At 64.8% G+C, this 90,884-nt stretch carries 95 protein-coding genes, 1 tRNA gene, 1 pseudogene and 1 riboswitch (1 of these 98 cut by a window edge); of the genes and pseudogenes, 48 read left to right on the top strand and 49 right to left on the bottom strand.

Annotation, left to right across the window (positions count from 1 at the left end):
- Positions 1–108 precede the first annotated feature (108 nt).
- From XI05_RS08860 to XI05_RS08850, 3 genes are all read right to left on the bottom strand, one after another.
- Positions 109–291, bottom strand: coding sequence for a hypothetical protein (locus XI05_RS08860; RefSeq protein ID WP_172783856.1), 183 nt, complete (start codon positions 289–291; stop codon positions 109–111).
- Positions 292–461: 170 nt separating this feature from the next.
- Complete coding sequence (locus tag XI05_RS08855; RefSeq protein ID WP_271500565.1) at positions 462–686, bottom strand: hypothetical protein; 225 nt, start codon at positions 684–686, stop codon at positions 462–464.
- 141 nt (positions 687–827) lie between these two features.
- The gene (locus XI05_RS08850; RefSeq protein ID WP_271500563.1) at positions 828–2,258 is read right to left on the bottom strand and encodes a TAXI family TRAP transporter solute-binding subunit; all 1,431 of its coding nucleotides are present in this window, start codon (positions 2,256–2,258) and stop codon (positions 828–830) included.
- A 234-nt stretch (positions 2,259–2,492) separates the two neighbouring features.
- Here XI05_RS08850 and XI05_RS08845 point away from each other — a divergent pair, with 234 nt between their 5' ends.
- The 4 genes from XI05_RS08845 to XI05_RS08830 all read left to right on the top strand — a co-directional run bounded on the left by XI05_RS08845 (position 2,493) and on the right by XI05_RS08830 (position 7,626).
- Positions 2,493–3,734, top strand: coding sequence for an MFS transporter (locus XI05_RS08845; RefSeq protein ID WP_271500560.1), 1,242 nt, complete (start codon positions 2,493–2,495; stop codon positions 3,732–3,734).
- Between the two features lie 68 nt (positions 3,735–3,802).
- Complete coding sequence (locus XI05_RS08840) at positions 3,803–4,996, top strand: M20/M25/M40 family metallo-hydrolase (protein WP_271500557.1); 1,194 nt, start codon at positions 3,803–3,805, stop codon at positions 4,994–4,996.
- 151 nt (positions 4,997–5,147) lie between these two features.
- Positions 5,148–6,233, top strand: coding sequence for a mandelate racemase/muconate lactonizing enzyme family protein (locus tag XI05_RS08835; protein ID WP_271500554.1), 1,086 nt, complete (start codon positions 5,148–5,150; stop codon positions 6,231–6,233).
- A gap of 244 nt (positions 6,234–6,477) precedes the next feature.
- Positions 6,478–7,626, top strand: coding sequence for an amidohydrolase (locus XI05_RS08830; RefSeq protein WP_271500551.1), 1,149 nt, complete (start codon positions 6,478–6,480; stop codon positions 7,624–7,626).
- 1 nt (position 7,627) lies between these two features.
- On the opposite strand, the gene XI05_RS08825 is transcribed toward XI05_RS08830, so the two are convergent.
- Entirely contained in the window at positions 7,628–7,843 is a 216-nt protein-coding gene (locus XI05_RS08825; protein WP_271500548.1) for a hypothetical protein, read from the bottom strand.
- A gap of 90 nt (positions 7,844–7,933) precedes the next feature.
- Between XI05_RS08825 and XI05_RS08820 the strand changes: the two genes are divergently transcribed.
- On the top strand, positions 7,934–8,656 hold the full coding sequence (locus XI05_RS08820) for a DUF72 domain-containing protein (protein WP_271500545.1): 723 nt from the start codon (positions 7,934–7,936) through the stop codon (positions 8,654–8,656).
- 2 nt (positions 8,657–8,658) lie between these two features.
- Here XI05_RS08820 and XI05_RS08815 read toward each other — a convergent pair whose 3' ends face one another.
- Together XI05_RS08815 and XI05_RS08810 are read right to left on the bottom strand one after the other, a co-directional pair.
- Positions 8,659–9,846 (bottom strand): CaiB/BaiF CoA transferase family protein, encoded by a 1,188-nt coding sequence (locus XI05_RS08815; protein WP_271500543.1) that lies wholly within the window; start codon positions 9,844–9,846, stop codon positions 8,659–8,661.
- A gap of 228 nt (positions 9,847–10,074) precedes the next feature.
- Positions 10,075–10,758 carry a GntR family transcriptional regulator gene (locus XI05_RS08810; RefSeq protein WP_212254701.1) on the bottom strand — a complete coding sequence of 228 codons (684 nt, stop codon included), beginning with the start codon at positions 10,756–10,758 and terminating at the stop codon, positions 10,075–10,077.
- Between the two features lie 123 nt (positions 10,759–10,881).
- Here XI05_RS08810 and dctP point away from each other — a divergent pair, with 123 nt between their 5' ends.
- From dctP to XI05_RS08780, 6 genes are read left to right on the top strand one after another with little or no spacing between them, the layout of a single operon-like run.
- Positions 10,882–11,913 carry a TRAP transporter substrate-binding protein DctP gene (gene dctP, locus XI05_RS08805; RefSeq protein WP_271500541.1) on the top strand — a complete coding sequence of 344 codons (1,032 nt, stop codon included), beginning with the start codon at positions 10,882–10,884 and terminating at the stop codon, positions 11,911–11,913.
- The gene (locus XI05_RS08800; RefSeq protein WP_271500538.1) at positions 11,910–12,467 is read left to right on the top strand and encodes a TRAP transporter small permease; all 558 of its coding nucleotides are present in this window, start codon (positions 11,910–11,912) and stop codon (positions 12,465–12,467) included. Before dctP ends, XI05_RS08800 begins: the two co-directional genes overlap by 4 nt.
- On the top strand, positions 12,464–13,819 hold the full coding sequence (locus XI05_RS08795) for a TRAP transporter large permease (RefSeq protein ID WP_271500535.1): 1,356 nt from the start codon (positions 12,464–12,466) through the stop codon (positions 13,817–13,819). The genes XI05_RS08800 and XI05_RS08795 overlap by 4 nt, the downstream gene beginning before the upstream one ends.
- 18 nt (positions 13,820–13,837) lie before the next feature.
- Positions 13,838–15,247: a malonyl-CoA decarboxylase gene (locus XI05_RS08790; RefSeq protein ID WP_271500533.1), complete on the top strand. Its 1,410-nt coding sequence runs from the start codon at positions 13,838–13,840 to the stop codon at positions 15,245–15,247.
- Positions 15,244–16,764 (top strand): malonate--CoA ligase, encoded by a 1,521-nt coding sequence (locus XI05_RS08785; RefSeq protein WP_271500528.1) that lies wholly within the window; start codon positions 15,244–15,246, stop codon positions 16,762–16,764. Before XI05_RS08790 ends, XI05_RS08785 begins: the two co-directional genes overlap by 4 nt.
- A 48-nt stretch (positions 16,765–16,812) precedes the next feature.
- On the top strand, positions 16,813–17,700 hold the full coding sequence (locus tag XI05_RS08780) for a VOC family protein (RefSeq protein ID WP_271500524.1): 888 nt from the start codon (positions 16,813–16,815) through the stop codon (positions 17,698–17,700).
- Positions 17,701–17,785: 85 nt separating this feature from the next.
- Here the strand turns inward: XI05_RS08780 and XI05_RS08775 are convergent, their stop codons facing one another.
- From XI05_RS08775 to XI05_RS08750, 6 genes are read right to left on the bottom strand one after another with little or no spacing between them, the layout of a single operon-like run.
- Positions 17,786–18,835 carry a LacI family DNA-binding transcriptional regulator gene (locus XI05_RS08775; protein WP_271500522.1) on the bottom strand — a complete coding sequence of 350 codons (1,050 nt, stop codon included), beginning with the start codon at positions 18,833–18,835 and terminating at the stop codon, positions 17,786–17,788.
- Complete coding sequence (locus tag XI05_RS08770) at positions 18,832–19,476, bottom strand: ThuA domain-containing protein (RefSeq protein ID WP_172783844.1); 645 nt, start codon at positions 19,474–19,476, stop codon at positions 18,832–18,834. The genes XI05_RS08775 and XI05_RS08770 overlap by 4 nt, the downstream gene beginning before the upstream one ends.
- Positions 19,477–19,486: 10 nt before the next feature.
- On the bottom strand, positions 19,487–20,584 hold the full coding sequence (locus XI05_RS08765) for a Gfo/Idh/MocA family protein (RefSeq protein ID WP_271500519.1): 1,098 nt from the start codon (positions 20,582–20,584) through the stop codon (positions 19,487–19,489).
- Between the two features lie 19 nt (positions 20,585–20,603).
- Complete coding sequence (locus XI05_RS08760) at positions 20,604–21,449, bottom strand: carbohydrate ABC transporter permease (RefSeq protein WP_271500516.1); 846 nt, start codon at positions 21,447–21,449, stop codon at positions 20,604–20,606.
- Positions 21,442–22,383: a carbohydrate ABC transporter permease gene (locus XI05_RS08755; protein ID WP_271500513.1), complete on the bottom strand. Its 942-nt coding sequence runs from the start codon at positions 22,381–22,383 to the stop codon at positions 21,442–21,444. Before XI05_RS08755 ends, XI05_RS08760 begins: the two co-directional genes overlap by 8 nt.
- Positions 22,384–22,385: 2 nt before the next feature.
- Positions 22,386–23,651 carry an extracellular solute-binding protein gene (locus XI05_RS08750; RefSeq protein ID WP_271500509.1) on the bottom strand — a complete coding sequence of 422 codons (1,266 nt, stop codon included), beginning with the start codon at positions 23,649–23,651 and terminating at the stop codon, positions 22,386–22,388.
- 164 nt (positions 23,652–23,815) lie between these two features.
- Between XI05_RS08750 and XI05_RS08745 the strand changes: the two genes are divergently transcribed.
- A complete protein-coding gene (locus tag XI05_RS08745; protein ID WP_271500506.1) occupies positions 23,816–24,574 on the top strand; it encodes an SDR family NAD(P)-dependent oxidoreductase in 759 nt (252 codons plus the stop codon).
- Positions 24,575–25,239: 665 nt separating this feature from the next.
- Here XI05_RS08745 and XI05_RS39680 read toward each other — a convergent pair.
- The 9 genes and pseudogenes from XI05_RS39680 to nagA form a co-directional block, all read right to left on the bottom strand.
- Entirely contained in the window at positions 25,240–25,764 is a 525-nt protein-coding gene (locus tag XI05_RS39680; protein WP_442869243.1) for a tannase/feruloyl esterase family alpha/beta hydrolase, read from the bottom strand.
- Between the two features lie 12 nt (positions 25,765–25,776).
- Positions 25,777–26,868, bottom strand: a pseudogene (locus XI05_RS08740) (tannase/feruloyl esterase family alpha/beta hydrolase); the annotation flags it as partial.
- A gap of 78 nt (positions 26,869–26,946) precedes the next feature.
- Positions 26,947–27,924 carry a peptide ABC transporter ATP-binding protein gene (locus XI05_RS08735; RefSeq protein WP_271500500.1) on the bottom strand — a complete coding sequence of 326 codons (978 nt, stop codon included), beginning with the start codon at positions 27,922–27,924 and terminating at the stop codon, positions 26,947–26,949.
- On the bottom strand, positions 27,921–28,952 hold the full coding sequence (locus tag XI05_RS08730) for an ABC transporter ATP-binding protein (protein ID WP_271500497.1): 1,032 nt from the start codon (positions 28,950–28,952) through the stop codon (positions 27,921–27,923). The genes XI05_RS08735 and XI05_RS08730 overlap by 4 nt, the downstream gene beginning before the upstream one ends.
- A gap of 18 nt (positions 28,953–28,970) precedes the next feature.
- Complete coding sequence (locus XI05_RS08725) at positions 28,971–29,879, bottom strand: ABC transporter permease subunit (protein ID WP_271500495.1); 909 nt, start codon at positions 29,877–29,879, stop codon at positions 28,971–28,973.
- Positions 29,876–30,886: an ABC transporter permease subunit gene (locus tag XI05_RS08720; RefSeq protein ID WP_271500492.1), complete on the bottom strand. Its 1,011-nt coding sequence runs from the start codon at positions 30,884–30,886 to the stop codon at positions 29,876–29,878. The genes XI05_RS08725 and XI05_RS08720 overlap by 4 nt, the downstream gene beginning before the upstream one ends.
- 85 nt (positions 30,887–30,971) lie before the next feature.
- Entirely contained in the window at positions 30,972–32,573 is a 1,602-nt protein-coding gene (locus tag XI05_RS08715; RefSeq protein WP_271500489.1) for an ABC transporter substrate-binding protein, read from the bottom strand.
- A gap of 123 nt (positions 32,574–32,696) precedes the next feature.
- Complete coding sequence (locus XI05_RS08710) at positions 32,697–32,897, bottom strand: hypothetical protein (RefSeq protein ID WP_271500487.1); 201 nt, start codon at positions 32,895–32,897, stop codon at positions 32,697–32,699.
- 51 nt (positions 32,898–32,948) lie between these two features.
- The gene (gene nagA / locus XI05_RS08705) at positions 32,949–34,127 is read right to left on the bottom strand and encodes an N-acetylglucosamine-6-phosphate deacetylase (RefSeq protein ID WP_442869242.1); all 1,179 of its coding nucleotides are present in this window, start codon (positions 34,125–34,127) and stop codon (positions 32,949–32,951) included.
- Between the two features lie 118 nt (positions 34,128–34,245).
- Between nagA and XI05_RS08700 the strand changes: the two genes are divergently transcribed.
- The 3 genes from XI05_RS08700 to XI05_RS08690 are packed head-to-tail and all read left to right on the top strand — an operon-like array spanning position 34,246 to position 37,170.
- Positions 34,246–35,184: a BadF/BadG/BcrA/BcrD ATPase family protein gene (locus tag XI05_RS08700; protein ID WP_271500478.1), complete on the top strand. Its 939-nt coding sequence runs from the start codon at positions 34,246–34,248 to the stop codon at positions 35,182–35,184.
- A 19-nt stretch (positions 35,185–35,203) separates the two neighbouring features.
- Positions 35,204–36,160, top strand: a complete 957-nt coding sequence (locus tag XI05_RS08695; protein WP_271500475.1) for an N-acetylmuramic acid 6-phosphate etherase — start codon at positions 35,204–35,206, stop codon at positions 36,158–36,160.
- Positions 36,157–37,170 (top strand): SIS domain-containing protein, encoded by a 1,014-nt coding sequence (locus tag XI05_RS08690; protein WP_271500472.1) that lies wholly within the window; start codon positions 36,157–36,159, stop codon positions 37,168–37,170. Before XI05_RS08695 ends, XI05_RS08690 begins: the two co-directional genes overlap by 4 nt.
- 374 nt (positions 37,171–37,544) lie before the next feature.
- Here the strand turns inward: XI05_RS08690 and XI05_RS08685 are convergent.
- Positions 37,545–37,619: transfer RNA gene (locus XI05_RS08685), tRNA-Gln, on the bottom strand.
- Between the two features lie 248 nt (positions 37,620–37,867).
- Here XI05_RS08685 and XI05_RS08680 point away from each other — a divergent pair.
- The 9 genes from XI05_RS08680 (at position 37,868) to XI05_RS08640 (ending at position 49,196) form a co-directional block, all read left to right on the top strand.
- Positions 37,868–39,646: an acyl-CoA dehydrogenase gene (locus tag XI05_RS08680; protein WP_271500469.1), complete on the top strand. Its 1,779-nt coding sequence runs from the start codon at positions 37,868–37,870 to the stop codon at positions 39,644–39,646.
- 222 nt (positions 39,647–39,868) lie between these two features.
- Positions 39,869–40,627, top strand: a complete 759-nt coding sequence (locus XI05_RS08675; protein ID WP_271500467.1) for an enoyl-CoA hydratase-related protein — start codon at positions 39,869–39,871, stop codon at positions 40,625–40,627.
- A gap of 179 nt (positions 40,628–40,806) precedes the next feature.
- Positions 40,807–42,462: a bifunctional metallophosphatase/5'-nucleotidase gene (locus XI05_RS08670; RefSeq protein WP_271500464.1), complete on the top strand. Its 1,656-nt coding sequence runs from the start codon at positions 40,807–40,809 to the stop codon at positions 42,460–42,462.
- A 120-nt stretch (positions 42,463–42,582) separates the two neighbouring features.
- Entirely contained in the window at positions 42,583–43,512 is a 930-nt protein-coding gene (locus XI05_RS08665; RefSeq protein ID WP_271500462.1) for a histone deacetylase family protein, read from the top strand.
- Between the two features lie 73 nt (positions 43,513–43,585).
- Positions 43,586–43,837 (top strand): exodeoxyribonuclease VII small subunit, encoded by a 252-nt coding sequence (locus XI05_RS08660; protein WP_008132970.1) that lies wholly within the window; start codon positions 43,586–43,588, stop codon positions 43,835–43,837.
- 631 nt (positions 43,838–44,468) lie between these two features.
- Positions 44,469–46,397: a 1-deoxy-D-xylulose-5-phosphate synthase gene (dxs, locus tag XI05_RS08655; RefSeq protein WP_172787366.1), complete on the top strand. Its 1,929-nt coding sequence runs from the start codon at positions 44,469–44,471 to the stop codon at positions 46,395–46,397.
- Positions 46,398–46,591: 194 nt separating this feature from the next.
- Positions 46,592–47,146, top strand: a complete 555-nt coding sequence (locus XI05_RS08650) for a nucleoside 2-deoxyribosyltransferase (protein WP_271500459.1) — start codon at positions 46,592–46,594, stop codon at positions 47,144–47,146.
- Between the two features lie 75 nt (positions 47,147–47,221).
- The gene (locus XI05_RS08645; RefSeq protein ID WP_271500456.1) at positions 47,222–47,956 is read left to right on the top strand and encodes a TlyA family RNA methyltransferase; all 735 of its coding nucleotides are present in this window, start codon (positions 47,222–47,224) and stop codon (positions 47,954–47,956) included.
- Entirely contained in the window at positions 47,949–49,196 is a 1,248-nt protein-coding gene (locus tag XI05_RS08640; RefSeq protein WP_271500453.1) for a class I SAM-dependent RNA methyltransferase, read from the top strand. The genes XI05_RS08645 and XI05_RS08640 overlap by 8 nt, the downstream gene beginning before the upstream one ends.
- 209 nt (positions 49,197–49,405) lie before the next feature.
- Here XI05_RS08640 and XI05_RS08635 read toward each other — a convergent pair whose 3' ends face one another.
- From XI05_RS08635 to XI05_RS08625, 3 genes are all read right to left on the bottom strand, one after another.
- Positions 49,406–50,005 (bottom strand): hypothetical protein, encoded by a 600-nt coding sequence (locus XI05_RS08635; protein ID WP_271500451.1) that lies wholly within the window; start codon positions 50,003–50,005, stop codon positions 49,406–49,408.
- 211 nt (positions 50,006–50,216) lie between these two features.
- The gene (locus tag XI05_RS08630; protein WP_271500449.1) at positions 50,217–50,852 is read right to left on the bottom strand and encodes a hypothetical protein; all 636 of its coding nucleotides are present in this window, start codon (positions 50,850–50,852) and stop codon (positions 50,217–50,219) included.
- A gap of 187 nt (positions 50,853–51,039) precedes the next feature.
- A complete protein-coding gene (locus XI05_RS08625; RefSeq protein WP_271500445.1) occupies positions 51,040–51,903 on the bottom strand; it encodes a DUF1194 domain-containing protein in 864 nt (287 codons plus the stop codon).
- Positions 51,904–52,205: 302 nt separating this feature from the next.
- Positions 52,206–52,282, top strand: a riboswitch (Fluoride riboswitch).
- 94 nt (positions 52,283–52,376) lie between these two features.
- Here XI05_RS08625 and XI05_RS08620 point away from each other — a divergent pair.
- From XI05_RS08620 to clpS, 5 genes are read left to right on the top strand one after another with little or no spacing between them, the layout of a single operon-like run.
- The gene (locus XI05_RS08620) at positions 52,377–53,582 is read left to right on the top strand and encodes an MFS transporter (protein ID WP_271500442.1); all 1,206 of its coding nucleotides are present in this window, start codon (positions 52,377–52,379) and stop codon (positions 53,580–53,582) included.
- Between the two features lie 19 nt (positions 53,583–53,601).
- Positions 53,602–53,991, top strand: coding sequence for a fluoride efflux transporter CrcB (gene crcB / locus XI05_RS08615; protein ID WP_042336065.1), 390 nt, complete (start codon positions 53,602–53,604; stop codon positions 53,989–53,991).
- A 6-nt stretch (positions 53,992–53,997) separates the two neighbouring features.
- Entirely contained in the window at positions 53,998–54,423 is a 426-nt protein-coding gene (gene crcB / locus XI05_RS08610; protein WP_271500438.1) for a fluoride efflux transporter CrcB, read from the top strand.
- 2 nt (positions 54,424–54,425) lie between these two features.
- Positions 54,426–54,767, top strand: a complete 342-nt coding sequence (locus tag XI05_RS08605) for a DUF190 domain-containing protein (protein ID WP_271500435.1) — start codon at positions 54,426–54,428, stop codon at positions 54,765–54,767.
- A gap of 42 nt (positions 54,768–54,809) precedes the next feature.
- The gene (gene clpS, locus XI05_RS08600) at positions 54,810–55,115 is read left to right on the top strand and encodes an ATP-dependent Clp protease adapter ClpS (RefSeq protein ID WP_025034645.1); all 306 of its coding nucleotides are present in this window, start codon (positions 54,810–54,812) and stop codon (positions 55,113–55,115) included.
- Positions 55,116–55,158: 43 nt separating this feature from the next.
- Here clpS and XI05_RS08595 read toward each other — a convergent pair whose 3' ends face one another.
- From XI05_RS08595 to fabI, 4 genes are all read right to left on the bottom strand, one after another.
- A complete protein-coding gene (locus XI05_RS08595; RefSeq protein WP_271500432.1) occupies positions 55,159–56,349 on the bottom strand; it encodes an adenylate/guanylate cyclase domain-containing protein in 1,191 nt (396 codons plus the stop codon).
- 62 nt (positions 56,350–56,411) lie between these two features.
- On the bottom strand, positions 56,412–57,500 hold the full coding sequence (gene aroC, locus XI05_RS08590; RefSeq protein WP_271500430.1) for a chorismate synthase: 1,089 nt from the start codon (positions 57,498–57,500) through the stop codon (positions 56,412–56,414).
- Positions 57,501–57,723: 223 nt separating this feature from the next.
- Entirely contained in the window at positions 57,724–58,323 is a 600-nt protein-coding gene (locus tag XI05_RS08585) for a histidine phosphatase family protein (protein WP_271500427.1), read from the bottom strand.
- Between the two features lie 12 nt (positions 58,324–58,335).
- Positions 58,336–59,151 carry an enoyl-ACP reductase FabI gene (fabI, locus tag XI05_RS08580; protein WP_080135587.1) on the bottom strand — a complete coding sequence of 272 codons (816 nt, stop codon included), beginning with the start codon at positions 59,149–59,151 and terminating at the stop codon, positions 58,336–58,338.
- Between the two features lie 172 nt (positions 59,152–59,323).
- Between fabI and XI05_RS08575 the strand changes: the two genes are divergently transcribed.
- Both XI05_RS08575 and XI05_RS08570 read left to right on the top strand, forming a co-directional pair.
- Positions 59,324–59,812: an RNA polymerase sigma factor gene (locus XI05_RS08575; protein WP_271500424.1), complete on the top strand. Its 489-nt coding sequence runs from the start codon at positions 59,324–59,326 to the stop codon at positions 59,810–59,812.
- A 61-nt stretch (positions 59,813–59,873) separates the two neighbouring features.
- Positions 59,874–60,644, top strand: a complete 771-nt coding sequence (locus XI05_RS08570; protein WP_271500421.1) for an anti-sigma factor family protein — start codon at positions 59,874–59,876, stop codon at positions 60,642–60,644.
- Positions 60,645–60,970: 326 nt separating this feature from the next.
- Here the strand turns inward: XI05_RS08570 and XI05_RS08565 are convergent, their stop codons facing one another.
- Both XI05_RS08565 and XI05_RS08560 read right to left on the bottom strand, forming a co-directional pair.
- Entirely contained in the window at positions 60,971–61,933 is a 963-nt protein-coding gene (locus tag XI05_RS08565) for a J domain-containing protein (protein ID WP_271500418.1), read from the bottom strand.
- Positions 61,934–62,100: 167 nt separating this feature from the next.
- Complete coding sequence (locus tag XI05_RS08560; protein WP_333939829.1) at positions 62,101–62,508, bottom strand: RT0821/Lpp0805 family surface protein; 408 nt, start codon at positions 62,506–62,508, stop codon at positions 62,101–62,103.
- A 113-nt stretch (positions 62,509–62,621) separates the two neighbouring features.
- On the opposite strand from XI05_RS08560, the gene pdxH reads away from it, so the two are divergent.
- Positions 62,622–63,263, top strand: coding sequence for a pyridoxamine 5'-phosphate oxidase (gene pdxH, locus XI05_RS08555; RefSeq protein WP_271500413.1), 642 nt, complete (start codon positions 62,622–62,624; stop codon positions 63,261–63,263).
- Positions 63,264–63,289: 26 nt separating this feature from the next.
- Positions 63,290–64,042, top strand: coding sequence for an SDR family NAD(P)-dependent oxidoreductase (locus XI05_RS08550; RefSeq protein ID WP_271500410.1), 753 nt, complete (start codon positions 63,290–63,292; stop codon positions 64,040–64,042).
- A gap of 178 nt (positions 64,043–64,220) precedes the next feature.
- Here the strand turns inward: XI05_RS08550 and XI05_RS08545 are convergent, their stop codons facing one another.
- Both XI05_RS08545 and XI05_RS08540 read right to left on the bottom strand, forming a co-directional pair.
- Positions 64,221–64,439 (bottom strand): hypothetical protein, encoded by a 219-nt coding sequence (locus XI05_RS08545; protein WP_271500407.1) that lies wholly within the window; start codon positions 64,437–64,439, stop codon positions 64,221–64,223.
- Positions 64,440–64,643: 204 nt separating this feature from the next.
- Positions 64,644–65,621 (bottom strand): magnesium transporter CorA family protein, encoded by a 978-nt coding sequence (locus XI05_RS08540; protein ID WP_172787347.1) that lies wholly within the window; start codon positions 65,619–65,621, stop codon positions 64,644–64,646.
- Positions 65,622–65,959: 338 nt separating this feature from the next.
- Here XI05_RS08540 and XI05_RS08535 point away from each other — a divergent pair, with 338 nt between their 5' ends.
- Positions 65,960–66,640, top strand: coding sequence for a L,D-transpeptidase (locus XI05_RS08535; protein WP_172787346.1), 681 nt, complete (start codon positions 65,960–65,962; stop codon positions 66,638–66,640).
- A 36-nt stretch (positions 66,641–66,676) separates the two neighbouring features.
- Here XI05_RS08535 and XI05_RS08530 read toward each other — a convergent pair whose 3' ends face one another.
- Positions 66,677–67,759: an extensin family protein gene (locus XI05_RS08530; RefSeq protein ID WP_271500405.1), complete on the bottom strand. Its 1,083-nt coding sequence runs from the start codon at positions 67,757–67,759 to the stop codon at positions 66,677–66,679.
- Between the two features lie 65 nt (positions 67,760–67,824).
- Between XI05_RS08530 and XI05_RS08525 the strand changes: the two genes are divergently transcribed.
- Together XI05_RS08525 and XI05_RS08520 are read left to right on the top strand one after the other, a co-directional pair.
- Positions 67,825–69,453: a fatty-acid--CoA ligase gene (locus tag XI05_RS08525; protein WP_271500402.1), complete on the top strand. Its 1,629-nt coding sequence runs from the start codon at positions 67,825–67,827 to the stop codon at positions 69,451–69,453.
- Positions 69,454–69,719: 266 nt separating this feature from the next.
- Positions 69,720–70,574: a DUF1499 domain-containing protein gene (locus tag XI05_RS08520; RefSeq protein ID WP_271500399.1), complete on the top strand. Its 855-nt coding sequence runs from the start codon at positions 69,720–69,722 to the stop codon at positions 70,572–70,574.
- A 140-nt stretch (positions 70,575–70,714) separates the two neighbouring features.
- On the opposite strand, the gene XI05_RS08515 is transcribed toward XI05_RS08520, so the two are convergent.
- The 4 genes from XI05_RS08515 to XI05_RS08500 form a co-directional block, all read right to left on the bottom strand.
- Positions 70,715–71,635 carry an MBL fold metallo-hydrolase gene (locus tag XI05_RS08515; RefSeq protein WP_271500396.1) on the bottom strand — a complete coding sequence of 307 codons (921 nt, stop codon included), beginning with the start codon at positions 71,633–71,635 and terminating at the stop codon, positions 70,715–70,717.
- Between the two features lie 132 nt (positions 71,636–71,767).
- Positions 71,768–72,982 carry an acyl-CoA dehydrogenase gene (locus XI05_RS08510; protein ID WP_271500393.1) on the bottom strand — a complete coding sequence of 405 codons (1,215 nt, stop codon included), beginning with the start codon at positions 72,980–72,982 and terminating at the stop codon, positions 71,768–71,770.
- 131 nt (positions 72,983–73,113) lie between these two features.
- Complete coding sequence (ribB, locus tag XI05_RS08505) at positions 73,114–74,190, bottom strand: 3,4-dihydroxy-2-butanone-4-phosphate synthase (protein WP_271500388.1); 1,077 nt, start codon at positions 74,188–74,190, stop codon at positions 73,114–73,116.
- 188 nt (positions 74,191–74,378) lie between these two features.
- Positions 74,379–76,109 (bottom strand): cation:proton antiporter, encoded by a 1,731-nt coding sequence (locus tag XI05_RS08500; protein WP_271500384.1) that lies wholly within the window; start codon positions 76,107–76,109, stop codon positions 74,379–74,381.
- A 67-nt stretch (positions 76,110–76,176) separates the two neighbouring features.
- Between XI05_RS08500 and XI05_RS08495 the strand changes: the two genes are divergently transcribed.
- Together XI05_RS08495 and XI05_RS08490 are read left to right on the top strand one after the other, a co-directional pair.
- Positions 76,177–76,704 (top strand): DUF3124 domain-containing protein, encoded by a 528-nt coding sequence (locus XI05_RS08495; protein WP_271500381.1) that lies wholly within the window; start codon positions 76,177–76,179, stop codon positions 76,702–76,704.
- 52 nt (positions 76,705–76,756) lie between these two features.
- Positions 76,757–77,989, top strand: coding sequence for an aminotransferase-like domain-containing protein (locus XI05_RS08490; protein ID WP_271500378.1), 1,233 nt, complete (start codon positions 76,757–76,759; stop codon positions 77,987–77,989).
- A 19-nt stretch (positions 77,990–78,008) separates the two neighbouring features.
- Here XI05_RS08490 and XI05_RS08485 read toward each other — a convergent pair whose 3' ends face one another.
- Positions 78,009–78,281 carry a helix-turn-helix domain-containing protein gene (locus XI05_RS08485; protein WP_172787337.1) on the bottom strand — a complete coding sequence of 91 codons (273 nt, stop codon included), beginning with the start codon at positions 78,279–78,281 and terminating at the stop codon, positions 78,009–78,011.
- Between the two features lie 158 nt (positions 78,282–78,439).
- Here XI05_RS08485 and XI05_RS08480 point away from each other — a divergent pair, with 158 nt between their 5' ends.
- Both XI05_RS08480 and XI05_RS08475 read left to right on the top strand, forming a co-directional pair.
- Positions 78,440–78,892, top strand: a complete 453-nt coding sequence (locus XI05_RS08480) for a hypothetical protein (RefSeq protein ID WP_271500375.1) — start codon at positions 78,440–78,442, stop codon at positions 78,890–78,892.
- 102 nt (positions 78,893–78,994) lie between these two features.
- Positions 78,995–79,228 carry a hypothetical protein gene (locus XI05_RS08475; RefSeq protein ID WP_212254669.1) on the top strand — a complete coding sequence of 78 codons (234 nt, stop codon included), beginning with the start codon at positions 78,995–78,997 and terminating at the stop codon, positions 79,226–79,228.
- Between the two features lie 61 nt (positions 79,229–79,289).
- Here XI05_RS08475 and XI05_RS08470 read toward each other — a convergent pair whose 3' ends face one another.
- The 6 genes from XI05_RS08470 to XI05_RS08445 all read right to left on the bottom strand — a co-directional run bounded on the left by XI05_RS08470 (position 79,290) and on the right by XI05_RS08445 (position 84,737).
- A complete protein-coding gene (locus tag XI05_RS08470; protein WP_271500371.1) occupies positions 79,290–80,108 on the bottom strand; it encodes an aldo/keto reductase in 819 nt (272 codons plus the stop codon).
- A gap of 145 nt (positions 80,109–80,253) precedes the next feature.
- Positions 80,254–81,819, bottom strand: coding sequence for an alkaline phosphatase D family protein (locus tag XI05_RS08465; protein WP_271500368.1), 1,566 nt, complete (start codon positions 81,817–81,819; stop codon positions 80,254–80,256).
- Positions 81,820–81,931: 112 nt separating this feature from the next.
- Positions 81,932–82,351, bottom strand: coding sequence for a hypothetical protein (locus XI05_RS08460; protein WP_260382663.1), 420 nt, complete (start codon positions 82,349–82,351; stop codon positions 81,932–81,934).
- Positions 82,352–82,460: 109 nt separating this feature from the next.
- Positions 82,461–83,462, bottom strand: coding sequence for an NAD(P)H-dependent flavin oxidoreductase (locus XI05_RS08455; RefSeq protein ID WP_172787331.1), 1,002 nt, complete (start codon positions 83,460–83,462; stop codon positions 82,461–82,463).
- A 63-nt stretch (positions 83,463–83,525) separates the two neighbouring features.
- Entirely contained in the window at positions 83,526–84,263 is a 738-nt protein-coding gene (locus tag XI05_RS08450) for an SDR family oxidoreductase (protein WP_271500366.1), read from the bottom strand.
- A gap of 99 nt (positions 84,264–84,362) precedes the next feature.
- Complete coding sequence (locus XI05_RS08445; RefSeq protein ID WP_172787328.1) at positions 84,363–84,737, bottom strand: PRC-barrel domain-containing protein; 375 nt, start codon at positions 84,735–84,737, stop codon at positions 84,363–84,365.
- A 145-nt stretch (positions 84,738–84,882) separates the two neighbouring features.
- Here XI05_RS08445 and XI05_RS08440 point away from each other — a divergent pair, with 145 nt between their 5' ends.
- The 6 genes from XI05_RS08440 (at position 84,883) to XI05_RS08415 (ending at position 89,109) form a co-directional block, all read left to right on the top strand.
- Positions 84,883–86,670 carry a thiamine pyrophosphate-requiring protein gene (locus XI05_RS08440; RefSeq protein WP_271500363.1) on the top strand — a complete coding sequence of 596 codons (1,788 nt, stop codon included), beginning with the start codon at positions 84,883–84,885 and terminating at the stop codon, positions 86,668–86,670.
- 8 nt (positions 86,671–86,678) lie between these two features.
- Positions 86,679–86,906 carry a hypothetical protein gene (locus XI05_RS08435; RefSeq protein ID WP_271500360.1) on the top strand — a complete coding sequence of 76 codons (228 nt, stop codon included), beginning with the start codon at positions 86,679–86,681 and terminating at the stop codon, positions 86,904–86,906.
- Positions 86,907–86,991: 85 nt separating this feature from the next.
- The gene (locus tag XI05_RS08430; RefSeq protein WP_271500357.1) at positions 86,992–87,543 is read left to right on the top strand and encodes a DUF4142 domain-containing protein; all 552 of its coding nucleotides are present in this window, start codon (positions 86,992–86,994) and stop codon (positions 87,541–87,543) included.
- A 149-nt stretch (positions 87,544–87,692) separates the two neighbouring features.
- Positions 87,693–88,277, top strand: a complete 585-nt coding sequence (locus XI05_RS08425) for a phosphatase PAP2 family protein (protein WP_271500354.1) — start codon at positions 87,693–87,695, stop codon at positions 88,275–88,277.
- Positions 88,274–88,621, top strand: a complete 348-nt coding sequence (locus XI05_RS08420; RefSeq protein WP_260382657.1) for a DUF3147 family protein — start codon at positions 88,274–88,276, stop codon at positions 88,619–88,621. Before XI05_RS08425 ends, XI05_RS08420 begins: the two co-directional genes overlap by 4 nt.
- Positions 88,621–89,109: a DUF3147 family protein gene (locus XI05_RS08415; protein WP_271500351.1), complete on the top strand. Its 489-nt coding sequence runs from the start codon at positions 88,621–88,623 to the stop codon at positions 89,107–89,109. Before XI05_RS08420 ends, XI05_RS08415 begins: the two co-directional genes overlap by 1 nt.
- Here XI05_RS08415 and XI05_RS08410 read toward each other — a convergent pair.
- On the bottom strand, positions 89,106–89,273 hold the full coding sequence (locus XI05_RS08410) for a hypothetical protein (RefSeq protein ID WP_271500348.1): 168 nt from the start codon (positions 89,271–89,273) through the stop codon (positions 89,106–89,108). The two genes, XI05_RS08415 and XI05_RS08410, sit on opposite strands and share 4 nt — an antisense overlap.
- Before the next feature lie 166 nt (positions 89,274–89,439).
- Between XI05_RS08410 and XI05_RS08405 the strand changes: the two genes are divergently transcribed.
- Positions 89,440–89,685, top strand: coding sequence for a hypothetical protein (locus XI05_RS08405; protein WP_271500345.1), 246 nt, complete (start codon positions 89,440–89,442; stop codon positions 89,683–89,685).
- 143 nt (positions 89,686–89,828) lie between these two features.
- Here the strand turns inward: XI05_RS08405 and XI05_RS08400 are convergent, their stop codons facing one another.
- The 3 genes from XI05_RS08400 to XI05_RS08390 all read right to left on the bottom strand — a co-directional run bounded on the left by XI05_RS08400 (position 89,829) and on the right by XI05_RS08390 (position 90,541).
- Positions 89,829–90,032, bottom strand: a complete 204-nt coding sequence (locus XI05_RS08400; RefSeq protein ID WP_172787319.1) for a hypothetical protein — start codon at positions 90,030–90,032, stop codon at positions 89,829–89,831.
- A gap of 71 nt (positions 90,033–90,103) precedes the next feature.
- Entirely contained in the window at positions 90,104–90,232 is a 129-nt protein-coding gene (locus XI05_RS08395) for a hypothetical protein (RefSeq protein WP_257187568.1), read from the bottom strand.
- 114 nt (positions 90,233–90,346) lie between these two features.
- Positions 90,347–90,541, bottom strand: coding sequence for a hypothetical protein (locus tag XI05_RS08390; protein WP_271500653.1), 195 nt, complete (start codon positions 90,539–90,541; stop codon positions 90,347–90,349).
- Positions 90,542–90,637: 96 nt separating this feature from the next.
- Between XI05_RS08390 and XI05_RS08385 the strand changes: the two genes are divergently transcribed.
- A protein-coding gene (locus tag XI05_RS08385; protein WP_271500342.1) for a hypothetical protein crosses the window boundary here: on the top strand, positions 90,638–90,884 show its beginning. Its footprint extends 272 nt past the window's final position; the window shows 247 of its 519 coding nt (coding positions 1–247); it begins with the start codon at positions 90,638–90,640; its stop codon lies beyond the right edge, outside the window.

The raw sequence follows: 90,884 nt of genomic DNA, 5'->3' as shown, positions 1-90,884 counted from the left end.
CTCCACGATGGCCCAGAGAATCGCAAATTCCCCTTTTGTGCAAAGCTCTCGCTTGCGGGAGAGGGAGTGCACTTACGTTGTAGCAATCAAACCTGATCTCATCACGCTCTAGGGCCGTTTGATCGCCGGATCCACAGGGACGATCTGCAGCCCAGCTGCGTTCAGCGCTTCAGTGATCTGCTTCGCCAGCAGCTTGGCTTCTTCAGTTCCGATTTGAGCGTCGGGAAGGTCCTTGAAGACCGCGCAGACCGTCGTCGCTATGATGGTATTGACCTGGTGCGGATCAACCATTTTGGTGCACGCGAGATTGCTTCACCGGATCGGTGGTGCGTCGGGCTGCAGGACCGTCGCGCTCATCGCAAGCCAAAGAACGAAAGTATGGCCGCGATCACAACGACGAGCCCTATGAGGTAGATCAGACCGTTCATCGCAATTCTCCTTTTCGACGTGATGGCTCGGATTCATTCGAGGGTCGTCGTCGCGTCCCTGGCATTACACTGCTGAGCGGCCAGTTTCTCGAGCTCCACTTCCTTCTCGATGGCCGTCAGAGAATTGCCGATCTTGTCGACGATCCTGACCAGATCGGCATTGGAGATGCGAAGCCGCCTGCGTACCGACTTGACCTGCTCGGCGCTCGCAAGATCGAGCGTTGTGCGAATGGGCCGTGGTGGTCTCGAGGACAGCATGATCAGGTCTCCTTACCGAGGTAAGAGAGACGATGTCTTTTTTGTTCCTATATCCGCCGACGGAAGCGCTCGATGACGAAGATGAGTATGCCGAGGCAACTACTGCAACCGTCGCGCGCAGTACGGAGGCGCCACGACGCTTTATGCCCGCGGGGTAACGCCATGGCTTCCTACCGCGCCCCGAACCGTTTCGAGGGTGGTACGTTGCAGTGCGGCTCGCCTCTCGGCGAGGGCATTGCTCAAGAGGTCGAGCACCAGTCCAAAGGCCGCGAGCTCCTCTTGCTCGATCGCGCCGTCATCATAGCATTCGAGCGTCTCGGCGATGATAATATCGGCCTCGCGCTGCAATGCCACAAGCTCCTGATTGGATTCCGCGGTCCTCGCGCTGGAAACCATGGCCAGGATTCTGTTGCGATGGCTGGTGTTGTCGTCCCTTTCGTCGCGGTTCAAATAGCGGCGCAACCAGGCGGCGGCGGAGCCCATTCCAGAGAGAAGCAGGAGTCCGAACCAGAAATAGTCGCCATACCGGTCGAGAAACGTGCGTTCGTTGCCGTCGATGACGGCCGCCGCGCCCCGGTGGACCTGCAGCTCGGCGTCCTTCTCGAGGTCGGGTTTGGTGATGTGCGCAGCGCCTGGGACCTGCCTCGCGATCGCCTGACGAACGGCAAAGAGCTGACGGAAAAACGCGGCGACCGTCGCTTCGGGCAGGCTCTTTCTCGCCACGATCAGATGGCTCACGCTGAGAGTTTCAACCTTGTCACCCGGCCAGGCCGGATCCGCATTGAAGACGCTGGGCGGAATCTCCTCCGATTCATACCGGGGATGCTTGATGGCGATCGCTTCCGATGCCTCGATGGCGAGAAACTTCGGCTCGCCGCGCGCCCGCGCCGTTGCGGCAACGGCGTCGGATGTGATCTTGCTGTCGAGGGGCCCGACCGCCATGAAGGCATCGAGGGTGAGATCGCGCGCGAGCTCATCGATCTGGTCGGTGCCGAACTGCGCCACGGCGACCTTGTCGGGCTGCACTCCGGCGGCGCTCAGGATGACCCGCAGCAGCGCGGGATTCACCGGCGTCCGCCCGATCACGCCGACACGGCGCCCTGAGAGATCGGCGACCTCCTTGATCTTCGGCGACGGCTTTCTTTTCGAACTCTTGCCCGCAAGCCCGGATGGTGCCCAGAGCACGACGAAGTTCTTGCGTATGACGGCGACGGTCTGCGCCTCGGCCGGCATGTCCAGGTCGCCACGGCCGACGGCAAGATCGGCCTTGCCAGACCCAAGCAAAGCGAGAGCTTCCATCGCTCCGTCGGCCTTGACCGGACGCAGCCTGACAGTTCGGCTTTCGCTGCCGAACGCATCGGCCATCGCCTGAATGACCTTGTAGTCGTCGCTGCCAGGCGGCCCGACGGCGATCCGGAGAATCTCCGGCCGCAACGCGTAATAGAGCGCACCCGCTGCGACGCCGAAGACGAGAAATCCAACGGCGAGAAGCAACAGCAGAAAATTGCTCCTTCGCCGCTCCCGGCGGGCCGCGTCACCGGTCGTCTGACTTGTGCTCTCGGACGAGGACATTGCCGCTGCCACCGCAAGTCATGGCGCTCCTGGTCTGCAGGATACCACGTTTTGCCGGCATAACGTCTTGGCGCTCGTTCTGGTTCAGACCGCCGCGACATGGATGAGCCTGCCAAGCGACTGGTCGCGGCCGGAGAAGCCACATTCCGGCATGAGGGGGTCCCACTGCCGCCATTGGCGCCCGCCCCCGCGATCATGTAACCCCACCCAAAACCTTCTCGGGACGGGACGCTCATGACCACGGCCGCCAACGACGCGGGCACAGCCACCCGCGCGCTGATCTTCGCGCTGGTCGCGCTCGCCTGCGGCCACATGCTGTCGACCCTGCTGCGCACCATTCCGGCGGTGAGCCTCGACCTGATGGCGGCGGATTTCCACATCGAGCCGCAGGCGCTGGCGAGCCTCACGTCGGTCTATCACTTCGCCTTTGCGGCTTCCCAGATCCCGGTCGGCGCGGCGATGGACCGATTTGGCGTGCGGCCGGTCTCGCTCGGTCTGCTGGCGGGAACCGTGTTCGGCGCGGTGGCCTCGGGATTTGCGACGGGGCCTGAGAGCTTCGCCGTCGGGCAGCTGCTGCTCGGCGTCGCCACCTCGGGCATGCTGATGTGCCCGATGACGCTCGCCGCCAAGCAATTGTCGGCGGCGCGGTTCGGATTGTGGTCCGGCGCCATCCTCTCGATCGGCAATATCGGCATGCTGCTGTCGGCGAGCCCGCTCGCTTTCGTGATCGACACTTACGGCTGGCGTGCCGGTTTCTGGCTCTCCGCGATCGGCGGCATCCTCGTCGCGCTCGCGGTGTTCGTGCTGGTGCCGCACCAGCCGGCCGAGCACAAGGACTCGTCCTCGCCGCTGTCGCAGATGATCGATGTGGTGAGGCTCGGCCTGTCGCGGCCGCTGCGCGGCGTGATCGCGCTGGCGATGGTGTCGCTGGCGAGCTCGCTGGTGCTGCGCGGCCTGTGGGGCGGACCCTGGCTGATGGAGATCAAGGGACTGACGCGGGTCGAGGCCGGCAACCAGCTCGGCGCGTTCACGCTGGCGATGATCGCAGGCCCGCTGCTGGTCGGCATGATCGACCGCAGGCTCGGCCGCCGCCGCGAGCTGGTCGCCGGCACGCATGCGATCGCGGCGCTGCTGCTCGCGCTGATGGCGCTGGGAGCCCCGCACTTTGCCGTTGCATGGCTGTTCGGCGTGACCGTCATGCCGCCGTCCTATGATCTGGCATTGTTCGTGCTCATCGGGCTCTTCACCTCGGCGCAGCCGCTGCTGTTCGGCATGTCCAGGCAGCTGGTCGACGCGCAGGTCGCAGGGAAAGCACTTGCGGCCGTCAATCTCGCCTTCTTTCTCGGCACCGCGCTGATGCAATCCGTCACCGGCGCGGTGGCCGCGCTCGCGGGACTGCCGGCGGTGCTGCTGTTCATGGCGGCGGCGCTGGCGCTCGGCGTGCTGATCTTCTTGATCTACACGCAGCGCGTCTGAGCCCCTTGCGAAATGCGAAAGCGCAGGGGATGCTGCGCCGCCATCCGCATCAAGGGGAATTCGAGTCCATGCCTGTCGACACCAAAGCCGCCACCGATCGTCTCATGCGCTTCCTCGCTGTCGAGGGCGTCACCGGACAGGAGGCGGCGATCGGGCGGGAGCTCGCGGCTGCGCTGAAGGAGGCCGGCGTGCCGGCGAAGGCGATCCGGCTCGACGACGCCAATACGCGCATTCCTGTGCCGACCGAGACCGGCAACCTCATCGTCGACCTGCCCGGCCGCGGCGCGCTGCACAACCAGCCGCGGATCATGTTCATGACCCACATGGACACCGTGCCGCTGTGCGCCGGCGCCAAGCCAAAGCTGTCCGGGCGCAAGATCGTCAACCAGGCGAAGACCGCGCTCGGCGGCGACAATCGCTGCGGCTGCGGCGTGCTGGTGACGCTGGCCGCCGAGCTCGCCAAGCAGAAGCTCGATCATCCGCCGATCACGCTTCTGTTCTGCGTGCGCGAGGAGAGCGGTCTCTACGGCGCGCGTCACGTCAAGCTCGACGAGCTCGGCAAGCCGGTGATGGCCTTCAACTATGACGGCGGCTCGGCTTCCAACGTCGTGATCGGAGCCGTCGGCGCCGACCGCTGGACCGTCGAGATTCTTGGCCGCGCCTCGCATGCCGGCGTCGCGCCCGAGCGCGGCATCTCCTCGACCATGATCATGGCGCTGGCGCTGGCCGACGTGAAGGCCGGCGGCTGGTTCGGGAAGGTGGTGAAGGGCAAGCAGCAAGGCACCAGCAATGTCGGCCCCGTCACCGGCGGCGAAGGCCGCCCTGCGGGCGATGCCACCAATGTCGTCACCGACTACGTGCATGTGCGCGGCGAGAGCCGCAGCCATGACGGAAAGTTCTTCAAGGAGATCACCAAGGCCTACAAGGCCGCGTTCGAGAAGGCGGCCAAGAAGGTGACCAATGCGCAAGGCAAGTCCGGCAAGGTCAAGTTCAAGGCCGAGACCGACTATTATCCGTTCCGCATGAAGGAGAACCTCCCCGTCGTGAAGCGCGCGATCGAGGCGGTGTCTGCGGTGGGCGGAACCCCGAACGTGCGCGCCGCCAATGGCGGCCTCGATGCCAACTGGATGGTCCGCCACGGCGTTCCGACCGTGACCTTCGGCGCCGGCCAGAACGAGGCGCACACGGTGGACGAATGGATCAATCTCGACGAATACGACCGCGCCTGTGCGCTGGCGGTGCAACTCGCGACGATGCGGTGAGTTGGGCTTTGTAGGGTGGGTTAGCGTCAGCGTAACCCACCATCGTATCCATCCAAGGCAACAGAAGTGGTGGGTTACGCCAGCGTTTGCGCTTCGCGCAACCCGCTGGCTAACCCACCCTACGAACCAAAAGAAGAAACAGGGAGGCTACATGCCGCGCATCGCAAATATCGAGACCGGCCTCTACCGGATCCCCCTCCCCGTCACGCTGTCGGACTCCACGCATGGCGACATGACGGCGTTCGAGCTCATCACCTGCCGCGTCCGCGATGCCGATGGCGCCGAGGGCGTCGGCTACACCTACACGGTCGGGCGCAATGGCGGCGCTGTGGCCGACATTCTCAAGCGCGAGATCCCGACGCTGGTGGAAGGGCGCGAGGCTGATGATACCGAAGCGATCTGGCATCATGTCTGGTGGGGGCTGCATTATGGCGGCCGCGGCGGGCCGGCGGTGCTGGCGCTCTCGGCGCTCGACATCGCGCTATGGGATTTGAAGGCGCGGCGCGCCAAGCTGCCGCTGTACCGCCTGCTCGGCGGCTTCGATGCGCACGTGCCGTGCTATGCCGGCGGCATCGACCTTGATCTCTCCGTCGATGCGCTGCTCAAGCAGACCGACGGCAATCTCGCCAAGGGCTTTCGCGCCATCAAGATGAAGGTCGGCCGGCCCGAGCTCAAGTCCGATGTCGCGCGCGTCTCGGCGATGCGACAGCATCTCGGCGACGGTTTTCCGCTGATGGCGGACGCCAACATGAAATGGACGGTCGAGGAAGCCATCCGCGCCGCGCGCGCGTTCGTTCCTTTCGACCTCACCTGGCTGGAGGAGCCGATCATTCCCGACGACGTCGCCGGCCATGTGCGCATCATGCAGGCCGGCGGCGTGCCGATCGCGGCGGGCGAGAATCTGCGCTCGCTGTGGGAGTTCAAGAACTACATCGCATCAGGCGCGGTGTCCTATCCCGAGCCGGACGTCACCAATTGCGGCGGCGTCAGCGCGTTCATGAAGATCGCGCGGCTGGCGGAGGCGTTCAACCTGCCCGTCACCAGTCATGGCGCGCACGACGTCACCGTGCACCTGCTCGCGGCCTGCCCGAACCGATCCTATCTGGAGGCGCACGGATTCGGGCTCGACAAGTACATCGAGCATCCGCTGGTGCTGAAGGACGGGCTGGCGCTGGCGCCCGAGCGGCCGGGGCATGGGATCGGGTTCGATTGGAAGGGGCTGGCGAAGCTGGCGTAACACCCATTGCTCGTCATTCCGGGGCGCGACGAAGTCGCGAGCTATGGTGCGCAATTGCGCACCTGAGAATCCATTGGGCCTCGGAGCGAGCTGCACCATGGATTCCGGGTTCGCGCCAAGAGGCGCGCCCCGGAATGACGAAAAAAGCACATTGCTGCACGCGAGGCATTCCAAGGCGCGGGGTGCATGGCGGTGATAATCCTTTATGGTGGCGGCAACCGACATCACTCAAGAGACACCTGCCTTGTCCCCCGAACTGCACCAGAAACTGACCGCGTGGCGCCGCCACCTGCATGCGCATCCCGAATTGTCGCTGCAGGAGAAGGAGACCGCCGCCTTCGTGCAGGACAAGCTCACCGAGCTCGGCATTCCCTTCGAGGCCGGCATCGGCGGCCACGGCATCGTCGCGACCCTGACGCGCGGTCACGCGCAAAGGCGAGTCGGCCTGCGCGCCGACATGGATGCACTGCCGATCACCGAGGACACCGCCCTGCCCTACGCTTCGAAGACCTCAGGCGTGATGCATGCATGCGGCCATGACGGCCACACCGCCGCGCTGCTGGGCGCCGCGGCGCTGCTTGCCGCCGACAGCGATTGGAGCGGCACGGTCGATTTCGTCTTCCAGCCGGCCGAGGAAGGCTTTGGCGGCTCGCGCGCGATGGTCGCGGCCGGGCTGTTCGACCGTTTTCCGATGGAGCGGATCTTCGGCTTCCACAATTGGCCGGGCCTTGCCGCCGGCACCATCGCCGTGCACGACGGCGTCGTCATGGCCTCCGGCGGGCGCATCACCATCACTATCGAGGGCCACGCCGGGCACGCCGGCATGCCGCATCTGACCCGCGATCCCGTGGTGGCGGCCGGGCACCTCATCGTCGCGCTGCAGTCGGTCACCTCGCGCGGCGTCGATCCGCTCGACACCGCCGTGCTGTCGCTGTGCACGATCGAAGGCGGCACCGCGCCGAACCAGATCGCCGGACGCGTCACCATCCGCGGCACGCTGCGCTACCACCGCGAGGCGGTCAAGGACACCATTCTCGACGGCATCGAGCGCACCTGCGCCGGGATCGCGACCAGCTTCGGCGTCAAGGTCACGCCCGAGATCGTCTGGGGTGTCGGCGTCGTGATCAACACGCCTGATGAGGCCGACCTCGCGCGCATCGCCGCGGAGAAGGTGCAGGCGCCGGTGCGGCGCGATCTCGCCCCCAGCATGGCCGGCGAGGATTTTGCCCATTATCTGCAGCAGCGGCCGGGCGCCTTCGTCTGGATCGGCAACGGGCCCTTGCGCGACGGCGCGGAGCTGCACGGTCCGCGTTATGATTTCAACGACGCGATCCTGCCGGTGGCCTCGCGCTGGATGGCCGAGGTCGCCAAGGCGGCGCTGGCGTCGAACTAGCTCAGGAGATCTCGCGCGGCAGCTTCCAATCCGGCCGCGGTGCGAATGTCTCGTCCACGCGCTCGACGTGATAGCCGGCGGGCAAGAGGTGACCGTCCTCCTCGTCGGCGACCGGGACATCGGTCACGAGGCCTTCGATCAAGGCGGCTTCCCACACCTCCTTCTCGGTCGGAAAGGGATTGCCGATCTGCTTGTTGCCTTCGAACAGCGCGTACATCGGTTCCGGTCCTCGTGTGGATGCCCACGAGAAACGTATCGGCCGTACGGACGTTCCCTCCGGCAAATGGCAACGGATGGCACGTGAAACATGGCGCGCGTTCTGATCGGAACTTCGGGCTGGCACTACGCCTCCTGGCGCGGCCCGTTCTTCCCGAAAGGCGTGACGCTGAAGCAGCAGCTTCGCTACTATGCCGGGCAGTTCGACACCACGGAGCTGAACGGGGTGTTCTACCGCACGCCGACGCCGGAGGCAGTGACGGGATGGCGGGAGCAGACCGGGCGCGATTTCGTGTTCGCCTGGAAGGCGTCGAAGTTCATCACGCACTGGAAGCGCCTGTCGGACCGCTCCGTCAACAGCCTCGAGCTGTTGGAGGACCGCATCTCCAGGCTCGGCGGCAAGGCCGGCCCGATCCTGTTCCAGCTGCCGCCGCAATTCGAGGCGAATGCGGACCGGCTCGCGTCGTTCTTCAAGCTGCTGTCGCGAAAGCGGCGTTACAGTTTCGAATTCCGTCATCCGAGCTGGTATCAGCCGCGCATCCTGCGCATGCTGACTGAGGAGAACATCTCGCTGTGCCTCTCCGACCATCACGATGCGCCGGCGCCGTGGAGGCGCACCGCGGATTTCGTCTATGTGCGCGGACACGGGCCAAGCGGGCGCTATCACGGGCATTATACGAAGGCCACGCTGGCGCAATGGGCCAAGCGCATCACGTCGTGGAAGCGCCAGGGCTGCGACGTCTACGTCTATTTCGACAACGACCAGAAGAGCGCAGCACCGGCCGATGCCAAGGCGCTGAAGCTGCTGCTGTGATGCTAGATGACACCGCTCTGCCGAAGCGCCGCGATCTCGTCCGCATCGTAGCCGAGCTCGGCGAGGACGCGATCGGTGTGCTCGCCGAGCGTCGGCGGGCGGCTTGCGATCTCGCCGGGCGTTTCCGACAGCCGCACCGCGGCGCGGGCGACCGGCGCCTGCTTCGGCAGGCCGGGATAGTCGACGTCCTGCATGAAGCCGGCGGCGCGGATATGCGGATGATCCAGCGCCTGCTGCGGTGAGAGCACGGGGCCGGTCGGGATCATCGCCTGGCCCAGCGCATCGACGGCCTCCTGCGTGGTGCGCTCGGCGCACCAGCGCGCCATCCGCTCGCTGATGATGCGGCCGTTGTTGCCGCGGCTGATGTCATCGGCAAAGCGCGGATCGTTCAGCCACATCTCCTCCTCGCCCATCAGCCGCGCCCAGCGCTTGAACAGCGGATGACCGGTGACCTGGCAGAGTACCCAGCCGTCCAACGTGCGGTAGATGTCGGCAGGAGCCGCGGTCTGGCCGAGATTGCCGGTCGGCACGCGGTTGACGTTGATGACGGCCTGCTCGATCAGCGTGGCATTGGTGAAGGACAGTGCCGTTGCGAGCAGCGCGCCCTCGACGATCTGCCCGCGCCCGGATTTGCCGCGCTCGATCAGCGCGGCAAGCGTGCCGAAGGCGCAGTGCAGCGCGGTGCCGAAATCAACCCAGTTCACCGCGGCCCGATACGGGGGATCGCCGGTGCCTGTCATGTACACCGATCCCGACATCACCTGGCCGACGCCATCGAAGCCGACGCGGTCGGACCACGGGCCCGGCCCACCGAACGCGGTCGCCGTGGTCAGGATGATGTCAGGCTTGATCGCCTTCAGCGAGTCGTAGTCGAGCTTCATCACGCGCAGGGTCTGCGGCGGCAGGTTGGCGACCACGACATCCGCGGTCGCGATCAGGCGGCGCATCACCTCCTGGCCTTGCGCCTTCATCGGATCGAGCGTGATGCACTTCTTGTTGCGATTGACCTGGAGGAACAGCGCGCCCTCGCCGCCTTCGCCCACCGGCGCGACGAATCGATCCTCGCTGCCGTCGCGCTTCTCGATGCGGATGACCTCGGCCCCGAACTCGGCCAGCAATGTGGCGCAATAGGGCCCGGCGATATAGCGCCCGAAATCGAGCACGCGCACGCCCTCCAAGACTCCTCCCATCGGCTTCTTCCCCAGTGTTTTGCTCAGATTACAGGGAATGGTTGCCGCGGCAAGATGGGCCAGCGCTCAGGCCTCGCGGTAGCGATCAGCATCCAAGGCCGATCAGCATCCTCTGCAGATCGGGAATGAGACATTCGGGCGAAAACTCCCGGCTTCTACGCTCAGTCCAGCGGGACTTCTCATCATTGCTCCGAGAACTCTCGGAGAGCAGAGGCGAACAACCCACGTCTATTTCGCGGTCTCCCTCCTGCCTTCGGCAGGAGACTGGCCGGCGCTTGAAAGGCCGAGGACCATGTCCGAGAACCGTTCGCCCTGCACCAGGACGTGGTCGTGGAGGCGCGTTGCGGCCAATTGCTCGTCACCGGCGCGGATCGCCTCCAGGATGCCGGCATGCTCCTGCAACGATTGCAGCAGCCGGTTGCGCGCCCGCAGCTGGATGCGGCGATAGGCGCTCAAGCGCTTGTGCAGGGCGAAGGCCTGATCGGCCAGGAAGCTATTGCGGCTGGCGCGGTAGATCGCTTCATGGAAGTTGCGGTTGTCGGCGTAATACTGCTCGCTGTCGCCGTTTCGCGCGGCCGTCTCGCAGGCCCGGTGCGCAGCTTCCATCGCCGCATCATTGTCCGGCGTCAGCCGCCGCGCGGCCAGCCGTCCGCAGGCGCTTTCGATCTCCGCCATGGTCTCGAACATCTCGAACAGCCGGGTCGGCGACGGGACGCTGACAATGGCGCCGCGTCGCGGGCGGACATCGATGAAGCCTTCGGCGCCGAGCTGCAGCAGCGCCTCGCGAATGGGCGTCCGCGACACGCCGAATCGCTCCGCCAGCGAGGCTTCGTCCAAGCGATCGCCGGGTTGAAATTCCCCTGCAATCACAGCGTCTTCGATCGACTGCTTGAGTCTGAAGGCCTGGCTCATTGTATACATCCAATCCTGCAATTCCATACCATACGCTTGACAAAACATACAGCATGCAGTTCATATATGAATTGTATGCAAGATTAGAAATAAAAAATGCAATCTAGCAACGGGAGGTATGGAATGAGGATTACAAGACGCCAAGCCCTGGCCCAAACTCTGGCCCTGGGGATCGCGACCCCGGCGCTGCTCCGGTTCGGAGCGGCGCGCGCGGCCACGGCCCTGAAGATCTCGCACCAGTTTCCGGGAGGCACCGCGACCGAGGGCGATTTCCGCGACCGGCTGTGCCGGCGCTTCGCGACGCTGATCCAGGAGCGCAGCAAGGGCGCGATGACCGCCGAGATCTATCCGGGCTCGTCGCTGATGAAGACCAACGCGCAGGTTTCGGCGATGCGCAAAGGCGCGCTCGACATGAGCCTCATCCCGATCTCCTACGCCGGCGGCGATCTTCCCGAGCTGAACATCGGCCTGATGCCGGGCCTCGTCACCGGTTACGACGAAGGTCTCGGCTGGAAGAACAAGCCGATCGGCCAGGAGTTCACCAAATTCCTCGCCGCCAAGGGCCTCGTCATCGTCACCTGGATCTGGCAGGCCGGCGGCGTCGCCAGCCGTTCGCGCCCGCTGGTCGCAGTCGGCGATGCCAAGGGCATGAAGGTCCGCGGCGGCTCGCGCGAGATGGATCTGGTGCTGCAGGCTGCCGGCGCCTCGGTGCTGTCGCTGCCCTCCAACGAGCTCTATGCGGCGATGCAGACCGGCGCGTGCGATGCCGCCCTCACCTCCTCCACCAGCCTGACCTCGTTCCGCCTGGAGGAGCTCGCCAAGCATCTGACGACGGGCCGGGCCAAGAGCTATTGGTTCATGCTCGAGCCGCTCGTGATGTCGAAGGCGGTGTTCGACCGGCTGTCGAACGAGGAGCGCGACATCATCGTCTCGGTCGGCGCCCAGCTCGAAGCGTTCGGCCGCAATGCTGCGGTGGAGGACGACGTTCGTGTCGCCAAGGTCTATCAGGCCGCCGGCGCGACGGTGCACGATCTCGACGACAAGACGGTTCAGGCCTGGCGGGATCTATCGCGCGAGACGGCCTGGAAGGACTACGCGGGCAAGAACGAGAACTGCGCCCGCCTGATCAAGCTCGCCATGGAGGCGGGCTCATGAGCGCGCACGGCATCGATCTCGGCCATTCCACCGCCGTGACATCGGCGCGACCCGGCTCCCCGGTCGGACGCATCGCGCGCGCGATGACCCTGCTCAACAGGGCGATCGTCGTGCTCTGCTCGATCGCGCTCATCGTCTCGAGCACGATTCTGAGCTACAGCGTGGCCGCGCGCTACTTCTTCAACGCGGCAACCTATTGGCAGGACGAGGCTGCGGTGTTCCTGCTGGTCGGCGCCACGTTCCTGTCCACCGCGTTCGTGCAGGCCGGGCGCGGCCATATCGGCATCGAGGCCCTCACCGGCTACCTCTCGAAGCGCGGCAATGCGATCCGCATGCTCGTGGTCGACGCCGCGAGCCTATCGTTCTGCGCCTTCTTCGCCTGGAAATCCTGGACGCTGTTCCACGAAGCCTGGGTCGACGGACAGGTGTCCGGATCGACCTGGGCCCCGCCGCTGTGGATTCCCTACAGCATGATGTCGCTCGGCATGACGCTGATGACGCTGCAGATCGCGCTTCAGCTGGCCGCGAGCCTCGAGACATGGAGGAGCAAATGAGCACGCTTGCCGTCGGATTGATGTATGGTGGTGCGACCCTCGCCGTCATGGCTTCGGGCATGCCGATCGCCCTGGCGCTCGGCGCGGTCGCCGTCATCTTCATGTACTACTTCATGCCCGCCGCATCGCTCGATACGGTGACGCAGAACGTCTACGAGGAGATGGCCTCGATCACGCTGCTGGCGATCCCGCTCTTCATCCTGAAGGGTGCCGCGATCGGCAAGTCGAAGGCGGGACAGGACCTCTACAGCGCACTGCATGTCTGGATGGGCCGCATCCCCGGCGGTCTCGGCATCGCCAACGTGTTCGCCTGCGCGCTGTTCGCCGCGATGGCGGGATCGTCTCCGGCCACCTGCTCGGCGATCGGCTCCGCCGGCATTCCCGAGATGCGCAAGCGCGGCTATTCCGGCGGCTTCGCCGCCGGCGTGATCGCCGCCGGCGGCACGCTCGGCATCCTGCTGCCGCCTTCGATCACCATGATCCTGTACGCGGTCGCCGCCGAGCAGTCGCTCGGACGTCTCTTCCTCGCCGGCATCGGGCCGGGCCTTCTGCTGGTGCTGCTGTTTGCGACCTATGCCGTGCTGAGGTTCAAGGCCGAGTACAAGGCGGCGCAGCGCGCCTATGCCGCCGATCCGGCACAGCATCCGATCCTGTCGAACGAGCGCTTCACCATGGCGATGCGCTTCGGCGCGCTGCCGCGCGTGCTGCCCTTCGTCGTGCTGCTCAGCGGCGTCATGATCGCGCTCTATGGCGGCTATGCGACGCCGTCGGAGACCGCCGGCCTCGGCGGCATCCTGGCGCTGGTCCTGATCGCCTCGATCTACGGCGTGTGGCGCCCGCGGGATCTCGGCCCGATCCTGGAATCGACGCTGAAGGAATCGACCATGCTGATGCTGATCATCGGCATGTCGCTGCTCTACTCCTACGTCATGAGCTATCTCCACATCAGCCAGGGCGCGGCGCAGGCGATCGTAGCGATGCATCTGTCACCATGGGTGCTGCTGGGCGCGATCCTGGTGCTGGTGGTGGTGCTCGGCTTCTTCCTGCCGCCGGTCTCGATCATCCTGATGACCGCGCCGATCATCCTGCCGCCGCTCAAGGACGCCGGCTTCGACCTGATCTGGTTCGGCGTGGTGATGACGATCGTGATGGAGATGGGCCTCATTCATCCGCCGGTCGGACTCAACATCTTCGTCATCAGGAACATCGCGCCCGACATCCCGCTGCGCGACGTGATCTGGGGCACGCTGCCTTTCGTCGTGCTGATGGCGTTCGCGGTGATCCTGCTCTGCCTGGTCCCTTCGATCTCCACCTTTCTGCCCAACCTCGTGATGGGTCCGCCATCGCGATAAACCGAGGAGGCACGAACCATGCTGAACGACATCCGATCCGGACGCATCGCGGCGCCCGAATTCCTGCAAGGACTGATCGACACGCTGACACAACGCGGCCGCGCGGTTCTCGGCATCAAGCCGGAGCGCGAGACGAGCGAGGATCGCGACCTCGCGCTTCTGGGCGAGGCGCTGCTGTCGCGTCGGGGCGAAGCCTCCGGCGTTGCGATCGCGCAATCGCTGCTTGCCGCGTTCGAAGCCGCGGCCGAGCCGCAGCGGCTCAAATTTCTATCCTCCCTCGCCGACCGGTTCGGGCCCGACCGCCGCGCCATCGAGCTCGCGATCGCCGCCTACCAGCGCAAGGAGGGTGGCGACGGCAGCAAGCTCGAGGCGCTCCATGCCGCCGCGGAGCCACGCCGGCAGGAGCTGATCCGGCGCCTCAACCTCGCGCCGGGAGGAACGGCCTCGCTGGTGCGGATGCGCGAGGTGCTGCTCGCGCTGCTGCGCGAGCATCCCGAGCTGCAGGCCGTCGACGACGATTTCGTTCACCTGTTCTCGTCCTGGTTCAACCGGGGGTTCCTCGTGCTACGACCGATCGACTGGACCACCTCGGCCAACATCCTGGAAAAGATCATCAGGTATGAAGCCGTCCACGCCATCCAGGACTGGGACGATTTGCGCAACCGGCTCGAGCCGCCGGACCGCCGCTGCTACGCGTTCTTCCATCCGCAGCTGGTGGACGAGCCGCTGATCTTCGTCGAGGTCGCGCTCACACGCGAGATTCCCGGCGCGATCGGACCGCTGCTGGACAAGTCGCGCCAGGCGATTGCCGCGCACGAGGCGACCACCGCCGTGTTCTACTCGATCTCGAACACGCAAAAGGGCCTGGCCGGCGTCTCGTTCGGCAACTTCCTGATCAAGCAGGTGGTGCAGGATCTCGCCCGCGAGCTGCCGAACCTGAAGACCTTCGTCACCCTGTCGCCAGTGCCCGGCTTTGCCGGCTGGGCGCGGCGCGAGCTCAAGAGCGAAGCATCGGCTGCGATCGACGACGACACGCGCCGCGCGATGGCCGCGATCGAGGACGGCGGCGACATTGCGCAGGGGAAAGACGCCATCACCGCGCTCGCCGCCTACTACTTCCTGAAGGCGAAGCTGCCGTCGGGCAAGCCGGTGGACCCCGTCGCCCGCTTCCATCTCGGCAACGGCGCGCGCCTGGAACGGCTGAATTTCCTCGGCGACGCCTCCGCCAAGGGCATGAAGCAGTCGTACGGGCTGATGGTGAACTATCTCTACGCGCTCGAGCACATCGAGGCGAACCACGAGGCGTTTGCGGAAGCCGGGACCGTCGTCGCTTCCGACAACGTGAAGAAGGCGCTTCGCGCGAAACTGTCGTCGCGCGACCTCGTTCCCAGTCCTCACACCAACTCGCAACGGAAGATCTCGTCATGAGCTCGAACCTGTACGACCGCCTGCTCGCCGGCGCGGAGTCCGACCAATCCATCTGCATCGAGAAGGACGACGGCACGGCGTTGAGCTATGCCGAACTCGCCGCCCTCAGCGGCGGGTTCGCGAACTTTCTCGCCAGCATCGGCATCGGCCCGAACCACCGCGTCGCGGCCAAGGTGGAGAAATCCGTCGAGGCCGTCGCGCTCTATCTTGCAACGCTGCGCGCGGGCGCGGTCTATCTGCCGCTCAACACCGCCTATACGCCGGCCGAGACCGAGTACTTCATCCGCGACGCGCAGCCGACATTGATCGTGTGCGATCCCAGGGAAGAGGCCGATTTGCGGGCCATCGCCGCCAAGGCAGGCGGCCGGGTCGAGACGCTCGATCAGCGCGGCAAGGGTTCGCTCGTCCAGGCCGTGGCAGACTTCCCGGCGCGATTTGACACCGTCGCCAGGACGAACGACGATCTCGCCGCCATTCTCTACACGTCGGGCACGACCGGCCGCTCGAAGGGAGCCATGCTGACGCACGGCAACCTTTCTTCGAACGCGCTGACGCTCGTAAAGGAGTGGCGCTATTCGAGCAAGGACGTGCTGATCCATGCCCTGCCGATCTATCACGTTCACGGGCTCTTCGTGGCCTGCAATGTCTCCTTCGCCGCACGCGCGCGCATCCTGTTCATGCAGAAGTTCGACGCCGAGCGCATCCTGGCGACGATGGCGCGCAGCACGGTTCTGATGGGCGTACCGACCTTCTATGTCCGCCTGCTCGAGAGCCCTGACCTGATCGAGCGAAGCACCGCCAACATGAGGCTGTTCGTCGCCGGCTCGGCGCCGCTTCTGGCCGAGACACATCGGGCCTGGAAGGCGCGGACCGGGCATGCGATCCTGGAACGCTACGGCATGACCGAGACCGGGATGATCGCCTCCAATCCCTATGAGGGGCCCCGCTTTGCCGGCTCGGTCGGCCGGCCGCTCCCCGCCGTCGAGGTTCGCGTCACCGATCCGGAGACCGGCGCAATGCTCCCGGTCGGCGACGTCGGCATGATCGAGGTGAAGGGGCCCAACGTGTTTGCGGGCTACTGGAACATGCCGGACAAGACCGCGGCCGAATTCCGCGCCGACGGCTTCTTCATCACCGGAGATCTCGGCAAGCTCGACGCGGACGGCTACCTGCACATCGTCGGGCGCGGCAAGGACCTCATCATCACCGGCGGGTTCAACGTATACCCCAAGGAGATCGAAACCGAGATCGACGCGATTCCGGGCGTGTCCGAGAGCGCGGTCGTCGGCGTGCCGCACGCCGATTTTGGCGAGGGGGTCACCGCGGCGGTGGTTCGCTCGCCGGGCTCGTCGGTCGACGAGCGCGCCATTCTCGCCGCGCTGTCGGGACGCTTGGCGAAATTCAAGCAGCCGAAGCGGGTCGTGTTCGTCGACGGCCTGCCGCGCAACGCGATGGGAAAGGTCCAGAAGAACGTGTTGCGCGAACGCTTTGCCGATCTCTATTCCGGCCGGGCTTAGCATGCTTTAAGATGCACGCGTTCGTCCCCCAGCGAGAAGTGCACACCCATGCCGCAACAATTCGACCGATCCGCAGAAGATCTCGGCAACGCCATCCATTTCGAGCACGTCAACATCCAGGTCCCGGACCAGCGCCTCGCCACGCTGTTCTACGTCGCCGGGCTCGGGCTCACCCGCGACCCCTACCTGATGGTGTCCGACACCAACATGTGGATCAACGCCGGACGGAGCCAGTTTCATCTGCCGAGCGGCCGGCCGCAGGTGCTGCGCGGACACGTTGGCCTCGTCATCGAAGGCCGCGAGGCGCTGCTGGCGCGGCTCGGGTCCGTTGCGAAGAAGCTCGAGGGCACGGCTTTCGCATTCAGGGAGCACAACGACCACGTCGAGGCGGTTTGCCCCTGGGGTAACCGCGTGCGCTGCTACGAGCCCGACGCCGCGCGGTTCGGCCGGATCGCGCTCGGCATTCCCTATGTCGAGTTCGACGTGCCCAAGGGATCGGCGGCCGGCATCTGCGCCTTCTATCCCGAGATCATGGGCATGCCCGCGAGCCTGCGGAACGGCGAGGCCGCCGTTGCCGCCGTGACGACGGGCCGCAACCAGCATCTGCTGTTCCGCGAGACCGACCGGCCGCCGGGGGAGTATGACGGTCACCACGTGCAGATGTACATCACCGACTTCTCCGGCCCCTACCGCAAGCTGCTCGCGCGCAAGCTGATCTCCCGCGAGGACAATCAATACCAGTACCGGTTCTGCGACATCGTCGACCTCGACAGCGGCAAGAAGCTGTTCACGGTCGAGCACGAGGTGCGCTCGGCGACCCATCCGATGTTCATGCGGCCGATGGTCAACCGCAATCCGGCGCTCAACAACCGCAATTACGCCTTCGGCCACGACGAATCGTCATGGGCGATGAGGCCGGACCAGTACGAGGGGTAATCCTCACGTCGCGATTGCGCGCGTCAAGTTATTGTTTGAGCATGATCTTTTCGGAAAACCGCTTCACACTTTTCCGGATCATGCTCTACGGCAGATTGTCCCGCAGGAAGATGTCGATGCGGATGCGCTCCTGGTCGGGGCTGATCGGCTCGCCCGAACAATGCGCAAGCAGGACTCGCGCCGCAGACCGCGCCTCATGGCCGGCATCCTGGTTGATGACGGCATCGAGCGTGCCGCGCACCAGGAACCGTCTGGTGTGCTCGGTCAGCTCATGGGTGATCCAGACCACCTCGCGCGCGCGGCCCGAAGCCTCGAGCGCATCGGCGATGCCGCGGTTGCCGGCGCCGCAGCAATAGATGCCGCGGAGGTCGGCATGGCGGTCGAGCAGAGCGGCCGTGAGGTCCCGCGTGCGGTCGCTGTCGTCGCGCCCCTCGATGACGGGGAGTGCGGACAGGTTCGCATGCTCGCTCGACAGGATCTGGTGGAAGCCGAACTGCCGTTCGGTGTGATCGCGCAGCGACAACGATCCCGCAATCACGGCGACGGTGCCCTCGCGCCCGGCAAGGAAGCGCCCCATCAGCGTGGCGGCGGTGCGGCCCGCGGCCGGATTGTCGATCCCGACATAGTGCACCCGGGACGAGCTCGGCGCGTCAGACACCAGGGTCACCACGGCAACCCCGCGCGCGACGAGCTCGTCGATCGCGGCGCGAACCCTGGGATGATCGAGCGCGATGACGGCGACACCCTGATAGGCCGGCGAGAGGTTCTCCAGCGCACCGGCGAGCACGTCGGGGTCGAACACGTCGACATGGTGGATGTCGATGAAGCCGCGATGGCCGGCGAGCCAGCCCGCGGTGCGCGCGACCTGCTCGCTGAGATTGGTCATGAAGCTGTTGCTGCCGGTCGGCAGCACGAAAGCAAACCGGAACGTCTGCCCGCGGGCGAGCCGCGCCGCGGCAACATCGGCGCGATAGCCGAGCTTTGCCACGGCGGCCTCGACACGCGCGACGGTCTTGGCGCGGACACCCTCGCGCCGGTTGACGACGCGATCGACGGTGGCGAGCGAAACGCCCGCCGCGCGCGCGACGTCCTCGAGCGTGGCTCGAACAACCGGCTGGGTCGCGCTGTCAGTCATTCGCGCGCGGCCCACAGCATGCCGCGGGTCATCAACGTGCGTATCTCCGGCACGTCGAGCTCGTAGGCGCGGTGGCCGAGCGAGGAATAGAACACCCTCCCCGCCCCATAGCGCTTCTTCCACACCACGGGCATCACCACGCCCTCGATCCAGGGCGCGTGCTCACCGGTGAAAGTCGTCGTTGCCAGGACCTCGTTGGCGGGGTCGACGTGCATGTAATATTGCTCTGATCGATGCTCGAAACTCTTCAGGCCGTTCATGATGGGATCGTCGGGCTTGGTCACGTCGACCTTGTAATCGATGATGTTGCCGGGATGCGCAACCCATTGCCCGCCACACAGGAACTGGTAGTCCACAGAATCGCGGAAGGCATCGCACATGCCGCCATGATGGCCGGCGAGCCCGACGCCGCTGCGCACCGCAGCGCAGAGATTCAGCGCATCCGCCTTTTCGATCTTGGACATGGTGTAGATCGGGATGATCAACGAGAGATCATGGATTTTGGGATCGCCGAATGCCTCGGTCGTGGTTTCGATCCGGACCTCAAAACCTTCCGCCTTCAGCCAGCCGCGGATCATCGAAGCGCAGAGATCGGGATCGTGTCCCGGCCAGCCACCCCATACAATCATTGCCTTGCGCATGGTCATTCCCTCAGTCGATCTGTCCGGTTTCACGTCCGGCCGGCAGCATCGCCGGCCGCTCGACGCGGCTCTCGATCTTGACGCGGCGGCCCTCGTCGGCGGATGTCTGGAACGCCTCCATCACCTCCAGCACGTGGAAGGCGAGCGCGCCGCTGGCGCGATGCGGCCGGTCGTTCAGGATCGCGCCAGCCATGTCGGCGACGCCGATGGAGCGGAACTCGCCCTCGACGTGACCGTGCGTCAGCGGCATCGCCTCCCATTCGCCGCCGGTCTTTGCCACCTGCACCTCGCCGCCGAAGCGATTTGGATCGGGCACCAGCATGCTGCCCTTGTCGCCGTAGATCTCGATCGGCGCATGCCGATGTTTCGGCACGTCGAAGCTCATCGCGATCGACACGACTGCGCCGCTTTCGAACTCCAGCGTTCCCGCGACATGGGTCGCGACCTCGACCGGAATCAGCGCGCCGTTCATCGGCTGGCTGGTGACGACGCGCTCGGTCCTCGGACGCGCGGTCGAGCCCATCACGCTGGCGACGGGGCCGAGCAATTGCACGAGATTGGTGATGTAATACGGCCCCATGTCGAGCATCGGCCCGCCGCCGCGCAGGTAGTAGAAGCCGGGCGCCGGATGCCAGCGCTCGTGGCCGGGGCAGCCGAAGAAGACACTGCCCGCGACGGGCGTGCCGATCGCGCCGTCGTCGATCAGCTTGCGCGCGGTCTGATGGCCGCCGCCGAGGAACGTATCGGGCGCGCAGCCGACGCGAAGGTTCTTCTGTGCGGCGAGCTCCATGACCTTGCGCGCCTCAGTGACATTGATGCCGAGCGGCTTCTCCGAATGAACGTGCTTGCCGGCGTTCAGCACCGCCAGGCTGACGTCGGTGTGGGCGAGCGGCACCGTGAGATTGACGACGATCTCGACATCGTCGCGCTTCAACAATTGGTCGACCCGCATTCCCGGCAAGCCGAATGCCGCTCCCTGGCGCTCGGCAACCTCGCTGCGCATGTCGGCGAGCGCCCTGACCTCCATCACCGGAAAGCGCTGGGCCGCCTTGAGGTAGGCGGTGCTGATCACCCCGCAGCCTATGATTCCGACGCCGACTTTTCTCATTATGATCTCCTCAGATGGCTCATCCCTTGACCGCACCTGCGGTGAGGCCGGCCACGATGTGCTTCTGCGCCAGCAGGAACAGAAGGATCGTGGGCAGGATGGTGAGCGTGATGAAGGCCAGGATCAGGTGCCATTCGGACGAGTATTCGCCCTGGTAGACCATGATGCCGAGCGGCCAGGGATACAGCGCATCGGTGTTCAGCATCACCAGCGGCAGCAGATAGGCGTTCCAGCTGTTGACGAAGGTGATGGTGCCGACGGTCGCCAGGATCGGACGCGACAAGGGCAGGGTCACATAGCGGAAGAACTTGATGTAGCTGCAGCCGTCGACCAGCGCGGCCTCGAGCAGCTCGTATGGAATGTCCTTGAAGAAGCGGCGTAGCAGCAGCACGCTCATGGCGAGGCTGAACGCCACCTGCGGCAGCGCGACGCCGAAATAAGTATCGAGCAGGCCGAGATCCCGCACCTTGATGAACAGAGGCAGCACGGCGGTCGCAGCGGGAAACAGCAGGCCCAGCGTCAGATAGCTGAGCAGCATCGATGAGCCGAAGAACCTGACATGGGCGAAGGTGAACGCGGCCATCGAAGCCGTGATCAGGGTCAGCGTCACCGCCAGCGTCGAGATGACAAGCGAATTGCGCAGGAGCTGCCAGTAGCGCGCCGAGAACAGGATGTCGGCGTAGTTCTGCCACTCCCAATGCCTGGGCAGGCCGAACGGATTGACGCGAAGCTCGCCGAGCGACTTGAAGCCGCCGAGCAGGGTCGCGAGCAGCGGCACCAGGACGAAGATCGCGACCAGGCCGAGGAACAGCGCCTTGAACAGCACGGCGGGATCGAATGCGCTTCTGGCCCCGGCATTACTCATCGCGCATGAACCATCGCTTGTAGGTGAAGGCAAAGGTCACGCAGATCGCGAACAGGATGACGCCGATGGCGCTGCCGTAGCCGACCCGCATGCGCGAGATGCCGTTGTTGTAGAGAAAGCTCACCATCGTGTTCGAGGAGTCGGCCGGTCCGCCGCGCGTCAGCGGCATGACGAGATCGAACAGCTGCAGCGATCCGATGATGGCGAAGAACACCGACAGGCGGATCGTGGGATAGAGCAAGGGGATCACGACATGGCGCAGCGTCTGCGTCCGCGTCGCGCCGTCGATACGGGCGGCCTCGACCAGGCTCTTGTCGAGGCTTTGCAGCGCGGCGATGAACAGCATCATGTGGAAGCCGAAATACTTCCAGACCACCACGATCAGCACCGCCAGCATCGCGGTGTCGGTCGAGGCCAGGAGATGCGGAGGCTCGGCGCCGAAGGCGCGCCAGATCGAAGCGACGAGGCCGTAGTCGCCGTCATAGACGAAGCTGAAGATCAGCCCGGTCGCGATCTCGGCGAGGATATACGGCAGGAAGAACAGCATGCGCAGCGCCACGGCCCCGCGAAAGCGTTCCGCCAGCATCAGGGCCAGCGTGAGTGCAAGCGGCAGCTGGACGGCGAGCGAGACCGCAATGATCAGCCCGTTGTTGCGCAGCGCGAGCCAGAAGGCGCGCGTCTCCAGCACGAAGCGGTAATTGTCGAAGCCGATCCAGTTGGTCGGCCTGCCGAAGCCGTTCCAGTTGAAGGCCGAGTACCAGGCGGCTTCGCCGATCGGCAACACCACGAACAGCGTGAACAGCAGCAGCGCGGGCGGCAGGAACAGGATCAGGACCGTGAAGCGGCCATCCCAGCCTGGGCCACGAACCGCGACCTGATGAGCCGCCTCGCCGGCAACGCCGATCGGCGAGGACATCGCGATCCGTCGCGCCACGGTCAGTTGCCTTGCTTGTACGCCGCTTCGATGGCTTTCGCCGCGTCCTGCGGGCTCATGCTGCCGCCGGCGATCTCAGCCGTGACGTCGTTGACGACGCGGCCGACCGACGGGCCGAGGCTCTGGTCGTAGAAGTTCTGGTGATAGTTGGACTTCGCCAGATTGGCCGCGATCTGCTTCATGAAAGCGCTGTTGAGACCGGCCTCGCCGCCCTTGACGACAGGAACGATGAAGTTGCCGGCGGCGAGCCGCGCCTGCACGTCCTTGGAGATGAAGAATTTCAGGAAGTCGGTGGCTTCCTTGGGCGCCCCCTTGGTGATCAACCAGCCGGTGATGCCGCCGAGCGTGTCTGACGGCTCACCCTTGCCGCCGGGTACGACCGGAAAATCGAACCAGCCAAGCTTGTCGTCGCTGAGACCGACCTTGTCGGCGGCGAGTGCGCGCTGGGTGTGATAGAAGGACGAGATGGCCAGGATCATGGCGGCCTTGCCGTCACCGAAATAGCCGACGGCCTGCGGGTTCTTGAAGCCGAGGAAGCCGTTCTGGAACGGCTGCAGATCGACCAGCTGCTTGAACAGCGCGCCGGATTTCTGGAAGGTCTCCCCGGCGAAGCCACCATTCTCACCCTTCAGCGCTGCATCGAAGGCCGGCTTGCCGCCGACGCGCACTGCGAGATGCGTCCAGTAGAAATGCAGCGGCCATTTGTCGGCACCGCCAACCACAATCGGCGTAACACCCGCGGCCTTCAGCGTTTTCACCGCGCCGAGCAGATCGTCCCATGTCTTGATCTTGCTTGCATCGACATTACCCTTGGCCATCAAATCCTTGTTGTAGAGGAAGCCGACCTGCGAGAGCGCGGTCGGCAGGCCATAGACCTTGCCGTTGCTGGTGAAGGCGGCGAGCGCCGCCGGTGCGATCGTGTCGCTGTAGCCGCCGCTCTTCACAGTATCGGTAATGTCTTCCAGGACGCCCGCTTCGATCTGCGTCTTCAGGACCCCGCCGGCCCAGCTATAGATGATGTGCGGCCGATCCTTGGATTGCAGGATGGTTGGCAGCTTGGCCTTGTAGGCCTCGTTCTCGAGGAACTGCATCTCGACCTTCACACCGGGGTGCGACGCCTCATAGCTGCGTGCGACCTCCTCCCAGATCTTCACCTGGGCCGGGTTGACCTCGATGTGCAGCCATTTCACCGTGGTGTCGGCTGACGCGGAACCGGCCCAAAGCAGGCATGCGACAGCAGCGAGTCCCAGTTTCCCGAGCGATCTCATCACATCCTCCCAACAGACTATTATTCTTTGACGCAATCCTGCCCTCAATTTTTGAGGTACGCAACACAAAATCTGATCTATGCACCTCACCAGCAGAATGGCTAAGGTTTGAAAAAGAGTCGGTTGCGGCCCGCCGCGCCGGCCGCAACAAACCGAGGTGCCCAATGGCCGCCATCTATTCCGACCTCGCTGGCAAGGTCGTGCTCGTCACCGGCGGCGCAGCCGGAATCGGCGCTGCGATCGTGCGGCGTTTTGCGGAGCAGAAATCCACGGTGGTGTTCTTCGACATCAAGATCGACGAGGGACAGCGCCTGGCACGTGAGCTGTCCGACCAGGGACTGGCCGCGCATTTCCAGCACGTCGATCTCACCGACATCGGCGCGCTGCGTGCCGGCGTCGTCGCGGCACGCAAGGCTCATGGCCCGATCAACATCCTGATCAACAATGCCGCGCATGACGAACGGCACAACACCGAGGAGATGACGCCGGAATACTGGGACGACCGTATCGCGGTGAATCTGAAGCACCAGTTCTTTGCATCGCAGGCCGTGTTGCCGGACATGAAGGCGGCCAATACCGGCGCCATCATCAATTTCGGCTCGGTGTCGTGGATCGCAGGACAAGGCGGCATGGCCGCCTACACTGCCAGCAAGTCTGGCGTGATCGGGCTGACGCGCTCGCTGGCGCGCGATTACGGCCCCTACAACATCCGCGTCAATGCGATCGCGCCGGGCTGGATCATGACCGAGCGGCAGCTCGAGAAGTGGATGACGCCGGCCGGCGAGATCGAGCTGCAGCAGCGACAATGCCTGAAGCGAAGGCTCATGCCGGACGAAGTTGCGAAGTTCACCGTCTTCCTCGCCTCCGACGAGGCCTCCGCCTGCACCGCCCAGCATTACATCGTCGACGGCGGCTGGGTCTGAGATGCTTCTGGGGATCAGTGTGCGGAAAATCTGACGTCTGGCAGAGGGCCACTGCCGAAGTGCGACCCGACCGCGGCATGCACCTACCGCGTCGCAGTTGGTTCCTTGGAGCGGAATGGCTTTAGGTCGAATCGATTGCCGCGGGCTCGGTGCAACCTCTCCCGCTTGCGGGAGAGGTCGCGCCGAAGGCGCGGGTGAGGGCTTTCTCCTCTAGGGGATTGTCCATTGCGGAAGCACCCTCTCCCCAACCCTCTCCCGCAAGCGCGTCGCAAGCGGGAGAGGGAGCGCACCTCCGTCTTTGCAGCGATCGAGCCTCACTTCATCACGCTTCAGCGTGGCAGTGCAGAACAGCCCCGGCGGCTCAACTTGTGTGAAGGCCGCAGATGCAATTGACCCTTAGCCTGAACGACGCGCGTCGTGCACCAGAGGTCAGACGTCTCGTGAAAGTGACAAAGCCGATCGCCTCCATCATCCGCGGCAGATCCAAGACGGATCGCCCGCCGCCGGACGGGGACGACGAATGTCAGCTGCCGCCATCGACCGAGAGGCGTCAGGTCGTCGACGAGTACGTCGAAAATTTGCGGGAGATCATCCGGAGGCTGCTTGGAAGGCTGAACTGATCGCGCTTGGGTGCATCCTTTCGAGCGGCAAGTGGATCGTTTCCACTATTTGCATTCGAAGCTGGTGGCGCTTTCCGGATCGCCCTGCCCCTTGAACTGCGCATGTTGCGGATAGGCGCAAAGTGGCCGACTTCGTCCCGGAAAGGCCGAGCCCGTCGCAGCGGCCGACTCGGCCGCCTTGCCCTCTTCCACCCAATTCACGACGGCCGTGAGGAGATCGAAACGATCGAGCGTGGCACCGCTCGAGCAGTGACCCATGCCGGGCACCAGATATAACCGGCTCGATTTCTCCCGCACCAGTTCCATTCCACCGGAGTCCGCCGCCATGCGCTCGTAGTAGTTCACGGTATCGAGCGCCGAGAACCACGGATCGCTCGAGCCGTGGTAGAAAAGGATCTTACCGCCGTGACCGAAGAAGCTCGTCAGATTGGTCCAGTACGCGGTATTAGTGAGGCGATCCATCGCGCTCGCGTTGACCCGGTCTTCGAGTTGATCGACGTCGATGCTTTCCCAAACAGGCGGTCCGACCGGACTGCGCGCGCCGGTGCTCAGGATGCCGGGGATGGACACGCCTTCGGCCGCCACGCCGCTGTCCCACGGAAAGGCCGGATAGACCTGAGTGCCGCGGGAATTCTTCGGTCCAGCGAAAGCTTTTTTCAAAGCATCGACCTTTTGCGGCGCCAGACAGGAATCGGTCTTGGCGCCGTTACAGGTGAGGACGGCGGGATCGAATTGACACGCCTTGCCGTCAAAAATCATTCCATCCTTGAGGCCGTCCTTGGCGTCACAGGAATCAAGGATCGCTTCCGTGATCAGCTTCCTGTCGTCGGCCGAGAAAGTCTTGGCAGGCTCCGGCTTGCCCGATGCGTCTTTCGGCGCGATCTGGCTAAACGCGGCGTTGGCCCAGGCAAGACCAATATTGGAATTGCCCGTGCGCATCGCAGGCGCGCCGGCGACGATGCCATCGAATTGCTCGGGATAGCGCGCCGAGGCCAACATGCCTTCACGGCCCCCGGTCGAGCACCCCGTGAAATAGGAACGTCTGGCTGGTTGCCCATAATAACGCGCGACGATCGCCTTGGCGGCAATCGTCACTTTGCCGACGGACGCATGGGCAAAGTTGAGGGCGGCTTCCTGGTCCTTCAGAAAGGAGGCGTCGAACACCGCTCCCTGATGACCGCTGTCGGTCGAGACCACAGCAAAGCCACGTGCGAGGGCGGGTACCTCGCCGGCGGCTTGTGAACCAAGCGGGGGCCGGATCGAGCCGTTCAGACCGCCACCACCCTGGTACAGAAACCGTCCATTCCAGCGATCGGGCAGCGCGACTGCGAAGCCGATCGCGTAGGATTTGCCCTCGACACCCACCCGCTGATCAATCACGCCATCTGCACGGCAGTTTGGCGGCAGCGCAACCGATACCGTCGCAGGCGCCGGCGGCGAAGGTTGCACGGTCCCCGGCGGGGCCTCAGGCACCTCTTGCGCCTTGTCGACAACGGCCGTCGAACCGGGAATCTTCCAGCCCGTTAGATCCTCGCATTTGAGCGCGGGCGGAATATTCGTGGAACTATCGCTTGCCCCCTGAGCAGCTGCCGCCGATATCGCGACGATCAATACCGCTGCAAGCACAAGGCAAGCCTTCGCGCAGTTCAGCGCCGTGCTCTTTGGTTGCTCCATCATTTCCTCCGGCCGTTTCTTGCGTCGCTGCCGAAACTTCGGCGCCGCGACGATCTACAGGAATTTTCTCAACACTCGCTAAGCCGCCTGCGTGTCCAGGAAACGCTCCGCGTAGTGGCAGGCGACGAGACGGCCGTCGAGCGGGCGCAGCAGCGGACGCTGCGTGCGGCAGAGATCCGTGACATAGGGACAGCGGGTCGAGAACACGCAGCCTTTTGGCGGGTCGAGCGGCGACGGCAGCTCGCCCTTCGGAACGATCCGCTGGCGTTTGCGGCCGAGGCCGGGCGTCGCGTCAAGCAAGGCCTGGGTATAGGGATGCAGCGGCCGCGCAAAGATCCGCTCTTTCGGTCCATGCTCCCCTGCGATTCCAAGATACATGATCATCACGTCATTTGCGATGTGACGGACCACGCCAAGATCGTGCGAGATGAAGAGGTAAGCCAGTCCCAGTTCGCGCTGCAGATCGGCCAGGAGGTTGAGAACCTGCGCCTGCACCGACATGTCGAGCGCCGAGACCGGCTCGTCGGCAACGAGCAGTTTTGGCCGCAACATCAAGGCGCGGGCGATGGCGATGCGCTGACGCTGGCCACCCGAGAACATGTGTGGATAGCGGCCATATTGCTCCGGCCGCAGCCCGACCTTCGCCATCATGTCGAGCGCCTGCGCCCGCCGCTCCTGCTTCGAAAGCGTGGTGTTGATGATCAGCGGCTCTTCAAGGATGGCGCCGACGCGCTTGCGGGGGTTGAGCGACCCGTAGGGGTTTTGAAACACGATCTGCACGGTGCGGCGCAATGTCTTCGCAGCGCTCGCGGGAGGATCGACCGCATCGACGCCGTCGAGCATCAGAGTGCCGGCGCTCGGCTTCTCGATGAGGGTCACAAGCCTTGCGAGCGTCGACTTGCCGCAACCGGATTCGCCGACGACCGCCAGCGTCTTCCCGGCTTCAAGCGCGAACGAAACCCCGCCCACGGCCTGCAAATGCGCTGGCGGACGAAGCCAGCCCTGCTTGATCTCGTAACTGCGCTTGAGATCGGTGGCGGTGACGAGCGCCGTCATGACGTGGTCTCTCGCTCGGGGGTCGGCGCGCTGCCGCCGCCATCGGCCGCGATCCGCTCGTCCCGTGTCGGATCGCCGAGCGGATAATGACAACGGATCAGGCCATCCATCCAGGGGCGCAGATCGGGACGCACCTTGTCGGCCAGCGGCGTCGCATAGATGCAACGCGGACCAAACAGGCATCCCGGCGGCCGATCGTGGAGTCCCGGCACCACGCCGGGAATGGTGGCGAGCCGACCGCCATCGCTGGCCTCCGGGCGCGCCGCCAGCAACGCGGCGGTGTAGGGATGCTGCGGCGAGGCAAACAGGCTCTGCGTCGGGCGCCGCTCCATGATCTGCCCCGCATACATCACGGCGACCCGCTCCGTGGTTTCAGAGACCACACCCATGTTGTGCGTGATGAGGATCAACGCCATGCCACGATTGCGTTGCAGGGACAAAAGAAGATCGAGGATCTGCGCCTGGATGGTGACATCGAGCGCCGTCGTCGGCTCATCGGCGATCAGGAGTTTTGGATTACAGGCGATGGCCATGGCGATCATGACGCGCTGGTTCATGCCGCCCGAGAGCTGGTGCGGATAGGCCGACAGCCGGCGCTCCGGCGCGGGAATGCCGACCTGCTCCAAGAGCTCGATCACGCGGCGCCGTGCGGCCTTCCGATCCATCCCTTCATGGACGTGCAGCGTCTCGGCCAGTTGATAGCCGATCGTGAAAGAGGGATTGAGCGATGTCGTCGGCTCCTGGAAGATCATCGCGACGTCCTTGCCGGTGAGCGCACGCCGCTCGCGGTCGGACAATGTCTGCAGATTTCGTCCCTCGAACAGCAGCTTGTCTGCCCGGACGCGTCCCGGATAGGGCACCAGCCCCATCAGGGCCAGCATGCCGACGCTCTTGCCGGAGCCGGATTCGCCGACGATGCCCAGCACCTCGCCTTTTTCGAGCGTGAGGTCGACACCATCCACGGCGCGCACCATTCCGTTCTGGGATGGAAACTCGACCGACAGATTCTTGATCTCGAGCAGCGGCATCAGATTGCCTTCCGGACGCTATCGCTTGAGCTTGGGATCGAGCGCATCGCGCAATCCGTCGCCCAGAAGGTTGAAGGCAAGCACGGTCACGAGGATCGCAAGGCCCGGAAGCGTGACGACCCACCAGGCGCGGAGCACGAATTCGCGCGCGTCCGCCAGCATGGTGCCCCATTCCGGCAGCGGCGGTTGCGCACCGAGGCCGAGAAAGCCGAGCGCGGCGGCATCAAGGATCGCGGTCGAAATGCCGAGCGTCGCCTGCACGATCAGGGGCGCAGTGCAGTTCGGCAGCACCTCCTTGAACATCAGGCGCAGCCGGCCGGCGCCTGCGACCTTGGCGGCAACAACATAATCCTTCGACACTTCGCTGATCACGGCAGCGCGGGCGATCCGAACGTAGTGCGGCAGCAGCACGACCGCGACCGCCAGCATCGCATTCATCAGGCCCGGTCCGAGGATCGCAACGATCACGATGGCGAGCAAAAGGCTCGGCAGCGTCAATGTGATGTCCATCAGCCGCATGATCACGATCTCGGTGACGCCGCGGAAAAAACCGGCGATCAGACCGAGCACCGTGCCCGTCACCACCGACAAGGTGACGACTGCGATGCCGATCAGCAGCGACAGCCGCGCGCCATGGATGAGACGGGACAGAATATCGCGGCCGATCGCGTCGGTCCCGAGCGGATAGGCCATCGATCCGCCCTGCTGCCAGAACGGGGGCTTGAGAAAGACGGCATTATTGGTCACGATCGGGGAATGCGGCGCAACGACATCGGCAAGGAGCGCGAGCAGAACCAGAACCACGATGACGACGAGGCCGGCCACGGCGCCGAAATTGGCCTTGAAGTCGGACCAGAACTGCGACAACGGATGCGGCGGCGAGCCCGGCTGCGACACGACGGGAGTGTTGAGGACTTCGGCGGTCATCGCGTGTACCGGATGCGGGGGTTGATCAGCCCATAGGCGACGTCAACCAGGAGATTAACGATCATGACGATCGCGCCGATCAGCAGCGTGCCGCCCTGCAGCACCGGATAATCGCGGCGGTTGATGCCCTCGATCAGCCATTTTCCCACGCCCGGCCAGGAGAAGATGGTCTCGGTGAGGATCGCGCCGGTAAAGAGCACGCCGACCTGCAGCCCGATCACCGTCACCACCGGGATCAGCGCATTGCGCAACGCATGAATCGCGATCACCCGGAAGTACGGCAACCCCTTGGCACGGGCGGTGCGGATGTAATCTTCGCCCAGGACCTCCAGCATGGCGGACCTCGTCATGCGGGCGATGACGGCGAGCGGCACCGTGCCGAGCACGATCAGGGGCAGCACCAGATGCGACAGTGCCGAGCGAAACGCGCCGAAATCGCCGGCCAGCAGCGCATCGATCAGCAGGAAGCCGGTGACCGGTTCGACGAAGTATTGCACCGCGATCCGGCCTGACACGGGAGTCCAGCCAAGCTGCACGGAAAAAAGCAGGATCAGCAGCAATCCCCACCAGAAGATCGGCATCGAATATCCGGTGAGCGATACGCCCATCACCCCATGATCGAAGATCGAGTTGCGCCGGACCGCGGCGATGATGCCGGCCGGCAACCCCAGGCACAGCGCAAACAGGATCGCGCAGACCGATAGCTCGATGGTCGCCGGAAACAACGTCCCAAATTCGGAAATCACCGGCTCATGGGTGACGATCGAGCGGCCGAGGTCGCCATGCACCAGCCGCGACAGATAGAGGCCGTATTGCACCAGCACCGGCTGATCGAAGCCGTACTCCTTGCGCAACTGCGCATGCCGGACAGGATCGATGCCGCGTTCGCCCGCCATCGTCTCGATGGGGTCGCCGGGAATCAGGCGGATCAGCACGAACACGAGCAACGTGATCCCGATGAAGGTCGGAACCACGAGACTCAGCCGGGTGAAGATGAACCGGAGCATGCCGTTTCCTGCCGCCTTCCCCGGACAAGGAAAGGGTAAAGAAAAACGGGCGGGATGGCGCTAGGCCACTCGCCCCTGTTTCCTGCTATTCCTTGACGTCGACGCCATAGAAGGTGTGGCGGCCGAACGGCGACAGCTTGAAATCGATCACTCTCTTGGTGACGGGCTTCAACTGCACGGCGTGCGCGATGGTGAACCATGGCGCCTGCTCCTTGAAGATCACCTGCGCCTGCTCGTAGAGCTTGGTCCGCTCGGCCTGATCGCTGACCGTCTTGGCCTTCACGACCAGATCGTCGAACGGCTTGTAGCAGAATTTGGCGATATTCGAGCCCGACGCCGTTTGCGCCGAGGCGCAGCCCAGGAGCGTGTGCAGGAAGTTGTCGGGGTCGCCGTTATCGCCGGTCCAGCCCAGCATGCCCATCTGATGCTCGCCGGTCTGCAACCGCTTGCGGTATTCGCCCCATTCAAAAGACTTGATCTCGGCCTTGACGCCGATCTTGGCGAGGTCCGCCTGCATCAATTCGGCAATGCGCTTGGCGTTCGGATTGTAGGGCCGCTGCACCGGCATGGCCCACAAATCGGTTTCCAGGCCGTTCGGATATCCAGCCTCGGCCAGAAGCTTTTTGGCTTGCTCCGGATCGAAGGGATCGTCCTTGATGCTGTCGTTGTACGACCACATGGTCGGCGGGATCGGATTCTTGGCCGCGATGCCGGTCGACAGATAGACGGCATCGATGATCGCCTTCTTGTTGATCGCCATGCTGATGGCCTTGCGCACACGCACGTCGTCGAAGGGCTTCTTCTGCGTCTGGAACGCGAGATAACCGACGTTGAGGCCCGGCTGTTCCAGAATCGTGACGTTCGGATCCTTCCTGATCGCGTCGATGTCGGCCGGATTCGGATAGGGCATCACGTCGCATTCGCCCTTCTGGAGTTTTGCCCAGCGAACGGATGCATCCGGCGTGATCGCATAGACGAGGTCGTCGATCTTAGCCTTGCCGCCCCAGAACTCGGGGAAGGCCTTGTACCGGATGACGGCGTCCTTCTGGTACTGCACCAGATAGAACGGGCCGGTGCCGATCGGATCCTGGTCGATCTTCTCGGGCGTGCCGGCCTTCAACATGGCATCCGCATACTCCTTGGACTGGATGGCGGCGTAGGGCATCGCCAGGTCGGCGAGGAAGGGCGCTTCCGGCTGGTTGAGCGTGATCTTGATCGTGTAGTCGTCGACCTTCTCGACCGACTTCAACAATTTCGGCATGCCCATGTCGCCGAAATAGGAATGGTTCGGACTAGTCACCTTGAAATACGCGTTGTCGTCCTTCCATTGCCGCTCGATCGAGAACAGGACGTCGTCGGCACTGAACTCCCGCGTCGGCTTGAACGACTTCGACGTCGTGTGCCACTTCACGCCCTTGCGCAGGTTGAAAGTATAGGTGACGCCGTCAGGCGAGATCGTCCATTTTTCCGCGAGGCCCGGCACCACCTTCGTGCCGCCGCGCTCGAACTCGACAATGCGATTGTAGATCGGCTCATTGCCGTCGAACGACGTGCCTGTGGTGTTGACGCCTGGATAGAAGTTCTCCGGGCTGCCTTCCGAGCAGAAAACCAGGGTTTTGGCTGATACCGGCGAGGCCACCGCGAGCGCCAAAGCGCAGACGCCGGCGAGCAGGATTGATCTGTTCACTGTCGGAACTCCCTGTGAATTGGCTGGGCGCGCTTGAGGCAGGCTGCGCCAAAGACGCCCGGTGCGAGATTGCGATTGCGCATTGCAGCTGTCAATGCGTGCCAGGGGGACGAGATGACGTTTCTAGCAAAAGGCATCCGGCTCTGACATCTGCGCAGCTGAGACAGCGGTGCTGGTGCGGGAGTGGGTAGCGGCGGCGCCGGTGCGCCCGCACGCGCAGGCGGCTTCCCGCACATGCAACAGCGCCATTTCCGTCTTGGTCCAGGTCTCGTCGATGAAGACCAGCCGCTCAGCTTCGATGTGGCGATACTTGGCCCGCTTCATCCAGCCAATTGCGTGCTGATCGGCCCCTTAAACTGCTTGATGGTTGCGCATCTAGCCTCGCTCGGAAGCGTTACTCGCCTCTCCCATCCAACCGACGCCGCCTATCCATGTGTCGACGACCTCAAAGTTCGGGTTAAAGGCTACAAGATCCGCGCAGTATCCGGGCGCGATCCGTCCAAGGACGGATCCAAGGCCCAGAAATGAAGCGGGCGTCCGGGACGCCATGATGAGGGCATCGACGAGGGGGATTCCGATCAGCGCAACGGCGTTGCGTACCGCCTCGATCATGGTGAGGTGAGCGCCTGCGAGTGTGCCGTCCGTGCCAGTCAGGCGACCGTCGTGCAACCTGATCTGCCTTCCTTGCAGCAGGAATTGCCGATCGTCGGTGCCGACCAATGGCATGGCATCGCTGACCAGCATCAATCGATCACGTCCCTTGCAGCGGAAGGCAACGCGCAAAGCGGCGCGATCAACGTGGATGCCGTCGCAGATGATCCCTGCAAACAACCGGTCATCCTCCAGTGCGGCCCCCACCAAGCCGGGCTCCCGGGCGCTCAACTGCGACATGGCGTTGAACAGGTGGGTCACCCCCGAGACACCGCGACCGACCGCCTGCCGGATTTGTTCTGCGCTGGCATCGCTGTGGCCAGCTGCGATACGCAATCCGGCGCCAATCAATTCATCGATCATGGACCCGGGCACGCATTCCGGGGCCAGGGTCACAATGGAACTGCCGCGATCCCCGAAGCTTTTGATGGCGGCAAGGTCGCGCCGATCGGGCACGCGTATCTCGGCCTCCGGATGAATGCCCTTGCGGGACCTGTTGAGGGCCGGACCTTCCAGATGAAAGCCGAGCACGCCGGGAATATCGAGGCACGCCTCGGCTGCTACGGCCAATCGTTCGATGACCTCGGGTCGATCGGTGATGAGGGTTGGCAAGCAGCCCGTGGTCCCGGCCTTGCGGTGCGCCTCGACGATGCGTCGAACGCCGGCCTCGGTCGGCTGGTCATTGAGAAGAACGCCCCCGCCTCCGTTCACCTGGATGTCGATGAATCCAGGTGCAAGGATCGCATCTCGGGGAAGGCGGATTGACGCCCCCGCGGCCTCGTCGAAGCTGATGCTTTCGATCTGTCCCTGCGAGATCCTGACCGACCCGGGCCCGCGCATGTCGGTCCCATCAAAGATGTGCTGTGCGGCAATCGTGAGTGAGGCAGAACCAGCATGGCCCATCAGTATCGATCCGGGAATGGCCGTCACGGACTCGTGAGACGAGCCTGTCACAAGAATTCATATGTACGCCGCGGGGATCTCGTTCGGACCCGAAGCGAAACCTTCGCGTTAACTTCCCATGGGAACAAAAGGTACCACGTATCTCGGCATTGATGGCGGCGGAACCCGCTGCCGCGCCCGGATCGAAGACGAAAACGGCACGGCGCTCGGAGAAGCGAGCTCGGGACCGGCCACGACACGGATCGGCATCGACAAGGCCTGGCGGTCCATCATGGAGGCCACCGAAGCGGCGGCCACACAGGCCGGACTGAGCCGCGGGGATTTCGCACAAATGCACGCCGGAATTGGCCTTGCCGGTATTGGCCGCCGGGGGGCGAAAGCGGCGCTTTGCAAGATCGCGCATCCCTTTGCGTCCGTTGACTTCATCAGCGACGGCCTCGCGGCCTGTCTTGGCGCCCATAGCGGCGCGGACGGGGCTATCGTCGTGGCCGGCACAGGCTCGGTCGGCGTCGGCCTGCTCGACGGCCGCGAGATCCGTCTCGCCGGTTACGGTTTCCCCGTGTCGGACGAAGGCAGCGGCGCCGACATCGGCCTGCAGGTTGTCCGACTGGCGCTGCGCGCCGCGGACCGCCGCCGCGAGTTGACGCCATTGCTTGCAGAGGTGCTCGCCGCATTCGATCATGATCCCTATCAGGCGGTGGCCTGGTCCGAACAGGCCAGGGCCACGGACTACGCCGCATTCGCGCCGGTCGTGATGCGGCACGCCGATCAGGGCGATCCGGTCGGCCGTCGCATTGTCGAACGCGCCGCCGATGCCATTGGCGATCTGCTCGATCTCTTCCTGGCGAGAGGAATCGACCGGCTCTCGCTGGTGGGCGGGCTCGCGGATGCCATGACGCCCTGGCTGACGCCCGACCTGCGCGCCCGCCTGAAGCGACCTGACGCCGACGCAACAGCCGGCGCGTTACTGGTGGCGCGAGGGCGGCTGGACCTGCCCACGCTGGCCCTGCCCGAGAGAGAAACTGACCATGAACAGGCTCAGACGTTCCGCGTTTGATGGCGCTTGGATCAACAATATGGCCACCGAAGACGTCGATCCAAGATTTGCCGACCTCGATGCATGGCCGCTGACGTCAGCCATGGAGGCGATGTGGGAGGGGCAGCTTGCGGCGGTCGCTGCGATCGGTCATGCCCTGCCCTCGATCACTGCGGCCACCGAAGCGGCCCAAGCGGCGCTGGGCGATCACGGCCGCCTTGTCTATGTCGGCGCCGGCACCTCGGGGCGCGTGGCGGTGCAGGACGGCGCCGAGCTGACGCCGACCTTCGCCTGGCCCAAAGAGCGCGTCCGCTTCATCGTCGCCGGCGGAGACAGTGCCTTCGTCACCAGCATCGAGGGCGCGGAGGATGACATCGATGATGCGGTCGCGCAGATCAATGCCGCGCGGCTCACACCGCATGATGTGGTGATTGCGGTCGCCGCCAGCGGCACAACGCCGTTCACGGTCGCGGCGCTGCAGCAGGCCGGCTCCTGCGGTGCAGTGACGGTCGGTGTCGCCAACAATCCTGGCACTGTGCTGCTGGCGTCGGCCAAGTTTCCGATCCTGATCGAGACCGGCCGCGAGCTGATCGCCGGCTCCACGCGGATGAAGGCGGGTACTGCGCAGAAGATTGTGCTCAACCTGATCTCCTCCGGGATCATGCTGCGTCTTGGCCGGGTGTATCGCGGCATGATGGTGAACATGCAGCCGACCAACGCCAAGCTGAAGCGGCGCGCCGAGGCCATGGTGGCGCAAATCGCCGACTGCGATCCGTCGCACGCGGCGCGCGCGCTGGAGCAGGCCGAAGGAGACGTCAAGACGGCGGTGCTTCTGGCGCTGGGTGTCAGCAGGACTGAAGCGGAGGCCATTCTGAAGGACGGCGACGGCAATCTCCGGCGCGTGTTTGCCGAGCTCGCCAGAGATCGGGACTCGCATCCGGATTCGCATCCCAAGGCACCGGCGGCACGCAAGCAAGGCGGAGCGGTTGAGTCGTGACAACATCCGCGATGGCGAGCGAAATCGCGGAAAGCGCGGATGTTGTCGCCAATATTGTTCGCAGCCGCCCCGCCACGCGCGACATCGCGCAGCGAATTGGGATTGGCTCCGTCCCCTTGTGCGTCGTGTGTGGTCGGGGAAGCTCCGGACATGCCGGGGTTTTCCTGAGATACCTTGTCGAGACGCGGCTTCGCCTTCCCGTTTCAGCAAGCGCTCCCTCGGTGATCACTGCATTTCGCACACCCTTGATGCTGCGCGAGGCGCTGTTCATCGTGATCTCGCAATCCGGGCGCAGCCCGGATCTCGTCGCAGCGACAAAGTCGGCGCGCGCCTCGGGCGCCCGCACCATTGCCATCGTCAATACGGTGTCGTCGCCGGTTGCTGACGAAGCGGAGTTCGTCGTTCCGATCGCAGCCGACCAGGAGCACTCCGTGGCGGCGACGAAGACCGTTATCGGCTCGATGGCTGCCGGCGCCGAACTTGTTGCCGAACTGGCGCAAGATCGTGCGCTGCGGTCCGCCCTCGACAGGCTGCCTGAGCGCCTGCGTCGCGCGTTGGCGCTCGACTGGTCCGGGATTGCCGATGATCTCGCCAAGGCGGCGGCTGTGTTTGTGGCGGCTCGGGGCTTGGGCCTGGGCTCGGCGAGGGAGATCGCGCTCAAGCTTTCGGAAATCCTGCGCCTGCCCTCCATCGGCTTGAGCGCCGCCGAACTGCAGCATGGGCCACGTGCCGCGCTATCGGCACACACGCCAGTCGTCATGATGCGCCTCATGGATGAAACGGCGGCCAGTGTGGACGCACTGGCAGACGAATTGCGTGCGCAAAAGATCGCGCTGCATCTCTGCGGCGGACCGCATGGCTCGCTGCCCTGGTTGGCTGAGGATGACCCCGCCACCGACCCGATCACCATGCTCGTTCCAGCCTATCGGATGATCGAGCAGGCGGCACGCGCCCGAGGATTTGACCCGGATCGTCCACCTCGCCTGAGCAAGATCACAGAGACGTTTTGACAATTGTCTGATCGCTGGCTCGCAACCAATGCTGGAGCGCATACGCACCGGTTCGGTGCCGGAATTTGAGACGGTCTCAGACGGAAGTCAGCGCCATCGGCAAGTCGCAACATCCAAGAAGAGGTTCACCTGGGTAGCCAGACGGCGAGCCGCCGCGCGGTCGTCGTTTCAGGCGCATAGAAAGATGCGGGCGGCCGAGCAGGCGGCAAGCGCCCCGAGGGGTACGGCGCCGCCAAGATTAGATGCCTTGGCGCCGAAAGATGTGGCAAGCCATTGCGAGCGACACCCTTGCAGCAGTGATGTGTCGCAGAGCTGTGCAGCAGCCTCCCCGGCCAGGCTGGTTTCGCGAGCGATTTCAGACGGAGCGGGCAATCTGGCTGGGGCGGGAGGGATCGAACCTCCGAATGGCGGAATCAAAATCCGCTGCCTTACCGCTTGGCTACGCCCCAACAGACGACGAACGGAACGGGTCAAACCAGCACCCGCAGATTCCCGTCGGTCGCTGCCGGTCTATAGGGAGCGGCGGGGCATTTCAACCGCCTGGAGGGGCAAAAAGGGCCAGGCGGCTGGGGCCAACACTCTATTCTGGGCCCGAATGGCCTCCCCGTTCCGGCCAGACGATCCTGCGCCCCGGCAGTTGAGACCGCTCCCGTTTCATGGGAATACGGCGTCAATATTCGTTCTCGGGGAGTGAGCCATGACCTACCGCGCACCGATTTCTGACATGCTGCTGTCGCTCAACCATGGCGCGGGCCTCAAGGCCGCCTTGGAGGCCGGCCATTACGGCGATTTCGACGCCGACATTGCCGCAGCCGTGCTGGAGGAAGCCGGCAAGTTCGCAACCGACGTGCTGGCGCCGCTCAACAAGGTGGGCGACGAGCACGGCATCAAGCTCGAGGGCGGCAAGGTCACGACCGCGCCGGGCTGGCCTGACGCCTACAAGCGCTGGACCGAGGGCGGCTGGAACGCGGTGTCCGGCCCCGAAGATTTCGGCGGCCAGGGCCTGCCGGTCGCGATCAACGCCGCCTGCACCGAGATCTGGAGCGCGGCCAACGTCGCCTTCGGCCTCTGCCCGCTGCTGACGGCCTCGGCGATCGAGGCGCTGGATGCGCACGGCAGCGACGAGCTGAAGACGATCTATCTCGAAAAGCTCGTCTCCGGCGAATGGACCGGCACGATGCAGCTGACCGAGCCGCAGGCCGGCTCCGACGTCGGCGCGCTGCGCACCCGCGCCGAGAAGCAGGCCGACGGCACCTATCGCATCAAGGGGACGAAGATCTTCATCACCTATGGCGAGCACGACATGACCGACAACATCGTGCATTTCGTGCTGGCGCGTCTGCCCGATGCGCCCGCCGGCACCAAGGGGATTTCTCTCTTTCTTGTTCCCAAGTTCATGGTCAACGCGGACGGCTCGCTGGGGCAGCGCAACGACATCTATGCCAGCGGCGTCGAGCACAAGCTCGGCATGCATGCCTCGCCGACCTGCACCATGACCATGGGCGATCATGGCGGCGCGATCGGCTTCTTGATCGGCGAAGAGAACCAGGGCATGCGCTGCATGTTCACGATGATGAACCAGGCCCGCCTCGGCGTCGGCCTGGAGGGCGTCGGCGTCGCCGACCGCGCCTACCAGCAGGCCCTGTCGTACGCGCAGGAGCGCAAACAAGGCCGCGCGGTCGGCAAGACAGGCGACGGCTCGGATGCGATCTTCGTCCATCCCGACGTCAAGCGCATGTTGATGCGGATGCGGGCGCAGACCGCGGCCGCGCGCACCATCTGCTATGCGACGGCGGTCGCCATCGACGTCTCGACCCGGGCCAAGGATCCGAAGGTGCGCACTGAAGCAGCCGCGCGCGCGGCGCTGCTGACGCCGATGGCCAAGGCCTATTCCACCGATATCGGCAACGAGGTCGCCTATCTCGGCGTGCAGGTGCATGGCGGCATGGGCTTCATCGAGGAGACCGGTGCGGCCCAGCACTACCGCGATGCGCGTATCACCACGATCTACGAGGGCACCAACGGCATCCAGGCGATCGATCTCGTCACGCGCAAGTTAGCTGCCAATGGCGGCGCGTCGGTGTGGGCGCTGCTCGACGAGCTCTCGGCCACCGTCAAGCAGGTGGAAGCCTCCAACGATCCCGCCTTCGGCACCACGGGCGTGAAATTGCGTGAAGCGCTCGACGCGCTCACGCGCACCAGCAAATGGCTGTTGGAGCGCGTTGCCTCCGCGCCGAACGACGCGCTTGCAGGCGCGACGCCCTATCTGCAGCAATTCGGCGCGACACTCGGCGGCTGCCTGCTCGCCTCCGAAGCGCTCGCCGCCAAGGCCGAAGGCCTCGGCGATGCGCCGCGCTACGTCTCGCTGGCGCGATTTTTCGCCGAGAACATTACGGTGCAGGCCGGCGCGCTCGAGCGCACCGTGACGGAGAGCGCGGAATCGGTCGCGGCGGCGGATGCGGTGCTGCTGGGGTAAGAAAGCCTGTGGCCCGGATGGCGCGGCAGCCTAATCCGGGCCGGCGTCTCTCGTGGGCGACCACGGATTTTTCCAAGCGTTTTGTCGCAATTGTTGCGATGCGCTACGGTGCCATGTGGGAATACGCCGAAAAGGTTGAGCCAGCGCATTGGCACGCCTGCGGGATGATGTAGGTTATTGCCTGGCGAGACTCGCGAAGCGGCGAGCGCAAGAGGGGCTCTCATGGCGAATGGCAATATCGTCGTCACCGAAGAGCGCGGAACGCGCGTGATCACCCTGCGCCGCCCGGGCAAGAAGAACGCGATCACCCAGGACATGTACCGGGAGATGAGCCACGCGATCGACACCGCCCAGAACAATCCGGACATCCGCTGCATGATCATCACCGGCGGCTCGGGCGTCTTCACCGCCGGGGACGACATCGACGATTTTCTCCACGCCGACGCCTCACGGCCCGAGATGCTGTCGAACGGCGTCAAATTCCTCTACTCGCTCGCGCTCAATGCCAAGCCGATCATCGCAGCCGTCGACGGCGCCTCGATCGGGATGGGCACCGTGATGCTATTCCACTGCGATTATGTGTTGGCCTCGAACGCGGCGACCTTCTCCGCGCCCTACATCCATCTCGGGCTGGTGCCGGTCGGCGCGGCCAGCCTGTTGATGCCGAACACGATGGGCTATCAGCGCGCCTTCGCGATGCTGGTGATGGGGCGGAGCTTCACCGCCGCGGAGGCCCATGCCGCAGGCTTCGTCAACACCGTGGTCTCGCCGGGACATACCGAGGTCGAGGCGCGCAAGGTGGCGCGCGAGCTCTGCCGGCTGCCGGCCGAGGCGGTCGCGACCTCGCGCAAGCTGCTGCGCGCCCCACCCGAAGAGCTGACCCGCCGCATCGACCAGGAAGGCCATCTGTTCGGCGACCGGCTCAAATCGGAAGAGGCGATCGCCGCGTTCAATGCGTTCGCGAACAGGAAGAAGCGGTGAGGTGACGCGCGTCGCCCCATCTCCGGCGTCATTCCGGGGCGCGCAAAGCGCGAACCCGGAATCCATCAAGCGGCAGAACTGGCGGATGAATGGATTCCGGGCTCGACGCTACGCGTCGCCCCGGAATGACGGCGAGAACTTTCGTGAAATCTTCGCGCCGAACGACTAGACTCAATTCCATGCATTGCCGATCCGTCCTTGCCGCCCTCGCGCTGACCTGGGCCCTCCCCGCCTCGGCGCAAAGCGCAGCTCCCGCCGAGCTGCGCGTTCTCGCAATCAACGATTTCCACGGCAATCTGCGGCCGCCGCCGGGCGGCATCCGCATCAATGATCCCGAGGACAAGTCCAGGAAGGTGACGGTGGCGGCCGGCGGCGCCGAGTACATGGCGACGCTGGTGAAGCAGCTGCGCGAAGGGCACAAGAACACCGTCTTCGTCGCCGCGGGCGACCTGATCGGCGCGAGCCCGTTTCTGTCGGCGATGTTTCACGACGAGCCATCGATCGAGGCGCTCTCGATGATGGGCCTTGCGATCAGCTCGGTCGGCAATCACGAATTCGACGAGGGCAAGACCGAACTCCTGCGCATGCAGAACGGCGGCTGCCATCCCGTCGACGGCTGCCAGGGGCCGCATCCCTTCGCGGGGGCCAAATTCCATTATCTCGCGGCCTCCACCGTCGAGACTGCGACCGGCAAGAGCGTGCTGCCGCCCTACGAGATCCGGGAATTCGACGGCATTCCCGTCGCCTTCATCGGCCTGACCTTGAAGGAGACCGCCGGCATCGTCTCGCCAGCGGGCATCGCCGGGCTCGAATTCCGCGACGAGGCCGAGACGGTGAACGCGCTGGTGCCGCAGCTGAAGGCGCGCGGCGTCGAAGCGATCGTGGTGCTGATCCACCAGGGCGGCGATCCCGCCGGCGACTACAATGAATGCCCTGCGATCACGGGACCGATCGTCGACATCGTCAGGAAATTCGACCGTGCCGTCGACGTCGTCGTCAGCGGCCACACCCATCGCGCCTATGTCTGCGATATCGACGGGCGGCTCGTCACCAGCGGCGACAAATACGGCACGCTCGTCACCGCGATCGACCTCAAGCTCGATCCCGCAACGCGCGACATCGTCGGCGCCAAGGCCGAGAACGTCATCGTCGCCAATGCTTCGCTGGCCAGGGATCCCGAGCAGACCGCATTGATCGACGCCTACGACAAGCTCTCCGCGCCGATCGCCAACCGGCCCGCCGGCTCGGTGACGCAGACATTGTCGCGCGTGCCGAACGAGGCCGGCGAAAGCGCGCTCGGCGATATCATCGCCGACGCGCAATTGCTCGCAACCCGCGATGCGAAGGATGGCAGCGCTGTCATCGCACTCACCAATCCCGGCGGCATCCGCACCGACATCGTTCCGAAGGAGAACGGCGCCATCACGTTCGGCGATGTCTTCGCCAGCCAGCCGTTCCGCAACCGTCTGGTCACCATGACGCTGACGGGCAGCCAGCTCAAGGACATGCTCGAGCAGCAATGGCTGGACCCGAAGCGGCCGCGGATTCTCCAGGTGTCGAACGGCTTCAGCTATGCTTGGGATGCTTCAAAGCCGTTCGGCGAGCGCATCAGCCTCGAGAGGATGACGCTCAACGGCAGGCCGATCGAGGCTGGAAGCGGCTACCGCGTCACGCTGAACGATTACCTCGCCGTCGGCGGAGACGGGTTTACCGTCGCCAAGCAGGGCACGGCGCCGCAATATGGCGGCTACGATGCGGACGCGCTGTTCGCGTTCTTTAGGGCGCACGGGCCGGTCGGTCCGCTGCCGCCCACCCGCATCCTGCGGGTGAATTGATCCGGATCAAGCGGGCAGGCCTTTGCCATTCCCGGCCAAGCGCCTAGATTGTTTTGCATTGCGTTTTGGCGCCGGATGCGCCAACGACGGCAAAAGCCCGCATCGCATGAGGCCGACCTGATGAGCACGCTTCTCCTTTCCCACAAGGCCTGCCTCGACCATGTCACGCCGCCGGGACACCCCGAGCGGCCGGATCGTCTGCGCGCGGTGGAAGAAGCGTTGTCGCATGAGCGCTTCCAGTTCCTGGCGCGCGAGGAGGCGCCGGAGGGCGATCTCGATCTCGTCACGCTCTGCCACAACGAGCACTATGTCACCGAGCTGCGCCACATCGCCCCGACCAGCGGGCAGGTCTATATCGACGGCGACACCTCGATGTCCCCCGGCACGTGGGAGGCGGTGATGCGCGGCGTCGGCGGCGCGGTGGCGGCGACCGAAGCGGTGATGGCGGGCGAGCATCGCAACGCCTTCGTCGCGGTGCGCCCGCCCGGACATCACGCCGAGATCGGCAAGCCGATGGGCTTCTGCTTCTTCGACAACGTCGCGATCGCCGCGCGCCACGCCCAGCGCAAATACGGCATCAAGCGCGCGGCCATCGTCGATTTCGACGTGCATCACGGCAACGGCACGCAGGACATCTTCTGGTCGGACCCGACCGTGATGTACTGCTCGACACACCAGATGCCGCTGTTTCCGGGCACCGGCGCCAAGGGCGAGCGCGGCGATCACGACACCATCGTCAATGCGCCGCTCGCCTCCGAGGACGGCGGCCCGGAATTCCGCTCCGCGTTCGAGCATCTGATCCTGCCGCAGCTCGAGAAATTCAGCCCCGAGCTGCTGATCATCTCGGCCGGCTTCGACGCGCATTATCGCGATCCGCTGGCTTCGCTGAACCTGCGCGCGGAGGACTATGCCTGGGTGACGCGCAAGCTGATGGATCTCGCCGACAAGACCGCTGGTAGCCGCATTGTTTCGGTGCTCGAGGGCGGCTATGACCTGCAGGGACTGAAAGAATCTGTTACGGCGCATGTCGGCGCCCTGATGGGCGCTTGACCCACCCGCCACATTACGCCCGCAAAACTCTGCTTTCTCCAAGGTGAAGCGAAGCGGGCAATCGGAAACGGATATGGCCGAAAATACGCAAGTCGACGTCTCCAGGCTCACCTTCGAGCGCGCGATCGAGGAACTCGAAACGATCGTGAAGCGGCTCGAGGACGGCAAGGTGCCGCTCGAAGAATCCGTGACGATCTACGAGCGCGGCGAGGCCCTGAAGCGCCGCTGCGAGGAATTGCTGCGCCAGGCTGAGGCGCGCGTCGACAAGATCACCACCGATGCCAGCGGCCAGGCCACCGGCACTGCGCCGCTCGACGTCCAATAAAGAGTGCTTTCCCGCTCAGCCTTCTGACGACCCAGGGCCGCGCGAGACGCAACGGCAGGTCCACGCAAAATGTCTTCGCGGGGAGCATGGCCGCTTCATCCTTTTGGGATCGCACGGCGCAGTTCCCGGCCGGCAGCGGTTCCGGGGGTGGATCGATAACGTCCCCGCCCCAGAATCGGGTCTTGAAGGCGAGAAAAGCTCTGATTCCAGGCAAAAAAGCCTGCCAGGAACCGAGCAAGGCCGGAACCCCTTACCCCCGGCCAAGGTTAACCACTCTGGCCCGCGAGTTGCACCTGCATACCCCTAATCGGTCCAGCGGGTTGGCTTTGGCCCAAGCTTTGGTGTAAAGCTGCGCGGAGTGTGGCTTTTTGTAAGCCTTGCGTGGGCACCGATTACCGACGACAAGTGCTTCGAACTGCTAATGAAATTGGCTTGGGACGGACGAAGCCGATCTAAGTGACAGGGATCACAGAGACTGAACCGGAGCGCACTTAAGCTTACCTAAGCTTGAAGGCGGGGCCTTGCCCCGTGCAGGTGGCTCCGACGGTTATAGGACTCGCGCTGCGCCGATATTGTGCAAACCCATCGCGCACCGGAATGACCTTCCGGCGCTGACAAATTGGAAATCGCCGTGAACGCATACAGTAAGACGCCGCTTCTCGACACCATCCGGACACCGGAAGACCTGCGCAAGCTCAAGGTCGAGCAGGTACGCCAGGTTGCCGACGAGCTGCGGCAGGAGACCATCGATGCCGTCTCGGTGACCGGCGGTCACTTCGGCGCGGGCCTCGGCGTGGTCGAGCTCACCACCGCGATCCATTACGTCTTCGATACGCCGCGCGACCGGCTGATCTGGGACGTCGGCCACCAGGCCTATCCGCACAAGATCCTCACCGGCCGGCGCGACCGCATCCGCACGCTGCGCACCGGCGGCGGCCTGTCCGGCTTCACCAAGCGCAGCGAGAGCGACTACGATCCGTTCGGCGCGGCGCATTCCTCGACCTCGATCTCCGCCGGCCTCGGCATGGCCGTGGCGCGCGACCTCTCCGGCGGCAAGAACAACGTTATCGCCGTGATCGGTGACGGCGCGATGTCGGCCGGCATGGCCTATGAGGCCATGAACAATGCGGGTGCGATGAACTCGCGCCTGATCGTCATCCTCAACGACAACGACATGTCGATCGCGCCGCCGGTCGGCGCCATGAGTGCCTATCTGTCGCGCCTCTACTCCGGCAAGACCTATCGCACGCTGCGCGATGCGGCCAAGCAGATCAACAAGCGCCTTCCCAAGATTCTCGCCAACCGCGCCAATCGCGTCGAGGAATATTCCCGCGGCTTCATGATGGACGGCGGCACGCTGTTCGAGGAGCTCGGCTTCTACTATGTCGGCCCGATCGACGGCCACAACCTCGATCATCTCCTGCCCGTGCTGAAGAACGTCCGCGACATGGAGACCGGCCCGATCCTGGTCCACGTCGTGACGCAGAAGGGTAAGGGCTACGGCCCGGCGGAAGCCTCCGCCGACAAGTATCACGCCGTCGTCAAGTTCGACGTCGCGACCGGCACGCAGGCCAAGGCAAAGCCGAATGCGCCGGCCTATCAGAACGTGTTCGGCCAGAGCCTCGTCAAGGAAGCGCAGAAGGACGACAAGATCGTCGCCATCACTGCGGCGATGCCGTCGGGCACCGGCGTCGACATCTTCAACAAGGCCTTCCCCGACCGCACCTTCGACGTCGGCATCGCCGAGCAGCACGCGGTGACCTTTGCCGCGGGTCTTGCGACCGAAGGCTACAAGCCGTTCTGCGCGATCTACTCGACCTTCCTGCAGCGCGGCTACGACCAGATCGTGCACGACGTCGCGATCCAGAACCTGCCCGTCCGCTTCGCCATCGACCGCGCCGGCCTGGTCGGCGCCGACGGCGCGACCCATGCCGGCTCGTTCGACAACGCCTATCTCGGCTGCCTGCCCAACATGGTGATCATGGCAGCTAGCGATGAAGCCGAGCTCGTGCACATGGTGGCGACCCAGGTCGCGATCAACGACCGTCCGAGCTCGCTGCGCTATCCGCGCGGCGAGGGCCGCGGCATCGAGATGCCCGAGGTCGGCATTCCGCTCGAGATCGGCAAGGGCCGCATGATCCGCCAGGGCAGCAAAATCGCGCTGCTCTCCTTCGGCACGCGCCTCGCCGAATGCGAGAAGGCGGCCGACGAGCTCGCCGCCCACGGCCTGTCCACCACGATCGCCGATGCGCGCTTCATGAAGCCGCTCGACACCGAGCTGGTGCTCAAGCTCGCGCGCGACCACGAGATCCTGATCACGATCGAGGAAGGCTCGGTCGGCGGCTTCGGCTCGCATGTCGCGCAGTACCTGACTGACCAGGGCGTGCTCGACAGCGGCATGGTCAAGTTCCGCTCGATGGTGCTGCCCGACGTGTTCCAGGATCACGACACCCCGGCCGCGATGTACGCCCGCGCCGGCCTCGACGCCAAGGGCATCGTCGCCAAGGTGTTCGAGGCGCTCGGCAAGGACGTGAAGGCCGAGACGGTCAAGCTGGCTTGATACCGTCGTACGGGCACCGGACCCACCTCTCCAATAGGGAGAGGTCGGATCGCGCAAGCGATCCGGGTGAGGGGTTCAGGTCCCACGTGAGAGCGTAACCCCTCACCCGCGCCTTCGGCGCGACCTCTCCCTCCGGGAGAGGTTTTGCACCGCCGACGCCGCGGCAACTCGATGCCTTCTTGGTCGGTAGTCCCATGAAAATCTATCTGGCAGGTCCCGACGTGTTCCTGCCGGATGCCGTCGAGATCGGCCGGCGCAAGGTCGATATCTGCACGACGCACGGCCTGACCGGCCTCTATCCCCTCGACAACGCAGTCGACCTCACTGCGCCCGACGCCTCGCGGCAGATCTTTTGCGGCAACGAGGCGATGATGGACGCGGCCGATGTCATCATTGCCAACCTGACGCCGTTCCGCGGCGCCGGCGCCGATCCCGGCACCGTCTATGAGCTTGGCTACATGGCCGGACGCGGCAAGTTTTGTCTCGCCTATTCCAACGACGGCGCCGCCTATGCCGACCGCGTCTCGCGCTTCATGGAGGTCACCTCCGAGGACGGGCGGCTGGTCGATGCCCAGGGGCTGACGGTCGAGGATTTCGGGCTCGTCGACAACCTCATGATGATCCATGCGCTGGACCTGCATGGCTGCCCGCTGGTGACACCGGCCACGATGCCGATCGACGTCTGGCACGATCTTGCCGCGTTCGAGACTTGCGTCCGGATGGCGGCCGCGCGATTGATCGCTAAATAGAGCATGATCCGGAAAAGTGTGCAGCGGTTTTCCGATAAGATCATGCTCACCAAATAAGCCTTCTCGAGTGAACCGATGTCCCCTGCCCGCAAGCGCGCAGATGTATTGCTGGTCGAGCGCGGCCTGTTCGAGAGCCGGGCGCGGGCCCGCGCGGCCATCGAAGCCGGCCTCGTCATGGCGGACGACAAGCAGGTCTTGAAACCCTCGGAGACGATCGCCGAGGATGCGGTGATCCAGGCCGAGCCCGCGCACCCCTACGTCTCCCGCGGCGGCGTCAAGCTCGCCGGTGCGCTGGAACGGTACCCGATCGACATCGAGGACCATGTCTGCCTCGACGTCGGCGCCTCCACCGGCGGCTTCACCGAGGTGCTGCTGGCGAACGGCGCGAGCCTGGTGTTCGCGGTCGATGTCGGCACCAGCCAGCTGCATCCCTCGCTGCGCGATCACCCCAAGATCGTGTCGATGGAGGAGACCGACATCCGCAGCTATGACGGCAAACGCTTGCCGGCGCGCCCCGATGTCGTCGTCATCGACGTCAGCTTCATCTCGCTGAAATCAGTGCTGCCGGTGGCGCTGTCGCTGGCGGCCGCGCCGATGAGCCTGCTGGCGCTGATCAAGCCGCAATTCGAGGCCGACAGGAAGCACAACAAGAAGGGCATCATCCGCGATGCTGCCGTGCACCGGGAGATCTGCGACGACATCGCGGCCTTCGCGGCGTCGCTCGGCTGCACCGGGATCGAAATATTCCCCTCGCCGATCACCGGCGGCGACGGCAATATCGAATTCTTCCTGGGCGCGCGCCGTGGTTGAGCGCCTCACGATCGATCATGTCGGCCATCGCGGCGACGGCGTCTGCCTCGACGCCGGCGAAGCAATCTATGTGCCCTACACGCTCGGCGGCGAGACCGTCGAGGTCGATCACGTCGTGGGCCATCATCCCGACCGCCGCAAGCTGCTGGCGGTGGAGCTCGCAAGCCCGGAACGCGTCGAGCCATTCTGTCCGCATTTCGGCGTGTGTGGCGGCTGCGCCATCCAGCATTGGGCGGCGGAGCCGTATCGCGCCTGGAAGCGCGGCATCGTGGTGGAGACGCTAGCGCAGGCCGGCATCGATTGCGATGTGGCGCCGCTGGTCGACGCCCACGGCGCCGGACGCCGGCGCATCACGCTGCACGGCCGGTTCGGCACGCACGACATCCTCAAGGTCGGCTTTTCGGCTGCGAGCTCGCACGACGTCATCCCGATCCATCGTTGCCCGATCCTCGATCCCGCGCTCGACGGCGCGCTCGATGCCGCCTGGGCGCTGGCGGAGCCGCTGACGTCCAAGATGCCGGTGACCAAGCCATTGGACATCCAGGTCACCGCGACCGCAGGCGGCCTCGATGTCGACGTGCGCGGCTCGGGCCCGCTGCCGACGGCGCTCGTTACGACGCTGTCGCGCGTCGCCGAGCAGCACCGCCTGGCGCGGCTGACGCGGCATGGCGAGCTGGTGCTGCAACGCCTGCCGCCGACGGTGCGGATGGGCCGCGCCGAGGTGACGCTACCGCCCGGCTCGTTCCTGCAGGCGACAGTGGCGGGCGAGGAGACGCTTGCGGCACTCGTCGCCGAGCGCATCGGCAAGGCCAAAGAGGCTCTCGACCTCTTCTGCGGCGTCGGCCCGTTCGCGCTGCGGTTCGCGGAGAAGGCGCGCGTCACCGCCTATGACAGCGACGCGGGTGCCGTCGCGGCGCTGGCGAAAGCCGCGCGGACGCCGGGCCTGAAGCCGATCAAATGCGAGCCGCGCGACCTGTTCCGCCGCCCGCTGGTGCCGCAGGAGCTGCGCGACTTCGACGCCGTGGTGTTCGACCCGCCGCGCCAGGGCGCGCAGGCGCAGGCGCTGAAGCTTGCCGCAAGCAAGGTGCCGGTCGTGATCGCCGTGTCCTGCAACGCCGCAACCTTTGCCCGCGACGCACGGCTGCTGATCGACGGCGGCTATCGGCTGGAGGCCGTGGTGCCGGTCGACCAGTTCCGCCACACGCCGCATGTCGAGCTGGTGGCGAAATTTAGTCGCTAACGCCGAATGGCTTTAGGTTGATTCGATTGCCACGGGCTCGGTGCAACCTCTCCCGCTTGCGGGAGAGGTCGCGCCGAAGGCGCGGGTGAGGGCTTTCTCCTCTAGGGGATTGTCCCATTGCGGAAGCACCCTCCCCCCAACGCTCTCCCGCAAGCGGGAGAGGGAGCGCACCTCCGTCGTTGCGCGATCAAGCCTCAATTCATCACGCTCTAGCGTCGAAGGCCGCTCAGCGCCGGCGATTCGCCGGGCAGCATGTTCGATCTGATATCGCTGTCCATGCGACCCGAATCCTGCTGGGTGTAGCCGACGCCGAACGACAGGCTGAGATTTGAGATCGGCTTGAATTCGACACCAGCAAACCCGCCATAACCGGGCGCGGCGCTGGAAGTGAGCGGCGCCAGCGAGCTGCCGATACCGTTGCCGTATTTCAGCGTGTCGAATCCGGCAAAGAAGGTGACGGGCATGCCGCCAGCCGTCTTCATGTTGTAGCCGAACCGCGTGCTGTCATAGGAGAGCGCGCCGGAATTGCCGAACGAGCCCGCCTGGTTGAAGCCGCTCAATCCGAAGTCGGCGCGTTCGCGGCCGATGAAGAAGCCGTTCGCAGAGCTCGCACGCCAATCGGCCTCCCCGGCGTTGAAGCTCGCAAAGTTGCCATAGGTGTCGGAGCTCAGGCCGGCAGCGCCGCCAAGGCCGAAAGGCCCGCCGGGAATCCAATATCGCAGCGGCGCCACTTGCGCATGAGCCGCCTCTCCGCCGAGGCAGAGCAATGCGAGAGCTGCAAGAGCGCATGAACGTGCAAGGTCGAACATTCTGGCTACCGTCAAAAACGCTGCAAACTATACTCCCCGACCATCATCAATGCCAGCGGAGTGACCGCGCCGCGGCCGTAGGGCTCGCCTGCATCGCGCAGGTGCTGTTCGCATTGGAGCTATTTGATGAACGAGAAGGGGACTGCAGGAGGCACGCGGGCTTGCCCCGAGCGATCCCACATTTGAACCCGACGCGACAGCGCCGTAAACGCTATGCCGTCCTGTCGACGGAAGACGACGAATCCGCCGGCGGATATTTCGTCACCGGCACCATGAAGGATTTGGTGCCGACCTGGTAGATGATCTTGCCGTTCTGCCCGTCGTCGCTTGCGATTTGCGCCTGCCCGAACATGATGACGTTCTTGTAGACGTAGCCGGTGCCCTGGCGGGTGATGCCGTCGGTGGTGACGCTGACCTGCGCTTCCTTGCCATTGACCGCGAGCACCTTGAAGCTCGCGCTCTTGCCGTTGGCGCTGGAATAGCCGCCCCAGCTTCCCATCAGGCGGCTGTCGGACGCCGGCGGGGCCTGCTTCTCGAGATTGGCGGTCTGCTTGCCAGCGCCCCCGAACGAGAACAGCATCACCATGTTCTTGCCGTCCTTGGTGCCGACCGTGACGCCGCCGAAGGTGATGAGCGTGCCCTGAACCTCGGCAAAGCCGCGCTCGGTGTGACCGTTGTGGGTGTACTCGACCTGCGCCCGGGCACCGCGGATGTTCACGACCTTGAAGCCGACCGGCTGGTTGTTGCCCACCCAATTGCCCTTCCAGTCGCCGATCAGAGCGCTCTGGCGATACAGCCGCTCGTTGGCGGGGGAAATCTGGCTGGTGCTCGATGTGACGGTGGCCATTGGATTGCTCGGACGGGCCTGACAAACCCGCTTTCGCTCGCTGGGGCATGTCAGGATGCCGGCGGGAACGAACAGAAACCATGCGATTAGGGCCACGCACCCGTTAACGAGCCGTTAAGCGCGAGCATCGGCCGGGCGGGCAAAAGGTCTCAGCCGGGCATGATCCCGCCGGAATACCCCGTCACCCTCACCGTCCCCAGCGATCGGACCAGATCTTCTCGCCGATGAGGCAATTGACGCGCGGCTCCTTGTCGGCGACGCGCATCACCGGGCGCTCCGGCGTGCGGCCGGCGACTTCCATCAGCAGCTTGGTACGGATCGCTTCCTTGAACTTGTCGCGGTCCTTGATCGTGATGACGAAGGAGCCCGGCCCTCCGATGACGCAGTCCTCGTAGTAGAAATCGAGATTGTCGATATCCATGGTCGAATAGGACGGCTCCTTGACCATGATCGGCAGGCCGTTGATGACGATGCCCTTCTCCAGGGCGGCATCGCGCGCCACCGTGACCGGGCCGCCATTGTTGTTCGGACCGTCGCCGGAAATGTCGATGACACGGCGCAGGCCACGATAGGGATCCTCGTCGAACAATGGCATCGCGAAGTTGATCGCGCCGGAGATAGAGGTGCGCGAAGCGCGCCGGATCGGCGTCTTCATGATCTCGGCGGCAACCGCATCCGCCGTCTCCGGACCATCGACCAGCCGCCAGGGAATGATGATCTTCTGGTCGCTGGAGGCGGCCCACTCGAAATAGGTCACCGCGATACGGCCGTTCGGCCCGAGCTTCAGCGCCTGCAGGAACTCCTTCGACTGGATCGCCTGTGCGTAGCCTTCGCGCTGGATCGCGAGCTCATCCATGTCCATGGAGTAGGAGACGTCGACCGCGAGGACCAGCTCGACATCGACGGTCTGCGCGTCCTTGTCGCCCGCAAGCCGTTGCGGTTGACTTCTGGACGATTCGAATTTGGGTCCTGGTGCCGCGATGCCCGCGACGTCCCCTCCGGCAAACATGCCGGCCACCAGCACAGCCCCGATCGAGAACAGCAAACGCATCGCAGTCTCCCGTCGTATGACGCGATGGTGACATGCAATCGGCTTGCCGCAAAGCGCGAAGATCGCTTGTGCTTCACATTCAAGTGCATCGCTGCTGCGTGTTGCCGTCGTTTGGCCATAGCGCCGATAGACGGGAACAGGCGCGACTCGCATCTGCTGTCATTCCGGGACTCGCGAAGCGAGGACCCGGAATCTCGCGAGATTCCGGGTTCGATGCTGCGCATCGCCCCGGAATGACAGCTGCTGGCGGAGACACGCGGCTCCCGCCCACTTGTCCGGCACGATTTCCATGCTAGGCTTGTCGCACAGATGGGGATGGAGTCCCCCGACAACCGCCCGGCGGTCGATGACCTCGTGGGCTGATGACTCCTGCTTAAGGAGAGGCGATCTCGAGCCTCTGCCTTTGGCGGGAGCATGGACAAACCCGCCGACGGCGGGTTTTTTGTTGCCTGAACGCGGGAGAAGCAGAAGGCGTGACGACGATACCGAATGCCGCGCGGAGCGGGCTGCCGAGGGGGATCTGGGTGCTCGGCTTCGTCTCGATGCTGATGGACATCTCCTCGGAGATGATCCACGCGCTGCTGCCGGTCTATCTCGTCACCGTGCTCGGCGCCTCCACGCTTACCGTCGGCTTCATCGAGGGCATTGCCGAGGCGACCGCCTCGATCACCAAGATCTTCTCCGGCGCGCTGTCGGACTGGCTCGGCCGCCGCAAGCTGCTCGCCGCGCTGGGCTACGGACTGGCCGCGCTGACAAAACCGCTGTTCCCGCTCGCGCCCAGCGTCGGATGGCTGGTCGCCGCGCGCTTCATCGATCGCGTCGGCAAGGGCATCCGCGGCGCGCCGCGCGATGCGCTGATCGCCGATATCGCCCCCGTCGGCCTGCGCGGCGCGAGCTTCGGCCTGCGGCAATCGCTCGACACGATCGGCGCCTTCCTCGGGCCGCTCGTCGCAATCGGCCTGATGTGGTGGACGGCTGACAATTTTGCCCTCGTGTTCTGGGTGGCGGTGCTGCCGGCGTTCCTGTCCTTTGGGTTGATCGCGTTCGCGGTGAAGGAGCCGGCGCCCGATCCGAGCCGGAAACCTGCAGAAAATCCGCTCAATCTCGCCGCGATGCGCCAGCTCGGAGCGGTCTATTGGCGCGTCGTCGCCGTGGGCGTCGTGTTCACGCTCGCGCGTTTCAGCGAGGCCTTCCTGATCCTGCGCGCGCAGAACATCGGGCTCAATGCGATGTGGGTGCCGGCCGTGCTGGTGCTGATGAATGTCGCCTACGCGCTCTCCGCCTATCCGGCCGGCGTGCTGTCGGACCGGATCAACCGGACCGGGCTGCTCGCACTCGGCCTCGTCTTCCTCGCCGGCGCCGACCTCGCGCTGGCGCTGTTGCCGAACCTGGCTGGCCTCGCGCTCGGCGTCGTACTGTGGGGACTGCATATGGGATTGACGCAAGGGCTGCTCTCCGCCCTCGTCGCCGACGCCGCGCCGCCCGCCTTGCGCGGCACCGCCTTCGGCTATTTCAACCTGTTCACCGGGCTTGCCTTGCTGGCCGCGAGCGTGATCGCGGGTGCGCTGTGGGACGCCTATGGACCGGCGGGAACGTTTCTCGCCGGGCTCGGCTTCGCGCTGGTTTCGCTGGTGGGGCTGCGCGCAGTCGGCAACGGTCTTGCGGTAGGGAGCAAGTGATGACGGGGGACTGTTCGTCTTGCTGAGCGGGGCAATTGCGATCGTGATCGGCAGCGCGCTCGGCGGCTGCGCGCGCTATTTCGTCTCCGGTGCGATCGCGCGGCGACTGGGCGAAACGTTTCCGTGGGGCACCATGACCATCAACGTCACCGGCGCCTTCCTCATCGGCATTTTCGGCGCGCTGGCGACGCATCCGGGCTCGGTCTTCGCCTCACCCACACCATGGCTGTTCGCGGTGACCGGGTTTCTCGGCTGCTACACCACGGTGTCCTCGTTCAGCCTGCAAACGCTGACACTCGCCCGCGGCGGCGAGCCGCTCTCGGCGCTCGGCAATGTCGCCTGCTCGGTCGGGCTGTGCCTCGCCGCCGTCAGCTGCGGCTTCCTGCTTGCGGATCGTCTGGGAGGCTAGAGGCTGATGAGCTCACCTTTTGCCGAACGCTGGCGCAGCTTTGTGCTCTACGCCTGGGTTGCCGCCGGCAGCATCGTCGGCGGGCTGACGCGCTACCTGGTCGGGCTTGTGCTCGACACCGGGTCGGGCTTTCCTGTCGCGACGCTGTTCATCAACGCAACGGGCTCCCTGATCATCGGCTTCTACGCGACGCTGACCGGCCCGGACGGCCGCGTGCTGGCGCGGCCCGAGCACCGACAATTCGTCATGACCGGGTTTTGCGGCGGCTACACCACCTTCTCGGCCTTCAGCCTGGAGACCTTCCGCCTGCTCCACGGCGGCATGAAGTACACCGCGCTCGCCTATGTCGCGTCCTCGGTCGTCTGCTGGCTGGTGTCGGTGTGGGCCGGGCATATGCTGGCGAGCCGCTACAACCGCTTGAAAAGGAGCTGAGCATGCAAATTCCCAATCAGGCAGTTTCGCTCCGCATCTTCATCGGCGAGAGCGACCATTATGATGGCAAGCCGCTCTATGAGGCGATCGTGATGACTGCGCGCGAGCGACATCTGGCCGGCGCCACCGTGCTGCGCGGTCCGATGGGCTTCGGCAAGTCCAGCCGGCTGCACACCTCGAAGATCCTGCGGCTGTCGGAAGACTTGCCGCTCCTGATCGAGATCGTCGACAGCGAGGACAACATCAACGCATTCCTGCCCATCCTGGACGGCATGATGTCGAGCGGTCTGATCACCTTGGAGAAGGTGCAGGTCCTGCAATATGGTGCGAAAGCCGCGGGCTGATTGCCCGGCAGGGAACCCAAGCCGCCGTGTCCAGGAGGCGGAATGAACGACACCGTCACCAAGCCGAAAACCAGGACGAAGACCAAGGTCGAGCGGCCGAAGCTGCACAAGGTCATCCTGATCAACGACGACTACACGCCGCGTGAATTCGTCACCATGGTGTTGAAGGCCGAATTCCGCATGACCGAGGATCAGGCCTACAAGGTGATGATCACCGCGCACAAGCTGGGCGCCTGCGTGGTCGCCGTCTTCACCAAGGACGTCGCCGAAACCAAGGCAACGCGCGCCACCGACGCCGGCCGCGCCAAGGGCTATCCGCTGCTGTTCACGACAGAGCCGGAGGAATAGCCGCGCGCTTGCCTGCTTCGGGTCGAGGCCGCTGTCGGCGCGTTTAGGCCATCACCACCGGCGTCTCCTCCGCCAGCCCGTACACGCGCTGCGCCTTGGAAAATCCCGCGATCGGAAATTCGCCGAGCTGGTGCCAATCATGGCGGCAGACATTGGCAAAACCTTCCGAGGCCACGACGGTCCGCCCCAGGCGCCCCGTGATCTTCTCCAGTCTCGCGGCGAGATTGACCGCCGGGCCGATGCAGGTGAAGTCGAGGCGGTTGCCGCCGCCGATATTGCCGTAAAGGATGTTGCCGACATGCAACGCGACGCCGAAGCGGAAGCGCTCGACGACGTCGCCGACCGGAACGGCGAGCGCCTCGACGCTGGCGCGGGATTCGCGCGCCGCCTCCAGCACCCGCGCGCAGACATGGGCGGCATCGCCGACATATTCGTCGATCGGAAACACGGCGAGCAAGCCGTCGCCCATGAATTTCAACACCTCGCCGCCGTGGCCGCGGATCGCGGCAACCTGGCAGTCGAAATATTGATTGAGGATCTCGACCACCGTCTCGGCCGGCAGCCGGTCCGACAGCGCGGTGAAGCCCCGCAGGTCCGACAGCCAGATCGCCGCCTGCATGGTGTCGTTGTGACCGCGTCGGATCTGGCCACCGAGGATGCGCGCGCCGGCGCGATTGCCGACATAGGTGTCGAGCAGCATCTCGGCGGTGCGGCGCAGGCTGATGATCTCGCTGACGCGCGCGAGCGGGGCTATGACGGCTCGGATGGCCGCGATGTCGTCGTCGCTGAAGCCATCGGGATGCTGGGTGATCCAGCTCGTTGCGTGGACGGAGCCGTCGAGAAAGCGCACCGGCACCGCGATATAATCGGTCGCGCCTTCGGCTCGCATGTCGTCGAGGAACGGAAATCGCTTGCTGTCGGGATCGCGTGCGCGGCCTCTGACCTCGATGCCCTGCTCGAACACGACGCGGAGCGGGCTGCGGGCGAATTCGGGCGTGTCCAGGATCTCGAAATCGACGCTGCCGACTTCGACTTCCTGGCCCTGCCGCCAGATGAAGTTGCGGCCGAAGACTTCGGGATGCAGCGTGCGGATGAAGATGCCGAACCGCCATAGCGGCAGGCCGGCCGCGACCAGACGTTCGCAGAAATCGGCGATCATCTCGGCCGGCTCCTGCGCCGACCAGGCGCCGTCGATCAGCCAGTTGCAGACGTGCTGAATCCCGGAGCTGTTCATGGCCGCATTTGCGGACGAAGTTGCGGGGTCGTCAAGCTGCACGGTGGGCTAGTACCGCGAGTTCAACGCCCGACCTGCCCGCGATCGCGCAGGAAGTGATCGGCCAGCACGCACGCCATCATGGCCTCCCCGACGGGGACGGCACGGATGCCGACGCAGGGGTCATGGCGGCCCTTGGTGAAGATCTCGGTCTCGGCGCCTTGCCGATCGACGGTGAGACGCGGCTGCAGGATCGACGAGGTCGGCTTCACCGCGAAACGCACCACCACCGGCTGTCCGGTGGAGATGCCGCCCAGCACGCCGCCGGCGTGGTTGGACAGGAAGCGCGTGCCGTCATTGCCGGAGCGCATCTCGTCGGCGTTCTCCTCCCCGGTCAGTTCTGCCGCGCCAAAACCGGCGCCGATCTCGACGCCCTTCACCGCGTTGATCGTCATCATCGCACCCGCCAGATCGGAATCGAGCTTGGCGTAGATCGGCGCGCCGAGACCTGCCGGCACGCCTTCGGCGACGACCTCGATCACCGCACCGATCGAGGAGCCGCTCTTGCGGATGCCGTCGAGATAGGTCTCGAAGAACGCGGCCTTGTCCTTGTCGGGACAGAAGAACGGATTTTTCGCGACCTCGTCCCAATCCCACTTGTCGCGATCGATCTTGTGCGGACCGATCTGCACCAAGGCGCCCCGCACCGTCACGTCGGGCAGCACTTTCCGCGCGATGGCGCCGGCGGCAACGCGCATCGCGGTCTCGCGCGCCGAGGAGCGCCCGCCGCCGCGATAATCGCGCAGGCCGTACTTCGCCTCATAGGTGAAGTCGGCGTGTCCGGGACGAAACTTGTCCTTGATCTCGGAATAATCCTTCGAGCGCTGGTCGGTGTTCTCGATCAGAAGGCCGATCGGCGTGCCCGTCGTCACCTGCACGCCGGTCTCCGGATGCGCCATCACGCCGGAGAGGATCTTCACCTGGTCCGGCTCCTGGCGCTGGGTGGTGAAGCGCGACTGGCCGGGACGCCGGCGGTCGAGATCCCGCTGGATGTCGGCCTCGGTGAGCGGGATCATCGGCGGGCAGCCGTCGACCACGCAGCCGATCGCCACCCCATGGCTCTCGCCGAAGGTGGTGACGCGGAACATGTGGCCGAAGGTGTTGAAGGACATCGCTACTCGCAGGTTCGATCCCGGCGTGTGGTAACGCGCTCTCGATGAGGGGTCAAATGGCCGCCAGCGTCGTCATGGCCGGGCCCGTCCCGCCTGCGCGGCCGAAGCCGCTTCGGCGAGGCGAAGGCCCGGCCATCCACGTTCTTAGGTCGGGAGGTAAAGTGCGTGGATGCTCGGGACAAGCCAGGACAAGCCCGGGCATGACGGTGGGGATGGGGCCGCCCTAACTGAACTTCTCCAGCCGCCCGTCGCGGAACACGTAGACGGCTCCCTGCTCGATATAGAGCTCGGCGGCGCTGGCGGGCGTCTCGAGCCCCAGGGACACCATCAGGGCCCGGCAGGTCCCGCCATGGGCCACCGCGACGGTGTCGGTCCGGAGCTGGTCGTACCAGGCGCGCACGCGGACCTGCACGTCGGCGTAGGTCTCCCCGCCCGCAGGTCCCACGGTCCATTTGTCGGCGAGCCGCCTTGCATAGATGTCCGGATCCTTCGCCTGGCTCTCAGCCAGCGTCAGCCCCTCCCAGGTGCCGTAGCCGATCTCGCGCAGACGATCGTCGAGCGCATAATCGGCAGGCGGCAATTCGAGCTTGCCGCGCGCGAGCTCCATGGTCAGGCGCGCACGGCCGAGCGGGCTCGACACGTAGGGCAGCGCGGCCTTGTCGCGTCCGTCGCGCTTGAACAGTTCGGCCAGAACGGCGCCGGCGTGCACGGCCTGGCTGCGGCCGCGCGCGTTCAGCGGAACGTCCCTGGTGCCCTGAAGCCTGCCGAGCGCATTCCACTCGGTCTCGCCGTGGCGAAGATAGTAGATCGTAGGCCCGGGCATTGCAGCTAGTGGCTAGTCCTTCCCGCCAAGCGAGATATCAGGCGCATCCGGCCGCTTCATGCCGAGCACGTGATAGCCGGAATCGACGTGGTGCACCTCGCCGGTAACGCCGCGCGAGAGGTCGGAGAGGAAATACAGCGCGCTGCCGCCGACGTCTTCGGTGGAGACGTTGCGCCGCATCGGCGCATTGGTCTCGTTCCACTTCAGGATATAGCGGAAGTCGCCGATGCCGGACGCCGCCAGCGTCTTGATGGGGCCTGCCGAGATCGCATTGACGCGGATGTTCTTCTCGCCGAGATCGGCGGCGAGATAGCGCACGCTGGCTTCCAGCGCCGCCTTGGCCACGCCCATCACATTGTAATGAGGCATCCACTTCTCGGCGCCGTAATAGGAGAGCGTGATCAGCGAGCCGCCATCCGTCATCAGCTTCTCGGCGCGCTGCGCCACCGCCGTGAACGAATAGCAGGAGATCAACATCGACTTCGAAAAATTCTCCTGCGTGGTGTCGACGTAGCGGCCGTCGAGCTGCTCGCCATAGGCGATCGCATGCACCAGGAAGTCGATCTTGCCCCACTTCTCCTTCAGCACCGCGAACGCGGCATCGATGGTCGCGGCATCCGTGACATCGCAATGGCCGAGCACGAGGCCGCCGATCTCGGCGGCGAGCGGCTCGACGCGCTTCTTCAGCGCATCGCCCTGATAGGTGAAGGCGAGCTCGGCACCCGCGGCGTGGCATGCCTTGGCGATGCCCCAGGCGATCGAGCGGTTGTTGGCAACGCCGAGGATGACCCCGCGCTTTCCTTGCATCAGACCCGAATTCTGCGCCATTTTTGCACGTCCCGTCGAACTCTCGTTGAGGTCTGGAGGTACACCAGCCCTCCCCCGCGGTACAGCCCAAATCCGCGGCGTTAACGCTGTTTCGAGGACCGGAATAGCCGTTCCGCTCGGGTGTTATGATCGCTATAAGCGCGCGCCGAACGTCAGGGACGTCAAGACTGCAATGAATGCGTTTCGCCAGAGTGTGGAAGCCATGATCCCGGCGTTGCGCCGCTATGCCCGCGCGCTCACGCGCGATGCGGATGCGGCCGACGATCTGGTCCAGGATACGTTGGTCCGCGCGCTGCGTTCGGAGCGGCTGTTTCTCGGAGGCGACGTCAGGAGCTGGCTCTATACGATCCTGACCAACCTCAACAAAAACCGGCGGCGTTCCCTGGCAAGGCGGCCGCAATTCATGCCGCTGACGGACAACAACCCGGATGCCAGCGGGACCGAGGCCGAAGGACGCGACATCGAGAAGGCGCTGGCTACTCTCGTCGAGGAGCAGCGTTCGGTGCTGCTCCTGGTGATGCTGGAAGACATGAGCTACCGCGAGGTTGCCGACATCCAGGGCGTGCCGATCGGCACCGTGATGTCGCGCCTGGCACGCGCAAGAGCCCACGTCAAAGCCTCGCTCGAGGGTGAGCGGACGGCGCTCAGGCGGGTGAAATGATGAGCTGCGCGAAACTAACTTGCAGAAGATATTTTGGGCCGCAGAGCCAGAGACGACCGATATGAACGACCGCAACATCCCAGTGACCGAGGACGAACTGCACGCCTATATCGACGGCGAGCTGCCGGCTGAGCGACGCGCCGACGTCGAGGCCTTTCTTGCCGCCCACCCCGACGACGCCGAGCGGGTGCAGTCCTGGCGGACCATGGCCGAGATGCTGCACGCCCGTTACGATTCGGTCGTCCATGAGCCGGTGCCCGCACGGCTCGAGCTCGAGCGGCTGGAGCGTCGCCCGCGGCAATGGCTCTATGGCGCCGCCGCGGCCGTGCTGGTTGCCTTCGTCGCCGGCGGCACCGCAGGCTGGGTGGCGCATGGCGCCGCCAACGCACCCTCGACCTTCCAGAGCTTTACGGCGGACGCGCTCGGTGCGCACCGCCTCTATGTCGTGGAGGTGCGCCATCCCGTGGAGGTCGGCGGCAACGAGCGCGATCACTTGCAGGCCTGGCTGACCCGGCGCTGCGGCTGGACCGTGTTCGCGCCGAACCTGGAGGCGAGCGGGCTGAAGCTGGTGGGCGGCCGGCTGCTGCCGGGCCCGAACGGTCCGGCGTCGTTCCTGATGTACGAGGGCGCCTCGGGCGAGCGGTACACGATCTACTCCGCCAAGACCGAGAATGGTGCAACGCAAATGCGCTACGCCAAGACGGACAAGGACGGCGCGTTGTTCTGGTCCGAGCGCGGCGTCGGCTACGTCGTCAGCGGCAGCAGTGATCGCGAGCGGCTGACCAGGGTGGCGCAGGCCGTCTACGACCAAGCAGAGAAAAACGGCACCTAGACAACCGCACAAGCGCAGTGCCCAGATTCCGTCATCGAAAATTTGGAATCAGGACATCGACGCGTCGATTATCGCACCGGGTGTTCACGCGATTATGAGTGGCGTTCGATCCGCCGATCGACGCGGGCGGCCTCGATTGGGGTTTTTGGTACCGCGCTGGTCCCCCTCTCGAGGCCGCACCTTTTCATCGGCTGCCCCGCCGGACAGCCGACACGTCGAAACCATGAAGCGTGACCCACGCCTCAGGTATATGATGAGCATCATCTCCAGGACGATGCCTTGAGGATGATGCCTTGGGCCTTTAGGAGAACCCCATCACTCTCGCCCTAACCAATCCCGCTACGTGGATTGTAGGGGTGTTGGTCCCGCCACTTCTCCATCAATGCTTCAAGCTCGGCGTCGTTCCCGTCCGGTAGCATAATCCTGATGGTGACGAAGAGATCCCCGGTCCCGCCAGATTTCGGCAGGCCCTTGCCCTTGAGACGGAAGGTCCGGCCGCTGGAGGTGTTTTTGGGGACCGAGAGCTCCACGGCATTGCCGAGGGTGGGCACGCGGACCTTGCCGCCGAGCACCGCCTCGTAAAGCGTGACAGGCAGGTCGATCCTGAGGTCGGCGCCCTCGACCTTGAAGAACGGGTGCGGCGCGATGTTGATGGTGATCAGGAGATCGCCGGGCGGATGGCCCTGCGCGCTTTCGCCCTGCCCACGGAGCCGGATCTGCTGGCCATCGGTGACCCCGGCCGGAATCTTGACGTTGAGCTCCTTGCCTGTCGGCAGCCGGACACGCTTCTCGCCGCCCTTGACCGCCTCTTCAAGCGAGACGCTCATGGCGACGTTGACGTCGAGATCGAGCCCGACACCGCCGGTGTCGAACTCGAACTGGGCACCGCCGCCGGCTCCGGGCCGCGCGCCGCGCATTCCGCCGCCGAACATGCTGTTGAGGATGTCCTCGAACGCGCCGCCGCCCGGGCCGCCCGCACCGCCGCTTCGGAACGTATAGCTTTCGAACCCGCCAGGACCGGCGCGGCCACGAGGGCCGCCGCCGCCCGGAAAACCCTGGAAGCGCGGCTTGCCATCGGCGTCGATCTCGCCGCGGTCAAACTGCTTGCGCTTGTCCTCGTCGCCAAGGATCTCGTTGGCCGAGTTGATCTCGGCGAAGCGTTCGGCCGCCTTCGGATCACCCTTGTTGCTGTCCGGATGGTGCTTCTTGGCCAGCTTGCGATAGGCGCTCTTGATCGCGGCAGCGCTGGCGCTCCGCGGCACCCCCAAGACCTCATAGGGGTCGCGCATTCGTCACGTCTCCTTCAAGAAATCGAATTGTTCAAAGGGCTCCCCGCCCCACCTGCCGGTCATGTGGGAAGAGAGTGGCATTTTTGCAACTAGGAACGCGAGCTGAAGCTCAATGTTTGGAGCATGGCCTTATCGGAAAACCGGTTCCCGCTTTTTCCGGATCGTGCTCAGCTCCGCCACGGCTTTAGCGTATGAATCTCCCAACGGCCACGGCTGCTTTGGCAGCCGGCGCCCTGGAGCCAGCTTTCGGTGTTGCCGTTGACGTAGCTCGCCAGGAAGTCGCGGCATTTGCGCCCGTCCTCGGCGGCGTAGGACTGGGCGATGGGCGTCACCGAGCCGCGCGCCCCGGTCTCCGGATTCTCCCAATGCTGGCTGGAATCCTTGTCGCCCTTGCTGAGCACGTCCGAGGCGGCGTTGCGGGTGAAGGCGAGATCGGTCTCGGTCGGCGGAGCGTCCTTTGCCGGCCGCGCGATCGAGCCGGTGAGGTCGCTGTCGTCGCCCTTGGCATAGGCGGTGCTGTCGTTGCGAGAAAAGCTGCAGCCGCCGGCGCCGAGCCCGACCAGAATCATCGTCATGACGAAGCCGGACGGCCGGATCGCCGATAGGCCAACGCGTGCCCATGCCCTATATAGGGCGGTAGCGGACAACAACGCGTTTTGGGCCGCGGGACGCAACTCGGACTCCGGACATGACCGACACGACCTCGATGAAACACCAGACACCCTTAACATCCGGTGATTTCACCGCTGCCGACGAGCCTTTTGCGCTGTTCGAGGCCTGGCTGAACGAGGCAATCAAGAGCGAGCCGAACGATCCGAACGCCATGGCGCTCGCAACCGTCGATTCCGACGGCTTGCCTGACGTGCGCATGGTGCTGATGAAGGGCTTCGATACCGAGGGTTTCGTCTTCTACAGCCACATCGCGAGCCAAAAGGGCCGCGAACTCGCCGCAAATCCTAAGGCAGCGTTACTTTTTCACTGGAAGTCGCTGCGCCGTCAGGTCCGCATCCGCGGCAACGTGACGCCGGTGAGCGACGCGGAGGCCGACGCCTATTTCGCGACGCGACCGAAGCAGGCCCAGATCGGCGCCTGGGCGAGCAAGCAATCGCAAGAGCTGGAGAGCCGCTTCGCGTTCGAGCAGGCCATCGCCAAGGTCGCGGCCAAATACGTCATCGGCGAAGTGCCGCGGCCGCCGGGCTGGAGCGGCTGGCGCATCACGCCGCTCCGAATCGAGTTCTGGCACGACCGCCCGTTCCGCCTGCACGACCGCATCGAATTTCGGCGTGACGCCGCCGGCCAACCGTGGTCCAAGACGCGGATGTACCCGTAAGCTTTGGGCCGACCTGAAAGATGTCCATGCCGCATTCGTCCAATGCGCCGCGCCGTACGCTGCTCCTGACCGGAGCCAGCCGCGGCATCGGCCACGCCACCGTGATCCGGTTTTCCTCGGCGGGCTGGCGCGTCATCACCTGCTCGCGGCATCCTTTCCCGGAGGACTGCCCCTGGGATGCCGGCCCTGAGGACCACATCCAGGTCGACCTCGGCAACCCAGAGGACACCGCGCGCGCGATCTCCGAGATCCGCAGCCGGCTCGAAGGCGGCGCGCTGCACGCGCTGGTCAACAACGCCGCGATCTCGCCGAAGGGCCCCGGCGGCTCGCGGCTGGGCTCGGTCGACACCGACCTCGACACCTGGACGCACGTCTTCCATGTCAACTTCTTCGCGCCGATCATGATGGCGCGCGGGCTGATCGAGGAATTGAAGGCGGCCAAGGGCTCGGTCGTGAACGTCACCTCGATCGCGGGCTCGCGCGTGCACCCCTTCGCAGGCGCCGCCTATGCCACCTCGAAGGCGGCGCTCGCCGCGCTGACGCGCGAGATGGCCTCCGACTTCGGCCGCATCGGCGTGCGCGTCAACGCGATCGCCCCGGGCGAGATCGACACCTCGATCCTGTCGCCCGGCACCGAAAAGATCGTCGAGCAGCAGATCCCGATGCACCGCCTCGGCACGCCCGACGAGGTGGCCAAGATCATCTACGTGCTGTGCACGGACACCTCTTCTTACGTCAACGGCGCCGAGATCCACATCAACGGCGGCCAGCACGTGTAGGCAATCCGCCATCCTTTGTCATTGCGAGCGCAGCGAAGCAATCCAGACTGCCTCCGCGGAGACAGTCTGGATTGCTTCGTCGCTTCGCTCCTCGCAATGACGAAATTTAGCGCTTAGGGAAGCAAGGCGATCCAGACAACGCCGCCGCAAGACCTGGATCGCCCTTACCTTCCGTTCCTCAATCGAGTCGAATCCGACGTGACCTCTCGCGCGGACGCGGAGCGGCCGTGCTGAATGCAGTCGAGCAGTCGTCGTCGTTCTCACCATCGAGCAGCGGAGCACCACAGTGCCGGCACAGGCGTGCCGACATCGACGACGCCTTGCCGCTCGTCACCGCCTGACGATAGTGCGCCAGCTCGATGACGTTGCGGGGCGTCGTTATGTGTTTTTCAACCATGGCTGTTCCTCGCGGCTACGCACTACTTATCGCAGACAAGTTTCGCGCAAACGTTCAGCCCACCGCTCAAATTTTACCGGAGGAATTGCGGCATGACACACACATCACCGCGTCGCCGCAATGCCGATCTATTCTGCGACACGATCCACCGTGTCTATGCGAGCAGCGTAAGGTCTCGGTAGGTATCTTTGCGGAGCTTGATTCCTACAGCCACTTCTTGAACTTGAAGATCCAGTACGGAACGATGGCAGCGATCAGCATCATCACCAGCGCCATCGGGTAGCCGTGCACCCATTCGAGTTCCGGCATCACCTTGAAGTTCATGCCGTAGACCGAGGCGATCAGCGTCGGCGGCATCAGGACAACAGCCATGACCGAAAACAGCTTGATGATGTTGTTCTGCTCGAGATTGACGACGCCGAGCATGGCGTCGAGCACGAAAGTGATCTTGCTGGAGAGATAGGAGGCGTGGTCGGTCAGCGAGGCCACGTCGCGCTGCATGGTCTTGAGCTGCTCGCGCATGTCCTTCGACCATTTCACGCCCTCGACCACCGCCGACAGGAACGTCACGACGCGGCCGATCGACACCAGGCTCTCGCGAACCTTCGAGGTCAAGTCGCCCTTGCGGCCGATCGAGATCAGGATCTGGGAATATTGCTTGGCATGGCCGTGGCGCTCGCTCTCCGGCTCGAAGATGTCGTGGGAGACCTGGTCGATCTCGGCACCGCAGCGCTCCAGAATATCGGCGCAGCGGTCGATCACGGCGTCCAGGAGCTCCATCAGCACCATCTCGCCGGTGATTGACGGGGTACAGGAGCGGGCGAGCTTGGCTTCGACCAGCGCAAAGGGCTTGGGCAGGTCGTAGCGCACCGTCACCAGGCGATGGTCGCCGAGGATGAAGGTCACCGCCGTGGTCCGGGGCATGTCGGTATCGGAGTGGCACATCAGCGTCGCGGTCATGTAGCGCGCGCCGTTCTCCATATAGAGGCGGCTGGAGATCTCGATCTCCTGCATGTCTTCCCGGGTCGGGATGGCGATGCCCGCCAGCCGCTCCACGGCCTTGTCCTCGGCGGCCGTCGGGTTGACGAGGTCGATCCAGACCGCGTTGTCCGGCAACGCCGTGAGATCTTCGATAACCGCCTTCTTGAGGGAGGCCTCGGAGGGAACGAACGCCCAAAACATCAAAAGCTCCAGAGATCCTGCGACAGAACGACAGCCCTTAGCGCGATTCTGGCAGGTTCACGATGACAACAACATTAACGGAGCGTTTGCATTTGCGGCACCGCCGGGGCTCAACTGTGGCGCGGAAGGAACAGTTTGGCGCGTCTGGCCAAAAAACCTTCGCAGTAACCCCAAATTTGCGGCAGAAAAGCCACAGCTGGGGTCTTGCAGCGCGGGAAAACGGCTTCAGCGCTGGAATTGTGGCAGATTTCAACCATAATGGGATTAACGGAGTCGAGGAACTTGGGCGCTAAGCTCAGGCCCCTTCCGCACGGTATTGTTTTGATTGGAACCAAACCATGTCGTCGCTGAAAGTTATGTTTGGGATTTTGGCCGCTGGCCTGATGCTGTCGGGCTGCATGCAGGCCACTCATTATGAGGCGGCCGACACCAAAGCCTTCAAGCCGAAGGACAAGGAGCTCCTCGCCAAGGTCCGGTACGAGAACACCCCGGTCGCCGAGCCGTTCCGCCGCGCCATCGTCCAGTACCACCGCAAGGAAACGCCCGGCTCGATCGTGGTCGATTCCGACAACCATTACCTCTATTACGTGCTGGATGGCGGCAAGGCGATCCGCTACGGCATCACCGTCGGTGAAGAGGCGATGGCCTGGTCGGGTATTGCCAAGGTGGGCAGCAAGACCGAGTGGCCGGCCTGGCACCCCACGCCCAGCGAAATTTCGCGCCTGGGTGTGCCGACCTATGTCGCGCCGGGTCCGGACAATCCGATGGGATCCCGTGCGCTGTACCTGTATTCGGGGGGTAAGGACACGCTGTTCCGCATCCACGGCACCAACCAGCCGGAATATATCGGCGCCTCGATCTCGTCCGGCTGTATCCGCCTGACCAACGAGGACGCGATCGATCTCTATGATCGCGTCAAAGTCGGCACCCTCGTCGTGGTGCTCGAGCCGAAGCACGGCGATTCGCCCTACAATTCGCGCCTCGCGCTCCAGGGCGGCGGTTCCAGTTCATCCTACTGAGCAGGCCTTGCCTGAGGCTTTTCAAAAGCGCCGGTTTCACCGGCGCTTTTTTGTTGCCGATTGGTGCGACCGGCCTTTGTTGCCACCCGCCGCCGGCTTGTCTGCCGGCGCAGGAGGTGTCTCCGCCCCTCCGTCGTGGGCGCCGTCCTTTGCCTCGGGTTTGGCCGCGACCTCGCGCGGCGGTGCCTCCTCCGGACGTTCCGCCGGCAGCAGCGGAGCGACCTGAGGCAGCGGATCCCAGACGTTCCACTGGCAGATCCGGTAGTCGTTGCGCCGCTGGGCGAGATCGAGATGGATGTGGTCCTCGTGGTACCAGTCCGAGCCCGGGCCGAGCACGGTGGAAAAGCGCGCGCAGACCGAATGCAGCACGCGCTCGCGCACCTCGCGCGAGGTGGCGCGGTCGGTAAGGCCGATCGACTGCCCATTGGCGAGCTTGATGGCGCGGATGTCGATGGCATTGGCTTTGCCGTGCTCGGACAGCATCGCCCCAGCGACGCGGTTGCGGCCGCGGCACTCGAAGGAATCGAAATTATCGAGGTCGCTGATGGGCGAGCCGAGGCTGGCGGCCAGGGGCACGATGTCCTTGCGCACCCAATCGGCGAGCGCGGACGCCATGGTGCAGCGAAGGATCGCCGCCGGCTTGACCGTCACCTTGCGCTTGTCCGGCAGCACGATGGCCTCCAGCCGCACCAGATCCTCGCCGCCGCAGGCGCCAGGGCCGCGGATATCCGGAATGGACGGCGCGATCGCGATCTCCTCGGTCAGCGCCAGCCGGCAGGCCGAGGCCTGCTTCTCGGGCGGCGGCGCGGCCTCGGCGGGCTTGTCCGCGCCTGGCTTGTCGGGGGACGGCTTGCCGTCTGCCTGCGGCGCCCCCTCATCCGACGCTTTGGGCGCGTCCTCGGGACGCGGCTTCGGCAGCGGAATCCTGGCGGGGCGAACGGTTGGGCGGGGCTTTGGTGCTCCAAGGTTGAAGATATCGAGCGGCGCAGGATATTTCCGCGCCTCTGCCCTTTCGGCGAGCAGCAATAGCCCCGCCGCAGCGGTAACCATTGCCGCGCCAGCGGACATATAGCCGCGACAAGACCATTTGCGGCGAAAGTCCGGCAGGCTAAAACTCATGTCAATTCTTTGGCCCAACGCTGAGAGCGACAATGCGCCCAGCGACTTCTCGGAGGAACGTCGGAATGCTTGGTTTGATGCAAGATTGGCCCCTGCTCTGCCACCGAATCATCGAACACGCCGCCAGGATTCATGGCAAGCAGGAGGTGGTCACACGCTCGGTCGAGGGTCCGATCCATCGCACCACCTACGCCGAGATCCACCAGCGCGCGCTCAAGGTCTCGCAGATGCTGGAGCGCGACGACATCAAGCTCGGCGACCGTGTCGCAACGATCGCCTGGAACACCTGGCGCCATCTCGAGGTCTGGTACGGCATCATGGGGATCGGCGCCATCTGCCATACCGTCAATCCCCGCCTTTTCCCCGAACAGATCGCCTGGATCATCAATCATGCGCAGGATCGCATCGTGATGACCGATCTCACCTTCGTTCCGATCCTGGAGAAGATCGCGGACAAGCTGCCAAGCGTGGGGCGCTACATCGTGCTCACCGACAAGGCGCACATGCCGGAGACCACGCTGAAGAACGCGGTGGCCTACGAGGACTGGATTGCGCAGGCCGACGGCAAATTCAAATGGAAGGACTTTGACGAGAACACGGCGGCGGCGATGTGCTACACCTCCGGCACGACCGGCGATCCCAAGGGTGTGCTGTATTCGCATCGCTCCAACGTGCTGCACGCGCTGATGGCCAACAACGTCGACGCGCTCGGCACCAGTGCGTCCGAGACAATGCTGCCGGTCGTTCCGCTGTTCCATGCCAACAGCTGGGGCATCGCATTCTCCGCCCCCTCGCAGGGCACCAAGCTGGTAATGCCGGGCGCCAAGCTCGACGGCGCCTCGGTCTATGAACTGCTCTCGACCGAGAAGGTGACGCACACCGCCGGCGTGCCGACGGTGTGGCTGATGCTGCTCCAGCACATGACCGCCAACAATCTCAAGCTGCCGGACCTGAAGATGGTGATCTGCGGCGGCTCGGCGATGCCGCGCTCGATGATCAAGGCCTTCCTCGACATGGGCTCGAACGTCCGCCATGCCTGGGGCATGACCGAGATGAGCCCGATCGGCAGCGTCGCGGCGCTGAAGCCGCCGTTCCAGAATGCGACCGGCGATGCCAGGCTCGACGTGCTGCAGATGCAGGGCTATGCGCCGTTCGGCGTGCAGATGAAGATCACCGACGATGCCGGCAAGGAGCTGCCCTGGGACGGCAAGACGTTCGGCCGCCTCAAGGTCTCCGGGCCCGCCGTCGCCAAGGCCTATTACCGCGTCGACAGCAACATCCTCGACGAGGACGGCTTCTTCGACACCGGCGACGTCTCGACCATCGACGAGGACGGCTATATGCGGATCACCGACCGCTCCAAGGACGTGATCAAGTCCGGCGGCGAGTGGATCTCCTCGATCGACCTCGAAAACCTCGCGGTCGGCCACCCCGCCGTGGCGGAAGCCGCCGTGATCGGCGTGTTCCACCCGAAGTGGGACGAGCGGCCGCTTCTGATCGTGCAGCTCAAGCAGGGCCAGCAGGCCACGCGCGAGGACATCCTCAAGTTCATGGACGGCAAGATCGCCAAATGGTGGATGCCCGACGACGTCGCCTTCGTCGACGGCATTCCGCACACCGCCACCGGCAAGATCCTGAAGACGGCGCTGCGCGACCAGTTCAAGGATTATCGCTTCCCGAACGCGGCGGCGTAATCGTTGGTGCCACCCTCCCCTGGAGGGCGAGGGTCGGCTCGCAGCGCGTCAGCGATGTGAGCCGGGGTGGGGTGACAGTCTCTCCCCAATAGCGGTGCCCGTGCGGAGAGATCACCCCACCCCGCTCGCGCTGCGCGCGATCGACCCTCCCCCTCCAGGGGAGGGTGATCGACCCTTGAATTTGCCCCCGCGCCGTGGTCTCAACGGTCCTATCGTCGCGCCAGATCGGCCGGCATCGCGCCCAACATCCGGCAGAGCTTCACCCGATGGCCCGCAGGTTTTCCGCTCCCTACCAGTCGGAGCCCGTGTCCAGCCTCGCGAGCTGGGCGCGTAATCTGGCCGTGTTCGCGGTGGTGGCGGTGGTGGTCTCGATCATCGTCGTCCGCTTCGATTTCCTGGAGCCGAAGCCGGCGCTTGCGACGTTCATCGGCGGCATCGCGATCGCCGGCCTCTCGATCCTGTTCGGGCTCGCCGGCTTTGCCGCGATCTGGCAGAACGGCTCGCGCGGCATGGCCCGCATCCTGCTCGCCTTCCTGATCGACGGGGCGATCCTCGCCTACCCCGCTTATCTGGCCTTTCAATATCGCAAGCTGCCGGCGATCTACGACATCACCACCGACCCGATCGATCCGCCGCGCTTCGACGCGCTGGCGCGCCTGCGCACCGGCGAGGGCACCAACACCGCGGTCTATGCCGGTCTCTATTCAGCGGAGCAGCAGCGCCATTTCTATCCCGACATCGAGCCCGTCGAGCTCGAGATCCCGGTCGACCGCGCCTATGCGATCGCGCTCCAGCTCGTCCACAAGCGCAAATGGATCGTGATCGACGAGCGCGCACCGCAGCCGCCGCGCCGCATCGGCCGCATCGAGGCGGTCGCGCGCACGCCGATCATGGGTTTCCGCGAGGACGTTTCGATCAGGGTCGTGCCGGATGGCGATGATTCCCGCGTCGACATCCGCTCTGCATCGCGCAATTTCGACAGCGACCTCGGCAGCAACGCCGCGCGCGTCAAGAAATTCATCGACGACCTCAACACCGCCGCCGATGCCGACGCGCTCAAGCCGGTGAAGAAGACCCCGGTCGCACCGCCCAAGGCGCCGGCGAAGACGGTGAAGAAGTGACGCGCCAGCGTCATTCCGGGGGCGATGCGCAGCATCGAACTCTGAGGCGCAATTGCGCATCAGAGGATCCATTCATCCACCAACACTGCAGCCCGATGGATTCCGGCTCACGCTGGCGCGCGCCCCGGAATGACGAGAGTTTAGCCCGCCATCCGATAGGTCCCGCCGATCACGGGATCGCCATCCGTCGCCACCACGCCGCGCGTGACCAGGTCTTCGAGGTGCGCCAGAACGGAATAGCCCGCCGCCGTCGTCAGGCGCGGATCGATGCCGATATAGATGGCGCGGACCATGGTCGGGATGTCGGCCTCGCCCTTGGCGAGGCGGTGCAGGATCGAGGCCTCGCGCGCCTTGCGGTGACGGATCAGGAAGCGCACGAAGCGCTGGCCTTCGGGAATCTCGGGGCCGTGGCCCGAGAAATAGAGATCCTCCTCGCGGGCCGCGAGCCGGTCGAGCGAGTCCATGTAGTCGATCATCGAGCCGTCCGGCGGCGCCACGATCGAGGTCGACCAGCCCATGACGTGGTCACCCACGAAATTGAATTTTCGCTCGGGCCAGGCGAACGCCAGATGATTGGCCGTGTGGCCTGGCGTCGCGACGGCCTCGAGCCGCCAGCCGTCACCTTCCACGACGTCGCCGTGTGCGAGGCTGACGTCCGGGGCAAAATCGCGGTCGGCACCGGATTCCGGATTGTGCTTCTCGCTCTCGAAGCGCGGCCGCGAGGCGCGATGCGGGCCTTCGGCATAGACCGGCGCAGCTGTCGCCTGCTTGATGCGCGCGGTGTTCGGCGAATGATCGCGATGGGTGTGGGTGACGAAGATGTGCGTCACCGTCTCGCCGCGCACCGCATCGAGCAGCGCCGCCGCATGCGCCGCATCGTCTGGACCGGGATCGATGATCGCGATATTGCCCTTGCCGACGATGTAGCTGACCGTCCCCGTAAAGGTGAACGGGCTCGGATTGTTGCAGAGCACGCGCCGCACGCCGGGGCGGACCTCCTCGACGATGCCGGGCTTCAGCGGAAAGTTGCGGTTGAACGGGACGTCGTCATTGTCGGACATGGCTTCTTCTTTGTTCTTTGACGTCATTCCGGGGCGATGCGAAGCCTCGCACCCGGAATCTCGAGATTCTCAGGTGCGCAAGTGCGCACCATAGTTCGCCCCTCGGGCGCCCCGGAATGACGGAGAACCAAATCAGAAAAACGCCTGAATGCCCGTGATCGCGCGGCCCAGGATCAGGGCGTGGACGTCGTGGGTGCCCTCGTAGGTGTTGACCGTCTCGAGGTTATGGACGTGGCGCATCACGTGATACTCGATCGAGATGCCGTTGCCGCCGTGCATGTCGCGGGCGGTGCGGGCGATGTCGAGGGCCTTGCCGCAATTGTTGCGCTTCATGATCGAGATCATCTCGGGCGCGAACTTGCCCTCGTCCATCAGGCGGCCGACGCGGAGCGAGCCCTGAAGGCCGAGCGCGATTTCGGTCTCCATGTCCGCGAGCTTCTTCTGCACCAGCTGGGTCGCGGCGAGCGGCTTGCCGAACTGCTTGCGGTCGAGCGTGTATTGACGGGCACGGTGCATGCAGTCCTCGGCGGCGCCCAGCGCACCCCAGGAGATGCCGTAGCGGGCGCGGTTGAGGCAGCCGAACGGGCCCTTGAGTCCGGAGACGTTGGGCAGCAGCGCGTCTTCGGGAACCACAACGCCGTCCATCACGACCTCGCCGGTGATGGAGGCGCGAAGCGAGAGCTTGCCGCCGATCTTCGGCGCGGACAGGCCCTTCATGCCCTTCTCCAGCACGAAGCCGCGGATCTGGTTGTCGTGCGCGGCCGACTTGGCCCAGACCACGAAGACGTCGGCGATCGGCGCGTTCGAGATCCACATCTTGCTGCCGGTGAGGCGATAGCCGTCCGACACCTTCTCGGCGCGGGTCTTCATGCCGGCCGGATCGGAGCCGGCATCGGGCTCGGTCAGGCCGAAGCAGCCGACCCACTCGCCGCTGGCGAGCTTGGGCAGGTACTTCTTGCGCTGGTTCTCGTCGCCATAGGCGTAGATCGGGTACATCACCAGCGAGGACTGCACCGAGTTCATCGAGCGATAGCCGGAATCGACCCGCTCGATCTCGCGCGCGACGAGGCCATAGGCGACATAGCTCGCATTGGCGCAGCCATATTCCTCGGGCAGCGTGATGCCGATCAGGCCGAGCTCGCCCATCTCGTTGAAGATCTCGCGGTCGGTCTTCTCCTCGAGATAGGCCTTGGAGACGCGCGGCAACAGCTTGTCCTGGGCATAGGCGCGGGCAGTGTCGCGCACCATGCGCTCGTCTTCGGTGAGCTGCTCGTCGAGCAGGAACGGATCTTCCCACTGGAAAGAAGCCGCAGCCGGCTTGTCCTTGGCCTGAGGGCGCACGCTCATGAAACGTCCTTTCGCGTCTGGTTCCGTCTAAATATTGCCCGACAAATTAAAGCGCCGCGGCAACAAGTGCAATTGCATCCTGGATTCGGTCATTCCGGGTCGCGCAACGGCGCAAACCGGAAACGATGCGGTCAGATTTCGAGCTGCTCGTTGGCGAGGATCTCGATGCCGAAGCCCGACAGACCCTTGTAGTCGTGCACCGACGAGGTGAGATGCCGGATCGAGGTGACGCCGAGGTCGCGCAAGATCTGCGCGCCGACGCCGACCTCGCGCCACTGGCGGTTGCGGTCGGCCTCCGTCGACGTCTCGTCCGGCAGCGGCGAAACGGGCACGCCGGCCGCGCCGTCGCGCAAGTAGACCAGCACGCCACGGCCGGCCGTCTTGAAATGCTCGAGCACGGCGGCCATGCGCTTGTGGCCGGTGAAGGTGTCCTTGACGATGTTCGGCTTGTGGAAGCGCGTCAGCACGTTCTTGCCGTCGCCGACGCCGTTGTAGACGAAGGCGACGTGGGCGATGGAATCGAACGGCGAGCGGTAGGCGTAGCCCTGCAAGGGGCCGATCGGGCTGTCGGTGACGAAGGTCGAGACCCGCTCGATCAGCTTCTCGCGCGCCTGGCGGTAGGCGATCATGTCCGCGATGGTGACGTGCTTGAGCTTGTGCCTGGCCGCGAACTGCGCGACCTGCTCGCCCTTCATGACGCTGCCGTCGTCGTTCATGAGCTCGCTGATGACGCCGACCGGCGGCAGGCCGGAGAGCTTGCAGAGGTCGACGGCGGCCTCGGTGTGGCCGGAGCGCAGCAGCACGCCGCCGTCCTTGGCGATCAGCGGGAAGATGTGGCCGGGCCGGGCGAAGTCGTTGGCGCCGACATTGGGATTGGCGAGCGCGCGGCAGCACGAGGCGCGCTCATCGGCGGAGATGCCGGTGCCGCCGTCGGGCTTGTAGTCGATCGAGACCGTGAATGCGGTGGTGTGCGCGGAATCGTTGTGGGCGACCATCGGGTCGAGCCGCAGCCGGCGCGCGTCCTCGGTCGTCACGGGCGCGCAGACGATGCCGGAGGTATGGCGGATGATGAAGGCCATCTTCTCGGCGGTGCACAGCGAGGCGGCGACGATCAGATCGCCCTCGCCCTCGCGATCCTCGTCGTCAGTGACGACCACGAGCTCACCCCGGGCAAAGGCCTGCAAGACTTCCTGAACGCTATCGGGCATTTCCCAATCTCTATCGGTTATGGCCGGGAGGCTTAGCCGGACTTGGGTCGGGGCGCTAGTCTTCCCAGCGCAACCACATATGCCTGAGGGCGGGCCTGCCGACGGGTTTCAGGCTTGCACCGGGCATACCAGCGATATAGGCGCAGATTGCCCGCAAGGAAGGCGGCAAGGATGACGGCCCGACGCCGTCAGGGCAGCACCTCGCGGCGCTCGCCGAGGCGCTGATCGAGCTCGGCGCGCTTGTCGGCGAGCAGGCCGGCCTGGGCGGCTTCGATCACGGTAAACAGCTCATGTGCATCGCTGAGCCGGGTCACGGTGACGTAGCTGGCGCCGGCCTCGTAGAGCGCGTCGACGTCGGCCAACAGGTCGGCCGTGGCGACGATCAGGGCGGTCGGATTGAGCGCGCGGACGTGACGGACCAGCTTCTCGTTGGTGGCGCCCTTCAATAGCGAATCCGGCACGCTGAGGATGATCATCTCGGACTTGCCGATGCCGGCGTGGATCAGCGTGTCGACATTGCTGATGTCGCCATAGATCACGTGCAAGCCGCGCGAGAGCAGGGTCTGGTACACATTGGGGTTGAAATCGACCACGGTGATCTGCTCGAGCAGCACCGGCGTCTGCCGTTCGATCTCGGCGAGAAGCGCGCTCGCCGCACGGAAAAAGCCGAGGATGACGATGCGGCGGGCCTCGCCATGGCCGCCCTCGTGGCCCTCCTCGGGATGGCCGTTGCCATGGTCGAGATCGCGCAGGCCGATCCGCTTCAACGGGCCGATCGCCCAGCGGGTGATCTGGTCGCTGCGGGTCATCACGAAGGTCGAGAGCACCGCCAGCACCACGAAGGCGAAGGAGGCGGCATTCGCCGTCTCGGCCGCGATGTGGTGGTCGGTGACGCCGGTCTGGATCACCACCAGCGAGAATTCGGAGATCTGCGCGAGGTTGAGCGCCGGCAGCAGGCTGGCGCGCAGGCCCTGCTTCATCAGATAGAGCGGCGTGAACGTCGTGACGAGGCGGCTTGCCACCGTGAACGCCGCGATCATCAAGGCAAGACCGATCACCGAGAGGCCCGGCACGGGAATGGTCATGCCGAGCGCGACGAAGAACAACGTGATGAAGAAGTCCCGCAGCGTGGTGACCTTGGCGGTCACGTCGAGCGCGTAAGGGAAGGTCGAGAGCGAGACGCCGGCAATCAGCGCGCCCATCTCGCGCGACAGGGACAGCCGCTCGGCGGTCTCGGCGACGAGAAAGCACCAGGCCAGCGCGCCGAGCAGGATCAGCTCGGGCCGCCGGGCGATCTGGTGGAACAGGCGCGGGAGCACATAGCGGCTGACCAGCAGCGCGGCGGCGACCAGCACCGCGACGCGGCCGATCGAGAGCAGGATGACGCTGACCTGCAGATTGGCGAGACTCGGCTGCACCGCCAGGAACAGGATGGCGAAGATGTCCTGGAGCACCAGCACGCCGAGGGTGATGCGGCCCGGCAGCGTGTCGAGCTCGCGCTTCTCGTAGAGCACCTTGACGATGATGACGGTGCTGGAGAGCGCGCAGGCGACGCAGAGATAGACCGCATCGAAATGCCCGCCACCGAGCGACAGGCCGATGCCGACGAAGAATAGAACCCCGAGCAGGCAGCCGCCGAGCAGCTGGCTGCCCGCCGCGAACAGAATCACCCGCCCTGCCCGCACGATCTTCTTGAGGTCGATCTCGAGCCCGATCATGAACAGCATGAAGATCAGGCCAAGCTCGGAGATGACGCTGATCGATTCCTGCGAATGGACCCAGCCGGCGCCGAATGGACCTATGCAGAAGCCGGCGATAAGGTAGGCCAGGATCAGCGGTTGCCGGGCGAAATGGGCGAGCAGGCCCAGCATCCAGGCAAACAGGATAGAGAGAGTGATGTCGCGAATGAGCTCGTGCATGCCAAATTGGTCCGTTTTGCCGCACCCTAGAGACGGGTTGCGGTGCGGCAAGCGAGCAATTCGTCACATGCGGAATGGGCTCATCGCAGCCATGCTGCTCAGTCCCCTCGCCTTTGCCGTGCCCGCCGCCGCGCAATCCAAGGTCAATATCGAACAAAACTTTGCCGAATCGCTCACCCCACTGCCGAAGGAAGACCTCGCCGTTTCCGGCGGTTTCTACGTGCCCGCCTATTCCAGCGTCGCGATGAGCCAGGGCAAGCTGCGTGTCGACTTCTCGGTGACGCTGAGCGTTCACAACGCCTCCGAGACCCAGCCGCTGGTCATCAAACGCATCGCCTATTTCGACACCGCAGGCAAGCAGGTCGAGAGCTATCTGAAGACGCCGGTGGCGTTGAGGCCGCTCGCCACCGTCTCGATCTTCATTCCGACCGACGACGTGCGCGGCGGGACCGGTGCCAATTTCCTGGTCGACTGGGCCGCCACGAGCGAGATCGCCGAGCCGGTGGTCGAAGCCTTGATGGTTGGCGGCATCGCCAACGCGCATTACGCTTTCATCAGCCAGGGCCGTCCGACCAGGACGGCCGGCAAGAAGTAAGGCGGCCGGTGCAAAGCCGACGCTCAACAAGAACAAAACGAGGAACGCTCCCATGACGTCCAGCTTCGATTTCGCGCCCCTGTTTCCAGCAGGGCTGCCGGCCCCTTCTGCGCGCTGGACGGGCCTTGCCAAATACAGCTTCGTCGGCGGCAACAACGATTCCGAACAGGTGCCGCTTGACGAACTGATCGAAGCGGCCAACAAGGTGCTGCGGCACGAGGGCCGCTCGCTCGCCACTTACGGGCTGGCGCATGGGCCGCAGGGCTACCTCCCCTTGCGCGAATTCCTGGTGACGAAACTCAGGCGCGATGCCGGCATCAGCTGCACGGTCGACGATCTCCTGATCGTCTCCGGCTCGCTCCAGGCGCTCGACCTCGTCAACGCCACCCTGCTCACGCGCGGCGACACCGTGATTTTCGAGCAGGAGAGCTATCAGGGCTCCCTGACACGGCTGGCGCGGCTCGGCGTCAACGTCGTCGGCATTCCCCTCGATAAGGACGGCATGCGCATGGACCTGCTGGCCTCCACGCTGGCCGACCTGAAGCGCCGCGGCATCCGGCCGAAATACATCTACACCATTCCGACGGTGCAGAACCCGACCGGCAGCATCATGCCCGAGAGCCGCCGCACCGAGCTGGTGCGGCTCGCGACCGAATATGGCGTGCCCATCTTCGAGGACGATTGCTATGCCGACCTCGTCTGGTCGGGGCAGCGGCCGCCTGCGATCTACGCGATGAGCCCGAACGGCGGCGTGATCCATATCGGCTCGTTCTCGAAATCGATCGCGCCGGCGCTGCGCGTCGGCTTCGTCGTGGCGCCCTGGGAGGTGATGTCGCGGATGCTGGCGCTGAAGACGGATGCGGGCTCCGGTGCGCTGGAGCAGATGGTGCTCGCCAGCTATTGCAAGCCGCACTTTTCAACCCACGTGCCGGCCTTGACCAAGGCACTGCGCAGCAAGCTCGACACGCTGATGGAAGCCCTGAACGAGCAGTTCGGGACCGCCGCCGAATTCGAGGCGCCCAAGGGCGGCATCTTCCTCTGGGTCAAGCTCCCCGACCAGGTCGATACGCTGAAGCTGTATCAGGCCGCGCTCGCCGCCGGCGTCTCGATCAATCCGGGGCCGGAATGGTCGACCAACAAGGGCCATTCCGCATCGCGGCTGCGGCTGTGCTTTGCCAGCCCCTCGCACCAGCAGATCCGCGACGGCGTCGCCGTGCTGGCCGAAGTGTGCCGCAAGGAGTTCGGCGTGCCGGCGCGTAGCGCCAATGTGGAGAAGCGGGCCTGAGGCCTGGTCGAGCGTCTCCTCACGCCGCCTGTGGCTGACTGCCGTGGATCGCGGAAGCGAGCCGCAGCAACAGGACGATGGAGACGTTGCCCTTGCCGGCCTCGATCTGGGCGATATAGCGCTCGGAAATCCCGGAGCGGCGGGCCAGCTCCCGGCGCGACAGGTCGCAGCGGGTGCGCGAGGACCTCAGGCGGTCGCCCAGCTCGGCCAGAAACGCGGTCTCCGAATAGGGCGGCACGGCACAGCTCCCCGGCAGCACTTCGCCCGCAAAATCCATGACTTGATTCAGCATTGCTCTATCCACGTTCGCCTTCGGGAAATGCCATCTTACCTTCGAAACGCCCTGCCTCATTGACGCGGATCAAATTCGCGCGCGATCGACGACGGCCGTGGACGACTGCGCTCGGAATGCTAGACTTCGCAATTCGTCGAGGCGGGGTTTCTCAGGACATGATGCGTTGTTCGGGTCGCTGGATCGCGGCTGCGGTGCTGTGGGTCGCGTTCACCTCCTCGGCCGGTGCCGAGACGCTGGCCGTGACGGTGGAGCAATGGGGCCTGCTCGGCTCCTGGGCGGTCGATTGCGCGGCCCGGCCAGACCGCGACAAGGGTGCACTCCTGAGTTACGAGATCCGGAAAGACGGCCGGGTGATGTACCGGCGCAATTTCGGCCAGGCCATGGACGAGAACGAGATCGTGTCCGCCACGGTCAATGCCGAGGGCCTGCTCAATGTGATGGTCTACTTCCCCTTGCTGCGTCAGGCGCGCGAGTTCGGGCTGCTGTTGCAGAAGGACGGCAGTCTGCGCGCGATCTATAATCGCAGCGAGCGCGGCGAGTACACGATCAGGGACGGCAAGTACGTCGCAACAGGTGCACCGACGCCCGCGCAGCAGCGCTGCGATTAGCACGCCTTCGTCTGAACATCCGTTCAGAATTCTCTCGCCGTTCCTCCGGAACGTTCGCGCAAATCTGCGGTTTAGATGTGCATTCGTTTGGAGGAGGACATCATGAAGAAGCTTGGTTATGTGGTTGCGGCTCTCGGCGCGATCGTGATCGCGGCGCCGACGCTCGCCAGCGCAGAGACGGTGGTGATCAAGCGCGGTCATCATCATCACGGCCCGTACGGCGCTCGCGCCGAATACCGCATGCACCATGACCGTGGCTGGCATCATGGCTGGCGCCATCGCGGCGACAAGGTCGTCGTGATCAAGCGCAGCCATCGCCACCATCACTGGGACTAATGCGCAACGCGACAAGGAAATGGCCCCTCACGGGGCCATTTCTATTGCCTGATCACTCAAGCTAGTCCCACGCCGGCGCGAAGGCTGGATTGACGCAGCGTCGGTCTTTCGCCAGCGCGGCGATCTTCTTGCGGTCGGCATCGTCGAGCGTGATCTTCAGCGCGTCGAGATTGGCCTGCTGGCTCTCGCGACGCGAGGCCTTCGGGATCGCGGCGACGCCGTCCTGGTCGAGCAGCCATTTCAACGCGACCTGCGCGGCGGTGGCATTGTGCCTGGCGCCGATGTCGGCCAGCACCGCGTCGGTCGCGAATCGTCCCTGCGCGAGCGGACAATAGGCAACCAGCGGGATCGACCTCGCCTGGAGAAAGGCGAGCACCTTCGATTGATCGAGCATGGCGTGATATTCGACCTGGTTGCAGGCGATCGGCGCCTTGATCTCCTCGACCGCGATCTTGAGCAGCGCGGTGGTGAAATTAGCAACGCCGATGGCGCGCGTGCGCCCCTCCTCCTTGAGCTTCATCAAGGTCTCGAACACCGCGCCCCAGTTTGCGGCCTTCGACGGCCAGTGCACGAGATAGAGATCGACATGGTCGAGCCGGAGCTTCCTGAGGCTGGCGTCGAAAGCGCGGCGGATCGCATCGGGGCTGAGGTTCTCGTGCCAGACTTTCGTGGTGACGTGCAGCTCACCGCGCGGCACGCCGGACGCGGCGATGGCCGCGCCGACCGCCTCCTCGTTGGCGTACATCTCGGCGGTGTCGATGTGGCGATAGCCGATGGACAGCGCGCTCTCGACCGCGGCACGGCAGGCATCGCCCTGCATGCGGAAGGTGCCGAGGCCGAGCTTGGGCATGCTGATGCCCTGTGTTTTCAGACGGTCCATGAAACAGGCTCCCGAGATGTTCAGCCCACCGGATGCACGCGGCGATGCCGCGTAAGCAGACTTTCCGGTGATGGAAAAGAAGTGGCGGGAAGCCTCACCATAGCGCCGGAGGAGCACGGCGGCCAATCAAGATCGGGTTAGCAGCCTACGAATGCTGCGCCACCAGCGACGGATGCACCTGCGGCTGCGGCACGATGTCGACCGACCAGAGGTCGCAATCATCGACGTCCTTCAGGGTCACGGTCATCACGCCGGTCGGGCCATCGATATCGACCTTGCCGAAGAATTGCAGGCCGAAGCAGGGCGCCAGATTGTCGCCCTGCGCGGCGCTGCAGCCATGCTGGTACATCGCGACCGGGCCGAAGGTGTCGTCGAGCTCGCCCGGGCTCCAGCTGCCGGCATGCAGCGGGCCGGAGACGAACTCCCAGAACGGCTCGAAATCCTGGAACTGCGCCTTGTTCGGATCGTAATAGTGCGCGGCGGTGTAGTGCATGTCGGCCGTGAGCCAGACGATGTTGCGGATGCCGGCGCGCTTGATGGAGGCGAGCAGATCGGCGATCTCGTGCTCGCGCCGGTCGGGCGGCCCATCGCCGAGCGCGACCGCATCCAGGCTGATCAGGCCGATCGGCAAATCGGCCGCGATCACCTTCCAGGTCGCGCGTGAGGCGGCAAGCTCGCGCTTCAGCCAGGCGAGCTGCTCGGCGCCCAGGATCCAGCCGCGGTGATCATCGCCCTTGTTCCAGCTCTCGTCGCGGTAGCTGCGCATGTCGATCATGAAGACGTCCAGCAGCGGGCCATAGGCGATCTTGCGATAGACGCGGCCATGCTGCGCGCCGATGTTGCGGATCGGCATGAAGTCGAAGAAGGCTCGGCGGGCCCGCGAGACCAGGCGCGGGGTGCCGTCGTCCTCGTAACCGGCGTCATCAGAGGTCCCGATCGGCGACCAGTCGTTGGTCACCTCGTGATCGTCCCATTGCGCGAACATCGGGACCTGCGCATGGAAGGCGCGGAAATGTTCGTCGAGGTGGTTGTATTTGTAGTTGCCGCGGAATTGCGCCAGGGTGTGCGCAACTTCGGATTTCTCTTCCGTGACGATGTTGCGCCAGGTCTCGCCGTTCGGCAGCTTCTGTTCGGAAGGGATCGTGCAGTCCGCGTAGATGTGATCGCCGCAGTGGACGAAGAAATCCGGACGGTTGTCGAGCATGGTCCGATAGCTGCGATAGCCGCCGCGGGAGACGTCGATGCCCCAGCCCTGCCCCGCGGTGTCGCCGGACCACAGGAACGAGATCGACTGGCGCGCTGCCGGCGCGGTGCGGAAATGGCCGACGCTGCTTTCGCCGGCAAGACCGGTGGCGATGTCATCGAAGCGGACACGGTAGAAGATGTCCTGCCCGGGCGGCAGATCCGCCAGCAGAAGCTTCGACGTGAGATCGGCATCGGGCAGCGCATCGCCGGAAGCCGAGGCGATAATGGTCTTGAAGCTCTCGACGGTCGAGCATTCCACCTGCATCCGCGCAGGCCGGTCGGCGCGCGCCCAAATCACCGCGGAGCCGCCGGAGACATCGCCGGACTGGATGCCGGCTGCGATCTGCGGCCGGTCGGCGGCGCGGCTCAAATCAGGCTTCGCGAGCGAGGCGATGGCGAGACTGGAGGCGGAGCGGACCAGGAACTGCCGCCGGGTCCATGCGCGCGAGGCGCGGAGCGTTGCCATTCAGGAGACCTTCGTCGAATCGCGACGGAAGGTGCCTGCGCTCCTTGACTCCCAGCTTACAGTTTCTTGACTCCGCGCCTACGGTTTTGCGACGCGGGGATGACGCCTGTGATCACCGCTTCCAGTTGCAGATGCCGCCGGAGCGGCATGGCCAGGTCTGGATGCGGGTGTCCATCGCCTGCGCATCGAGCGGATTGCCGCGGCGGTGGGCAAGCTTGGCGCGGGCCGCGCCGCGCGGCGGTGTGCTCGCAGCATGCGCGGCCTTCGGCTCGGCCACACGAACGCGTTCGGCGGCAACCTTCTTCGGCACCTCGACGGGCTCAGCGCGCGCCTGCGCCTCGTTGCCGCCACGCGCTTCGAGCGCGACCGGGGCGAAGTGCGTCTCCGGCCCGAGACGTTTCGGCGACAGCAGGGCCTTTGAGAGATCGAGGCCGAGATATTCGTCGGGCTTGTAGTCGTCGGCGCGCGCAACACCGGCCCCTGCGACCACGAGGGCAAAGGCAATGGCGAAGTGAACACTTTTCAGGACCACGGATGCCTCCTGAAATCGATTTATGAAAGGGGCAATTTACCCCTATCTAGGAGACGCCGCGCGCATTTCCAGCGGTCAAATGCCGCCGTGGTTAAGAAGTTTGACGGTGTCACGCGACCTTTCGCGTCGCCCCCGTCCCGTCCAGGAACCCCAGCAGGCGGCTGCGGATGATGGTTTCCGCTTCGTCCATGATGCGATCGATCAGCTCCTTGCAGGACGGGATGTCGTGGATCAGGCCTGCGACCATGCCGCAGCTCCAGGCGCCGGCGTCCATCTGGCCGTCCAGCATGATCTTGGGATAGACGCCCGCGACCTGGTCGTGGATGTCGTCGATCGTGAGCTTGGCGCCCTTCTCGCGCTCGATCTCGAGCAGGCGGTCGACATTGGCGTTCTTCAGGACGCGCTCGGTATTGCGCAACGCGCGCATGATCAGACGGGTGTCGAGCTCGGTGGCCGCGACCAGCGCGTCCTTGACGTTCTGGTGCACCGGCGCTTCCTTGGTGGCGATGAAGCGCGTGCCCATGTTCATGCCCGCCGCGCCCAGCGAGAGCGCCGCGACCAGGCTGCGACCGTCGGCCATGCCGCCGGAGGCGACGAACGGGATCTTCAACTCCTCCGCCGCACGCGGCAACAGGATCATGTTGGGGATGTCGTCCTCGCCGGGATGGCCTCCGCACTCGAAGCCGTCGACGCTGACGGCATCGCAGCCGATGCGCTCGGCCTTCAGCGAGTGGCGCACCGAGGTGCATTTGTGGATGACCTTGATGCCGGCGGCCTTCAGCGCCGGCATGTAGGCTTCCGGGCTGCGGCCTGCGGTCTCCACAGCCTTGATGCCGCCCTCGACGATGGCCGCGATGTATTCCGGATAAGGCGGCGCCGAGAAAGCTGGCAGGAAAGTGAGATTGACGCCGAACGGCTTGTCCGTCATGTCGCGGCAGCGCGCGATCTCCTTGGCGAGCAGCTCCGGCGTCTTCTGCGTGAGACCGGTGATGATGCCGAGCCCGCCGGCATTGGAGACGGCAGCCGCCAGCTCGGCAAAGCCGACGAAATGCATGCCGCCCTGGATGATCGGGTGCTCGATGCCGAACAGTTCGGTGATCGCGGTCTTCACTGAAGGTCCTCCCGGAATTTTGCTTGATGTTGAGATCAGTCTAGCCGGACTTTCCCGCCGCGGTCACCATTTCTCTCCGAAGGGGCGGATCTCCATCTCGAAGGTCCAGGCGCTCTTCGGCTGCTGATAAAGCTGCCAATAGGCGTTCGCGACCGACGACGGCGGCATCAGGAGGTCGGGATCGTCAAGCGCATCCGGGCCGAGCGCCTCGAACCGGCGCTGGCGCACCCATTCGGTGTCGACGCCGGAATCGATGATGAGATGGGCGACGTGGATGTTCTTCGGCCCGAGCTCGCGCGCCATCGCCTGCGCCACCGCGCGCAGGCCGAACTTGGCGCTGGCAAAGGCGGCAAAGCCGCTGCCGCCGCGCAAGGACGCCGTGGCACCGGTGAAGAAGATGTTGCCGCCACCGCGCGGCAGCATCAGCCGCGCCGCCTCGCGGCCCGCAAGGAAGCCGGAATAGCAGGCCATCTCCCACACCTTGCGAAACACGCGCTCGGTGGTGTCGAGGATCGGGAAATTGACGTTGGCGCCGACGTTGAAGATGCAGACTTGGAGCGGTGCATGCTTGTCGGCGTCATTCAGGAAGGCGATGACCTCATCTTCCTTCCGCGCATCGAGCGAACGCGCGTGGATCTCGCCGCCTGAGGCTTCGATATCCTTCACCAGCGGCGCCAGCTTGTCACCGTTGCGGCGGCCTGCAAACACCGTGAACCCCTCCGCCGCGAATTTCTTGGCAATCGCGGAGCCGATGAAATCACCGGCCCCGATGACGGCCGCAGTGGCGTTTCGCTTGGACAAGATCGCCTCCTCCGGTAAGCCGCACTGCGAGCGTACGGCGTTTATGTGCCGGAGGCTATAGTCCAAAATAGAACTGTCAGGCGGCGGACCTCTCGAAGCTCAAGCGAAGGGAACGCCGTAATAGGAGTTGATGCCGCGCACGGCGGCGTCATCACCCCAGTTCCAGTCGGTCTTCTCACTATATTTCGGCGCGCCTTCCAGATCCTTGGCAGTAATCGCGGTTACGTAACCGCCGAGCTCGGTGTCGTACTTCAGCGACTGCCAGGGCAACGGATAGTGATCATTGCCGAGGCCGAGAAAGCCGCCGAAACCAAGCACTGCATAAGAGACCTTGCCGCTGATCTTGTCGATCATGACCCGTTCGATCGATCCGATCTTGTTGCGATCGGCGCCATAGACGGCGGTTCCCTCGACCTTGTCGCTTCCGATCAGCCGGCCCATCTCGTTGCGGTCCAGTTCACCCTGATTCAGCATCGTCATTCTCCACTCAGCCATTTGGAAATCAACCGAAAGGGGTGAGTGATCGTTCCGGCGCGTGTTCCGCAAATGCTTGGGAACATCGCCACAAAGAACCGGTTCTCTGAGACGACCGAGGCCGCAACAAAGAGAGCCGCCCGCAATGTCCCAGACCGTCTCCGACTTCATCATTCAGCGCCTGCACCAATGGGGCGTGCGCCACCTCTTTGGCTATCCCGGCGACGGCATCAACGGCGTGTTCGGCGCGATGAACCGGGCCGACGGCAAGATCGGCTTCGTGCAGGCGCGGCACGAGGAGATGGCGGCGTTCATGGCGACCGCCTACGCGAAATTCTCGGGCGAGCTCGGCGTCTGCATTGCGACCTCCGGCCCCGGCGCCTCGCACCTCGTCACCGGGCTGTACGACGCGCTGCTCGATCACCAGCCGGTGCTGGCGATCGTCGGCCAGCAGGCTCGCAATGCGCTCGGCGGTCACTATCAGCAGGAGCTCGATCTTCTCTCGATGTTCAAGGACGTCGCAGGCGCCTATGTCATGCAGGCCTCCTCGCCTGCACAAGTGCGACACCTGATTGATCGATCGGTGCGGATCGCACTGGCGCGGCGCACTCCGACGGTCATCATCTTGCCCAACGACCTGCAGGAGGAGCCTTACGAGGACCCGCCGCGCGCGCACGGCACGCTGCACTCCGGCGTCGGTTACAGCGCGCCTAAAGTCATCCCTCGTGATGCCGATCTCGACCGTGCCGCGGAGATCCTCAATGCCGGCAAGAAGGTCGCGATGCTCGTCGGCGCCGGCGCACTTGGCGCCACCGACGACGTCATTGCGGTCGCCGACCGGCTGTCGGCCGGCTGCGCCAAGGCATTGCTCGGCAAGGCCGCGCTGCCCGACGACCTGCCATGGGTCACCGGCTCGATCGGCCTGCTCGGCACCGAGCCCAGCTACAACATGATGATGGAATGCGACACGCTGCTGATGGTGGGCTCGGCCTTTCCCTACGCCGAATTCCTGCCGAAGGAAGGCAGCGCGCGCGGCGTGCAGATCGACATCGACGCCAGCATGATGTCGATCCGCTTTCCCATGGAGGTCGGCCTCGTCGGCGATGCCGCCGAGACGCTGCGGGCCTTGTTGCCGCGGCTGAAACCCAAGAGCGACGGCGCCTGGCGCCAGAGCATCCAGGAGGACGTTGCGACATGGTGGAAGACATTGGATGACCGCGCGCATCAGCCCGCCGCGCCGGTCAATCCGCAGCTCGTCGCCTGGGAATTGTCACCGCGCCTGCCCGACCGCGCCATCATCACCAGCGATTCCGGCTCATGCGCCAATTGGTTCGCGCGGGACCTCAAGATGCGGCGCGGCATGACGGCCTCGCTGTCCGGCGGCCTCGCCTCGATGGGCGCTGCGGTGCCTTACGCGCTCGCGGCCAAATACGCCCATCCGGACCGCCCCGTGATTGCACTCGTCGGGGACGGTGCCATGCAGATGAACAACATGGCCGAGCTGATCACCGCTGCGAAGTATTGGCGCGACTGGAAGGACCCGCGCTTCATCGTGTGCGTCTTCAACAACGAGGATCTCAATCAGGTCACCTGGGAGCAGCGCATCATCAACGGTGATCCCAAGTTCGAGGCTTCGCAGCGCATTCCCGATGTCTCCTATTCGCGCTTCGCCGAGCTGATCGGCCTGCGCGGCATCTTCGTCGACAGCCCACAGCTGCTCGGCTCGGCCTGGGAGCAGGCGCTTGCGAGCGAGATGCCCGTCGTGCTGGAGGTGAAAACCGATCCCGAGGTGCCGCCGCTGCCGCCGCACATCACCTTGCAGCAGGCCAAGAACTTCTCGCTCGCCCTGATGAAGGGCGACCCGAACGAAAGCGGGATGATCAAGGGAGCAGCGCGGCAGGTGCTGGAATCGATTCTGCCCGGAAAGCAATGAGGTGAGCCATGAGTGACTTCCGCGATATCAGGCACGGCGTCAACGACCCCGTCGATGGCGTCGACGTGAAGTACCACATCAACGACAACCGGACGCCGCACGAGCGGGCGCAGCGCCATGCTGACGTCCGGGCCGACGCAACCGCTGCGCCGGCCGAACCGTTCCTGCCCGAGCGGCTTCGACGCAAGCCGACATATCCGATCAATCCGCGCACCGGACGCAATCCCGCGGATTAGCCGTTAGGAACCTCGGCTCCGGCGGCGTGTTGGTCGGCGCACGTCGCGGGCAAGCGGCCGCGCGACCTATGGGAAGGATTTGACCATGAAACGCACAATCATCGCGCTTGCCTGCATGGTTCTCGCAGGCCCGGCCCTCGCCCAGTCGCTCGGCGAAAAGACCGGCGTGAATTCGGTGCTCGGCGTTGCGCCTGCGACCGCCGACTTCGTGACCCAGGTCGCGATCAGCGACATGTTCGAGATCGAATCAAGCAAGCTCGCCCAGCAGAAGGGCAACGCGGAGGAGAAGACCTTCGCGCAGCAGATGATCACCGATCACACGAAGACGAGCAGCGAGCTCAAGGGACTGGTCGGCAATGGCAAGGTGCAGGCCACGCTGCCGACGGCGCTCGACAGCTCGCATCAGAGCAAGATCGACAAGCTCAAGAACGCGAGCGGCAAGGATTTCAGCTCGGACTACAATTCCTATCAAGTCAGCGCGCATGAAGATGCCGTGTCGCTGTTCGAGCGTTACGCCAAGGGTGGCGACAATGCCGAGCTCAAGGATTGGGCCGGCAAGACGCTGCCAGCGTTGAAGCACCACCTCGACATGGCCAAGAACCTCGGCAGGGCGCCGAGCGTCGGCCAATCCAAGTAACACATTGCGGCAGGACGCCGGCCGTCCCGGCGTGCTTCCCGGCAGCGCGATGAGAAAGGTCATCGCGCTGCCTGTCGGTTGCGCCTAGGAACCTTCCTTGTCTCCAGGCTTTACAAAACCGTCATGGAGGATATCTCGCCGACGGACCGATGGCCTTAGTAACAGTCAAACCCACCCGGATCGATACGGCGATCGCCAACGAGATCGCGCACAATACCAACTCGGGGCTCGAGCATGCCGCCCAGGCCATGACCTGGGGTGCCGACGAGCATATCCTGGTCGCACTCGCGGCGACGGGATGGCTCTACACCCGCCTCCGGCATCCGCAGCAGCGCCCCCTGGCCGATCACGTTCTGATCGTGTCGCTGGTGACGGCCGTGTTGCCGCATGTCTTGAAATCCGTGTTCGATCAAACGAGGCCCGACCGGCTGACGGTGAGCGGCCACTGGCGCGGTGTTCCCTTTTCGGGGCGGGCCCGCGACGCATTTCCCTCAGGTCACGCCGTGCATATGGGCGCCCTTGCCTCGGCCGCCGGCCTGTTGCCGCCGGCTCGCCGCAGCCTGGCGCGCTCCTTTGCCGTAGCGCTGTCCCTGACGCGCCTCGCGCTGCTCGCGCACTGGGCCAGCGACGTCGTGGCAGGCTTCACGCTCGGCATCATCGTCGAGCGATTGCTCAGGCCGTTCACGCTGGCGACGTCACGGCAGCGGCGCGAGGGCTCGGAGGGACAGCCATGACCGAGTATCTCGTGCGCTTCGTCGCCGGCGGTCTGATCGTATCCGTCTTCGCGATCTTGGGCGACATGCTGCGGCCGAAGAGCTTTGCCGGGCTGCTTGGCGCAGCGCCGTCGGTGGCGCTGGCTACTCTCGGCATCGCCGTGGTCCAGCACGGACCGCAATATGCTGCGGCCGAGAGCTGGACGATGATCTATGGCGCCATCGCGCTCGCCTGCTACAGCATCGTCGTCTGCCACCTCCTGATGAGGCTCCGTCTCGGCGCGCTTCCAGCAACGATCCTCGCCTTTGCCGCATGGCTCGTGGTCGCCTTCGGCCTGCTCGCCGGCCTGGGAGGTGCGGCCTGATGCTGGTGAAGCTATCGACATCGGCGCTGAAACAGACGCGGTGGTACGAGTACGCCATTCGCTTCGTGCTCGGCGGCGGTGCCACGGCACTCGCGGGCGTTATCGGCTCGAAGTTCGGCACGGCCGTCGGCGGGCTCTTTCTTGCTCTTCCGGCCGTCTTCTGCGCCAGCGCGACACTGATCGAAAGCCACGAGCGTCACGCCAAGGAGAAGGCCGGCCTGAGCGGGCGCCGTCGCGGGCAGAAGGCGGCGGCGCTCGATGCCGCCGGTGCCGCACTCGGCAGCATCGGCCTCGCCGCGTTCGCCGCCATCTTCTATGCCATCGTCGAGGCAAGCGCCGTATTCGCTTTCATCGCGGCGCTGACGGTCTGGGCCATCGTTTCCGTGTCGGCCTGGTGGCTCAGGCGCAAGCTTCGCATTGTCTCCCACAAATCACGCCGATCAGGCCATTCGCCGTCGGCAACGGGCTCTCGCTACGCGAAGCCCTAGTTCGCTTTCGCCCCCGTCGAGGGCTGCGATTGCGGCGGCTGGAGGCCCGGGCTGTTGGCCCAGCGCTCGACCTCATCGATGATCTTCTGCTGGCTTGGCCGCACCGGCCCGGGCGCCGCGGGTTCTTCGGAAAGCTTGCGAGGCAACCTGACTTCGTCCGTCATGGTCTCTCTCCTTCGGCGAACAATGCCTCTCGTCGTGGCGCGCTTCTAAATCATTGATTTTATTTTGTTTTCTTACTCATTTGGAGGCTTTGTCGGCTTTCGCGGAACTCTCACCAAGTTGGTTCGTTGAGTAAACTACTCAACCTACTCAATTTGCGTAATCGCCATGAACGACCTTCGCGCCGAGCGCCTTCAGGTCATGCTCTCGCCGGAAGAGTTGGCCGCCGTCGACGATTTCCGGTTCAAACACCGCATGCCGACGCGGGCGGCAGCCGTCCGCGAACTCCTCAAGTTCGGACTGGCCGCTGTGGGCGTCGATGCCGCTGCCGGCGTGAAGTCGAGCAGCTTCGGCGTGTTCGGCCGCGGGCCTGAGGGACATACTCAGGGGGATCCGGAGAGCGGCGGCGGCTGACGCACATAAGCCTCTTCCACAAGCAAACGACCCCGGCACGGTGGGTGCCAGGGCCGTCCTTGGAGATGCTTCCGGCGCACCGGGGGCATGACGACCGGAAGCAATCCGTCGACTCGTCCCGCGCGAATTCGTTCCTGTGACAGCTAGCCTGTGGCGTCGCTCGAGCCGTCCGGCATGGCGCCGGAACCCGGCGTCTTGCTGTTGTCGTTCAGCTTGGGATCGCGCGTCGCTTCCCGCGAGGGCGAGCCTTTCGGATCCGTCTTGTGCACGGATTGCGCACGTTCCTTGTCGCGGGGCTGCACCTCCCCACGCTTGTCCTTGACGATGCCTTGATCGGAATGGGCCATGATGCGCTCTCGCTTCTCCTGATGTGTCGGAGCGCTTACGCATTACGGCCGTGAATGTTCCGCTGCTGCAATCAGCTGCGCGCGGCGTGAACGGCAGATGCATTCTCGAGATGCACCTGTCGCACCGTCGTCACCGTCGCGAAAGCGACGGAGACGCCAAAGGCGAGAATGAGGGAAAGAAGAGCCAGACGTGGAGCCATCGCCAAACCTCCTTCTGCAACTGGAAATCGCCGCGATCGACGTTCCCCGGATGATCCCAAATCAGTTGCGTGCCTTCCGTGAGCGGTCTCACATGCAGATTCGTGAGGCCGAGTTCACCCGTTCCGGTTTGGAGCTGCATGAGCCGGAACGGGGGAAATTTCGCCATCGAGCCAATCCTGCTCGTTGGCCAGCGCCGTCCAGGCGTCGGCCATGCGCGAATAGCGCTTATGGGCGGGCTGTCCGTCGGCACGCTCGGCAAGCTGAAGACAATTGTCGGCGTTGTCTCTGAAGATGTCAGACTGTTTCATATAAAAGACGTGGGGACGGAACTCCTGCGTCGCAACCCGCTTACCGGATCGTAATGGTTCAGGGAACTTTCGCACGGCGTTGGTCATTTAAGATCGATGCGAGTTGTCGCCGCAATCATCCTGGCATTCATCAGCACATCGGCGCTTGCCGACAGCGTTGCCGAACGAAAGCACGGCGAACGGCCACCTTCCGCGATCGAGGTGATCAGCGGGGTCTACAATTTCAGCCGGTTTCAACAGGGGCTGCTCGAGAACACCGACCTCAAGGGCAACGCGGAGGTCAAGAATCTCGCCGCCTTGCGCGCCGAGGAAGCAGTCAAGCGCGACAAGAGGCTGAAGGAGG

It is taken from the genome of Bradyrhizobium sp. CCBAU 11357 (assembly GCF_028128865.1).
Classification (GTDB): Bacteria; Pseudomonadota; Alphaproteobacteria; order Rhizobiales; family Xanthobacteraceae; genus Bradyrhizobium.
This window is presented reverse-complemented; position numbering and strand designations above follow the sequence as displayed.

What these genes read in the sequence shown, in the direction of transcription:
- XI05_RS08860 (WP_172783856.1), bottom strand. Translation starts at nt 291, where the DNA reads ATGGTTGATCCGCACCAGGTCAATACCATCATAGCGACGACGGTCTGC.
- XI05_RS08855 (WP_271500565.1), bottom strand. Translation starts at nt 686, where the DNA reads ATGCTGTCCTCGAGACCACCACGGCCCATTCGCACAACGCTCGATCTT.
- XI05_RS08850 (WP_271500563.1), bottom strand. Translation starts at nt 2,258, where the DNA reads ATGTCCTCGTCCGAGAGCACAAGTCAGACGACCGGTGACGCGGCCCGC.
- XI05_RS08845 (WP_271500560.1), top strand. Translation starts at nt 2,493, where the DNA reads ATGACCACGGCCGCCAACGACGCGGGCACAGCCACCCGCGCGCTGATC.
- XI05_RS08840 (WP_271500557.1), top strand. Translation starts at nt 3,803, where the DNA reads ATGCCTGTCGACACCAAAGCCGCCACCGATCGTCTCATGCGCTTCCTC.
- XI05_RS08835 (WP_271500554.1), top strand. Translation starts at nt 5,148, where the DNA reads ATGCCGCGCATCGCAAATATCGAGACCGGCCTCTACCGGATCCCCCTC.
- XI05_RS08825 (WP_271500548.1), bottom strand. Translation starts at nt 7,843, where the DNA reads ATGTACGCGCTGTTCGAAGGCAACAAGCAGATCGGCAATCCCTTTCCG.
- XI05_RS08820 (WP_271500545.1), top strand. Translation starts at nt 7,934, where the DNA reads ATGGCGCGCGTTCTGATCGGAACTTCGGGCTGGCACTACGCCTCCTGG.
- XI05_RS08815 (WP_271500543.1), bottom strand. Translation starts at nt 9,846, where the DNA reads ATGGGAGGAGTCTTGGAGGGCGTGCGCGTGCTCGATTTCGGGCGCTAT.
- XI05_RS08810 (WP_212254701.1), bottom strand. Translation starts at nt 10,758, where the DNA reads ATGAGCCAGGCCTTCAGACTCAAGCAGTCGATCGAAGACGCTGTGATT.
- dctP (WP_271500541.1), top strand. Translation starts at nt 10,882, where the DNA reads ATGAGGATTACAAGACGCCAAGCCCTGGCCCAAACTCTGGCCCTGGGG.
- XI05_RS08800 (WP_271500538.1), top strand. Translation starts at nt 11,910, where the DNA reads ATGAGCGCGCACGGCATCGATCTCGGCCATTCCACCGCCGTGACATCG.
- XI05_RS08795 (WP_271500535.1), top strand. Translation starts at nt 12,464, where the DNA reads ATGAGCACGCTTGCCGTCGGATTGATGTATGGTGGTGCGACCCTCGCC.
- XI05_RS08790 (WP_271500533.1), top strand. Translation starts at nt 13,838, where the DNA reads ATGCTGAACGACATCCGATCCGGACGCATCGCGGCGCCCGAATTCCTG.
- XI05_RS08785 (WP_271500528.1), top strand. Translation starts at nt 15,244, where the DNA reads ATGAGCTCGAACCTGTACGACCGCCTGCTCGCCGGCGCGGAGTCCGAC.
- XI05_RS08780 (WP_271500524.1), top strand. Translation starts at nt 16,813, where the DNA reads ATGCCGCAACAATTCGACCGATCCGCAGAAGATCTCGGCAACGCCATC.
- XI05_RS08775 (WP_271500522.1), bottom strand. Translation starts at nt 18,835, where the DNA reads ATGACTGACAGCGCGACCCAGCCGGTTGTTCGAGCCACGCTCGAGGAC.
- XI05_RS08770 (WP_172783844.1), bottom strand. Translation starts at nt 19,476, where the DNA reads ATGCGCAAGGCAATGATTGTATGGGGTGGCTGGCCGGGACACGATCCC.
- XI05_RS08765 (WP_271500519.1), bottom strand. Translation starts at nt 20,584, where the DNA reads ATGAGAAAAGTCGGCGTCGGAATCATAGGCTGCGGGGTGATCAGCACC.
- XI05_RS08760 (WP_271500516.1), bottom strand. Translation starts at nt 21,449, where the DNA reads ATGAGTAATGCCGGGGCCAGAAGCGCATTCGATCCCGCCGTGCTGTTC.
- XI05_RS08750 (WP_271500509.1), bottom strand. Translation starts at nt 23,651, where the DNA reads ATGAGATCGCTCGGGAAACTGGGACTCGCTGCTGTCGCATGCCTGCTT.
- XI05_RS08745 (WP_271500506.1), top strand. Translation starts at nt 23,816, where the DNA reads ATGGCCGCCATCTATTCCGACCTCGCTGGCAAGGTCGTGCTCGTCACC.
- XI05_RS08735 (WP_271500500.1), bottom strand. Translation starts at nt 27,924, where the DNA reads ATGACGGCGCTCGTCACCGCCACCGATCTCAAGCGCAGTTACGAGATC.
- XI05_RS08730 (WP_271500497.1), bottom strand. Translation starts at nt 28,952, where the DNA reads ATGCCGCTGCTCGAGATCAAGAATCTGTCGGTCGAGTTTCCATCCCAG.
- XI05_RS08725 (WP_271500495.1), bottom strand. Translation starts at nt 29,879, where the DNA reads ATGACCGCCGAAGTCCTCAACACTCCCGTCGTGTCGCAGCCGGGCTCG.
- XI05_RS08720 (WP_271500492.1), bottom strand. Translation starts at nt 30,886, where the DNA reads ATGCTCCGGTTCATCTTCACCCGGCTGAGTCTCGTGGTTCCGACCTTC.
- XI05_RS08710 (WP_271500487.1), bottom strand. Translation starts at nt 32,897, where the DNA reads ATGAAGCGGGCCAAGTATCGCCACATCGAAGCTGAGCGGCTGGTCTTC.
- nagA (WP_442869242.1), bottom strand. Translation starts at nt 34,127, where the DNA reads ATGGGCCATGCTGGTTCTGCCTCACTCACGATTGCCGCACAGCACATC.
- XI05_RS08700 (WP_271500478.1), top strand. Translation starts at nt 34,246, where the DNA reads ATGGGAACAAAAGGTACCACGTATCTCGGCATTGATGGCGGCGGAACC.
- XI05_RS08695 (WP_271500475.1), top strand. Translation starts at nt 35,204, where the DNA reads ATGGCCACCGAAGACGTCGATCCAAGATTTGCCGACCTCGATGCATGG.
- XI05_RS08680 (WP_271500469.1), top strand. Translation starts at nt 37,868, where the DNA reads ATGACCTACCGCGCACCGATTTCTGACATGCTGCTGTCGCTCAACCAT.
- XI05_RS08675 (WP_271500467.1), top strand. Translation starts at nt 39,869, where the DNA reads ATGGCGAATGGCAATATCGTCGTCACCGAAGAGCGCGGAACGCGCGTG.
- XI05_RS08670 (WP_271500464.1), top strand. Translation starts at nt 40,807, where the DNA reads ATGCATTGCCGATCCGTCCTTGCCGCCCTCGCGCTGACCTGGGCCCTC.
- XI05_RS08665 (WP_271500462.1), top strand. Translation starts at nt 42,583, where the DNA reads ATGAGCACGCTTCTCCTTTCCCACAAGGCCTGCCTCGACCATGTCACG.
- XI05_RS08660 (WP_008132970.1), top strand. Translation starts at nt 43,586, where the DNA reads ATGGCCGAAAATACGCAAGTCGACGTCTCCAGGCTCACCTTCGAGCGC.
- XI05_RS08650 (WP_271500459.1), top strand. Translation starts at nt 46,592, where the DNA reads ATGAAAATCTATCTGGCAGGTCCCGACGTGTTCCTGCCGGATGCCGTC.
- XI05_RS08645 (WP_271500456.1), top strand. Translation starts at nt 47,222, where the DNA reads ATGTCCCCTGCCCGCAAGCGCGCAGATGTATTGCTGGTCGAGCGCGGC.
- XI05_RS08635 (WP_271500451.1), bottom strand. Translation starts at nt 50,005, where the DNA reads ATGTTCGACCTTGCACGTTCATGCGCTCTTGCAGCTCTCGCATTGCTC.
- XI05_RS08630 (WP_271500449.1), bottom strand. Translation starts at nt 50,852, where the DNA reads ATGGCCACCGTCACATCGAGCACCAGCCAGATTTCCCCCGCCAACGAG.
- XI05_RS08625 (WP_271500445.1), bottom strand. Translation starts at nt 51,903, where the DNA reads ATGCGTTTGCTGTTCTCGATCGGGGCTGTGCTGGTGGCCGGCATGTTT.
- crcB (WP_271500438.1), top strand. Translation starts at nt 53,998, where the DNA reads ATGAGCTCACCTTTTGCCGAACGCTGGCGCAGCTTTGTGCTCTACGCC.
- XI05_RS08605 (WP_271500435.1), top strand. Translation starts at nt 54,426, where the DNA reads ATGCAAATTCCCAATCAGGCAGTTTCGCTCCGCATCTTCATCGGCGAG.
- clpS (WP_025034645.1), top strand. Translation starts at nt 54,810, where the DNA reads ATGAACGACACCGTCACCAAGCCGAAAACCAGGACGAAGACCAAGGTC.
- XI05_RS08595 (WP_271500432.1), bottom strand. Translation starts at nt 56,349, where the DNA reads ATGAACAGCTCCGGGATTCAGCACGTCTGCAACTGGCTGATCGACGGC.
- aroC (WP_271500430.1), bottom strand. Translation starts at nt 57,500, where the DNA reads ATGTCCTTCAACACCTTCGGCCACATGTTCCGCGTCACCACCTTCGGC.
- XI05_RS08585 (WP_271500427.1), bottom strand. Translation starts at nt 58,323, where the DNA reads ATGCCCGGGCCTACGATCTACTATCTTCGCCACGGCGAGACCGAGTGG.
- fabI (WP_080135587.1), bottom strand. Translation starts at nt 59,151, where the DNA reads ATGGCGCAGAATTCGGGTCTGATGCAAGGAAAGCGCGGGGTCATCCTC.
- XI05_RS08575 (WP_271500424.1), top strand. Translation starts at nt 59,324, where the DNA reads ATGAATGCGTTTCGCCAGAGTGTGGAAGCCATGATCCCGGCGTTGCGC.
- XI05_RS08570 (WP_271500421.1), top strand. Translation starts at nt 59,874, where the DNA reads ATGAACGACCGCAACATCCCAGTGACCGAGGACGAACTGCACGCCTAT.
- XI05_RS08565 (WP_271500418.1), bottom strand. Translation starts at nt 61,933, where the DNA reads ATGCGCGACCCCTATGAGGTCTTGGGGGTGCCGCGGAGCGCCAGCGCT.
- XI05_RS08560 (WP_333939829.1), bottom strand. Translation starts at nt 62,508, where the DNA reads ATGACGATGATTCTGGTCGGGCTCGGCGCCGGCGGCTGCAGCTTTTCT.
- pdxH (WP_271500413.1), top strand. Translation starts at nt 62,622, where the DNA reads ATGACCGACACGACCTCGATGAAACACCAGACACCCTTAACATCCGGT.
- XI05_RS08550 (WP_271500410.1), top strand. Translation starts at nt 63,290, where the DNA reads ATGCCGCATTCGTCCAATGCGCCGCGCCGTACGCTGCTCCTGACCGGA.
- XI05_RS08545 (WP_271500407.1), bottom strand. Translation starts at nt 64,439, where the DNA reads ATGGTTGAAAAACACATAACGACGCCCCGCAACGTCATCGAGCTGGCG.
- XI05_RS08540 (WP_172787347.1), bottom strand. Translation starts at nt 65,621, where the DNA reads ATGTTTTGGGCGTTCGTTCCCTCCGAGGCCTCCCTCAAGAAGGCGGTT.
- XI05_RS08535 (WP_172787346.1), top strand. Translation starts at nt 65,960, where the DNA reads ATGTCGTCGCTGAAAGTTATGTTTGGGATTTTGGCCGCTGGCCTGATG.
- XI05_RS08530 (WP_271500405.1), bottom strand. Translation starts at nt 67,759, where the DNA reads ATGAGTTTTAGCCTGCCGGACTTTCGCCGCAAATGGTCTTGTCGCGGC.
- XI05_RS08525 (WP_271500402.1), top strand. Translation starts at nt 67,825, where the DNA reads ATGCTTGGTTTGATGCAAGATTGGCCCCTGCTCTGCCACCGAATCATC.
- XI05_RS08520 (WP_271500399.1), top strand. Translation starts at nt 69,720, where the DNA reads ATGGCCCGCAGGTTTTCCGCTCCCTACCAGTCGGAGCCCGTGTCCAGC.
- XI05_RS08515 (WP_271500396.1), bottom strand. Translation starts at nt 71,635, where the DNA reads ATGTCCGACAATGACGACGTCCCGTTCAACCGCAACTTTCCGCTGAAG.
- XI05_RS08510 (WP_271500393.1), bottom strand. Translation starts at nt 72,982, where the DNA reads ATGAGCGTGCGCCCTCAGGCCAAGGACAAGCCGGCTGCGGCTTCTTTC.
- ribB (WP_271500388.1), bottom strand. Translation starts at nt 74,190, where the DNA reads ATGCCCGATAGCGTTCAGGAAGTCTTGCAGGCCTTTGCCCGGGGTGAG.
- XI05_RS08500 (WP_271500384.1), bottom strand. Translation starts at nt 76,109, where the DNA reads ATGCACGAGCTCATTCGCGACATCACTCTCTCTATCCTGTTTGCCTGG.
- XI05_RS08495 (WP_271500381.1), top strand. Translation starts at nt 76,177, where the DNA reads ATGCGGAATGGGCTCATCGCAGCCATGCTGCTCAGTCCCCTCGCCTTT.
- XI05_RS08490 (WP_271500378.1), top strand. Translation starts at nt 76,757, where the DNA reads ATGACGTCCAGCTTCGATTTCGCGCCCCTGTTTCCAGCAGGGCTGCCG.
- XI05_RS08485 (WP_172787337.1), bottom strand. Translation starts at nt 78,281, where the DNA reads ATGCTGAATCAAGTCATGGATTTTGCGGGCGAAGTGCTGCCGGGGAGC.
- XI05_RS08480 (WP_271500375.1), top strand. Translation starts at nt 78,440, where the DNA reads ATGATGCGTTGTTCGGGTCGCTGGATCGCGGCTGCGGTGCTGTGGGTC.
- XI05_RS08475 (WP_212254669.1), top strand. Translation starts at nt 78,995, where the DNA reads ATGAAGAAGCTTGGTTATGTGGTTGCGGCTCTCGGCGCGATCGTGATC.
- XI05_RS08470 (WP_271500371.1), bottom strand. Translation starts at nt 80,108, where the DNA reads ATGGACCGTCTGAAAACACAGGGCATCAGCATGCCCAAGCTCGGCCTC.
- XI05_RS08465 (WP_271500368.1), bottom strand. Translation starts at nt 81,819, where the DNA reads ATGGCAACGCTCCGCGCCTCGCGCGCATGGACCCGGCGGCAGTTCCTG.
- XI05_RS08445 (WP_172787328.1), bottom strand. Translation starts at nt 84,737, where the DNA reads ATGCTGAATCAGGGTGAACTGGACCGCAACGAGATGGGCCGGCTGATC.
- XI05_RS08440 (WP_271500363.1), top strand. Translation starts at nt 84,883, where the DNA reads ATGTCCCAGACCGTCTCCGACTTCATCATTCAGCGCCTGCACCAATGG.
- XI05_RS08435 (WP_271500360.1), top strand. Translation starts at nt 86,679, where the DNA reads ATGAGTGACTTCCGCGATATCAGGCACGGCGTCAACGACCCCGTCGAT.
- XI05_RS08430 (WP_271500357.1), top strand. Translation starts at nt 86,992, where the DNA reads ATGAAACGCACAATCATCGCGCTTGCCTGCATGGTTCTCGCAGGCCCG.
- XI05_RS08425 (WP_271500354.1), top strand. Translation starts at nt 87,693, where the DNA reads ATGGCCTTAGTAACAGTCAAACCCACCCGGATCGATACGGCGATCGCC.
- XI05_RS08420 (WP_260382657.1), top strand. Translation starts at nt 88,274, where the DNA reads ATGACCGAGTATCTCGTGCGCTTCGTCGCCGGCGGTCTGATCGTATCC.
- XI05_RS08415 (WP_271500351.1), top strand. Translation starts at nt 88,621, where the DNA reads ATGCTGGTGAAGCTATCGACATCGGCGCTGAAACAGACGCGGTGGTAC.
- XI05_RS08410 (WP_271500348.1), bottom strand. Translation starts at nt 89,273, where the DNA reads ATGACGGACGAAGTCAGGTTGCCTCGCAAGCTTTCCGAAGAACCCGCG.
- XI05_RS08405 (WP_271500345.1), top strand. Translation starts at nt 89,440, where the DNA reads ATGAACGACCTTCGCGCCGAGCGCCTTCAGGTCATGCTCTCGCCGGAA.
- XI05_RS08400 (WP_172787319.1), bottom strand. Translation starts at nt 90,032, where the DNA reads ATGGCCCATTCCGATCAAGGCATCGTCAAGGACAAGCGTGGGGAGGTG.
- XI05_RS08395 (WP_257187568.1), bottom strand. Translation starts at nt 90,232, where the DNA reads ATGGCTCCACGTCTGGCTCTTCTTTCCCTCATTCTCGCCTTTGGCGTC.
- XI05_RS08390 (WP_271500653.1), bottom strand. Translation starts at nt 90,541, where the DNA reads ATGAAACAGTCTGACATCTTCAGAGACAACGCCGACAATTGTCTTCAG.